The 115,343-nt window shown below is 45.3% G+C and carries 111 protein-coding genes and 1 riboswitch (1 of these 112 only partly in view); of the genes, 28 read left to right on the top strand and 83 right to left on the bottom strand.

All coding sequences use genetic code 11. The features are described from left to right. Window positions 1–106: 106 nt before the first annotated feature. A complete protein-coding gene (locus NOM72_RS12815; RefSeq protein WP_023467016.1) occupies window positions 107–424 on the bottom strand; it encodes a DMT family transporter in 318 nt (105 codons plus the stop codon). After that, window positions 421–750, bottom strand: coding sequence for a DMT family transporter (locus NOM72_RS12810; RefSeq protein ID WP_029340708.1), 330 nt, complete (start codon window positions 748–750; stop codon window positions 421–423). The genes NOM72_RS12815 and NOM72_RS12810 overlap by 4 nt, the downstream gene beginning before the upstream one ends. 269 nt (window positions 751–1,019) lie before the next feature. On the opposite strand from NOM72_RS12810, the gene NOM72_RS12805 reads away from it, so the two are divergent. Further along, window positions 1,020–1,574 (top strand): GNAT family N-acetyltransferase, encoded by a 555-nt coding sequence (locus NOM72_RS12805; RefSeq protein WP_255999292.1) that lies wholly within the window; start codon window positions 1,020–1,022, stop codon window positions 1,572–1,574. A gap of 141 nt (window positions 1,575–1,715) precedes the next feature. Further along, window positions 1,716–4,070 (top strand): SH3 domain-containing C40 family peptidase, encoded by a 2,355-nt coding sequence (locus tag NOM72_RS12800; RefSeq protein WP_255999291.1) that lies wholly within the window; start codon window positions 1,716–1,718, stop codon window positions 4,068–4,070. Between the two features lie 55 nt (window positions 4,071–4,125). Here the strand turns inward: NOM72_RS12800 and NOM72_RS12795 are convergent, their stop codons facing one another. Further along, complete coding sequence (locus NOM72_RS12795) at window positions 4,126–4,419, bottom strand: putative quinol monooxygenase (RefSeq protein WP_023467012.1); 294 nt, start codon at window positions 4,417–4,419, stop codon at window positions 4,126–4,128. A 77-nt stretch (window positions 4,420–4,496) separates the two neighbouring features. Here NOM72_RS12795 and NOM72_RS12790 point away from each other — a divergent pair, with 77 nt between their 5' ends. The 4 genes from NOM72_RS12790 to NOM72_RS12775 all read left to right on the top strand — a co-directional run bounded on the left by NOM72_RS12790 (window position 4,497) and on the right by NOM72_RS12775 (window position 8,533). After that, a complete protein-coding gene (locus NOM72_RS12790) occupies window positions 4,497–5,675 on the top strand; it encodes a M20 metallopeptidase family protein (RefSeq protein WP_255999290.1) in 1,179 nt (392 codons plus the stop codon). A gap of 62 nt (window positions 5,676–5,737) precedes the next feature. Next, a riboswitch (SAM riboswitch) is annotated at window positions 5,738–5,841 on the top strand. Window positions 5,842–5,936: 95 nt separating this feature from the next. Further along, window positions 5,937–6,467, top strand: coding sequence for a peptide-methionine (S)-S-oxide reductase MsrA (gene msrA, locus NOM72_RS12785; RefSeq protein WP_023467010.1), 531 nt, complete (start codon window positions 5,937–5,939; stop codon window positions 6,465–6,467). A gap of 231 nt (window positions 6,468–6,698) precedes the next feature. After that, window positions 6,699–7,298 carry a winged helix-turn-helix domain-containing protein gene (locus NOM72_RS12780; protein WP_023467009.1) on the top strand — a complete coding sequence of 200 codons (600 nt, stop codon included), beginning with the start codon at window positions 6,699–6,701 and terminating at the stop codon, window positions 7,296–7,298. A gap of 14 nt (window positions 7,299–7,312) precedes the next feature. Further along, window positions 7,313–8,533, top strand: coding sequence for an MFS transporter (locus tag NOM72_RS12775; RefSeq protein ID WP_255999289.1), 1,221 nt, complete (start codon window positions 7,313–7,315; stop codon window positions 8,531–8,533). 53 nt (window positions 8,534–8,586) lie between these two features. Here NOM72_RS12775 and NOM72_RS12770 read toward each other — a convergent pair whose 3' ends face one another. From NOM72_RS12770 to NOM72_RS12755, 4 genes are all read right to left on the bottom strand, one after another. Further along, a complete protein-coding gene (locus NOM72_RS12770) occupies window positions 8,587–9,069 on the bottom strand; it encodes a DMT family transporter (RefSeq protein WP_255999288.1) in 483 nt (160 codons plus the stop codon). 12 nt (window positions 9,070–9,081) lie between these two features. Next, window positions 9,082–9,750, bottom strand: coding sequence for a Crp/Fnr family transcriptional regulator (locus NOM72_RS12765; protein ID WP_023467006.1), 669 nt, complete (start codon window positions 9,748–9,750; stop codon window positions 9,082–9,084). A gap of 14 nt (window positions 9,751–9,764) precedes the next feature. Continuing rightward, a complete protein-coding gene (locus NOM72_RS12760; RefSeq protein WP_058265576.1) occupies window positions 9,765–10,193 on the bottom strand; it encodes a DMT family transporter in 429 nt (142 codons plus the stop codon). A 137-nt stretch (window positions 10,194–10,330) separates the two neighbouring features. Continuing rightward, the gene (locus tag NOM72_RS12755) at window positions 10,331–11,269 is read right to left on the bottom strand and encodes an NAD(P)H-dependent flavin oxidoreductase (protein WP_255999287.1); all 939 of its coding nucleotides are present in this window, start codon (window positions 11,267–11,269) and stop codon (window positions 10,331–10,333) included. A gap of 91 nt (window positions 11,270–11,360) precedes the next feature. Between NOM72_RS12755 and NOM72_RS12750 the strand changes: the two genes are divergently transcribed. Then, entirely contained in the window at window positions 11,361–11,900 is a 540-nt protein-coding gene (locus NOM72_RS12750) for a gamma carbonic anhydrase family protein (RefSeq protein ID WP_255999286.1), read from the top strand. Between the two features lie 56 nt (window positions 11,901–11,956). On the opposite strand, the gene paaX is transcribed toward NOM72_RS12750, so the two are convergent. The 12 genes from paaX to NOM72_RS12690 all read right to left on the bottom strand — a co-directional run bounded on the left by paaX (window position 11,957) and on the right by NOM72_RS12690 (window position 22,352). Beyond that, window positions 11,957–12,841 carry a phenylacetic acid degradation operon negative regulatory protein PaaX gene (gene paaX, locus NOM72_RS12745; RefSeq protein ID WP_023467002.1) on the bottom strand — a complete coding sequence of 295 codons (885 nt, stop codon included), beginning with the start codon at window positions 12,839–12,841 and terminating at the stop codon, window positions 11,957–11,959. A gap of 73 nt (window positions 12,842–12,914) precedes the next feature. Beyond that, window positions 12,915–13,682 (bottom strand): enoyl-CoA hydratase-related protein, encoded by a 768-nt coding sequence (locus NOM72_RS12740; protein WP_255999285.1) that lies wholly within the window; start codon window positions 13,680–13,682, stop codon window positions 12,915–12,917. Beyond that, window positions 13,679–14,887: an acetyl-CoA C-acyltransferase gene (locus NOM72_RS12735; RefSeq protein WP_023467000.1), complete on the bottom strand. Its 1,209-nt coding sequence runs from the start codon at window positions 14,885–14,887 to the stop codon at window positions 13,679–13,681. The genes NOM72_RS12740 and NOM72_RS12735 overlap by 4 nt, the downstream gene beginning before the upstream one ends. Beyond that, window positions 14,884–15,750: a 3-hydroxyacyl-CoA dehydrogenase gene (locus NOM72_RS12730; RefSeq protein ID WP_058703595.1), complete on the bottom strand. Its 867-nt coding sequence runs from the start codon at window positions 15,748–15,750 to the stop codon at window positions 14,884–14,886. Before NOM72_RS12730 ends, NOM72_RS12735 begins: the two co-directional genes overlap by 4 nt. A 74-nt stretch (window positions 15,751–15,824) precedes the next feature. Then, window positions 15,825–17,333, bottom strand: a complete 1,509-nt coding sequence (locus tag NOM72_RS12725; RefSeq protein WP_255999284.1) for an aldehyde dehydrogenase family protein — start codon at window positions 17,331–17,333, stop codon at window positions 15,825–15,827. A gap of 5 nt (window positions 17,334–17,338) precedes the next feature. Continuing rightward, window positions 17,339–18,118, bottom strand: a complete 780-nt coding sequence (locus NOM72_RS12720) for an enoyl-CoA hydratase/isomerase family protein (protein ID WP_023466997.1) — start codon at window positions 18,116–18,118, stop codon at window positions 17,339–17,341. After that, a complete protein-coding gene (locus NOM72_RS12715) occupies window positions 18,096–18,419 on the bottom strand; it encodes an EthD family reductase (RefSeq protein WP_023466996.1) in 324 nt (107 codons plus the stop codon). The genes NOM72_RS12720 and NOM72_RS12715 overlap by 23 nt, the downstream gene beginning before the upstream one ends. A 15-nt stretch (window positions 18,420–18,434) precedes the next feature. Beyond that, on the bottom strand, window positions 18,435–18,929 hold the full coding sequence (gene paaD / locus NOM72_RS12710; protein WP_023466995.1) for a 1,2-phenylacetyl-CoA epoxidase subunit PaaD: 495 nt from the start codon (window positions 18,927–18,929) through the stop codon (window positions 18,435–18,437). Between the two features lie 14 nt (window positions 18,930–18,943). After that, a complete protein-coding gene (paaC, locus tag NOM72_RS12705; protein WP_214748542.1) occupies window positions 18,944–19,729 on the bottom strand; it encodes a 1,2-phenylacetyl-CoA epoxidase subunit PaaC in 786 nt (261 codons plus the stop codon). After that, window positions 19,726–20,070, bottom strand: coding sequence for a 1,2-phenylacetyl-CoA epoxidase subunit PaaB (gene paaB / locus NOM72_RS12700; protein WP_023466991.1), 345 nt, complete (start codon window positions 20,068–20,070; stop codon window positions 19,726–19,728). Before paaB ends, paaC begins: the two co-directional genes overlap by 4 nt. 14 nt (window positions 20,071–20,084) lie before the next feature. Beyond that, window positions 20,085–21,056 (bottom strand): 1,2-phenylacetyl-CoA epoxidase subunit PaaA, encoded by a 972-nt coding sequence (paaA, locus tag NOM72_RS12695; protein WP_133208338.1) that lies wholly within the window; start codon window positions 21,054–21,056, stop codon window positions 20,085–20,087. An 18-nt stretch (window positions 21,057–21,074) separates the two neighbouring features. Further along, window positions 21,075–22,352 (bottom strand): phenylacetate--CoA ligase family protein, encoded by a 1,278-nt coding sequence (locus tag NOM72_RS12690; protein ID WP_255999283.1) that lies wholly within the window; start codon window positions 22,350–22,352, stop codon window positions 21,075–21,077. A gap of 331 nt (window positions 22,353–22,683) precedes the next feature. Here NOM72_RS12690 and NOM72_RS12685 point away from each other — a divergent pair, with 331 nt between their 5' ends. From NOM72_RS12685 to NOM72_RS12655, 7 genes are all read left to right on the top strand, one after another. Continuing rightward, window positions 22,684–23,085, top strand: coding sequence for a thioesterase family protein (locus tag NOM72_RS12685; protein WP_075642678.1), 402 nt, complete (start codon window positions 22,684–22,686; stop codon window positions 23,083–23,085). A 37-nt stretch (window positions 23,086–23,122) separates the two neighbouring features. Next, window positions 23,123–24,265: a Glu/Leu/Phe/Val family dehydrogenase gene (locus NOM72_RS12680; RefSeq protein ID WP_050678955.1), complete on the top strand. Its 1,143-nt coding sequence runs from the start codon at window positions 23,123–23,125 to the stop codon at window positions 24,263–24,265. Between the two features lie 13 nt (window positions 24,266–24,278). Continuing rightward, on the top strand, window positions 24,279–25,328 hold the full coding sequence (gene pdhA, locus NOM72_RS12675) for a pyruvate dehydrogenase (acetyl-transferring) E1 component subunit alpha (protein ID WP_255999282.1): 1,050 nt from the start codon (window positions 24,279–24,281) through the stop codon (window positions 25,326–25,328). A gap of 1 nt (window position 25,329) precedes the next feature. Next, entirely contained in the window at window positions 25,330–26,328 is a 999-nt protein-coding gene (locus tag NOM72_RS12670) for an alpha-ketoacid dehydrogenase subunit beta (protein ID WP_058265564.1), read from the top strand. Window positions 26,329–26,341: 13 nt separating this feature from the next. Continuing rightward, window positions 26,342–27,559, top strand: a complete 1,218-nt coding sequence (locus NOM72_RS12665; RefSeq protein WP_255999281.1) for a dihydrolipoamide acetyltransferase family protein — start codon at window positions 26,342–26,344, stop codon at window positions 27,557–27,559. A gap of 1 nt (window position 27,560) precedes the next feature. Then, entirely contained in the window at window positions 27,561–28,958 is a 1,398-nt protein-coding gene (locus tag NOM72_RS12660) for a dihydrolipoyl dehydrogenase family protein (RefSeq protein WP_064300600.1), read from the top strand. A gap of 78 nt (window positions 28,959–29,036) precedes the next feature. Further along, on the top strand, window positions 29,037–29,537 hold the full coding sequence (locus NOM72_RS12655; protein WP_255999280.1) for a methylated-DNA--[protein]-cysteine S-methyltransferase: 501 nt from the start codon (window positions 29,037–29,039) through the stop codon (window positions 29,535–29,537). On the opposite strand, the gene NOM72_RS12650 is transcribed toward NOM72_RS12655, so the two are convergent. From NOM72_RS12650 to NOM72_RS12570, 17 genes are all read right to left on the bottom strand, one after another. Continuing rightward, window positions 29,511–29,921: a VOC family protein gene (locus NOM72_RS12650; protein WP_255999279.1), complete on the bottom strand. Its 411-nt coding sequence runs from the start codon at window positions 29,919–29,921 to the stop codon at window positions 29,511–29,513. The genes NOM72_RS12655 and NOM72_RS12650 overlap by 27 nt on opposite strands. A gap of 129 nt (window positions 29,922–30,050) precedes the next feature. Continuing rightward, the gene (locus NOM72_RS12645) at window positions 30,051–31,055 is read right to left on the bottom strand and encodes an aldose epimerase family protein (protein WP_255999278.1); all 1,005 of its coding nucleotides are present in this window, start codon (window positions 31,053–31,055) and stop codon (window positions 30,051–30,053) included. Then, window positions 31,052–32,548: a UDP-glucose--hexose-1-phosphate uridylyltransferase gene (locus NOM72_RS12640; protein WP_255999277.1), complete on the bottom strand. Its 1,497-nt coding sequence runs from the start codon at window positions 32,546–32,548 to the stop codon at window positions 31,052–31,054. The genes NOM72_RS12645 and NOM72_RS12640 overlap by 4 nt, the downstream gene beginning before the upstream one ends. Before the next feature lie 29 nt (window positions 32,549–32,577). Then, on the bottom strand, window positions 32,578–33,576 hold the full coding sequence (galE, locus tag NOM72_RS12635) for a UDP-glucose 4-epimerase GalE (RefSeq protein WP_255999276.1): 999 nt from the start codon (window positions 33,574–33,576) through the stop codon (window positions 32,578–32,580). Continuing rightward, window positions 33,577–34,749 carry a galactokinase gene (locus NOM72_RS12630; RefSeq protein WP_255999275.1) on the bottom strand — a complete coding sequence of 391 codons (1,173 nt, stop codon included), beginning with the start codon at window positions 34,747–34,749 and terminating at the stop codon, window positions 33,577–33,579. It abuts the gene before it with no gap. Further along, window positions 34,746–36,869, bottom strand: a complete 2,124-nt coding sequence (locus tag NOM72_RS12625) for an alpha-galactosidase (RefSeq protein WP_255999274.1) — start codon at window positions 36,867–36,869, stop codon at window positions 34,746–34,748. Before NOM72_RS12625 ends, NOM72_RS12630 begins: the two co-directional genes overlap by 4 nt. Before the next feature lie 14 nt (window positions 36,870–36,883). Beyond that, on the bottom strand, window positions 36,884–38,878 hold the full coding sequence (locus NOM72_RS12620) for a beta-galactosidase (RefSeq protein ID WP_255999273.1): 1,995 nt from the start codon (window positions 38,876–38,878) through the stop codon (window positions 36,884–36,886). A gap of 25 nt (window positions 38,879–38,903) precedes the next feature. Further along, window positions 38,904–39,689, bottom strand: a complete 786-nt coding sequence (locus NOM72_RS12615) for a carbohydrate ABC transporter permease (protein WP_023466970.1) — start codon at window positions 39,687–39,689, stop codon at window positions 38,904–38,906. Between the two features lie 13 nt (window positions 39,690–39,702). After that, window positions 39,703–40,665 carry a carbohydrate ABC transporter permease gene (locus NOM72_RS12610; protein WP_255999272.1) on the bottom strand — a complete coding sequence of 321 codons (963 nt, stop codon included), beginning with the start codon at window positions 40,663–40,665 and terminating at the stop codon, window positions 39,703–39,705. 72 nt (window positions 40,666–40,737) lie between these two features. Next, complete coding sequence (locus NOM72_RS12605) at window positions 40,738–42,048, bottom strand: ABC transporter substrate-binding protein (RefSeq protein ID WP_050678942.1); 1,311 nt, start codon at window positions 42,046–42,048, stop codon at window positions 40,738–40,740. A 29-nt stretch (window positions 42,049–42,077) separates the two neighbouring features. Continuing rightward, window positions 42,078–42,560 carry a hypothetical protein gene (locus NOM72_RS12600; RefSeq protein ID WP_050678941.1) on the bottom strand — a complete coding sequence of 161 codons (483 nt, stop codon included), beginning with the start codon at window positions 42,558–42,560 and terminating at the stop codon, window positions 42,078–42,080. Between the two features lie 221 nt (window positions 42,561–42,781). Further along, entirely contained in the window at window positions 42,782–43,942 is a 1,161-nt protein-coding gene (locus NOM72_RS12595; protein WP_023466966.1) for an ROK family transcriptional regulator, read from the bottom strand. Window positions 43,943–44,052: 110 nt separating this feature from the next. Further along, window positions 44,053–44,757 carry a hypothetical protein gene (locus NOM72_RS12590; protein ID WP_255999271.1) on the bottom strand — a complete coding sequence of 235 codons (705 nt, stop codon included), beginning with the start codon at window positions 44,755–44,757 and terminating at the stop codon, window positions 44,053–44,055. Between the two features lie 107 nt (window positions 44,758–44,864). Then, entirely contained in the window at window positions 44,865–44,993 is a 129-nt protein-coding gene (locus tag NOM72_RS12585) for a hypothetical protein (RefSeq protein WP_255359383.1), read from the bottom strand. 77 nt (window positions 44,994–45,070) lie between these two features. Continuing rightward, the gene (locus NOM72_RS12580) at window positions 45,071–45,919 is read right to left on the bottom strand and encodes an MBL fold metallo-hydrolase (protein WP_255999270.1); all 849 of its coding nucleotides are present in this window, start codon (window positions 45,917–45,919) and stop codon (window positions 45,071–45,073) included. A gap of 84 nt (window positions 45,920–46,003) precedes the next feature. Further along, the gene (locus NOM72_RS12575) at window positions 46,004–48,670 is read right to left on the bottom strand and encodes an MMPL family transporter (protein WP_255999269.1); all 2,667 of its coding nucleotides are present in this window, start codon (window positions 48,668–48,670) and stop codon (window positions 46,004–46,006) included. Between the two features lie 31 nt (window positions 48,671–48,701). Further along, window positions 48,702–49,145 (bottom strand): MarR family winged helix-turn-helix transcriptional regulator, encoded by a 444-nt coding sequence (locus NOM72_RS12570; RefSeq protein WP_023466958.1) that lies wholly within the window; start codon window positions 49,143–49,145, stop codon window positions 48,702–48,704. 128 nt (window positions 49,146–49,273) lie between these two features. On the opposite strand from NOM72_RS12570, the gene NOM72_RS12565 reads away from it, so the two are divergent. Further along, window positions 49,274–49,471 (top strand): hypothetical protein, encoded by a 198-nt coding sequence (locus NOM72_RS12565; protein WP_023466956.1) that lies wholly within the window; start codon window positions 49,274–49,276, stop codon window positions 49,469–49,471. 40 nt (window positions 49,472–49,511) lie between these two features. On the opposite strand, the gene NOM72_RS12560 is transcribed toward NOM72_RS12565, so the two are convergent. The 3 genes from NOM72_RS12560 to NOM72_RS12550 form a co-directional block, all read right to left on the bottom strand. Continuing rightward, the gene (locus tag NOM72_RS12560) at window positions 49,512–49,961 is read right to left on the bottom strand and encodes a universal stress protein (RefSeq protein WP_023466954.1); all 450 of its coding nucleotides are present in this window, start codon (window positions 49,959–49,961) and stop codon (window positions 49,512–49,514) included. Between the two features lie 28 nt (window positions 49,962–49,989). Then, window positions 49,990–50,439: a general stress protein gene (locus tag NOM72_RS12555; protein ID WP_050678937.1), complete on the bottom strand. Its 450-nt coding sequence runs from the start codon at window positions 50,437–50,439 to the stop codon at window positions 49,990–49,992. A gap of 64 nt (window positions 50,440–50,503) precedes the next feature. Next, the gene (locus NOM72_RS12550; protein WP_255999268.1) at window positions 50,504–50,905 is read right to left on the bottom strand and encodes a hypothetical protein; all 402 of its coding nucleotides are present in this window, start codon (window positions 50,903–50,905) and stop codon (window positions 50,504–50,506) included. 457 nt (window positions 50,906–51,362) lie between these two features. Between NOM72_RS12550 and NOM72_RS12545 the strand changes: the two genes are divergently transcribed. Further along, window positions 51,363–52,001 (top strand): FusB/FusC family EF-G-binding protein, encoded by a 639-nt coding sequence (locus NOM72_RS12545; RefSeq protein WP_023466951.1) that lies wholly within the window; start codon window positions 51,363–51,365, stop codon window positions 51,999–52,001. 78 nt (window positions 52,002–52,079) lie between these two features. Here the strand turns inward: NOM72_RS12545 and NOM72_RS12540 are convergent, their stop codons facing one another. The 12 genes from NOM72_RS12540 to NOM72_RS12485 form a co-directional block, all read right to left on the bottom strand. After that, complete coding sequence (locus NOM72_RS12540; RefSeq protein ID WP_058713416.1) at window positions 52,080–53,618, bottom strand: GGDEF domain-containing protein; 1,539 nt, start codon at window positions 53,616–53,618, stop codon at window positions 52,080–52,082. Between the two features lie 192 nt (window positions 53,619–53,810). Further along, window positions 53,811–56,381 (bottom strand): HAMP domain-containing sensor histidine kinase, encoded by a 2,571-nt coding sequence (locus tag NOM72_RS12535; protein ID WP_058265545.1) that lies wholly within the window; start codon window positions 56,379–56,381, stop codon window positions 53,811–53,813. Between the two features lie 145 nt (window positions 56,382–56,526). Beyond that, window positions 56,527–59,373, bottom strand: a complete 2,847-nt coding sequence (locus NOM72_RS12530) for a S8 family peptidase (protein ID WP_055970109.1) — start codon at window positions 59,371–59,373, stop codon at window positions 56,527–56,529. A gap of 145 nt (window positions 59,374–59,518) precedes the next feature. After that, window positions 59,519–60,619, bottom strand: a complete 1,101-nt coding sequence (gene msrB / locus NOM72_RS12525) for a peptide-methionine (R)-S-oxide reductase MsrB (RefSeq protein ID WP_023466947.1) — start codon at window positions 60,617–60,619, stop codon at window positions 59,519–59,521. A gap of 186 nt (window positions 60,620–60,805) precedes the next feature. Then, entirely contained in the window at window positions 60,806–61,033 is a 228-nt protein-coding gene (locus NOM72_RS12520) for a sulfurtransferase TusA family protein (RefSeq protein ID WP_023466945.1), read from the bottom strand. A gap of 43 nt (window positions 61,034–61,076) precedes the next feature. Then, window positions 61,077–62,213 (bottom strand): MBL fold metallo-hydrolase, encoded by a 1,137-nt coding sequence (locus tag NOM72_RS12515; RefSeq protein WP_023466943.1) that lies wholly within the window; start codon window positions 62,211–62,213, stop codon window positions 61,077–61,079. Between the two features lie 35 nt (window positions 62,214–62,248). Continuing rightward, complete coding sequence (locus NOM72_RS12510; RefSeq protein WP_035399070.1) at window positions 62,249–62,824, bottom strand: sulfurtransferase TusA family protein; 576 nt, start codon at window positions 62,822–62,824, stop codon at window positions 62,249–62,251. A gap of 28 nt (window positions 62,825–62,852) precedes the next feature. Next, entirely contained in the window at window positions 62,853–63,149 is a 297-nt protein-coding gene (locus NOM72_RS12505) for a rhodanese-like domain-containing protein (RefSeq protein WP_023466941.1), read from the bottom strand. A gap of 25 nt (window positions 63,150–63,174) precedes the next feature. Continuing rightward, on the bottom strand, window positions 63,175–63,534 hold the full coding sequence (locus NOM72_RS12500; RefSeq protein ID WP_075642697.1) for a rhodanese-like domain-containing protein: 360 nt from the start codon (window positions 63,532–63,534) through the stop codon (window positions 63,175–63,177). Window positions 63,535–63,556: 22 nt separating this feature from the next. Then, window positions 63,557–64,036, bottom strand: a complete 480-nt coding sequence (locus NOM72_RS12495) for a DsrE/DsrF/DrsH-like family protein (protein WP_055970097.1) — start codon at window positions 64,034–64,036, stop codon at window positions 63,557–63,559. Between the two features lie 56 nt (window positions 64,037–64,092). Further along, window positions 64,093–64,356 carry a metal-sensitive transcriptional regulator gene (locus NOM72_RS12490; protein WP_023466936.1) on the bottom strand — a complete coding sequence of 88 codons (264 nt, stop codon included), beginning with the start codon at window positions 64,354–64,356 and terminating at the stop codon, window positions 64,093–64,095. A 144-nt stretch (window positions 64,357–64,500) separates the two neighbouring features. Beyond that, window positions 64,501–65,349 carry a LysR family transcriptional regulator gene (locus NOM72_RS12485; RefSeq protein ID WP_255999267.1) on the bottom strand — a complete coding sequence of 283 codons (849 nt, stop codon included), beginning with the start codon at window positions 65,347–65,349 and terminating at the stop codon, window positions 64,501–64,503. A 115-nt stretch (window positions 65,350–65,464) separates the two neighbouring features. Here NOM72_RS12485 and NOM72_RS12480 point away from each other — a divergent pair, with 115 nt between their 5' ends. Beyond that, window positions 65,465–66,313: a sulfite exporter TauE/SafE family protein gene (locus NOM72_RS12480; protein ID WP_255999266.1), complete on the top strand. Its 849-nt coding sequence runs from the start codon at window positions 65,465–65,467 to the stop codon at window positions 66,311–66,313. 50 nt (window positions 66,314–66,363) lie between these two features. On the opposite strand, the gene NOM72_RS12475 is transcribed toward NOM72_RS12480, so the two are convergent. Further along, a complete protein-coding gene (locus NOM72_RS12475; RefSeq protein WP_023466934.1) occupies window positions 66,364–67,221 on the bottom strand; it encodes a YihY/virulence factor BrkB family protein in 858 nt (285 codons plus the stop codon). 187 nt (window positions 67,222–67,408) lie between these two features. On the opposite strand from NOM72_RS12475, the gene NOM72_RS12470 reads away from it, so the two are divergent. Continuing rightward, a complete protein-coding gene (locus tag NOM72_RS12470; RefSeq protein ID WP_370688703.1) occupies window positions 67,409–68,503 on the top strand; it encodes a nitric oxide synthase oxygenase in 1,095 nt (364 codons plus the stop codon). Next, entirely contained in the window at window positions 68,500–68,946 is a 447-nt protein-coding gene (locus NOM72_RS12465) for an NUDIX hydrolase (protein WP_035399079.1), read from the top strand. Before NOM72_RS12470 ends, NOM72_RS12465 begins: the two co-directional genes overlap by 4 nt. Window positions 68,947–68,967: 21 nt before the next feature. On the opposite strand, the gene NOM72_RS12460 is transcribed toward NOM72_RS12465, so the two are convergent. From NOM72_RS12460 to NOM72_RS12435, 6 genes are all read right to left on the bottom strand, one after another. Further along, a complete protein-coding gene (locus NOM72_RS12460; RefSeq protein WP_193748177.1) occupies window positions 68,968–69,747 on the bottom strand; it encodes a GNAT family N-acetyltransferase in 780 nt (259 codons plus the stop codon). Between the two features lie 93 nt (window positions 69,748–69,840). Next, the gene (gene bcaP / locus NOM72_RS12455; protein ID WP_023466930.1) at window positions 69,841–71,229 is read right to left on the bottom strand and encodes a branched-chain amino acid transporter BcaP; all 1,389 of its coding nucleotides are present in this window, start codon (window positions 71,227–71,229) and stop codon (window positions 69,841–69,843) included. Window positions 71,230–71,445: 216 nt separating this feature from the next. Then, entirely contained in the window at window positions 71,446–73,242 is a 1,797-nt protein-coding gene (locus NOM72_RS12450; protein WP_255999265.1) for a mechanosensitive ion channel, read from the bottom strand. 215 nt (window positions 73,243–73,457) lie between these two features. Next, window positions 73,458–75,314 (bottom strand): ABC transporter ATP-binding protein, encoded by a 1,857-nt coding sequence (locus NOM72_RS12445; RefSeq protein ID WP_023466928.1) that lies wholly within the window; start codon window positions 75,312–75,314, stop codon window positions 73,458–73,460. Continuing rightward, window positions 75,311–77,035 (bottom strand): ABC transporter ATP-binding protein, encoded by a 1,725-nt coding sequence (locus tag NOM72_RS12440; RefSeq protein ID WP_035399082.1) that lies wholly within the window; start codon window positions 77,033–77,035, stop codon window positions 75,311–75,313. Before NOM72_RS12440 ends, NOM72_RS12445 begins: the two co-directional genes overlap by 4 nt. After that, window positions 77,028–77,513 carry a MarR family winged helix-turn-helix transcriptional regulator gene (locus tag NOM72_RS12435; protein WP_023466926.1) on the bottom strand — a complete coding sequence of 162 codons (486 nt, stop codon included), beginning with the start codon at window positions 77,511–77,513 and terminating at the stop codon, window positions 77,028–77,030. The genes NOM72_RS12440 and NOM72_RS12435 overlap by 8 nt, the downstream gene beginning before the upstream one ends. A 156-nt stretch (window positions 77,514–77,669) precedes the next feature. On the opposite strand from NOM72_RS12435, the gene NOM72_RS12430 reads away from it, so the two are divergent. Beyond that, the gene (locus tag NOM72_RS12430; protein ID WP_055970007.1) at window positions 77,670–78,011 is read left to right on the top strand and encodes an ASCH domain-containing protein; all 342 of its coding nucleotides are present in this window, start codon (window positions 77,670–77,672) and stop codon (window positions 78,009–78,011) included. A 46-nt stretch (window positions 78,012–78,057) separates the two neighbouring features. On the opposite strand, the gene NOM72_RS12425 is transcribed toward NOM72_RS12430, so the two are convergent. Further along, window positions 78,058–78,927: a cation diffusion facilitator family transporter gene (locus NOM72_RS12425; RefSeq protein WP_023466924.1), complete on the bottom strand. Its 870-nt coding sequence runs from the start codon at window positions 78,925–78,927 to the stop codon at window positions 78,058–78,060. A 299-nt stretch (window positions 78,928–79,226) separates the two neighbouring features. On the opposite strand from NOM72_RS12425, the gene NOM72_RS12420 reads away from it, so the two are divergent. Beyond that, window positions 79,227–79,550 carry a thioredoxin family protein gene (locus tag NOM72_RS12420; RefSeq protein ID WP_023466923.1) on the top strand — a complete coding sequence of 108 codons (324 nt, stop codon included), beginning with the start codon at window positions 79,227–79,229 and terminating at the stop codon, window positions 79,548–79,550. A gap of 75 nt (window positions 79,551–79,625) precedes the next feature. On the opposite strand, the gene NOM72_RS12415 is transcribed toward NOM72_RS12420, so the two are convergent. From NOM72_RS12415 to NOM72_RS12360, 12 genes are all read right to left on the bottom strand, one after another. Then, window positions 79,626–79,805: a hypothetical protein gene (locus tag NOM72_RS12415; protein ID WP_035399099.1), complete on the bottom strand. Its 180-nt coding sequence runs from the start codon at window positions 79,803–79,805 to the stop codon at window positions 79,626–79,628. A gap of 153 nt (window positions 79,806–79,958) precedes the next feature. Further along, window positions 79,959–80,255: an excalibur calcium-binding domain-containing protein gene (locus NOM72_RS12410; RefSeq protein WP_035399100.1), complete on the bottom strand. Its 297-nt coding sequence runs from the start codon at window positions 80,253–80,255 to the stop codon at window positions 79,959–79,961. A gap of 114 nt (window positions 80,256–80,369) precedes the next feature. Next, window positions 80,370–81,224 carry an anti-sigma-V factor RsiV gene (gene rsiV / locus NOM72_RS12405; protein ID WP_255999264.1) on the bottom strand — a complete coding sequence of 285 codons (855 nt, stop codon included), beginning with the start codon at window positions 81,222–81,224 and terminating at the stop codon, window positions 80,370–80,372. Next, on the bottom strand, window positions 81,208–81,711 hold the full coding sequence (locus tag NOM72_RS12400; protein ID WP_047392144.1) for an RNA polymerase sigma factor SigV: 504 nt from the start codon (window positions 81,709–81,711) through the stop codon (window positions 81,208–81,210). The genes rsiV and NOM72_RS12400 overlap by 17 nt, the downstream gene beginning before the upstream one ends. 124 nt (window positions 81,712–81,835) lie before the next feature. Further along, window positions 81,836–81,985 carry a hypothetical protein gene (locus NOM72_RS12395; RefSeq protein WP_255999263.1) on the bottom strand — a complete coding sequence of 50 codons (150 nt, stop codon included), beginning with the start codon at window positions 81,983–81,985 and terminating at the stop codon, window positions 81,836–81,838. A 30-nt stretch (window positions 81,986–82,015) separates the two neighbouring features. Beyond that, entirely contained in the window at window positions 82,016–82,441 is a 426-nt protein-coding gene (locus NOM72_RS12390) for a hypothetical protein (protein ID WP_255999262.1), read from the bottom strand. Between the two features lie 201 nt (window positions 82,442–82,642). Next, window positions 82,643–85,000 carry a carbohydrate binding domain-containing protein gene (locus tag NOM72_RS12385; RefSeq protein ID WP_255999261.1) on the bottom strand — a complete coding sequence of 786 codons (2,358 nt, stop codon included), beginning with the start codon at window positions 84,998–85,000 and terminating at the stop codon, window positions 82,643–82,645. A gap of 61 nt (window positions 85,001–85,061) precedes the next feature. After that, window positions 85,062–86,408: a GH1 family beta-glucosidase gene (locus NOM72_RS12380; RefSeq protein WP_255999260.1), complete on the bottom strand. Its 1,347-nt coding sequence runs from the start codon at window positions 86,406–86,408 to the stop codon at window positions 85,062–85,064. 23 nt (window positions 86,409–86,431) lie between these two features. Beyond that, window positions 86,432–87,355 (bottom strand): carbohydrate ABC transporter permease, encoded by a 924-nt coding sequence (locus NOM72_RS12375; RefSeq protein WP_082627437.1) that lies wholly within the window; start codon window positions 87,353–87,355, stop codon window positions 86,432–86,434. A 3-nt stretch (window positions 87,356–87,358) separates the two neighbouring features. Beyond that, complete coding sequence (locus tag NOM72_RS12370) at window positions 87,359–88,255, bottom strand: carbohydrate ABC transporter permease (protein ID WP_023466912.1); 897 nt, start codon at window positions 88,253–88,255, stop codon at window positions 87,359–87,361. 60 nt (window positions 88,256–88,315) lie between these two features. Beyond that, on the bottom strand, window positions 88,316–89,623 hold the full coding sequence (locus NOM72_RS12365) for an ABC transporter substrate-binding protein (RefSeq protein ID WP_064300565.1): 1,308 nt from the start codon (window positions 89,621–89,623) through the stop codon (window positions 88,316–88,318). 204 nt (window positions 89,624–89,827) lie between these two features. Beyond that, a complete protein-coding gene (locus NOM72_RS12360; RefSeq protein WP_255999259.1) occupies window positions 89,828–90,841 on the bottom strand; it encodes a LacI family DNA-binding transcriptional regulator in 1,014 nt (337 codons plus the stop codon). A 221-nt stretch (window positions 90,842–91,062) separates the two neighbouring features. Between NOM72_RS12360 and NOM72_RS12355 the strand changes: the two genes are divergently transcribed. The 3 genes from NOM72_RS12355 (at window position 91,063) to NOM72_RS12345 (ending at window position 92,802) form a co-directional block, all read left to right on the top strand. Beyond that, complete coding sequence (locus NOM72_RS12355; protein WP_255999258.1) at window positions 91,063–91,494, top strand: VOC family protein; 432 nt, start codon at window positions 91,063–91,065, stop codon at window positions 91,492–91,494. A 222-nt stretch (window positions 91,495–91,716) separates the two neighbouring features. Next, window positions 91,717–92,319: a hypothetical protein gene (locus tag NOM72_RS12350; protein ID WP_023466905.1), complete on the top strand. Its 603-nt coding sequence runs from the start codon at window positions 91,717–91,719 to the stop codon at window positions 92,317–92,319. Window positions 92,320–92,331: 12 nt separating this feature from the next. After that, window positions 92,332–92,802 (top strand): hypothetical protein, encoded by a 471-nt coding sequence (locus NOM72_RS12345; RefSeq protein WP_023466903.1) that lies wholly within the window; start codon window positions 92,332–92,334, stop codon window positions 92,800–92,802. A gap of 36 nt (window positions 92,803–92,838) precedes the next feature. Here NOM72_RS12345 and NOM72_RS12340 read toward each other — a convergent pair whose 3' ends face one another. After that, entirely contained in the window at window positions 92,839–93,693 is an 855-nt protein-coding gene (locus NOM72_RS12340) for a P-loop NTPase family protein (protein WP_255999257.1), read from the bottom strand. A 128-nt stretch (window positions 93,694–93,821) separates the two neighbouring features. Here NOM72_RS12340 and NOM72_RS12335 point away from each other — a divergent pair, with 128 nt between their 5' ends. Further along, complete coding sequence (locus tag NOM72_RS12335) at window positions 93,822–94,784, top strand: HNH endonuclease (protein WP_255999256.1); 963 nt, start codon at window positions 93,822–93,824, stop codon at window positions 94,782–94,784. A 47-nt stretch (window positions 94,785–94,831) separates the two neighbouring features. Here the strand turns inward: NOM72_RS12335 and NOM72_RS12330 are convergent, their stop codons facing one another. From NOM72_RS12330 to NOM72_RS12315, 4 genes are read right to left on the bottom strand one after another with little or no spacing between them, the layout of a single operon-like run. Beyond that, window positions 94,832–95,278: a hypothetical protein gene (locus NOM72_RS12330; protein ID WP_075642716.1), complete on the bottom strand. Its 447-nt coding sequence runs from the start codon at window positions 95,276–95,278 to the stop codon at window positions 94,832–94,834. 1 nt (window position 95,279) lies between these two features. Next, window positions 95,280–97,262 (bottom strand): AAA family ATPase, encoded by a 1,983-nt coding sequence (locus tag NOM72_RS12325; RefSeq protein WP_255999255.1) that lies wholly within the window; start codon window positions 97,260–97,262, stop codon window positions 95,280–95,282. Next, window positions 97,262–97,444: a hypothetical protein gene (locus NOM72_RS12320; protein WP_255999254.1), complete on the bottom strand. Its 183-nt coding sequence runs from the start codon at window positions 97,442–97,444 to the stop codon at window positions 97,262–97,264. The genes NOM72_RS12325 and NOM72_RS12320 overlap by 1 nt, the downstream gene beginning before the upstream one ends. A gap of 17 nt (window positions 97,445–97,461) precedes the next feature. Then, entirely contained in the window at window positions 97,462–98,955 is a 1,494-nt protein-coding gene (locus NOM72_RS12315; protein WP_255999253.1) for a DEAD/DEAH box helicase family protein, read from the bottom strand. Between the two features lie 22 nt (window positions 98,956–98,977). Between NOM72_RS12315 and dptF the strand changes: the two genes are divergently transcribed. From dptF to dptH, 3 genes are read left to right on the top strand one after another with little or no spacing between them, the layout of a single operon-like run. Beyond that, the gene (dptF, locus tag NOM72_RS12310) at window positions 98,978–101,254 is read left to right on the top strand and encodes a DNA phosphorothioation-dependent restriction protein DptF (RefSeq protein WP_255999252.1); all 2,277 of its coding nucleotides are present in this window, start codon (window positions 98,978–98,980) and stop codon (window positions 101,252–101,254) included. A gap of 1 nt (window position 101,255) precedes the next feature. After that, window positions 101,256–102,629, top strand: a complete 1,374-nt coding sequence (gene dptG, locus NOM72_RS12305) for a DNA phosphorothioation-dependent restriction protein DptG (protein WP_255999251.1) — start codon at window positions 101,256–101,258, stop codon at window positions 102,627–102,629. Further along, window positions 102,610–106,611, top strand: a complete 4,002-nt coding sequence (gene dptH, locus NOM72_RS12300; protein WP_255999250.1) for a DNA phosphorothioation-dependent restriction protein DptH — start codon at window positions 102,610–102,612, stop codon at window positions 106,609–106,611. Before dptG ends, dptH begins: the two co-directional genes overlap by 20 nt. 37 nt (window positions 106,612–106,648) lie before the next feature. Here dptH and NOM72_RS12295 read toward each other — a convergent pair whose 3' ends face one another. The 7 genes from NOM72_RS12295 to dndD (NOM72_RS12265) all read right to left on the bottom strand — a co-directional run. After that, complete coding sequence (locus tag NOM72_RS12295; protein WP_255999249.1) at window positions 106,649–107,770, bottom strand: cysteine desulfurase family protein; 1,122 nt, start codon at window positions 107,768–107,770, stop codon at window positions 106,649–106,651. A 14-nt stretch (window positions 107,771–107,784) separates the two neighbouring features. After that, window positions 107,785–108,156, bottom strand: a complete 372-nt coding sequence (locus NOM72_RS12290) for a DndE family protein (protein WP_075642724.1) — start codon at window positions 108,154–108,156, stop codon at window positions 107,785–107,787. Continuing rightward, complete coding sequence (gene dndD, locus NOM72_RS12285; RefSeq protein ID WP_075642725.1) at window positions 108,153–110,159, bottom strand: DNA sulfur modification protein DndD; 2,007 nt, start codon at window positions 110,157–110,159, stop codon at window positions 108,153–108,155. Before dndD (NOM72_RS12285) ends, NOM72_RS12290 begins: the two co-directional genes overlap by 4 nt. Beyond that, window positions 110,134–111,783, bottom strand: a complete 1,650-nt coding sequence (dndC, locus tag NOM72_RS12280) for a DNA phosphorothioation system sulfurtransferase DndC (protein WP_075642726.1) — start codon at window positions 111,781–111,783, stop codon at window positions 110,134–110,136. Before dndC ends, dndD (NOM72_RS12285) begins: the two co-directional genes overlap by 26 nt. Window position 111,784: 1 nt before the next feature. After that, window positions 111,785–112,888 (bottom strand): DNA sulfur modification protein DndB, encoded by a 1,104-nt coding sequence (dndB, locus tag NOM72_RS12275; RefSeq protein ID WP_075642727.1) that lies wholly within the window; start codon window positions 112,886–112,888, stop codon window positions 111,785–111,787. Window positions 112,889–113,014: 126 nt separating this feature from the next. Further along, on the bottom strand, window positions 113,015–113,419 hold the full coding sequence (locus NOM72_RS12270) for a hypothetical protein (protein ID WP_075642728.1): 405 nt from the start codon (window positions 113,417–113,419) through the stop codon (window positions 113,015–113,017). Continuing rightward, on the bottom strand, window positions 113,419–115,343 hold the 3' portion of the coding sequence (dndD, locus tag NOM72_RS12265; protein WP_255999248.1) for a DNA sulfur modification protein DndD. The gene runs 331 nt beyond the window's last position; 1,925 of the gene's 2,256 nt are visible here — the last part of the coding sequence; its start codon lies beyond the right edge, outside the window — the gene reads right to left on this strand; the stop codon is at window positions 113,419–113,421. Before dndD (NOM72_RS12265) ends, NOM72_RS12270 begins: the two co-directional genes overlap by 1 nt.

Here is a 115,343-nt window from a genome sequence, read left to right as displayed (position 1 = left end):
CGATTTGTCATGCGTGACTTCTATAAGGAGTATTTCCTCTTTTGCGTTAAAATATGCCAAAAAACATGCGTTCCATTAAAACGTCATCTGTTTGACATGTAAACGATCATTCGCCGACAAGTTTCAGACCAATCGTCGCACTTAAGACAAGACCTATACAAACCAGTCGCTTCCAGTCTTTTGATTCGTTATAGAGCACCATGCTGAGGATCGCACCGCCCGCTGCTCCGATTCCCGTCCATACCGCATACGCCGTTCCCATCGGTAAACCATTCATCGCAAGTGTCAAAAATAAGAAACTGAGTCCGAATCCTGTTCCCATCAACAGTAAATTCTTCGCATTCTTATTTTGATTGAACGTATTGATCAAGACGACACCAAACATCTCAAAGATTCCGGCAATGATTAAATAAATCCAACTCATGCTGATTTCTCCTCTCCACTGACTAACTTCAGACCGATGACGCCGACGAGTAAGACAGCGATCAATGCTAATTTCATCACGGAAGCGGCTTGATCGAATAACACGATGTCCGTCACGACCGTTCCTGCTGTTCCGAGACCGACGAAGACAGCATAGACCGTTCCGACTGGTAAATGGTTACTCGCTTTAATTAGCACGGTAAAGCTAACGATGATACAGACGATCGTTGCAGCCCACTCAAGTGGTGTTGCCGCATGTTTTAATCCAATGACCCAGCCCACTTCAAAACACGCTGCGACGATGATGCCAATCCAATACTTTGCCATAATAATTGCCTCCTAATAGGTAAATTCAAATGAAAAAGCCCGGGAGCAAGCGAGACGATTCGCTTTACTCCCGGGCTTTTATCCCTCCGTTGCATGGACAAACGTCCATGTTCCTCCCTCGGTCCAGCCGTACGGAACCCTAGAGGATACTCCCTATTCCATTCGATACAACCACCCTAGCATGCCCTTTTTCCTATGTCAAACAGGAATCTGTTCCCCATCTGTCAAATAGAATCAAAGTGACTTCATCTGAATGAGGAGGATGCTGCATGCGTTATAAAATCAATGATCAACTTCGGATTCGTCGTTTTGCACCAGAAGATGTAGAAGCGGTTCACGCCTATGCCTCACAACCCATCGTCAGTCAATTCCAGTCATGGGGACCGAATACCGAAACGGATACGAAACAATTCCTACACGATGCGCTTGAAAGTGAACTCGAGACACCAAGACGTCGTTATGTCTTTGCCGTGACGTTTCCAAGTGACGTCGTCATCGGTGCCGGTGAACTCGTCATCACAGACGTTGAGAATAAAATCGCCGAAATCGGATACGTCCTCTCGCCTGATGAATGGGGGAACGGATACGCGACGTCAATCGCCTCTTTCCTTCTCCAATTCGGTTTCGAAAAACTAGAACTACACCGAATCACGGCAACGTGTGACCCACGAAACGTCGCTTCCGAACGTGTCTTGCAAAAGGTCGGCATGACGAAGGAAGGACAGCTTCGCGAGACGGTCTATCTCGAAGACCACTGGCGTGATTCCTTGATTTACGGCATGCTCGACTGGGAATGGCAAGTGGATCACGAACAAGATAACTAACATATGACTTCAAACGGTGTGCCGAGGCATACCGTTTTTTCATGAACAACCTCCTATTTTTTTGATTTTTATCAATTTTTAAACAAGCGCATGCTACACTATTCATAATGACAAATTTTAAGAATTGGAGTGAACCTCTTGATGAAAAAATGGACTGCTCATGTTGCTGGACTTGCCGCAACGTTAATGTTGAGCTCGGTTTTACCCGCACCCGCTTTTGCTGAATCGCCACCTGTTCAACCGACAGCAGAAACACAAACAGTCACCGAGACAACCGGGACGGCTTATTTGAAAGAGGATGCTGCGTTGCTACAAACGGCTGATTCCACAACGGTCATCCAACAACTACCAGCGGGAACGACATTCAAGACACTCGGTACGGACGGTGACTTCACTCGTGTCAGTTGGCAAGAAGGTACTGCTTATGTCGCAACAAACGCGTTAACGCAAACAGCACCTGTTTTTCAAAAACAAGCAACGCTGATGTCGAAAAGTCCACTCTCATTAGTTGCTTCACCATTTGATCCCACCGTCGTGACGACACTTCCCGCTTATCAGCGAATCGATACATACGGCACCTTCGACACGTTCACGCGTCTGAAATGGAACGAGCAATACGTCTATGTATCAACGACACAACTCGAGCAACTTCCGAAATTGGTTGGGACGCGTTATGCCAAACGAGCGACTTCTCTTTTCGTTGAGCCGAAGACGACGAGCGCGAAGACTGCCGTCACTCAAAATCAAGCATTCGAAACGTTCGGGACGACGGGTACTTTTACACGTGTGGCGACTAAGACCGGTTACGCCTTCGTATTGACGACTGATTTAGCTGATACGCAGGTCGTGAGCCATCCAGAAACAGGAGTGCGTTACGTCCAACAGCAGACGACGGTCTATGCCACTGCGACTACGAAAGGAGAAGTCGTACAATCGCTTCCTGTGAATACTTCTCTTCAGACGTACGGCGTCGAGGGTTCATTTACACGAATCAAACGAAACGACGAGTATGCCTATGTATTGACGGCACATCTCGGTACGTTGAAATACTATCCAAAGACCGCACGCCTCTATGTTCAGCGCGCTACACCGATCTATAATGCACCGAATGCTTCCGGCTCCATAATCGATCAACAAAAAACAAATACTTTATTAACGATCTACGGTAAAAGTGGCGTCTACAGTCGAATTATTTTCCGCGGAGTCCATGCCTACGTTAAAACAGCTGATCTTGGTAGTGAAAAAGTATACACCGCAACCGGAACACGGTACGCCAAACGCAACTTGTCCGTCTATACGTCTGCTTCAACGAAAAGTAAAATGATGTATTCTGTCAAACGAGCTGACAAACTAACGATTTACGGCACGAGCGGTAGTTACACACGATTAAAAAAAGGGACGGTCTATGGTTACGTCAAGACGAGTGATCTCGTCACGAAAAAGCCGGATCTGTATGACGTTACCGGTCAACGTTACGTGACAGAGGACGACGTCGTCATTCGGTCACAGGCAAAACTGTCGGGTAAAAAAATCGGCACGTTGAAAAAAGGAAAATCGATCACCATCTATGGAAAAAGCGGTTATTTTACACGTGTCAAATATAACAATATCTTTGGTTTCGTCGATTCGAGTCGGATCGGACTAAATAAACCAACAGCAAAAGCGAAAAAAGGGACAACGTTTTATGTCCATCTGGACCAAACGCCACTCTTCTCTGCTGACGTCGCTTACAGTCGGCCAGCTGCCTATTTGAAAAAAGGGACAAAATTGATTGGTCTGAAATCAATTGATGATGATTTTTGGCAAGTTCGCTTAGCCAGCGGTCAAACGGGTTACGTCCTCAACCCTTATATCAGCACGAGCAAACCCGATATGAAACTGACACAAAAAGCAATCAATCGAACGAAAATCTATACCGTCAAACAGACGACATCCTTCTTTTCGAGTCCAACCAGTCCAAAAGGCAGCGGACTCGTTGAGCAAGGCAAACGTGTTTATCCGCGTCACCGGGTCGGAAACTTCTATGTCATCCAGTCAGGCTGGACACCCGTCTATCTTCCGGTCTCAGCTGTGACGATTACGTCCGATAAACGGGTCATTAAAAAGAATAACACGCGCGGTGAAAAGCTGATTCAAGCAGCCGTCCAACATATCGGTACACCTTACACATGGGGGTCGCAAAATGCCGTGAACGGTGGCTTCGATTGTTCCGGTTTGATTCACTACGCGACAAATAAGGCTGGAAAATACGGTGGTCGGACGAACGTTCGCGGCTACTGGTACGGTGCTTTCTTTACGAATCGCCGGACGAGTATCTCGAGTGGTAAACGCTCAGATATCGTATTCTTCCAGAACACCTACACGGATGGTCCATCGCATATCGGAATCATGCTCGATAGCGAACACTTCATCCATGCGGGTGGTTCACAGCTTCAAATTAATTCGATTTATGAACCGCGTTGGCAAGAGCATTTCCTCGGCTTCAAATCGATGTAATAAAAAAGACGAATCCGTCGAAATCGACGGATTCGTCTCTTCTTATCGCAACACGTCAGAATGTCATCTCGACGTATTTCGTCACTTGTCGATCCATCAAGTACAACTCAATCTGTTCACGGTAGGCTTTATAGTGATCGGATGCGATATGCGCTTCAAGTGCTTCTTCGTCCCGATACACTTCATACAGCATGAATTGATGCTCATCCTCAATCGATTGGTGCAAGGAATAACGTAAGCATCCTTCTTCTTTTTGTGCGGCATGATAGACCGTTTGTAGAATCGGGAAGACTTGATCCGCAAGTCCTGCTTTGATTGTAAGTACAGCGTTGACGACGATTTCTCCCATGTTTCATTATCCCCTTTCGTGATTACCTGTATCTGTACCCCTTTTCACGAAAAGACACACGTCAAAGGAGCTTGAAGATGCAAACTCAACTTTTTGAAGCACTTGAACAATTCGAACCGACGATGATCGCGTTACGTCGTGATTTTCATCGACATCCGGAACTCTCTTTCCAGGAAGTCCGCACACCAGAACGAATTGCTACCTTTTACGCGAAACAGGGCATTCCTTATCAAACAGCCGTCGGAGGTCGTGGTGTCGTCGCAACGATCGAAGGCAAACAACCTGGTTCGACGATTGCGGTCCGTGCAGATTTTGATGCTTTACCACTTCAAGAAGAGACGACGCTTTCCTTCCGGTCGATCCATCCCGGTGTCATGCATGCCTGTGGACACGATGGACATACGGCGATGGTGATGGCCCTTGCTGCTACGCTCTATCCGCTACGTGATCAATTGCAAGGAACGATTCGAATCATTCATCAGCATGGAGAAGAGGTCTTTCCTGGCGGAGCCATCCAAATGATCGAAGCCGGCGTCCTCGAGGGCGTCGATGCGATTTTCGCGACACATCTCGAAAATGATTTACCGGTTGGTACGATTGGGTTTCGGGAAGGACATACATTATGCGCGATCGACGAATTCGAAATCATCGTTCATGGTCAAGGTGGACATGCGCAAGCACCGCACAAAACAAAAGATGCGCTCGTCGCTGGGGCACAACTCGTCTGCAACTTACAACACCTTGTCAGTCGACGGGTCGATCCGTTCGAACCCGCTGTTCTTGCAATCGGATGCTTCCACGCAGGAACGGCGCCGAACATCGTCACGGGTGAAGCACGCATCGTCGGGGAGATCCGGACGTTCAATGAAACCCTGCGGCATCAGCTCCGACAAGAAGTCGACCTTGTCGCCAAAACGACGTGTGCCGGCATCGGTGCTACTTATTCGATCGACTTCACAACGGGTTACCCGGCACTCTGGAATCATCCGGACGAGACAAAACTCGTTCAGGAAGCTGCTTCTTTCTTACCGGAAGCATCTGTCCGGTCACTCACACCGATGATGGCGGCGGATGACTTCGCACATTATCTAACACACGTCCCGGGAAGTTACTTCTTTACCGGCTCCGGATATACGGACGGTCGCATCAATCATCCACAGCATCATCCGCAGTACGAGATCAACGAACAAGCGTTGTTGATTGGTGCGAAGACACTCGGAGCGACCGTTTTACGTGCCTTAAAACCTAAGGATTGACTTTATTTCTGTGTGAATGGTATCATCACAGCAATGATAACGAATGACATCAACTTCATATACCCTTATCAAGAGTGGACCGAGAGATCTGGATCGATGACGTCCCAGCAACCTGCGCATAGCAAGGTGCTACGACCAGCAAAGCGAAAGCTTTGGTTGATAAAAAGCGGCGACTCCTTTTGCAACCAAGCGAAGGAGTCGTTTTCGTTTTTCTCGCTGTCAGACATACAATGGGAATTTCCCACGGAGAGGAAGAGACGGATGGAAAAAGCAACATTTGCAGGTGGATGTTTTTGGTGCATGGTGACACCATTTGAAGAATTACCAGGAATCGAGGGAATCGTATCAGGTTACATGGGCGGACACGTCGATAACCCGACGTATGAACAAGTCAAAACAGGAACGACGGGACATCTCGAAGTCGTCCAAATCACGTTTGATCCGAGCCTGTTCCCGTACGAGCGTCTGCTCGAACTCTACTGGCCGCAAACGGATCCAACGGATGCAGAAGGTCAATTCCAAGATCGTGGCACGCAGTACGCACCAGCGATCTTCTACCATACGGATGCACAGCATGAAGCAGCGATCGCTTCCCGTGACGCCCTTGCTGCAAGCAATCGTTTCAAACAACCAATCGTAACGCGGATCGATGCCGCTTCTGAATTTTATCCGGCGGAAGAGTACCATCAAGACTTCCATAAGAAAAATCCAGAACACTATAAAAAAGATCGTGCTGCTTCTGGTCGCGATGCTTTCATCGAGCAGGAATGGAAAGATACGACGACGGTCTAATCACCTCGAACCACATACAGTAGCTGAGACTGATTTCAAACATCTCGTTCTTCCCCTACTTTCCAGTAGAAAGTGGAGGATGATCGAGATGTCACTGGAGTCAGTTTTTTTGTATGTAAACAAATGGTGTCTTCTTTACCAACACCCTCACATAAATTTGTAACCGTTTACAAATGAAGTCTTTTGTTTTACGGTTAATAAAAATTAACCGGTTAAAAAGGAGATTATTGCATGGAACAAAAAGCGATTCACATATTAGAGAGCTATGAACAGTTAAAAGTGATCAGTGATCCGTTACGAACAAAAATCCTCATGTTTCTCGTCGAAAAACCACATACGGTACATCAGTTAGCCCACTTGCTGACGTTATCCCGCGCAAAGATCCTCTATCATGTACGAGAACTTGAAAAGCATGACTTGATTCGCCTCGTCCGGACGGAAGAACAGGGCGGCAATCTATTGAAATACTATCAAGCGATTGCTCGAGGCTACATTCCTGCCGATCATCTACTGAACTTCGTCGAGACGAATGAAGCGACCCGGCAGTCGTATCTTGAGGTATTGGACCGAGCAAAGACACGCGTCCTCACCGCTCCAACTACTGCTTTTTCTCCCGTGTCTTCAAACGTTGAAGACTGGATGAGCTTATCGCTTCAAAAGGAACTGACGATGTCTGAAGCCAATTTTCGGCAATTTTCTACCAAATATCGTGCTCTATTGGACGAGTTCACACGGTCCCCTTCACTAGACGAAGAAGATAAAAAACACTTCTATATCATGACGACTGCCTTTGCAATTGATGAACCACTATTTGAGAATGACGACGTCTAAACCGGAGGTGCCATATGCTGCCTGTTGAAATGGATACGCAACAATCGCTGTTTAAAAATCCATCTTTTTTATTTTTATGGGGGTCCGGTATGTGCTCTGCCCTCTCCCTATCAACCTATCTGTTTGTTGAACAATGGTATGTCATCCATACACTAAACCAGGCGTCATATCTTGGATTCGTCCTCATGGTCACCTTGTTACCCCGTATTTTTCTCATGTTATTCGGTGGCGTCCTATCCGATCGCTATAAACGTTCGACGATCATGCGCATCTCGAGCGCTTTACGGATCAGTTTCATTCTCTGTCTTCTCGCATTACTTCATACCGATCAGCTTACATTGCTGACGATTTTAGTATTCGCCTTGCTATTCGGTAGTGTGGATGCATTCTTTTCGCCGGCGAATGCTTCCTTACTGCCTACACTCGTTCCGAAAGAACAACTCACTAAAGCCAATTCACTGATTCAAACATCTAATCAAATCGCCCTCTTTTCAGGTCCGATTCTTGGTGGAGTCATCCTCAGCCATTCTTCTTACTCGCACGTCTTTCTCGTGATTTTCGGCACACTCTGTCTGACGCTCCTTTTCACGTATGGTATTCGTGAATCTAAGATCAAGCGAGCACGTCAGCATTCAGCTCTCTTTGAACTAAAAGAAGGGCTACATTACGTCTTTCACCTTCAGCAACTCAAGCAGACACTTTTTCTTGTCATCTGTGTCAATTTCTTTTTCTTTGGACCACTCTTACTCGGAATCCCCTTACTCGTTCATGATGTGCTCCAAGGAGATGCGATGGATTTAAGTTATATGCAAGGGGCTTATCAAATGGGAATGCTCGGAGGGGCGCTCTGGAGTGGTTTAACGCAGAAGAAAGAAAACGGGCTTACTTCATCAGTCCGATTGATTGGCGCATTAGGTCTGCTTCTCTTCCTGCTTAGTCAAGTCCAGCAGATTTCGTTGTACCTGATCATCCTGTTATCACTTGGTGTCCTTTCTTCGATCATCAATATTCGCTTCATTACGTTCATCCAGTCTCAGTGTGCGGAACAGACGATGGGACGTGTCATGAGTGTCGTGAATGCCGCGTCAAACGGTCTCGTTCCATTATCTTATGCGCTTCTCTCTTTTCTACTGTCGTTTCATGTTTCAATCACGACGATCATGTTGTACTGTGGTCTTCTCATCCTTGTCCTCTCGCTTTACTTTAGAAAACGCATGATCCAGGTCAAAAACTAGTCAAAAAAAGACAGTGGATTGGAATGCCACCGTCCTCGTTCTGTATTCGGTTATTACGAAACACGTTCTATCTGATCCTTTGCCTGTTGTTCCGGCGCCACGACTTGATACCGCTTCAAAACGAAGATGCCGCACACCATGACGGCGAGACCGACGAGCTGACCGAATGATAAATCAATTTGTGGTAAACCGAACCAACCGAACGTATCGACAGCGAGAGCAAAGCTTAACTGCGAAATCAGAACGACAGAGATCGCGACGGACGGACCAAGCAATTGAATTCCACGCATGACACAAAAAACGACGCCAACACCGACAAGTCCACCAAACCAATAGAGTGGCGATACGTTTTGAATCTGTTCGATTGTTCCACCACGAAACAGAACATACGTGACACTTGCTCCGACGAAACCGACGAAGAAGACTAGCGTCGTCGTCGCCCAAGCGCCAAACGCGTCACTCATCCTAGCATTCAATACCGTCTGTAAACTGATCAACATCCCTGCCAATACGGCACACACGATGCCTATTACCATGTTCGTTCCTCCTTACTCATAGCTGTTGCCGTTCGCCTTCTCGCGAATCCGCTCCAGATCGACAATGATGATTTTCCCGCGTCGTCGAACGAGAATCTCTTCTTCACATAATTTCGTGATGATCCGATTGAGATGGCGATAACTCGTTCCAAGCCAGTCAGCGACGTCATGCAGGTTCGACGTCCGCATCTCCTGATAAAATAAACTGTCACTGGCTTCAGAAGCAATCGACAACAAATACCCTGCAAATCGCTCTTCAACGGTATACAACACATGGTGCGACGCTGATTTCGAGTCGGCATACCACTTGGCTGTGATCGTGCGTAATAAAAATTGCAGAAAGACGTTCGTCGTATTGTGCTCGCGTAAAATCGCATACGGTACGCTCAACACCTCGACGTCGGTCACCGCTTCGACCGTATTCAATACTTCCCGTTCGTTGATGAACTCAGCGTCACCAATCACTGTCAGTGGTGTCTTGAATCGTAGAATCCGTTGCTTTCCTTCTGACGAGGCAGCAGATATCTTGACCTTGCCTGCAACGATGAAGTACATCCGATCGATCGCTGCCCCTGTCGTACAGAGGAGTTCCCCTTTTTGGAAGGTTTCTTGACGCAACCAAGCGCGCGTCTCTTCCGTCAAAATCGTATCCAGTCCATACTGTTGAATGACGGTTTCCATGTTCATTCCCCCCTTTAGGCAAGTGAGAAAATCGCAACTCCTGCAAGCATGAGACCCACACCAACCCACTGACCACGATTTCCTTGTTTTTTTAAGACACCGAACCATCCCTTTAAATCAATCACAAACGCACATAAAATCTGTGCGACGAGTAATAAACACATCGCCCATGTCATCCCGAGTTTTTGGATTGCTGTCAGTTCCGTTACGACGACTAACACGCCAATCAAACCGCCACTCGCATAAATCCATGGTAACTGACGGAAGCCACCGATTTTCCGATCTCGTACGAAACTGTAAATGACTAAACAACCCATCAGACCCACAAAGTGTACGATCAATACGGACAACCACGGTCCGACGCCTGTCGCAAGGCGCGCATTGAATATGCCTTGCAGGGCGATGAACAGACCGCTCATCAAAGCAAACACGACTCCTTGCACGTCATCTCCTCCTTTAATCTCTACACTAGAGTAGACCTTACTCGTGCCCTACTTGAAAAGGACAAATGTCCCATTTTCAAAAAAACATGAAAAAACCCGCTGTCCACAAGTGGCATCACGGGTCCATCCCTGTATGCTCATGTCGTAAAACGAGTCGTCGTTTGTTTCAGCTGTTCCTCTGCTTCCGCCATCATGCGCGTAAACAACTCCGCAACAGTCGGCACATCATGAATCAATCCCGCAACCAGTCCAGCGTTGACATACCCTTTCTCCTCATCGCCCTCAAGAGCGCCCGTAATATGATACGACTCATTCGTCTGATCGAGAAAAGCAGCAGGTGTCTCTGCTGTGAGTCGTTCGACGTAAGGACCATCAAGGACACGTCGGACGAATCCGACGGAACGTCCGATGATGCGTGTATCGGTATCGGTCGCATCCATTAAGTGCGCCTTGTATGCCGAATGAACCTTCGCCTCTTCCGTCGCAATCAACCGTGTTCCAAGCTGGGCACCAGCCGCACCAAGCAACAGGACAGCTGCTAGTCCACGACCGTCACCAATTCCACCTGCTGCCAGGACCGGAATATTGACCCGATCAACGAGTTGCGGAATCAAGGTCAGCGTCGTCAACTCGAGCGGTGAATTGATGCCTGCCGCTTCAACTCCCTCCGCTACGAGTACATCAGCACCTGCCTGTTCTGCCTTTAACGCCTGTTTGACCGAGGCGACAACCGCGATCGTTTTGATGCCAGCAGCTTGAAGTCGCGCTATGTACGGTGCCGGGTTTCCGGCCGACAAGGAGACGACCGGAATCTTTTCTGCAATCGCGAGATCAATCAGTGCTTCCGTATAGGGAGACACACGAATCGCGATGTTCAAGGCAAATGGTTGATCCGTCAGCATTCGTGTCTCGTGAATCCGCGACGACACTTCATCGACCGACAATGTCCCGCACCCGAGCGTTCCGAGTCCCCCGGCATTCGACACCGCTGCCGTGAGCGACGCATGACTAATGTTACCCATTCCTCCTTGGATCAAAGGATATCGAATTTTAAAGAGCTCACAAATCGGAAACATATCTTTCCTCCGTTCTCGCCTTCACTCACATGCTATACTGACATGGAATGAATAGTAGTTCATCTTATTATAGAAACGAGGTCATTCTGTTATGAAGATTCCGTATCAATCGATTCATCCGAACGTCGCCTCCGATGTATTCATCGCTCCTGGCGCTTATCTGATCGGAGACGTCACGATCGGTTCCGAGTCTACCGTCTGGTTCAACGCTGTCTTACGCGGTGACGAAGGACCGATTACAATTGGGAAACGCTGCAGTATCCAGGACAACGCAACGATTCATCTCTATGAAGGGGCACCCGTCGTCATTGAAGATGAAGTAACGGTCGGACATAACGCAATTTTACACGGTTGCAAAATCGGACGTCGTTCGATCGTCGGAATGGGTGCGACCGTTCTTGATCATGCAGAGATCGGTGAAGAATGCATCATCGGGGCGAATACGTTAATTCCATCGGGAAAAGTTTTCCCACCCCGTTCGCTGATCATCGGCTCTCCCGGTAAAGTCGTGCGTGAACTAACAGAAGCGGATCTCGCGATGATTCAGGAGTCGATTGATTCTTACGTCGATAAAGGATATGCTTTCCGAAACATTCTCGCAGAATCAGATGAACAGAACACATCTGAATGACACGAATGCGGGGCGGATCAACTGATCCGTCCCGCTCTTTTCATTCGAATAAATGCTCACCGCTCTGCAAACAGCGGATGTTCCGCCGCGTCGTACGAGGCACTGCGTTGCGACACATCGTGCGTCTCTTCAAAGATTGATTCGAAGAACCGACTCGCTGGTTGTGCGAGCAATCGGTAATATTGTTCGAACAAGAGCGCCGCGTGATGTCCGCTCCAAGCATCTGGTAACAGTTCTTGCGGTAATCCAGGATCCGTGAATAGAAACTTCCGGTATTCATGTACGAGCATCGTCCGTTCGACGAAACACTGTTCATCCGTCATTTCTCCGAGTTGGAGCTGACTCTGATGGACGATGTATTGCCGGCTGTAATCCGTAATGAACGTCTCGTAACGCTCCTGCAATTCTTCCAGCGGAAACGCACGCTCGACAAGGGATTGATCCTGCTTCGGACCGTGGTATTCACCGACGAAGAAATCGACATACTCTTCGATCTCGTACGACGCGATCAATCGTTCCGCCTCTTTTTCAAGTGGGTTCGGTGAGATCCAAACGCCGTTCGATAAGTTGCCAAACCCACTCCACGTTAGTTCTTTGCGGAGCTCATCGCGAATCTGGCGTTTATCCTCCGGAATCGTGTACATCAGCGTCCGCCACTTCCCGTCCCAGTCGTGCGGTGTTGATCTGTAGATCCGGCGTGCGGCCTCCTCCATCCGTTCCACCCCACGTGGTGTCAATGAATAGAAGCTTTTATTTCCTTGTTTCTCGGAGACGAGCCAGCCTTGTTTAACCATTCGGGATACCGCGACCCGAACGGCCTGCTCGTTATGTCCGAACTCTTTGACGAGTCGAATTAAACTCCCGACCCAGATTTGATTGCCGTAATGGCGAATGTAATCGCCGTAAATCGTAAAGATCATCGATTGGGTGTTCGCACTCATGGTATTCACTCTCTCTTCAGTCGTTCATAGTGTGTATCGTTAGTATACGGGTTATTTCAAACGTCGACCATCCTCATCTTCCTTCAAAGCGTGGTGGTCGTTTTTCAGCGAAGGCTTGTAGCGCTTCCTGACGATCAGCCGTCGGAATGACGACTTCATAAGCTTCTGTTTCGAGCTGTAGTCCTTCTTCGAGTGAGACATCCCGCCCTTGATCAATCGCTCGCTTCGCTTGGCGCAAGGCAATCGGACCATTCTGTAACATTTGATGGGCAAACTCAAGACACGTCGTCATCAACGCTTCCCGGGCAACAACGGCTGTCGCGAGTCCGTACCGTTCTGCTGTCATCGCATCGATTTTTTTAGCCGTGAAGATCAATTCCTTTGCCCGCGTCTCCCCAATCAGTCGTGGCAATCGTTGTGTTCCACCGGCTCCTGGAATGATCCCGAAGCTGGTCTCCGTCAAGCCGACGAGTGCATCCTCGACGAGAAAACGGAAATCACAGGCAAGGATCCACTCGAACCCACCGCCGAGCGCGTGACCGTTGACGGCTGCGATCGTTGGTTGCGGCAATTGTGCGATCGACGTGAAGACGTTGCGGATCGCAAGGACATTGCGCCGGACTTCTTCTTCGTTTAAATGCACGCGTTCTTTTAAATCGGCACCCGCACTGAATGCTTTCCCCGTTCCCGTAAACAGGACGACCCGCGCTTCCGGGTCGACCGATAACGCATCGACCTGTTCTTGCAAAGCGACAAGCGTCGGATAATCGAGACAGTTCAAACGTTCCGGACGATCAATCCGGACGATTGCGATATAGCCTTCTCGTTCTAAGTGAATCATACGAGTCCCTCCCGATCGACGACAAGTGCGATCCCTTGTCCGACTCCAACACACATCGTCGCGAGACCATACGTCCGGTTCGTTCGGCGCATCTCATGCAATAATGTCGTCAAAATCCGCGCTCCACTCGCACCGAGTGGATGACCGAAAGCGATCGCACCACCGTTGACGTTGACCTTTTCGCTTGGTAAACCAAGTGCTTCGATACAGGCAAGACTTTGAGCCGCAAAGGCTTCGTTCAACTCGATTTGATCGAGCTGTTCGACCGTCAACCCTGCCCGCCGGAGAACTTTTTCCGTCGCGTCAATTGGTCCGATTCCCATGATGGCAGGTTCGACCCCTGCTGTCGCACTCGCCCGGTAATACCCGAGTGGCGTCAAACCGAGTTCGTTCGCTTTTTCTTCACTCATCAATAACAGTGCCGACGCACCGTCGTTGACACCAGATGCATTCCCCGCCGTCACGGTACCACTTGGGAATAACGGACGAAGTGTCGCCAGTTTCTCACGTGTCGTCTCGGGACGAGGATGTTCATCACGATCGAAGACGCTGACGTTGCCTTTCCGGTCCATTTGTGTGACCGCAACCAGTTCGTCCGTGAAGCGCTCTGTCTCGATTGCTCGTTTCGCGCGTTGTTGGCTTTCAAACGCAAAGTCGTCCTGCGCTTCGCGTGAGATCCCGTACTGACGGGCGACGTTCTCGGCTGTCTCCGGCATCGAATCCGTTCCGTATTGATCTGCTAAACGATCATTGACGAAGCGCCAACCGATCGTCGTATCGTACATCGTCTGATTGCCACGTGGGTTGGCCTGATCCGGCTTCGCGAGAACAAACGGCGCACGCGTCATACTTTCCGTCCCACCAGCGATATAGATATCGCCTTCACCTAAGGCAATCCCACGCGCCGCCGCGATGACAGCGTCGAGCCCTGACCCACATAAGCGATTAATCGTCGTACCAGCGACTTCGACCGGTAGACCAGCTAGTAGTCCCGACATCCGGGCGACGTTACGATTGTCTTCTCCCGCCTGATTCGCATTACCGAAAATGACTTCCTCGATCGTCTTCGGATCGACTTGTGGATTACGCTCAAGCAACGCTTCGATGACGCGTGCTCCTAAATCATCCGGACGAACCTGACGTAAGGCGCCGTTATAGCGACCGATCGGTGTCCGAACAGCATCGATGATGGCGACCCGTTTCATGATGTCACCTCGCGATTCGTATAGTCATAGACGCCACGACCGGTTTTACGACCGAGTCTGCCCGCTTTAACATACTGTTCGAGTAGTGGTGCCGGACGGTATTTTTCGCCGAGCTTCTCATGCAGATACTTTAAGTTGTGGAGCCGAGTATCAAGTCCGACTAAGTCCCCGAGTTCGAATGGCCCCATCGGATAGTTTAAGCCGAGTTTGATTGCTTTATCGATCTCTTCTGGTGTCCCGAGTCCTTCTTGTAACATGTAGAACGCTTCGTTTCCGACGAGCGCACTGATCCGCGAAGTCACGAACCCAGGAAACTCGCGGATGACGACCGTTTCCTTCTGCATCTGACGCGCCACCTGCTCAAGAGCTGCAACCGTCTCATCCGATGTCTCAAGACCACGAACGAGCTCGATCAGTGGCATCAGATGGACCGGATTGAAGAAATGCATCGCCATGACCCGGTCCGCCCGGTTCGTAAAGGACGCAATTTCCGTTGGACTCATCGTTGACGTGTTCGTTGCGAAATAACAGTCCGGACGTGCATTCGCTTCTAGCGTTTCAAAGACTTGCTGTTTGATGCTAAGTTGTTCCGGTACTGCTTCAATGACCAGATCCGCTTGTTGTGCCGCCTCAGCTAGGTCGGTCGACAGATGCAGCCGATCGAACAATCCCTCGACCTCATTCGCGGACATCTTCCCTCGCGTGATTCCTTTCTCTGCGATGCGTTCGAGTTCTCGATAGGCACTTTCGACATACGCTTCTTTGATATCAACGAGTGTCACCTGAAATCCGCGGTGTGCGGCAACATAAGCGATGCCACGTCCCATGACGCCGGATCCGACGACGACGATTTGTTCTACCATCTGAATTCCCCCTTATCCCCTGTGCTGTTAAAAAAGACTGGACTTCCCGACGGAACTCCAGCCTTCCCTCTTGCTTATAGTCCGAACGGATTGAGTGGACGACTGCCGTAATACGACAAGATACTTTTTGTTTCTGTGTACAGGTCAAGCGTCTCGATACAGAGTTCTCGACCGAAGCCCGATTGTTTATAGCCACCAAACGGTGTGCCCGGGAAGGCAGAGAACGGACAGTTGACCATGACGATGCCGGCTTTGATTTGATTCGCGACACGTGTCGCTTTCGCGCCATCTTTCGTCCAAACAGCTGAGCCGAGTCCAAACGATGTATCGTTTGCTAGACGAACCGCTTCTTTTTCATCTTTGAACGGCATGACGACGACGACCGGTCCGAAGATTTCTTCATTGACCGCTTTCATCTCGTGCGTGACGTCGGTAATGATCGTCGGTGCGTACCAGAATCCTTTTTCGTATCCTTCTGGTGCTGAAGCATGACCTCCTGTGACGATCGTTGCGCCGTCCGCTTTCGCCGACTGGACATATCCATCGATGACGTCGACTTGCTGTTGGTCGATGATCGCTCCAACGTGTGTCCCTTTATCGAATGGGTTACCGAGGACGAGTTGTTTTGTCTTCGCGACGAATTGTTCCATGAACGCTTCGTAGATCTCTTCGTGGACATACAGGCGCGAGCGCGCTTCACACGATTGACCGCTGTTATAGAAAATCCCGAACAACGAACCATCAACGGCTGCTGTCACGTCCGCGTCTTCAAAGACGATGTTCGGTGATTTCCCACCGAGTTCGAGTGTGACTCGTTTTAGCGTCTCGGACGCACGTCCCATGATGTCTTTTCCGACTGGCGTCGATCCCGTGAAGGCGACTTTATCGACGTGAGGATGCTCGACGAGATGGTTGCCGATCTCGCGTCCGGATCCCGGGATGACGTTGACGACACCTGCTGGTACGCCAGCCTCTAGACAAATCTCACCGAGAATGATTGCTGTCAACGGTGTCAATGTCGCTGGTTTGACGACGACCGAGCAACCGACTGCGATTGCTGGTGCGACTTTCCAAGCTGCCATCATCAACGGATAGTTCCACGGAATGATTTGTGCACAGACACCGACCGCTTCTTTTTCCGTGTAGTTATGGAATTGTCCCGGTACGTTATTGACGACACCACGGTGGCCGACGATCGCACCCGCATAGAACTCAAAGTCTTCAATCGCTTGCGTGACTTGCCCTTGCGCCGCTGCCAGTGATTTCCCCGTATCAAGAATCTCCAGTTCGACGATTTCGTTGAAGCGAGAACGCATGATGCTCGCAATCTTATTCAAGATTTGTGCCCGACGCCCGACCGGCCACATCTTCCACTTCCCGTGATTAAACGCATCGCGTGCCGCTTGAACGGCACGATCGGCGTCTTCCTTCGACGCTTTTGCGACTTCTGCGATCACTTCGCCCGTTGCCGGATTGTATGTTTTGAACGTCTCGCCTGTTGCACCCTCGACTTGTTCGCCGTTGATGAGCAAATGATAGACGGACCGTTTCATTTCAAGTGTTTTTTCATGTACTGTCGACATTGTATTCACTCCTGTTCCTGTTGATTGAAAATTGGTGATCGTTTTTCGAGAAATGCTTGCATGCCTTCTGTTTGATCGGCTGTCGCGAACAAGAGATAGAAGTTACGGCGTTCGTGCTCCATCCCATCTTGTAACGATAAATCGACGGCTTTGTTTGCCGCGTCCTTGATCAACCGCAACGCCATGCTCGGTTGGTTCGATAACCGCTCTGCCATTGCCAGCACCGTCGCTTCGACATCAGCCGTCACCCGGTTAATGATACCGAGTCGTTCCGCTTCCTCTGCCTTCATCCGGTCGCCGGTGAAGAGCCACTCGAGCGCCCGTGTCCGACCGATACATTTCGTTAAACGTTGCGTCCCCCCTGCTCCCGGCATGACGCCGAGTCCGACTTCCGGGAATCCAAACTGTGTCTCAGGATCGGCGTAGATTAAATCACAAGCGAGTGCCAGTTCAAAGCCGCCGCCAAGGACGAAACCGTGGACACCCGCGATGATCGGCTTTTTGATTCGACTGATCCGGTCCCAGTCCGCGAACGGATCGAGGAGTTCCATCGAGATCGGTGTCGCCTCGAGCATCTCCTCGATATCGGCGCCCGCTGAGAACGATTTTCCGTTTCCGGTCAAGACGATGACCGTCACCCGTTCGTCTCGGTCGAATGTCTCCATCGCCTCGACGATTTCCCGGACCATCGTTCGGTTCAGCGCATTGTATCGTGCCGTTCGGTCGAGTCGAATCCGACCGATCCGATCGACCATTTCCGTCTTAACGTACTGTTGTGTCGGCATGGACATCTTCACCAATCATCAATGTGACGAGATCCCCCGCAAAGCTCATCAAGTCTTTCCCAGACGCTTTTCCTTCGAGCGAACGCATGCCTGCTTGCATCGCTTCCTGACTTTCATAGACCATCTCGCACATCAAGTAGTACTTTCCGTCTCCGCCCATTGGTGAGCCGACGATTTTCGTGACATTCATTTCTTGCAGTCCTGGAATTTTTGCTGTCAATGGACCATGGACCTCAAAGTAGTGCTGATCGAATGCTTCCTTGTTTTCTGGGTGTTTGTACAGTGCGATTAATTTTGCCATCTTGATTACCTTCCTTCACATGAGAGTAGAGACGGGTTTCATCGCCTCGAATGGATTTTTACACGATTTACAGTAGAGAATACTTCGACATGCTGTCGGTCCGAATAAGTTTTCCATCGTCACGTACGTCGACCCACAGTACGGACAGTCAATCTCCCACTTCCCTTGCTCAAACCGAGGAGGAGCGATACCGAATGCCTTCAATCCTTGCATGCCTTGTTCCGTGATCCGGTCCGATGTCCACGGTGGATCAAACCGGAACTGGACGTTGACCTGTTCGACATTTGGAATCACCTGCAAGGCAGATTCGGTGTTTTTTTTAATGATTTCAAGCGCCGGGCAACCGAGGAACGTCGGGAGAAGCGTGACGCGCACCAGGTAACCATGCTCCGTCGCTTCCGCGTCCATCGTCTCGACCATGCCAAGATCTAAAATACTGACGCTATCAATTTCCGGATCCTTCACCCCGTTCAGGGCTTCCCGGATTGCATCCTGGAGTGTCGTCGTCATGCTTCCCTCTCCTTTCACCACGTCGCGGTCTGATCAATCAAGTAAACTTCTCCGAGTGTCGCAAGCGCGTCATTCAAATCTTCCGTATGATCGCCGTCCCGCCCGTTACGCGTCATCTGCATTTCCGGAAGCGTCACGTTCAATTCGACGAGTAACGGTGTGATCGTCTGATACCAACGATCCAGTAAAATGCCTTGCCCTTCGATCAACCGCATCTCTTCGATCAATTGACCGTGTTCGCCATAATCGAACATGTCACCGAAGTCATAGAGGACTTTTTCTAAGGCTGCATCCATCTTCTGTCGCGCCGTCTCCGTCGATTGATAAAGCTGGGTAAACCACGTTTGCCAGTGCAGCAAATGATAGTACAATTCCATGTTGATCTTGACGGCAGCCGTAGCGAGTGGCTCATAACTGCTCGACTTCAAAGCATCAATCCGGATCTTTTTCGCGACCGTGTAGCAATAGTTCCGTACGACGGCGAATGCCCAGTCATATTCAGGCTTCTCCATGTAGTAGCCAGGTCCGTTGACACGTTCGACGAGAATCGAATTCTTCCGTTCATGCGCTAGTCGGACATGAGCTAATGCATCAGCATTTCCTTCGCCGAGTTCTTCGAGGAGTTGGTAATACATCGCCGCGTGTCCCATTGAATCTTGCGCAATCGAAGACGAAGCGACGTCCTCTTCGATATGCGGTGCGAGTCCGAGCCATTCCGAACCACGATACGCGTAAAGGAAATCATCATCCGCGAGTTGATAGAGTAAGGAGGCGAGTGCCGTCCGTTCGTGTTCCGTCATTTGGAATCGCCTCCTTGCCAAGACATGATCTCTTTTTCATCGAGCATCTGTTGCTCGTAATGACGCCATTTTTTCTTCAAGTAGCCGTACCCTTTCGTCGTCCGGTAGTCCTTATTATCAAGGCGTTGTAACATCTGCTTCTCATCGGGTGATAAACCACGGATATCTTCGCGTTTGACGACCCAGATGTCGACGACCGGTTCCCGGCGCATGAAGTTTTCTTGCGCCATCAACAGTGCCATCTCCTTATTCGGAGCGAGCAAGCTGAATTGATGGGTGAACGCCGCGTTCGGCGTCCGTTTGCTAAAGACTTCGAATTCGTGATAAAACGTCTCATTCATCGTGCTTTCCCCTCTCATGCCTTCGTTTCAGCGAGTGCATCCCGTACCCAGGCGTTATTTTCATAAGATGTCCGGCGCAAGTCCAGTCGCTCTTTCGAACGTGGTCCTCCCCCTTGGATGATCGTCTTGAATTTTGTCCAGTCTGGCTGTGCATATTCCCACTGCCCTGTCTCTTCATCAAAACGTAACGTCGGATCCGGAATGACGAGTCCGAGTGAACGAATCCGTGGTACGTACTTCGTAAAGAAGTTTTGCCGTAACTCTTCATTCGTTTTCGTCCGAATCTTATAGGCGATCGTCACGTCCTGTTTCGATGTCCCGGTCGTCTCTTTCGAGGCTGGTCCAAAGAACATCAACAAGGATTCCCACCACTCATCCAGTGATTCCTGAATCATCGCCCGCTGTTCCGGTGTCCCTTCCGCGAGTGCCATGATGATCGACTCTCCGTGTTGCGCATGGAAGACCTCTTCCGCACAGATCCGTTGTAAAGCCCGTGCGTAAGGTCCATATGAAGCACCGAGCATGTTCGTCTGCGTGATGATCGCCGCGCCATCGACGAGCCAACCGATCACCCCGGCATCAGCCCATGACCGCGTCGGCATGTGGAAGACGTTGTGGAACTTCAATCGTCCTGTGAACAAATCATCCATCAAATCCCCGCGTGTCTTGCCATACGGTTTCATCAAATCCTCGACGACACGAAGCAACAGTTGTCCATGCCCCATCTCATCCTGGACCTTCGCCATGATGCCGAGCTTCCGGCGAAGTGATGGTGCTTTTGGAACCCATTCTTTTTCCGGAAGTGCACCCATGATTTCACTGATACCGTGCATCGAAATCAATTTAATCAGCGTGTCCCGGTAAAAAGCAGGCATCCAGTCATCGGCTTCGATTTTTTCACCTCGCTCGATCCGCTCCTTAAAGCGAGCCAATTTTTCCTCTTCCGTCAGTTGGACGGGTTCGAACAGTTGTGTTGCATCATACATGCTAGTTCCTCCTTTGAATCAGACGAGTGATGTCGAGCGTCGATCAACGATTCGAACGGCTTTCCCTTCCGATCGTGGTAACCCTTGATGCGGGTGACAGACGAGATCAATAGAAATGAGACATTCCGACTTGATGGCGTCACATATCGAACGCCTTTGTTGCTCCGAGATATTTTCGAATTCGATATGTAGCTCAACGGCATCGAGTCCCGCTTTACGCACGAGATGGATTTGATAATGTGGCGTCACGTCCGGTTGTTGGAGCAAGACTCGCTCGATTTCTGACGGAAAGACGTTGACCCCTCGGATGATCAGCATGTCGTCTGTCCGACCTTTGACACGTGACATCCGTGTCGTCGTCCGACCACAAGCACACGCCTCATGCGTGATCGATGCTAAGTCACCCGTCCGGTAGCGAATAATTGGAAGCGCTTTCTTTTTCAAGCTTGTAAAAACGAGTTCCCCGACCATGCCATCTGGTACCGGTTCCCCCGTAACGGGATCGATGACTTCCGTAATGAATAAGTCATCCATGATATGCAGACCTGCCTGCTCCTGACATTCCATCGCGACACCTGGTCCCATGATTTCACTGAGTCCATAAATATCGAATGCCTGTAGATCAAAGGTCTGTTCGAGTGTCTGACGCATCTCTTCCGACCAGGGTTCAGCTCCGAAGATGCCGTAACGCATGCTTGTCTTTCGTGGATCGATGCCCCGTTCGATCATGCGTTCTGCTAATCGCAAGATATAAGAAGGTGTCCCACAGATCCCATCCGGTCGGAAATCCTCGATCAATGTGATTTGGCGATCCGTATTGCCGCCGGAAATCGGCAAGATTGTCATACCTAGTTTTTCAGCACCTGCATGAAGACCGAGTCCACCTGTGAACAGTCCGTAGCCGTATGCATTGTGCAACAAGTCGGCTGATGATCCACCGGCTAAGACTAAGCTACGTGCCACGGCACCTGCCCAGTCGTCTAAATCTTCTTGCGTATACCCGACGACGGTCGGTTTACCACTCGTACCAGACGAGGCGTGAATTCGGGTGACCTGTTCTCGTTCGACGGCAAATAGCCCGAACGGATAATGATCGCGTAAATCTTGCTTGCATGTGAACGGAAATTTTCGTAGATCTTCGATCGTTTGAAAATCATGTGCCGTCATCTGCAATGTCTGCAGACGTTCTTGATAGAACGGGACGCGCGTGACGTGTTCCATCGTTTGACGTAATTGCTCCATCTGCAGCTGCTCCCGCGTTTGCGCATTCATCGTTTCGTGATGTTGATCGTACATACCTGCACCTCCTCATCATGTATACAATAATTAAACGGTCGTTTATTTTTAGTTATATGTTTAACGTACGATACGTTCACAATGTTGTCAATCTCGTTTTGTTAAATGCTCCCAAACGATTCTCACTTTATCACTTCAACGCACTTTATCAGTAAATCAATTAGCTTATAAAGCTATTTTTCATGATCGAGAGTCTTTTTTTGGAAAATATTTCTGAAATGATTTGCTCATTTTGTAACGGGTTGATAAAATATCGTGTGACAAGTGTTATACTATTTTTGGTAAGACCACTTGATTGAATGAGGATTCGTTGTAGTGAAGGGGGATCACGATGAAACCAGGTTTAGCTGTCGGGGATACAGCAGAGATTCAAGCGGTCGTCTCGCAAGATATGTTTGCACGGTTCGAAGGTCAATTGGTTCATCCAGCATACTCCACCGTTTCGATGGTCTACCATATGGAATGGGCAGCACGTCAACTCATCCTGCCTTACCTAGAGGCAGGCGAAGAAGGTGTCGGGGGCGCGGTTTCGTTGAAGCATCTTGGCATGGCAGCAGAAGGCGCACGATTGATCGTGACCGCTACAGTAACACGCGTCACAGCACGTCGCGTTGACGCTGACATCGAAGTCCGAGATGGACAATCGATCATCGGTACAGGAGAAGTGACACAATTCATTTTAGAAAAAAGCCGGATTCAAGAAAAATTGCAAGTGAATGCTCCAACAAAATGAAAGCGCTTACTTATATTTGATAGAGGAGGACTCTACTATGAACATGTTAAACCCATCTACGAATCCAACGCTCTCGATCATGGAAAAAATCGCGGGTCACGAACAAGTCGTCTTTTGCAACGATCCTGTCTCAGGGTTACAAGCGATCATCGCCATCCACGATACGACGCTCGGCCCCGCTCTCGGTGGTTGCCGCATGGCGCCTTACGCTTCTGTCGATGAGGCACTTGACGATGTCCTCCGCCTGTCGCGTGGCATGACGTATAAATGCGCTGCCGCTGATGTTGATTTTGGTGGCGGTAAAGCCGTCATCATCGGCAATCCGGCAACGGATAAATCACCAGAGCTTTTCCGCGCCTTCGGTCGTTTCGTTGATTCGCTCGGTGGACGTTTTTACACCGGAACGGACATGGGCACGACGATGGATGATTTCGTTCATGCTAGTCGGGAGACGTCACGGATCGTCGGCATTCCGGAAGCCTTTGGCGGAAGTGGCGATTCATCGATCCCGACGGCTGAAGGTGTCGTCTATGGACTGCGGGCGACGATCGAGATGTTATTCGGTTCGGACGACTTAAGTCGCGCGACTTATGCGATTCAAGGACTTGGAAAGGTCGGCTTCAAGGTTGCAGAACAACTGTTACTCGCCGGTGCGACGATTTATGTTTCAGACGTCAACGAAGCAGCGCTCGCAGCAATCGTGACCCAAGCTGAAATGGCTCCTGGCACGGTTCGCGTCGTCTCGCCTCACGAAATCCATTTAACAGACGCTGATATTTTCGTTCCATGTGCATACGGCGGTGTCATTCACGCTCAAAACATCGCGCTATTACCGTGCAAAGCCATCTGTGGTTCGGCGAACAATCAACTTGCAGATGAACAGCTCGCTCACGTCTTGATGGATCGCGGCATCTTGTATGCACCAGACTATATCGTCAACGGTGGTGGGTTGATCCAAGTTGCTGACGAACTGTACGGAGCAAATCATGAACGGGTTCTCCTGAAGACGCGTCACATCTATGACGCAGTGCTCGAAGTCTTCAAGGAGTCGCAAGCAGAGAACATCACGACGGTCGAAGCAGCGAACCGGATGTGTGAAAAACGGATGCAGATCCGGGCGAAACACAACAACATCTTTACGAATACGACAAAGCCAAAATGGGATATCCGTAACCACTGAAGGAGGGACTGACATGGAGCAACATTTTCCGATTCAACGCATCATCGATGAAGAAGGTCGTATCATCGACGCCTCAAAAGAACACGATCTGACGAAAGAGCTCGCCCTCACCCTATATGAACAGATGCATCGGATCCGGACGTTCGACCGGAAGGCGATCAACTTACAACGCCAAGGGCGCCTCGGCACTTATGCACCGTTCGAAGGACAAGAGGCAGCGCAAGTCGGTAGTGCACTGGCGTTGTCCGATCAGGACTGGTTATTCCCGACATACCGAGATCACGGTGCGACGTTGACGTTCGGTGCCGATATGGTGCGGATCCTCCTCTACTGGAACGGTCGCGTCGAAGGTTGCGTGCCGTCTGAGAAACACATCTTCCCTCCTGCCGTACCGATTGCGACGCAAATTCCGCATGCCGTCGGTGCCGCATGGGCAGAAAAACGAAAAGGTACGACGAACGTTGCGGTCGCCTACTTTGGTGACGGGGCGACGTCTGAAGGCGACTTCCACGAAGGAATGAACTTCGCGAGTGTCTTCCAAGCACCAGTCATTCTGTTCAACCAAAACAATCAATTCGCAATCTCTGTTCCAATCGAAAAACAGATGCATTCCGAAACGATCGCACAAAAAGCGATTGCCTACGGGATGCCAAGCGTCCGGATCGATGGGAACGATGCCTTTGCCGTCTATTTCACGATGCAAGCAGCCGTTGCGCGTGCCCGTTCTGGCGGTGGACCAACATTGATTGAAGCCGTCACATGGCGATTTGGTGCGCATACGACAGCAGACGATCCAACGAAATACCGTGATCAAGCCCGATCGCGTGACCGGGTCGATCCGCTTGATCGACTCGAACAGTTCTTAAAACATCAAGGCTACTTTGACGAAACCTGGATGCAACAGCTGCAGGAACGGCATCAGGCAGAAGTCGAAGCGGCAGTAGCTGCGATGGAGCAATTCAAGGCACCAGACGTCAATGACTTGTTCGACCATACGTACGCGACCTTACCGGTTGATGTCCAGCAACAAAAAGAAGCGTATCTGCTAGCAAGGGGGAAATGAGATGGCAACACCAATCAATCGTCAAACAGAAATGACACTCGTTCAAGCTGTCACGGATGCCCTGCGGACAAAATTGTCGGAGGATGAGACAACGCTCGTTCTTGGAGAAGACGTCGGAAAAAACGGTGGTGTCTTCCGAGCGACAGACGGCTTACAGGAAGAATTCGGGGAAGACCGGATCGTCGATACACCGCTTAGCGAAGCTGGCATCGTCGGTACGTCGATCGGTCTTGCCATCAATGGCTTTAAACCGATCGTCGAGATTCAATTTCTCGGCTTCATCTACCCTGCCTATGAACAAATCATGACGCACGTCTCCCGTATCCGGATGCGGACGATGGGACGGTACAGTGTGCCGATGGTCATCCGTGCGCCTTATGGTGCCGGCATCCGGGCACCGGAAATCCATTCCGACAGCACAGAAGCGCTCTTTACATCGATGCCTGGTCTCAAGGTTGTCTGCCCGGCAACACCATACGATGCAAAAGGGTTATTGATTGCTGCGATTGAAGATCCAGATCCCGTGTTGTTCCTTGAGTCGATGCGCAGTTATCGCTCATTCAAAGAAGTCGTACCGAGCGAATCGTATACCGTTGAGATTGGAAAAGCACGCTGCGTCAGCGAAGGAACAGACGTGACGTTAATTGCCTGGGGGGCAATGGTTCAAGTAGCTCAAAAGGCAGCAACGGCTGCACAGGAACGCGGCATTTCTTGCGAAGTACTCGACTTACGGACGCTCTATCCGCTCGACCGGGAAACGATCGCTGCTTCCGTTCAAAAGACAGGTCGTGCCGTCATCGTGCATGAAGCCGCAGCGATGGGTGGTCTCGGTAATGATCTCGTGACGTTGATCAACGATACGGCGTTTCTTTATTTACGGGCACCGATTGCCCGCGTGACCGGTTTTGATGTTCCCGTTCCGCTGTTCGCCCTCGAAGACCATTACATTCCGACGCCAGAACGTGTCCTTGCGACGATTCAGCGTACGGTCGAGTTTTAAGGAGCTGAATGCCATGATCGAAGTTAAATTACATGATGTCGGTGAAGGGATGACAGAAGGTGAAATCGCCCATTACCTCGTTCAAGTCGGAGACCATGTCACGACGGATCAACCGGTCGTCGAGGTCGCGACCGATAAGATGGTCGCCGAACTACCGGCTCCCGTTTCCGGAATCGTCAAGGAAATCATCATCCCGGTCGGTCAGACGGTACAAGTCGGTACGACGTTATTGCACATCGAAGCAAGTAACGCTTCCGACATGCCGGTCGCGGTAACACCTGAAGCGTCGCCTGCTCCTGAACCAGCATCGGTTGCTGTCACCGCCCCACCTGTTCAAATTTCTCCAGCAAAACGTGTCCTTGCGACACCGTATACGCGAAAAATCGCCCGTGATCACGGGATTGATATCGAAGCTGTCACGGCTTCCGATCCATCAGGTCGAGTCTCGGAGGACGATGTGCTCCGCTTCGTCCAGGCTGCTACTGCTCCGCAAGAGACAGCTGCGCTGATTATTGAAGAGGTCACGTACCAAGAAACAACAGCGGAAACGATTCCGTTCCGCGGCATTCGCAAGCAAATCGCGAAAAAGATGACCCAGTCGCTGTACACGATTCCCCATGTCACTCACTTCGAGGAAGTCGACATGACGCGTTTACTCGCACTACGTGCCGAATGGAAAGCAGCTGGACGAAACATCAACGTCAACGCCTTCTTCATTAAAGCCTTGATTGTTGCCTTAAAAGAGTATCCTGTCTTTCATGCCAAACTCGATGAAGCAAATGCATGTATTCGATTAGAGCAGGATTTCCACTTTGGCATGGCAACCGAAACACCGGACGGGTTGATGGTTCCGGTCATCCGTCATGCCGATCAGCTCTCACTGACGGAACTGCATGAACAATTGGTCGCGTTGCAACAACGTGCTCAAAACGGTGCCTTGCGCGCAGCGGATTTAAAAACAAGCACTTTTACGATGAGTAATGTGGGTCCGCTCGGCAGTACGGGAGCAACACCGATCATCAACTATCCGGAGACAGCACTGATTGCCTTCCATAAGACGAAAAAACGAGCCTGTGTCGACGAGAACGATCAAATCGTCGTTCGCTCGATGATGAATTTGTCGATGTCGTTCGATCATCGTGTCGCAGACGGGGCAACGGCTGTTGCCTTTACGAACCGATTCGTGTCACTGATTGAACATCCGACTACCCTACTTCTGGAGTTGATCTAACATGGTTGTTGGCGAACTTACACAAGAACGGGATCTTCTGATCATCGGTGGAGGTCCCGCAGGTTATACGGCAGCGATCCGTGCTGCACAAGGCGGTCGAAACGTTACATTGATTGAACAAGCTGAACTCGGTGGACTTTGTCTGAACCGAGGCTGTATCCCGTCCAAGGTCTATGCGCATGCGGCAGAAGAGATGTTACGCTTGCCGCATCTTGAAGACCTTGGATTCACCGCCCCTGCTGTCCATGATTTCAGTAAACTGAATGCTTACCGGAATCGTGTCGTGCAACAATTACGTCAAGGAGTGGTCGCCCTCTGTCAGGCGAACCAGATTGAGCATATCTCTGGTGCAGCCTCCTTCCTGTCAGAGGACCGGATCGGCGTCGAGTCGGGACATCAGTTCGATACGTACCGGTTCCAGGACGTCATCATTGCGACCGGCAGTCACAGCATCCAGCACGAGGAATCGTGCCGCTTGAATGCCGAACAGCTTTATCAACTCGAGCAACTACCAGAGAGCTTATTGATCATTGGATCTGACACGCTAGCACTCGAAGCGGCCGCCTGTTTTCATGCACTTGGGACAGAGGTGACGTTGTTCGCGGATCAATTGTCACTCGAGCCAAGCCTTGAAAAGGAACTGAAGCGGACATTCAAAAAACAAAAAATCCGTCTCGTGTCGGATGTCGTGACACGTATCGAGGCTTCATCGGACGCGACCGTAACCGTCATGAAAAACGGAGAAGAAGTCGCCTATCAGGGTGCCTATCTGTTCCAGTCTCTTTCCCGGATCCCGAACAGTTTGACACTCGGTCTCGAACGAATTGGTGTGACGCTTGCAGAAGACGGAACGATTTCAGTTGACGCAACTGGACGAACGAATCAACCCCACATTTACGCAATTGGTGATGTCACACCAGGTCCACAGCTCGCCATCCGTGCGATTCATGAAGCGAAGCGGACGGCAGCGCATCTGTCCGGTCAAGACGTCGATTCAACGACACCGTATTATCCGACAGTTCTACGGACCTTCCCACCGATCGCTTCGGTCGGGATGACAGAACAAGAAGCAGTCGAAGCCGGACATGCTGTTCAGAGCGGACAATTCCCACTGAATGCAAACGGAGCGACGACGATTGAAGGTGGCAGTGGGTTCGTCAAGGTCATCGCTGATGAGCAAACATCACTGATCCTTGGTATTCACATGATCGGGGACGATGCTCATCGTCTCGTCGGACAATTCACCCAAGCGCTGGAACTGACAGCAAAACGGGAGGATCTTCTCTTCCCTGTCATGGCCCATCCGAGTCGAAGCGAAGCCTTGACGGAATCGATGGAAGCCTTATTTGGTCAATCGATCCATCTTCCACCGCGGCAACAAGTCGGTTCGCGCGCGTAATCCAAAAGAGGTGCCTCTGCGTCAGAAGCACCTCTTTTGGATTCATCACTTCATTTCGCGTAGAAAGGAAAACAAGTCATGGAACTGTACTTCACTCGTTTGCACTGGAATACGCATACGTTTCCGGTCGCTGCTACAGCAGATGGTCTCTGTTATGTTGGCGCTTGGGATGAACCGGAGGATTTATTCGACGACTGGTCGCGGAAACACTTCCCCCGAGCCGATCTGATTGCTTCTGATACCGCGCTTGTTCTGTATACGGAGCAGCTACTAGCTTATCTAAATCAACAGTCGACGACACTGTCCTTTCCAATCGCTCCAGTCGGTACCCCGTTTCAACTTGAAGTCTGGCATGCTTTACGCGCGGTACCGTACGGTCAAACCGCCACCTACTCCGATATCGCGGAACGTCTCTTCCGGCCGAACGCGACTCGCGCAATTGGCACAGCAATCGGGAAAAATCGATTACTGCTTGCGATCCCATGTCACCGGATCATTGGCAAAAAAGGCGATCTGCTCGGCTATCATGGCGGTCTGAATATGAAGCGGACACTACTCGCGCTCGAGCAACGCCTCTGATTCTCGTCCCTCTTCGCTGAAAGATAGAGCGAACAGAATCCCGAACGGGTCGCGGACTTGCGCATACCAACCTCCAAAGTCTGCTACCGCAAGGGGTGTGACGATTTGACCGTCTGTCGTTAATTGCAGATACACTTGCTCGAGCTCTTCAAGCGACGTAAAAGTCAACAACAGATGGAGCGAAGAAGAGGTATTCGGTGCGTCACTCTCGTCCCAGAGCATCAATTCAAACGCCCCATTGGATAAATGCGCGTGGTAGACGGTATCTCCTGCTTCATCCATTATGATACGCCGACGTGTCATCGCAAATACGTTTTCGTAGTACACGATCGCCTGCTTGGCTTGTCCCGCAAAAACGAGACAAGGAGTAGCGGCATACTGCATGAAAAGTCCTCCTTTCATTATGCTTTAGTATTACCTTTCGCACTTTTCTTCCGATTTCCTTCTATACACAAAAAGCCCCACTTTCCTGTCTAACCGGACACGGAAAGTGGGGCTTCTTCTTCAAATCCATTAAGACACTACACCAAAGCGATAAGCTGTTTTCCAGTGATAGGTCTCACCGGGTGACAACAAGATTGATGGAAAATCAGATTCATGGACTGCATTCGGATGCACTTGTGCTTCAAGGCATAAACCAAGTGATGGTCGAGCAGGAACACCGTGAACCGTATAATCGGTCAGTAGTTGCGTTCCCGTATAGAGCACGACCGCCGGCTGATTCGTTGTCACGTCGACGAAACGACCGGACACCGGATCTTCAAGTCGAAGTGTGTCATCCCGCAATACAAAGGGATGATCATAGCCGTTTCCAACAGCAATCGTCTCGGGATGCTCCGGCGTAATCCCGTCACGAATCGACTGACCGTTACGGAAATCAAACGGAGTTCCGGAGACATCCCGCTGTTCCCCTGTCGGTAAGCCGTCTGGCTGGACCGGTAAGTAGCAGTCGCTTGGTAACGTCAAAACGTGATCTAACACATCCCGCTTCGCATTTCCCGATAAGTTGAAGTACGTATGATTCGTTAGATTGAGTGGTGTCGTCTGATCCGTCACGGCCGTCATCTCAAGCGTCAATGTTGTTCCCTCTAATCGATAATGCACGTCGAGTGTGACCGTTCCCGGATACCCTTCTTCTCCATCCGGACTGTTCAAACGCAAATGAAACAACGTATCCGTCGCTTCGATGACATCGAACCATGCTTGATCGAATCCGTGAATCCCACCATGCAGATGATTCGCACCGTCGTTTGCGACGAGCGGATAGACCTCTTCCGCTACTTCGAAGCGTGCCTGTCCGATTCGACCAGCGACGCGTCCGACGATTGCCCCGAAGTAAGGCGAGTGCTGTTGATACTCTTCTACCGTCTCAAGACCTAAGACGACGCTTTCCAAATGACCTTCCCGATCGGTCGTCCGGATATCTTGGATGATGCCGCCGTAGTTCCAGAGTGTCACTTCGATGCCTTCCTGACGTAACGTATGTCGGATCAACTCTTTCTCAAGTAGTCGTGTCATCGTTGTTCCTCCACCGGTTGGCGCGTCACGAGTTGAACAAATCGCCCGAACGCCGCCTGACCTTCTTCCGTCTGTTTAAAGACGCCACAGTCCTCGAGACCACGTACGAATTTCGCAGCGACCGCTTGCTCGACGTACATCGTGACATCTTGACGGTCATACGCTTGTTTTAGTTCCTCTGCCCAGTCAGCATGCGCGACAGCTACTTCGTCGACTTCACCTGTGATGAACTGTTCGACCTGTTGCAACTCTTGGAGCAGGCGTGCCGGTAAGACTGCCAGTCCCATCACTTCGATCAAACCGATATTTTCCCGTTTGATGTGATGAATATCGGCATGCGTATGGAAAATACCGTCCGGATGTTCTGCTGACGTCCGGTTGTTCCGTAAGACGAGATCGAGCTCGAATTGTCCATCACGTCGACGGGCGATCGGCGTCACCGTATTGTGTCGCGTCTCACCGGTATGTGAACGGATCTCTTGACTCTCATCCGTATACGTCAACCACGTCTCATAAACGGTCGTCGCAGCATCGAGTAGTGCCGACGCATCTTCACTCTTCAGACGCAACACACTCAGTGGCCAGTGTAAGGTTTCACCAGTGACTGTCGGCTGATCCGGGAACATAAAAGATGCTAAAGCGTTTGCTCGGTCCATCGCAAACGTATAACGACCGCCCTGATAATGATCATGCGTTAGAATCGATCCGCCGACGATCGGCAGGTCTGCATTCGAACCAGCAAAGTAATGCGGGAACTGCTCGACGAAAGCGAGCAAGCGTGCAAAGGCATCCCGATTGATGACCATGTCACGATGTTCCTGTGACAAGATGATGCTATGTTCGTTGTAATAGACGTATGGTGAATACTGCAATGCCCACGATTCTTCCGTCAGTGTCAACGGAACAATCCGGTGATTCGCACGAGCTGGATGATTCGCACGGCCCGCGTAGCCGACGTTTTCAACACACAACAGACACGTTGGATAGTTCGACGCCGTTGGTGCCTCCGTCCGAGCTGCTGCGATTTCACGTGGATCTTTTTCCGGCTTCGATAAGTTGATTGTGACATCAATCGTCCCATAAGCCGTCTCTGCTTGATAGCGTTTATTCTTAGCAATCCGTTTTGTTTGAATGTAATTGCTCGCTTGGCTCAGTTGATAGAAGTAATCCGTTGCCGCTACCGGTGATTCAGCGTACAGACGACGGAATGCCGCCGTCACGTCAGACGGACGCGCGACGAAGATATCCATCACATCTGCTGCGAACTGTTCTTTGTCTTCGAGACGCGCTGGCAACTGCCCACTTGCAATCAACACTTCAATCATCTCATCCAAGATATCTGGAATCGGGCGAGATGATACGTCGGTCATTTCTTCAAAGTCAGCTTGACCGACTCGTGCTAGAATCCGGTTTCGAGCGTAGATCGCATCTTCCGGTTCAATCAAGCGCTCCTGGATTGCTTGCGCTACTAACTGTTGGATGAGTTCATTCATCGCCGTCACTCTCCTCATTCTATCTCTCTTTAACGAACGCTCGTCCGGTACCCTTCTGGATGATGTGCATGCCAGTTCCAAGCATCACGAATGATTGTTTCGATGTCGGTGCGTTGTGGCGTCCAGCCGAGGACGTCTTTTGCTTTGGCAGATCCGGCGATCAAGATACTCGGATCCCCTGCACGACGTTCAATGATCCGTTCTGGAATTGGATGTCCCGTCACGCGGCGGGCTGCTTCGATGATTTCTCTCACGGAAAACCCTTGGCTTGAACCGAGGTTAAAGACCGTACTCTCGTTTCCATCAGCCAAATAATCAAGTGCCCGCACATGTGCGTCAATTAAGTCCTCGACATGGATGTAATCACGAATGCATGTGCCATCCGGCGTTGGATAATCATCGCCATAGATCGAAATTTCTGCACGTTGTCGGTTGGCGACTTCAAGGACGAGCGGAATCAAATGTGTTTCTGGTGTATGGTCTTCTCCGATTTCCCCCGTTGTACGCGCACCGGCGACATTGAAGTAACGTAACGCAACGTAACGTAAGCCATACGCTTGTTCAGACCATCGCATCATCTTCTCCATCATCAACTTTGTCTCGCCATATGCATTCGTTGGACGCGTTTCCGCTGTTTCGAGAATCGGCATCTGTTCCTGTTCACCGTATGTCGCTGCCGTCGAAGAGAAGACGATTTGTTTGATGTCGTGAGCAATCATCGCTTCGAGCAACACTTGTGTCCCGTAAACGTTGTTATCAAAGTAGCGTAATGGTTCCGTCATCGACTCGCCGACAAGTGAGAAGGCTGCGAAATGAACGACTTGTTCAATCGTCTCTTCCGTAAAGACACGATCGAGAAATGCACGATCGCGTATGTCTCCTTCATATAGACGCGCTTGCGGATGAACCGCTTCACGATGTCCGGACTGCAGATGGTCGATGACGACGACATCCTTTCCGGCATCAATCAATTGATAGACGGCATGAGAGCCGATATAACCAGCTCCACCTACGACTAACGTTGCCATTTAGATGACCTCCCGTTCGATTTCACGTGCTCCGTCCCCGACCGTCGCCGTATAGAACGTCGCCGGGTATCCGATCCGTGCTTCATAGTGTTCGCCGACAGCTTGTTTGAACGCGTCGACTGCTTCGTCTTCAACGATTGCAATCGCACAGCCACCAAAACCAGCACCTGTCATCCGCGCGCCGAGCACGCCCGGTTGTTCCCAAGCGGCTTCGACGAGTGTATCGAGTTCAATCCCTGTCACTTCATAATCTTCCCGTAACGAGACGTGTGAAGCGTTCATCAACTGACCGAACGTCGTCAGTTCTCCCGCTTCAAGTGCTGCTAATGCCTGAAGTGTTCGTTCATTCTCTGAAATCGCATGGCGTGCGCGACGCATCAAGATTTCGTCTTCCCATGCTACTTTTGCGAATTCTGACGTCGTCCATTGTCCGAGTGCTTCCCGTGGCGTGAATTGATTGAGATAAGCAAGTGCTGCTTCACACTCTGCACGGCGTTCATTGTATTTTGAATCCGCTAGTTCACGGCGTTTGTTCGTATTCATGATGATGATCGTATATCCTGTCAAATCGAGTGGGGCATACGTATAATCGAGCGTCTCACAATCGAGCAACAATCCCGCTCCTGCTTTTCCCATACCGATCGCAAATTGATCCATGATGCCACTGTTGACGCCAATATAACGGTTTTCGACTTGTTGACCGAACCGGACGAGATCAAGACGTGGAATCTCTAATCCGTATAATCGATCGAGCAAGACACCAATGACGAGTTCAAGCGAAGCCGATGATGAAAGACCTGCCCCGTTCGGGATGTCACCTTGAATCAGGATGTCACATCCCGTATCGATTCGGTATCCTGCTTCCTGTAAGACTGTAATCATACCCTTCGCATAGTTCGCCCAACCGTGCGTCGCGTCATACGCAAGTTCGTCGAGCGCGACTTCGATGATGCCGTCTTGCTCGAAATTCAGTGAGTAGAAGCGGAAGCGTTGATTGTCTCGTTTTCGTGCGATTGCATGCGTACCGAACGTCAACGCACATGGAAAGACGTGACCGCCATTGTAATCCGTATGTTCGCCGATTAAGTTGATCCGTCCTGGTGCAAAGAAGCGATGCGTCGACGGTAAGCCAAACCGCTGTTCAAATTGTTCTTCTAACGTCTGGTCTGTCATACGATCGTCTCCTTTGATTCGAGTAGTGAGAGCGCACGGTGGACTGGCTGAATCCGCAAGCAGCGGGCTTCATAGTCCGTCGTGTATGAGAATGTCAAGCCTTGCTGCATCAAGTAAGCGCCGCTTAACGTCCGGTCCTCGACTTGATAACGCATTGCTGGGTCGAGTCCTTTTAGCTTGAAGTGATACTGATGTGTTCCGTATTGTCGAAGTGGCGCGATCGCAAGTAGGACCGTTTCTTCTTCTGATGTATACTGCATGACGCTTGGCGTCTGTTGTGTAAAAGCAGATAAGCGATACTGGATACCGCGTTGAATCGTCGGACGAATCGCTTGATATGTCTCGATCCAGCCTTTTGCTTCCGCAAGTTCATCCGTTGACCATTCGCTTAAGTTACCACCAATGCCGAGTGTGCCTTGCATCGAGGAGACAAAGCGTGTTGCAAGCGGTACGTTGCGTCCATTTAACCAGTTCGGTCCGTCCGTCACCCAACAGCTCATCATTTTCGCATTGTAGGCATACGAGAAGTCGTACTGAATTTGTAAGCGATCGAGTGGATCGGTGTTATCACTCGTCCAGACTTGTTCCGTCCGTGAGAGGATTCCAAGGTCAATCCGTCCGCCACCACCTGCACAGGCTTCAAAGTCGACCGTCGGATGCAAGCGACGTAATTCGTCAAAGATTCGGTACAACGCATCGACGTGACGTTTCCATAATTCCTGTTGGCGATCCGTCTGGTCTTTTGGAACACCTGGTTCTGAAAAGGCGCGGTTCATGTCCCATTTGATGTAGTCGATCGCGTGACGTGTCAGCAAGTCGTCCATCATCTCGAGAATGAATTGCTCGACTTCTGGTAATCCGAGGTTTAAGACGTATTGATTCCGAGACGTCGTCCGGACTGCATCGCGCGCATGGTAAATCCAGTCTGGATGCGCCCGGTATAGATCAGAATCCGGATTGACCATCTCCGGTTCGACCCACAGACCGAATTGTAACCCTTGTTGTTTCACATACGAGATCAAAGGCTGAAGACCGTTCGGGAACTTTTCTCGATTGACATGCCAGTCACCGAGTCCCGCTTGATCGGTATGGCGTTCACCGAACCACCCGTCATCGACGACGAACAGTTCACAGCCGATTCCTGCTGCCAGATCAACGAGTTCACGTTGACCAGATTCCGTGACATCGAAATACGTCGCTTCCCATGAGTTATAAAGAACCGGACGATCGGTCGCACGTGGCATGATGACGTCACGCTGAAAGGCATGCGCATGGGCGCTCATATCCGCGAAACCGTCCGCATAGCCGATGTAGAACGTTGGTGTCGTCAACTGTTGTTGATGTGATAGTTTCCAACTGAAGTCAAACGGATTCATGCCACCTGATAGCTGAACGAAACCGAACGCATCTTGTTCGACGTGAATCGCCCAGTTACCGGAATAAGCAAAATGTCCGTAGACGACTTCACCGCCATCTTCTGTCGCATCCTGTTCAAGTGCGAACCAAGGGTTCGCTTGGTGACTTGTCACTCCACGTCGACTTTCAATCGTCTGGCGCCCTGGTGTCACTGGTGTGATCTGTTTCTTGAACTCACCTGTCCACATGCCAGCGAAGTGATGCAGTTTTAAATTCGGTTGATGCCAGCGTCCCATCGCAAAGGACTGGGCTGCTGTTAAACGAACAGGTAATCGACCTGTGTTTTCAACGACAATCGAACGACCGATGATGTCGTAATCAGCGAACACTTCGTACTGAACCCCGACACGCATCTCCTGCAAGGGATCAAACAGCCAGAGTGTCAATTTCGTTTCCGTCTGTTCGGAGCGCTCAAACTGGAACTGGTGAATCCGCTGTCCATCCTCTCGTTCCGATTTCAAAGTTGGCTCCGTATACAACATCTCGCCGAATGGTACGAAATCGTACGTCGCGACGCCGTCTGGTGATTCAAACGAACTGTGCGCGACGACTGGACTCGGTAACGCTTCATAATCATCCCGGTATGGTAACTTGGCACCGAAATAGGTGTGAATCAGCTTACCGTTCGCACCGACCGTCACGACGTGAGCGACCCGTTTCCCTTCGACGACGAAACGACGTCCTGCTACTTCAAAGATTGCCATGGTTCTCTTCCTCCTTACGTCGTCAGAATCAGTGTCTCGAGTGGTGCGAGCCGGACCGTTCCACGATATGTCTCTTCATCTGTCAATACTTTATATGTGCCGTCCAAGTTAACGTCCCGTGCTTCTTTCGTGTCATGGTTCATCAAGAAGAGGAAATCGCGTTTTTCGCCGTGACGACGCACGATTTCGACTTGATCCGGCGCCTCGATCATCTCGATGCCGGCCTCCGTGAACGCTTGACGGTAAATCGTATCGATCATCGCGTCATCAATCGATGAGCCGATGTAGGTAATCATTCCTTTATAGGCATTGCGCGTCACAGCCGCTACACCCTCGTAGAACGTATCTTTATAAACAGCGAGCGTCTCCGCTGTCGTTGGTGTGATGAGATCACACCAGAGGCGGGCTGTTGAGGATTGTCCTGCCATCTCGCCGATGCCTGCCACCTGATGTTGCTGAACGGATTGGAGTGACTCGTATTCGTCGATCTCGATGCCCGCATACGGTGCGAACTTACCTGGTAACGTCGTCGGTACGACATGATTCCGTGCATCCTTCACGCCTGTCCGGTACGTGAAGATGACGTGACCACCTTGTTCCATGTACGCAATCAAGGCGTCATCGAATGTTGGGTTCGTCAAGAAATAGAGCGGGACGATGATCAGTTTATAACTAGATAAATCATCACCTGGGAAAACGATGTCGGTTGCGACTTGTTGGCGAACCGCTCCACCATAGAAGCGCACGAACTCTGTTCGGAAATCAAACGCATCACTATGCGGCTGGTGCGTCCACGCCCAGACGTTTTCTTGATCGAAATAGACACCGACTTTCGCGTCATAACGGCTCGCGTTAATCTCATCGCCGTACGTATTCAGCTCCGTCATGATCTGTTTGACTTCTTCGAATTTCCGCTTCGGTTTTCCATCATGATCGATGATGCCGTGACAGAATTCCTCTGTTCCGAAATGAGCAGCGCGGAACCGGAAGTAAACGATCGCTTCCGCTCCCCGAGCGACTGCTTGGTACGTCCAAAGGCGAATATGACCTGGTCGTGGCAAGTAACCGATTTTACTCCAGCCTTGTGCGCCACTCAACTGTTCCATGACCCAGAAGCCTTTTCCTTGCTTCGAAGAACGGCACAGATCATGATCACTCGCCATCTTCTCGAACCGGTTCGGCTCCGGTAGTCCACCCCAGACTGGATAGTTATCGAACGCCACGTAATCAAGGTCTTGCGCCATTTGTTGCTGATTGACCGCCATGTCACTGTAGACCAAGTTATGCGTGATGAAGACGTTCTCTGGAATGTAGCGACGTAAGACATCGACTTGTAATTTGTTGTAGTACGTATAGCCGTCGGCACAGAAGCGATCGAAGTCGACGAGCAGTGATGGGTTGTGTTCCTGATAGACTTTACGCGGTACCGGGATTTGCTCCCACGCCGTGTACGTCTGACTCCAGAAGACGGTTCCCCACGCTTCGTTCAAGGCATCGAGCGTTCCGTAACGATTTTCTAACCAACGCTGAAAAGCAGCGCGGTCGACATCACCGTAAGAACGATCCGATTTCTCATGCCCGTATTCATTATCCGTTTGCCACCCGATGACACGAGGATGTTGACCGTATCGTTTCGCCATCTCTTCCGTGATCTTGACGGATAGACGCTGGTACGTTTCGCTGTGGACCGTATAATGGCGACGGGCACCAAAGCTGATCGTCACACCGTTCTCATCGACCGGTAAGATTTCTGGATACTTCGTACATAACCAAGCCGGTGGTGTCGCAGTTGGTGTTCCGAGTACGATATCGAATCCTTCCGCACTCAAGCGTTCGATGACGTCATCCCAAAAGCTGAAGTCATAGACGCCTTCTTCCGGCTCCATCATCGACCAAGCGAATTCCGCGAGACGAACGACGTTGACGCCAAGTTCCTTCATCAGTCGGAAGTCTTCCTCCCATAGTGCTCGTGGTGTTTGTTCTGGATAATAATCGACTCCTAAATACATTGTGCTCCCCCTTACGCAAAAACAATTATTTTACTGCACCCGCCGTCATTCCTTTTTGGAAGAAACGTTGGAAGAAGATATAGAAGATCATCGTCGGTAAACTGATCAAAACAAGTGATGCGTAGATTTTTCCTGGATCCCCACCGAGCGCATCCTTGAAGAAACTTGGTGCCATCGTCACTGTCTGATAGGCAGGATCCGTCATGAACGTAAGAACCATCAAGTATTCGTTCCATGAGTTAAGGAACGCATAGATTAAAGCTGTTGCGAGCGCTGGTTTTGCGAGTGGTAGCATGACTTTGAAGAACACTTCAAGAATCGTCGCCCCATCGATATACGCCGCTTCCATCAGTTCGTTTGGTAGTTCATCAAAGTATCCTTTGATGAGCATTAGACCGAATGGTAAGAAGAACGCAACTTCCGCTCCGATCAGTCCCCAGTGGTTGTTCAGTCCGTCAAACGAACGGAGCGTGAAGAACAATGGAACGATCATCGAAGCGACGGGTAACATCAGACCCGCTAAGACCATGTTGAACAACAGGCGTTTTCCAGCAAACTCAAGTTTCGAGAAGGCAAACGCCGCGAATGCCAGAATCGTGATCGAGATGATGATCATGAAGAAGGCAACGAAGAAACTGTTGAAGACGAACGTTGGGAAGTTCGGGTTTTGTAGTGTCGCGATATAGTTGTCGAATCCATTGATTCGGAGACTCTCTTTGAACATGACGAAAATCGGGAATAACCAGACGATTGATGCCAGCACCAATACAAGGTTGATCATCCAGCGGCTTTTTTTAGATTCTACATCCATGGGTCGTTCCTCCTTAGTTATCCATTTTCTTTTGTACGCGCAATTGGAAGTACGTGATGAGCAGGGCAATCGTCAATAGGATGATGGCAACAGCACTCGAGTAACCGACTTCCTGTTGCAACATCGATTTCCGGAATAGATAAGTCGAAATGAACTCCGTCGACGATCCCGGTCCGCCGGCTGTCGTGATCCAGACTAAGTCAAACGTCTTCAGACCACCGATGACACCGAGGATCGAAAGTGTGAACGTCGTTCCTTTCAAGTTCGGGAAGACGATGCTCCACAGTGTCCGGAAGAATCCAGCTCCATCGATTTTTGCTGCTTCGAAGATTTCCTTCTCAATCGTCAACATCGCCATGTAGTACATGACCATTGAAGAACCCGTCCACTGGAAGATGTTGATTGCAATGACGGAATAAAGCGCGATGTCCGGATCACCGAGCCAGTTCTGTTCGAAGCTACCGAGACCAATCGCACGGAGGAACTCATTGATGTAACCAAACTGGAAATCATAGATTTGTGAGAATGCCGCACCGAGTACGACCGGGCTCAAGACGACCGGGAAGAAGAAGACCGACTTCATCGCCGTCCGCATTGGTCCCGGTGTATGCAGGAAGTACGCCAAGACAAGACCGATACCGGCTTGGATCGTGACTGTTAAAATCGTGAAGATGAACGTATTCTTCAGCGAGAGATAGAAGTCTGGATCTTGGAACATCTCAGCATAGTTGTCGAGTCCGACGAACGCTTTGTCAAACGAGATTCCGTCCCACGAGAAGAACGAGTTATAGGCGTTATAGAAGATCCCATAATAGATGAAGCTGACGACGAACAAGACGATTGGGGCAACGAAAGCCCATCCGACCATGTTCCGCTTCATGTTCTTTTTCTTCCTTGGCGCAGGCGTACGTGTCGCTACCGGCTGGAGCGGTTCTGCTTTTGGTTTAATCGGCAATTCCTGTCGCTCTGTCTGCATATGGATTCCCCACTTTCCTCAAGTCCAAAAATCAGGAAGTGGCACGCAGGCGTACCACTTCACTGTCGAGTCTTATTTCGCTGATTGATCCGCTGCGTCTTGAACGCGTTGTAATGCTTCTTTCGGATCTTGTCCTGTCGCGATGTTTTGAAGTTCCTTACCGAGGATATCGTTTAATTTCGTATCCCGGATACCACGGCTAGCAACCGCTTTTGCTAATGTGTCGTTCAACATCTTGTACGACTCTTTTTCACCTTCCGATGTGAAGGCAGCATCTGAATCGACTTTGACGTCCTTGATTCCAGGTGCCATCTCGAACTCACCCATGTAGACTTCTTGTCCTTTTCCTTGGCTCATGAAGGCGATGAACTCCGCTGCACCTTCTTGTTGTTTTGACTCTTTGTTGACACCAAGTGCCATGTCGATCGATGCGATGACGGGTTGCTCTGTTCCGCCTGCTAAGTTCGGGAGTGGAACGAATCCGAGCTCATCATCGATTTTCCATTTTTCTTTTTTCTCTTTCGTCGTCATCGAGTGTGCTTCCCATGAACCGATAACCCACATCGCTGCTTTTTTATCGAAGAATTGGTTCATCCCGTCATTGTACGTCGCTAGACCAAGTGCACCTTCTTGGAAGACTTTATCCTTGAAGAGGTCTTGCCAGATTTGCGCTGTTTTGACCATCTCGTCGTCTGTCCACTTCGCTTCACCCGAAAGAACTTTTTGGATGTAGCCTGGTGCCACTTGGTGACTGAGGACGTTGTAGACGTCGATATCGATCCACGCATCTTTTGCTCCGAGCATGAGTGGGATGACTTTATCGCCTGAGTCTTTGATCTTCTTGACTGCACTGACTGTTTCTTTGTAGTTCTTCGGTGGTGTCACGCCGTATTTGTCGAGCATCGTCTTGTTGTACATCAAGTACGCTTGACCTGTGAACCCGATTGGCACTGCATATTGTTTACCGTCGAGTGTCGTTTGTTCGATTCCAAGCTCGACGAACTTGTCTTTCCAGCCTTTGCCTGCTGCTTTATCCATGTACGAATCAACGGGTACGACACGATCCTTGTACTGCTGGATCATCGGTTCTTTTAGACCGATGATGTCTGGACCCTTACCTGACAACATCGCGACTTGTAATTGTTTTTCATAGTCTTCACTGTAGCGTTTGAATTGAACGACGTATTTGTCTTGCGATTCGTTGAACGCATCAACGACTGCTTTCCCCGCTTCTGGTTGTGGCGCCCAGCCCCACCATGTGACGATCGTCTTGCCGTCTTTCGTTTTCGTTTGTTGCTCGTCTTCGCCACCACAAGCAGCAAGGAATGCGGATAATGTTAGGACTGATGCTGCAGCAACGAGTTTCGTTTTTTTGAATTTCATGTAAGAGCTCCCCTTTTATGTGTAAGTAGTCAAGCGTATCGTCTAGCGTGTTCCCCTTCAATTTGTGCTTGTTTGCACCATTCTTCGATCACTTTCGTCTGAATCGGCATTCCCTGTAGCTGAATCAATACGCGGGCAATCAATCGAAGACGGTACGCCAGCGTATCAACGTCCGGTCGGACGAAGAGATATAACTCCCCACCGAGCGTTAAACAACCGGCAGAGCGCATGTGTTGCATGAGTGCGCGTAATTCAATGTATCCGCTCTCATTTTTTCGAATGTGTAGCTCGGATGAACGGATCGTCAGGACCCCTTGTACCGATGACATCCGGAATTGAAACACACCGTCACGTCGTGGTCGGACGAGCACGATATCCTGCTCGTCTGTCGGGACATCGCCTGGACCCTGTTCTGTCATCTGTTGCGTCGACCGATGAAAATAAAAACCGCGGATTGCTCCGTAACGCCCGAAAGCTTCACGGTACGAAACCCATGGATCGTATGGTTCCATTGCGCGATGCCTCCCTTTCCTGCTTCAGCTTGATTAGCCCCTGCTAACCTGCATCCACCTCCACTTAGTTGACCATGAACTTAGTAAATTAAATTTATTATCTAACTTTACATCGACTATAGCACATCACTTTTTAATTTGTAAACGGTTTCATTAAATTATTTTTGAATAACAAAACCGATTCCATCTCTTGCTGGTTCGCAAGACACGGAATCGGCTCATTAAATCGTTTGAAATAAACTGTTCGTTGCAAGGGCCGCTGCACTGAGTGCTCCCTGTTTTTCACCCCACGGGACCATCTTGACATCGGTTTCACGTGAAGCAGCGGTCAACGCCGTGTGCTCGACCCGTTCCTTGATTTGATCAACGATCGTAGGTGCGAGCTCGAACATCGGTCCCCCAAGTAAAATCCGGCGTGGATTCAAAAGATGAATCGTATTCAAGACACCGATTCCGATATATTCCCCCGCCCGTTCATACGCACGAACCGCCTGCTCGTCTCCCTCGTTCAACCGCTTGCGCAAATCAGCAAGCGTCGAGACTTGTGGATCAACGACAGCATAATCCCGTAACAATGCTTTTTCGCCTGCCAACGCTTCAAGACATCCTCGGTTCCCACACGAGCAAATCGGACCATCGAGATCAAGGCGCATATGTCCGACCTCTCCCGTAATATGATGTTGTCCGTCGACAAGCTGTCCGTCGAGCACATAAGCACCCCCGATCCCTTCCCCAGCATAGAGATAGAAGAATTGTTCGACCCCGACGCCTTCACCGAACAATAACTCAAACGAAGCGAGTGCCCGGACATCATTTTCGATGAAGACAGGATAGTCAAAACGTGCTTCGAGTTGTACCTTCAACTCAACGTCATGCAGATGGAATCGTGGAGCAAAAAGAATGACACCTGTCTCCGGATTGACCATCCCGTGGACGGAGATCCCGATTCCGTGAATCGTTCCCCGTCCTTTTGTCTGTGCAATCAAGGTCTCGCATAAGCGACCGATTGCTTCAATCAGTTCTTCATTCGTCTCAAAGCGTCCCACGGCTTCGGACTCATGAATCGTGTTCCCACTTAAATCCGCAACGACACCGATGAATTGGTGACTTGTTGCATCGATGCCGATGACGTATTGCTCTGTTGCGACGAGTTCGAGCATGATCGGTTTTCGTCCCCCATTTGATACCCCAAGCTCTCGCTCCGTCACGAGTTGTTCTGCAATCAATTCACTGACGATGTTTGATACCGTCGGCTTCGTCAAGTTCGTCCGTTGTGCTAACTCGACCCGCGAAATCGGTTGATGCATCCGGATCAGTCGCAAGACGAGTGCTCGATTATAAGAACGCATCCATTTAGAATTACGCGGTGTTTCTTTCGCCATGTCCCCCTCAACCCCTTTGGTCTGTCTCTTTACTATCTTCGCATATTTTGTAAGGGATTTCACGGTCTCACACAAAAACCGTTCATCTGCTGAACGGTTTTTGTGCACTTTCATGCTTCGTCGTATGGTTGTTCCAAGATCAAGACACGTGAACCGTCCGGATTCTCGGTCAGTTCAATTTCGACGATGGCTTGACCGACCAGCAAAACAATCGGTTGAGACGGATCATTCTCGCGAAAGAAACCGATTTTTCCGTGGTGTGCATCCATATAGTCCGCATATAAAAATGTGCCGTTGACGTGTAACTCATCCTTCATGCGATTAAACGTCAGACGTGGAACACCGTACCAGGCTTCCCCATTCAAATAAAGCAACGGACGCTCGCCGACCGATTCATTCATCGCCCGTCGGACCTCGATCGCCCCCGTCGTATCGTAATACAATCGATCCTGACCACTTGTCGCGATGACGATCGGATGTTTCTGATACAAGACGACTTCTAAAATTTCATCCGCTTGTTCGACGAAATAACCAGTATCATCCGACTGGGCAAAACTAATCGTATACAATTGCATCCAGGAAACAATATCCGTCACTTGAACCGGTTTATGAAAAAGCGCAGAAACAAGCAGTGTTTCTTGCGGAGTCACAATCAGATTGACGGAGATATCCGCTAAGCGGATCGTCCGGATTTGTGTCGAAGGATACGTATGGTCATAACTCGGAACAAGCATCGCTTCATAGTGATCATCCTTTTCGACCAGTTCAATCGATGGCATGCGTCGATCAAAATCCGCAATTTGAATTCGTTTCATCCGACATCTCCTCTCACCTTCTCGAACAGCCTCACGCAAGTTATTACCCAATATCTGGTTTTCGTGCACTCCCCTGAATTCAAAAAACCGGAACGCATGCGTCCCGGTCATTGTAAATACAAATCATATAGTAGATATAGAATGCCTCCGACGATGATTAAAAATGAGAAGATGCCCGTTTTCCCAAAAAAGACGCGATCGACGGTTTCATCTCGTTCGAATCTTTGCTTCGTCATGTAGTACCGCTCCCTTTAACAAGCTCGTAGTACTTCTCTTTTTCGACGTCTCGTATCCAATCCCTTGTTATGATCTGTCATTTCGTTCCATTTGCGAAATAAATCAATGTTTCGGTCTCATCTTCTGTCAACGGTCGTCCTGTCTCTTCTGCATATAAGGTCCGCATGTCCTTCAGTCGTCCTCCGGTCGCTTCTGTTACGCGAATGGCTCGACGCAACATGTTGATCTCTTCTTCAAATTCCGACTTCGGCATCGCTTCTCCATGCGACCAGATATAATAGTCGGCATCTAAACGATCGAGTGTCGTTAGTAAACGCGTCGTCCGTTCGACCGTATAATTTCGCTTCGGTGAAAAGATATCGGCATACATCGCGTCGCCTAAGAACACGACACGTTCTTCCGGAATGTAGACGAGTAGACTTCCCGGGGAATGATCGTTTTCGACTTCAATCAACTGACAGTGTACCCCGCCCAAATCAAGATCCAGTTTTCCTTCAAAGCCGATCGTCGGTAAAACGACTTCGATATCACGTGTCGAACCGAACTCGAGCTTGATCGCGTCCGCACAAAACGGAATCTCGATGCCTTGATCCATTCGTTCTTGTAACGCTCCATCTGTCCAAGCGTATGGTTGCATCTCCTTCATTCGTTCGATCGTTTGCTTGGTCGCGATTGACGGCAGACCGAGATGTTTCATCCCAAAAATATGATCCCAGTGCCAGTGGGTCAATGCCAATAAATCAGGTGATCCAAGATTGTGTTTCTTCATTTCTTCTAAGAATAGTGCTGCATGAGCTGACGAGTTTCCCGCATCGATCATCAATTGATGATTTTCCCCACGTACGACGGCGAGAATCGGGCGGTCCGTCTCGCTGACCGGTGTCTGATACCAAATCCGTGAAGTTAGTTGTTTGAAGTGTTGCATGCTCTACCTCCTTATCATCTGCTTTTAGTATACGTCATGACAAAACCGGGTTCATCTAGAAGACGAACCCGGTCTGGTTAGTTATTATTTTTTAGCGTTTGGTCGAAACGGCCACCAGACCCCTTTGCCAAACGATACCGTGATCGCTGGAATCAAGAGTGGTAAGACGATCAAACCATACAAGAGTAGACCTGTGATGACGATCGTCGCGATTTGAACGAGACTCAAGACACCAGACGGCATCATCGCTCCGAACGTTCCTGCGAGGATGATCGCTGCCGTGATGATGACAGACCCCATCTTTTTCATCGACAGGAACATCGCTTCCTTCGTATCGAGTCCCTTGATGGTCTCTTCCCGGAAACGGTCGAGTAGGAAAATCGAGTAGTCGATACCAAGGGCAATCAACATAACGAATCCGAAGAACGGAACGGCCCAACTGATACCGTCATATCCGAGTCCGTTGACGAAGATCAGCTCTGCGATCGACATCGACGTATAATACGTCAGCAATAACGAACCGATCATGAACAACGGCATGATCAACGAACGGAACATGATTGCTAGAATCACGAAGAGACTGATCAGCATGACCGTCACTGTTCGTTTGAAATCGGCTTTCGACGTATCGTTTAAATCACTGTTGACGCTTGAAATCCCACCATATGCAACGGTGCTATCTTCAAACGGTGTACCTTTGATTGTCTTCGCTGTCGTCTCTTTTATTGCAGCGACGGTTTGAATCGCTTCCGGAGAATACGGATCATCTTCGAGGATGACTTCGAACTTCAATCCCGTCTGTTGATCGATCGCGTAACGATCAATTGCTGGTTTAAAGGCTTTATCCGACAGCGTATCTTTTGGAACGAACACACCTGTCCCCCGAATCGATGTCGCTTGTCCCATCTCGGTCAGAAGATCAGAAATGTCTTCAAGACCACTTTCGATTTTCGTCAATCCTGCGTTCGCTTGACCGACACCGGCTGCGAGTTGCGTCAACCCACTTCCAAGTTGACCCGCTTGCGCACCTTGAGACGCAATCCCACTTGCTGCTTGACTGATGCCGGCTTGAACTTGGCTCAATTGACCAGACAAGGCATTCAACGTTCCAACGGTTTGCGGGATGTTTTGGGTCGATTGTAGACCTTGACCGACGAGCGTCAACTGTTGGTTAATTTGCCCAAGTCCGTCTGCTGCTTGTTGCAACTGACTCGCACCTGCTGAAGCCGCGTCTCCTGCTGGTAGCTGTCCTGTAATCCCATTCAAATTATCTTCCACCGTCGTCAGACCAGACTGAACATCCGTGAGACCGGCGGTAGCTTTCTTCATACCATCAGCAACTTGTTTTAATTGACGATCGACGTAGAAATCATTGATGACTTCGCCTGTCGGACGAGAAATCGAACGAACCGATTTGACCCCGTCAATCTTCACCAGTTCGCGACTGAGTTGTTCCGCATAAGGAACTGTTTTTTCAGTAATCAAATCATCGTCACTCTTCAGGATGACGTTGACCGGGAGCGACTCACCTGCACCAAATCCATCCGAGATCGCATTGAGTCCTTTGACCGTCTCATACTTCGCACCAATCTCATCGACGGTATTAAACGAAAGGTCATCATCATACGTAAAGAGTGTCGGAACCGTGATGATCGCAACGATGATCATCGCAAGCAACGGACGACGAATCGATAATCCACCATACTGTGCCCACAGTTTACTGTCTTGGTGACTCGCCGCCTTCTTCGATGGCCAAAATAGCTTTTCTTTTAATGTCGCCATGAAGAATGGAACAAGTGTAAACAAGACAAGCAAGAGTACGGCAATCCCGACTGCAACAGCGACCGACGATTTAAAGATCGGGAAGTCCGCAAATCCAATCGCCGAGAAGCCGACGAGAACAGCGAGACCACTGATGAGTAACGTACGCCCTGCTGTCTTATACGTGTTGACGATTGCTGTCTCAACGTCGTGTCCTGCCGTCAACTCTTCCTTGTACCGGCTCAGGAGCAAAATACAATAGTCCGTCCCAATCCCGAACAGGATGGCAACGAGGAAGATTTGCGTATAGTTCGATACTGGGAAGCCGAACCAATCGACGAAAAAGGCGACGAGTGATTGGCTGATCAGGTACGTAAACCCAACCGCAACGAGTGGGACGAACGGTGTGACGACTGAACGGAAGACGAGCAGAAGCAGTCCGAAAATCAATCCGACCGTAATCAGTTCCGTCCGCTTCAGTCCCTCTTGCGAGCTCGTATTGACGTCATCATTGATTAACGCTTCACCGGTTAGATAAATCGTTTGATCCTTTGGTAAGAGGTCCGTCCGGATTTGTTTTGCCAGTTTGACGATCTCTTCTTGCGAACCGTCGACCGTGATTGGCACGAGAACTGTCTTTTTGTCTTTTGAGACGAGCTGTCCTTCCGTCTCTTTGTTTTCAAACGGATCGAGCACATCCGTGACCGGACGATCAAGTGCTTCTAAATCCTTAACGATTTGCCCGATTGATGTTCGATCGGCATCGCTGACTTTGTCTTTGAGCGGAATGACGAGAGAAATGGTTTCTTCACTTGCCCCCGCTTTTTCTAAAATGTCAGCTGCCCGTTGTGAATCGGCATCATTTGCAAGCTGAATCGCACCTGCTTCTTCTGCTTGTTTAGCCAAGTTTGGTGCCGTAAATAGTAAACCTACTGTGACGATGAGCAATAACGCAAGAATTGCCCAACGCCATTTGACGATTTGTCGCATATCCGATTCTCCTCTTCCTTCGATTCTGTCTTTAGTCGTTCAACTGCAAAATCTCTTTGATCTTCTTAAAGGTTTCGATGAACTGGATGATTTCTTCTTCCTCGACCTTTCCTTCAATCAAATTCTCCAGATACGTATAGATTTCTTGCTCTGCTTCAGTTGCCACTAACCGACCTGCTTCCGTCAACGAGATATACTTCGTCCGGTGGTCGTCTTCTCGTCGTTCGACGATGACGAGACCTTTTTCCGTCAACTTTTTCAGCCGATTCGAGATGGCACTTTTGTGAACACCCTGCACTGCCGCGAGACGCCCAGACGAAATCGGTCCATATTTTCCGACGAGCTTCAACACATGAAGTTGTTCCGGTGAATACATTTGCCAAACGGGTGCTTCGACCGACTTCAACACGCGTTCTGTTCCGTGGATCATGACTTCTTCAAACAGGAGGACTGCTTCACGTAAATTGTCTTTCATTTTTAGTTTACCCCCTAAACTTATGAAGTTAGTTTAGCCCCTCAACTAGAAGTCTGTCAACTCTAAACTGTCACAACTTACCGATGCAGAACATGACCAATTTCTGTATGATAAAGGAAGAGAGGAGCATGCTTATGTTGACTTTGTTTTGGATTGCGTTAGTCATCTGTCTCGTAGGTCTTGTCTTTACGTTACGGATTGCCAAGCAACCAGCAGAAGAAAAGTATGACCACAAAACTTCGGCCAAAAACATGTCTTGGATGTATTTCATTTTTCTTCCGATCATTTTGATTTTATTAGGCATCTTCTATTATTTTTTAACATGACATAAAACAGCACACATCAACCGATGTGTGCTGTTTTATATCACTTCAAGGTTTTCGGACGGACGATATAGATATCGCATTTTGCATAACGGGAGATGTTTTCAGAGACACTCCCGATCATGATGCGTTCCATCGCATTCATCCCGACCGCCCCACAGACGATCAACCCAGCACCGACACGTGGTGCGATGACCTTCGGAATCAATGTTTTTGGAGAGCCATTTTCGATGACCAGTTCAACTGTCTCGACGCCTGCTTCTCGTGCCCGCTTCTCGTAACGATCGAGCAGTCCTTGTGCATATTCCGTGACGTTTTGATCAATGAAACGCTTATTGGCACGTACATTAGCAAATGTCTGAATATCGATGACATGGGCGATGACGAGTTTGGCATGATCGAGTTTGGCGAATTTCACTGCCTTTTCAAAGGCAAGATCTGCCGTCTTTGATCCATCGACTGCCACTAAAATCGTATGATACTGGCTCTCCATCAAGCATCATCCTTTCTGCACGACTCTCTTACAGCATCCGGTCATTTTCATTTTCGAGGGCGCGGTTTTCGTGATCGAGTTTTCGTTCTGCCTCGATCCCTTCTGGTTCTGTCTCCAAAATACTTTTTGGTTCCGGTGCAGGACGTGCTGCACCTGCTTCGTCTGCTAACAGGACATACTCACCTTGCTGGACACGTAAGACATGTTGACGAATATCCGACTCCGGTAATCCGAGTTCCGTGAAGGCGGTTTGAATTTCCTCAGCCGAAGCCGGTTTGCCTGTAAATCGCTCAAATAGCGTCCGTTTTCCAGAGACGAGTTGCGCTGCTGATTGCCCGCGTAACATCGCCATATCGGTTTTGTCTTGCAACACGACATACAAATCTTCTTCTAGATAACCAGCAAAGTGTAGATCCTCAATTTTTCGAATCAAATCCGTCTCATTTTGATAGACACCAATCCATTGTTTTTTTCCCATGACACACGTCTCCCCCTTTTATAGCAACTATATGAGATATACCCCAAATTCATCTAAAACATGACTAGGATGAAGAAGACTTCGGCGATTGCTGTCGAAAAAGACGTTGCCGTTTATAGAAGACGTAATAGCACAAGAGTAAAACACATATGATTCCGACCCCTGTTACGATTTGTTGCAGAAGAAAGAGGCGATCGTTAAAGTACAATCCAATCAAATACCAGACGAGCGCGAGACCGAATACCCAATCGGAATGAATGACGACAAACAATAGTCCTCCGATAATCGCTACGATGAGTGCAATCGTACTCCATTGCTGTTCGGAAAGACCGAATAGCGAAGTGAACTGAAAATCGGATAAGATCCGAAATGGTAAAATCAACAACATCGTACTCATCCAAGCGAGAAGGACTGAAATCGGAGAGCGCATCCAAGGCGATCGTCGCGGATGGTGTTGAATTTTCATATAAACTAAGCACAGACTAATGAATGAAATCGTTGTCCAGACAAGTTCCCACGGTGGTCCGGTCATACTACTGACGCCAAGCGTCACAAGTGATAACGCGAGCCATCCTCCGATATCTTCAATCAGTTCTCGATCTGCAGGAAAGGCAACGAATCGGTCGAATACACCAAATTAACAACGTTGTGAACACGACACCTGTAATCGCATCAAAAAAAGGTGCTGGAACAAGAGGTAACGCAGGAATGGTAACCGGATTTGACCAAACGACGCGCGCTAGCAATGCAAAGAGGAATGCTCCTATATTCATAAAGCGTAAAAATGTTAAATACTGCACGCCCCCCTTCACCTCCTCGTTCATTCTGTTATTCAATTCCCGTTGCAAGAGGCAGAAAAACAAAAATGTCGCTTTGTTCTGCTGCCAAATTCCGGTACGATAAAAAGAAAAGGAGGAACGCGAATGGACGCATTTTTATTGCCTTATCAATACAACTTCATTCGGAATCAAGTCGACCTACTGCAACATCAATTCGCTGCCGTTCATGATCCCGATGTTCGTGATGCTGTCCGGTATAGTGCTGCTGAAAAAATATTCGATCTATTGCCCGTACTTACACCGGAACAGGAAGCGCTGTTGACGAACATTCGTGACGCTGAATCCGAACAAGATCTCCTCGCGTATTTAGCACAAGTCGAACCGTTCGTCCAACCGTTTCCGAGCATTTCTGAATCACGGATCCGTCAGCTCTTCAAAAAAACGAAAAAGTTACATGTTCCGCCACTTCACTCCTTTGAATGGGCTCACACGACGTTTTTAAGCTGGAACGATACCGGAAATCGAAAAAAATACTTCGTCTATCCTTTGGACGGTCAATGGATCGGCGTCGAGGGAACCTATCTGCCATCGATCCAAAAAGGGATCTGTGCGATTTGCCATACGTATAGTGACATCACGCTCGTAACCGCAACGACACGTCGTTCAGCTGAACAGCATCAGACGATTGGTCATCATATATGTATCGACAGCGATGCATGTAATCAAGCTGTGACGAATCCAGAAGTCATTGAAACGTTCTTAGCACGCACGCAAAAGAAATGATCGGCATCAAAAAAACACGTTCGTATGACTGATCCGATGAGGTTCAGTATACGAGCGTGTTTTTGCATGTGACGGCGTTCAGGTGTTCGTTATCGCTGGATCATGTAAGCAAAATTGATTCTTCCCGCGACGTTTTGCCTCATACATCGCTAGGTCTGCTTGCTCGATCAAATCTGATCGAGAGGCTGCATGCGCCGGATAGATCGCTCCACCAATGCTTGCCGTTACGGGAAGTGGAATGATGCCATGGCGAAACGGCTTTTGGAACAAGGAAACGAGATGTTCTCCACACTGCACCACTTCTGCTTCTTGTTCAACGTCAAACAATAAGACGACGAACTCATCTCCGCCTTGTCTTGAAATGACTGTATTGGGCGGCAATTTCTTTTGTAAGCGCGTCGTGACATCGACGATGAGTTGATCTCCGACGCGATGACCGTACGTATCGTTAATCTCTTTGAAGTGATCGATATCGATAAAGAATAATCCGACTTGTCCTTCACTCGCTTCCGCCCGGTACAAGGCATCTTGGAACAGTCGCGCAAACAGATACCGATTCGGTAACCCTGTTAAGGCATCATGGTATGCCATGTGCCGCATCTCCTCCATGGCAGTTGCTAATGCTTCCGTTCGCTCTTCCACCTTCGCTTCGAGATTTTCGCGCAACCGTTGATTGTCAACGACAATCCGGATTTGACGGGAAATCAATAACGGGATCGCAATCATCAAACCAATCGTCAAACCGTTCCAACTAATCGTTTGCCGTGCCATCGTCACGAATAGAATCAATAAGAATAAGTAAGGTGTAATTAAACGTAAGACATCAATCCATCTCCGTGTAACGTCAAGAGGAACGAGAGATTCTTCAGCGTCAAAGCGATATGCGGCAAGCCCGACAATCAGGACAGTCGCTAACCATAACGGATCGAGCCAACTCGAAGGAAATGGATAATCAAATCGTTCTAGGACGACGTATAGGAGGTCGGCAAGTAATTGAAAATGAAATGCGAGTAGAATCAATAATAGCGAGCTTCCATTGCCACGTTTCATCAAACCAAAGAATAAGACAATCATTCCACCGAGCAACAATAAATCACCAATCGGATAACGAAGCCATAAAAGCGTTTCGATCGTCAGCAAGGCATTTCCTTCTAAATAAGGTGTCACTAAATAGTGCCACGAAAGAGATCCTGCAACGACTAAAATGATGAACTCATCAAACAAAAAGACCCGCAAATTAACTTCTTGTCGTCGATTACGCAGGAAATAACCGAAAGCAATGATATAGATCAAGATTTGAAGACTAAAGATCAAGTCGATCCAATCAAACGGTTCCGTCCGTGTACGTCCTTGAAGGAAATAAAGGAGTTGTCCACATTCACCTAGACCGAGCATCGTATTGGCAAACAATAAAAGAAGAAATAAACGAGAGGTAAAAGGACGTCGCATTTGGCGACGTCGTGCCTGCCAAATTAAATAGAGAGAGACCGAGACACCACCAATCGTGAACAGACTATTGACGACTTGTCCGATTACTGTATCCGTCCCAACGTATGTCACCCAACCGATGTGTAAAAGAAGCCAAAAAACAACGACTCCTAACCAATTCTGATACACGGCGATCCCCCTCCTTTTTTAATCATAGTCCGTTTGTCCTATAGGTATATCGGTTCATCATTGCATTTTATTCACCTTTTTTTATTTTATTGGAATCTTTTTTTGACAAGATTACTCGTTTTAAACATAAGAAAAAACCGTGATCGCACCTAGCGGATTGAACACGGTGTAGTTGGAATGTATTCTAGTTCTTTAAATAGAACGTCGATTTTCTTCTGTCGACTCGATCGATTCGGTCAGACTGAGGGGTAATACGATGATGAAACGACTGCCTTTTCCTACTTCAGATTCCACATGAATAACACCCTCATGCTCTTTGACAATTTCCTTACAAATTGATAACCCGAGTCCCGTTCCACCGATTCGACGTGTATCGGAATTATCGACGCGATAAAATTTATCAAACAAGTGGGCAAAGGCATGATGCGGAATTCCAATTCCTTCATCTTTCACTTCAATGATGGCTTGATCGTCTTTCGTATCAATCCAGACATCAACACGCCCACCATCCGGAGAGTACTTGATCGCATTGTTGATCAAGTTATTCATCAATTGTTTGATTCGGTCCTCATCTCCTAAAATGAACGGACGATCCGGACTAAGCAATTGCAAATGAAGATCGTGTCGTTCACTTGAAGCGTCGTATAAGGACATCACCTGTTCAGTCAGGCTAAATAAATCGAGATGTGCCATTTGGTATAACTGCCCACCTGACTGCATGCGCTGAACATCTAAAAAGTCCGTGACAAGGTTTGATAACCGTTCCGTCTCGTTATGAATCGTCGCTAGATATTTCTTCTGTTTCGAGTCATCGATTTCTCGATTCAACATCAATTCTGTAAAGCCGTAAATCGAAGAGAGCGGTGTCCGCAACTCATGCGACACGGTTGAGACGAGTTCTGTTTTGAGACGATCGGCTTCTGTTTCCCGGGTAATATCTCGTAAAACAAGAATGATTCCCTTCCATCCACCAACGACATCAATACGTTCCGCGTAGACTTCCAGATGAGCTGTGTTATTTCGAATATCAAATCGGACCTTTTCCGGTGAAATCTCACCGGAACGAATCAAATCTAGATACGTATTAAAAGCCTCGACATCATCCACCAACTGGCGCATCACATCGATGACATACTCACTCGACGGTAACGTCCGATCTACTGTGAATTCCGATTGAAGTTCTGGAATCAATTCAAACAATGGACGGTTGACGTATAACTCTCCATTTCCATCTTCAAGATAAATGATCGCTTCTCGGATGGAGTCTAACACTTGCTCAGTCTTTTCTTTTTCTTGACGCATTCCTTCATACGAACGCGTACGCAGGAGCGATAACGTCATCTGTTGCGCAAACTCGCGAATATCCGTCAACTGTTGCCCTTTATAGGCAGATTTATAACGAACCAGATAAATCGCTGCAATTAGTTCATGCGTTTCCGGATCTTCGATCGGAATCGTCACTTCATACGTGCTAAATGAATACGGATAGTCTTTTTGACGCGTGACTCGTTTTTCCGATTGGATAAATTCCATCTGCCGAACCGATCGATTGATGACGGACATCTCATCTTTCAGGAGAACTTTTAAATAATCCATCGTCATCCCATTCGTTGTCGCACCCATGAACGCTCCTTCTTCATAGAGCAATAGTGCACCGTACTCCGAAGAGGTGATATCGATCATCTTTTGAACGATTGCCGGATACGATTCGACGGTTTCGCGAACAGCAAGCGCCTCTGTCAGTTCGCTACGTAATCGGAGCTTTTCCTCATTCTTTTTCGTCGTTTGATAAGCTTCTTCGAGTTCTTCTTGTTGCGCCTGCAATTCTTCTTGTTGCGCGAGCAACTCTTCACTTTGCGCCTGCAGCTCTTCATTTTTTCCTTGCATCGCATCCGTATGGGCATTCGTCGTCACGACCATCCGATTAAAGGCTGCGCGCAATAATCCGATTTCGTCTGGTCGCTGCTCGGCAGCTTTATCAATCTTAATCGGTTCTTTTCGAGCAAGTTTTTGATTATCATCAATCAAACGTAACAATTGCCGTGTCATCCGGCGAAGGAACGGGTGCACGAAGAGAAGGATGAAGGCAATGAGCACAACGATACTTGAAATCCAAATCCATTGTGACTTTGCGACTTCACTCCGCAGTTCCCTGACAGCCGTTTCTTGTTGTTGGCTGAGATTCGTCCGGTATTCATCAAGTGCTGCAGAGGCTTTTTCAATGTCTGGTGTAATATCAATCGAACCATCGGCAGTTGGCTTTAATCGCCCTTGATCGACAAGACGCTCCGCAATCGGTAAAGAAAACAGACTATCCCCCTGTAAGAAGTCCTCATTGATCCGATTCGCCTTTTTCTCATTGACGTAAGACTGGGTCAACGGGAACAAGGCATCATAGTATAACTCATATAAATTCGTCATTTGCGCTGCGAATTCTTCTTCTTCATCCGTTTTGGCGTTTCGCATGAACCAATCCGTCTCACTTTTGATATCTGTTCGGAGCGCCTGAATCTCATCAAACCGTTCTTGGTTACCAAAAATGACGAATCCTCGCAATCCAAACTGGACGGTTTGCCAATTGTCCCACAAATCATTGGCCCGGCGATTTTGTTCACTGATCGTCTCGAGATTCTGTTTTGATGTTTCGATTCGTCCTTCCATATAGTCATAGACAAAGAACGAAGTAATCGATACTACGATCAGTACCGCATAAAAAACAGTCAGCAACTGCCGACCGATTCGTCGCCGAATCCAATTCACCATGAATGTATCCTCCTCATCATTCATCGAATGATGCTTTTTCATTTGTTTCTTTAAATATAATAGAAACGCTTTCGAAGCAACAGCTAGGATATACAAAAAAAGACCTTTTCTCGGAATGTACCCGAAAAAAGGTCTTTTTATCCGCTTATTTTTTTGCTTTCTTCACTGTCACAGAAGTCACAGGGCTCACTTGACCACGCGTATTCTTAACGTAGACAGAAAGCTTCGCTTTTGCTTTTTGCTTCGGAATTTTGACAGAATAGTTTCCTTTTGCAGAAACCGTTCCTTTTCCGATGACTTTTTTCTTCGCATCTTTTACATAAACACTTAATTTCTTTTCAGCTGTCCCGGTTACTTTCGTTTGTCCGGCATAGACGGATTTCACTTTCGGTGCTGCTGGGGCTGGTAGGACTTTTACGATCGTCGGTTTACTTGTGCGTTTAGCAATATCCGTCACTGTGACGATCAAGCTTGAACCACCGACTTGTTTTGGTAATTTCGCACTGAAGTGACCTTTTGCGTCGACTTTCGCTGTGGCGATTTTCTTTTGTTTTGCATCTTTGACAGTAACCGTACCGCCCGCAAGAGCTGTACCTGTCATTTTTGTTGCACCGGCAAGTACTGGTTTAACTTTTGGAGCTGCTGGCGCTTTTCCAGGAAGGACTTCTGTACGTTCTGACGTGATATCCAGTCCATTTGTGTAACGAATTGTTAGGACCGTACCTTTGTTTTGACGTGGAATCGTCACACTATATTTTCCGGATTTAGCTGTAGTAGAACCCAACTTCTTAGTGGACCATACTTCCACTTTTGTTCCGGTTTTAACCGTTCCTGTGACAGTCAGTTTATTATCATATACGTTGTTGACAGTTCCGTTCAGATTCAATTGCGAAATTGCCCGAGGAATACTGACTTTACCGTATCCTGAAACCGGACTGACATAGGCAGGAAACTTGAATTCAAGCTCTTCTCCCTCTTCTTCCTCAAACCAATCATTCGGATTTTCGAAAGCTAGTGGTTCTGCACTTTTTTGTAGAATTTGTTCGATTTGTTTAGGTGTTAGTTTAGGATTAAGTGACTTCAAGATTCCCGCAACAGCTGCGACGTGTGGTGAAGCCATACTTGTTCCATCCATATACACCGTATTTCCGTCTGGAATCAAACTCGCTACTTTTGAACCCGGTGCAACGACATCAAGGCCGACTCCATAATTCGAGTAATCTGAAACCATACCGAGCGTATTCGTCGCTCCAACAGAAATCGCATATTCTGAGTTTGCTGGGAACCCGACCATCATATCGTAGTCGTTTCCTGAAGCCGCAACGACCGTAACACCATGATCTGCTGCATATTTCATCATATAAGCCATCGTGCGGCTTTCACCGCCACCAAGACTCATATTGATGACTTTCGCTCCATGATCAACAGCATATTTAATTCCAAGTGCGATGGCATCCGTTTCTCCTTCGCCATTTGCATTCAATACTTTAACTGGTAAGATTTGTGCCGACTGATGAATCCCTTGGATCCCGTAATCATTGTTGATTGTCGCTGCGATGACACCTGCCACGTGTGTTCCGTGACCATTATCATCAATCGCGTCGCCATCTCCGTTTACGGAAACATAGTTCTTCTCATTCGCAATATCAACTTTCCCTTGTAAATCCTTTAAGCGATAATCAACACCTGTATCGATGACCGCAATTTTGACAGGTGCTAATTTTTTCCCACTAAATCGTTTTTGGAACTCCTCAAAACCAATTCCAACATTCGGGAACTGTTCGAAGACTGTTTTCTTATTGATGGCCCATTGGTAATCAAAATTGATATCACTTGTTGCTTTGTAAGTTTGAATCTTTTCCACATATTCGACTGCTGATGAGCGACCAATCGATTGCTTTAATGCTGACGCTGATTGTCCCTTCACCGTTGGATCTTCTGTCACTACAATGAAATCACCAGCTTTACCAAGCGGTAAACGCTCAACATCTGCTGATTGAATTCCAGCAATTTTCATCGAACTGACTGTTTTCCCTGGCTTTAACTTAACGATGAATCGCGTAGTTTCTTTTGACTGAATGTTCATCCCTAATGTTCCGAACGTATCGTCTAACGTACTGCCGCTCATCTCAGATATCTTCATTTTTTTGGCATATCCATCGATTTCTTCTGCAATCACAGCAGGCGATGCATCGCGTGATAATGTATAAAGACGGTCAACGGCTTGTTGATCTGTCTTTGTCAGCGTGTACGATGTTCCACGTACGAGTGCCTCCATTGCAGGTTTCAATGTTTTTAAATCTTCGTACGCTTGTTGACGCTTATCTTTATTGAAAAGAAGCGTTTTGACAACGTAAGGCGATGTTTTGTAATAAAGCGACGTCAAGGCACGACCTGCGTCCGATTGACTCAATACCTGTTTTTGGATCGAGTGCATAAGAGCAAGCATTGGTTTTTCTTCTTTTGTTTGTTTTAATGCTTCTTCTGCCATACAGCTAATATCACTGATTGGCTCATATTCGACAGCTAATTTGACGTTATTGTATGTCAGCTTAACGTTTGCTGCTTTTGTCGTTTTCCCCTCTTCGATGTTCGGGTAATATTCGACTTTGACATAATACGGTCCATCCCATGCATATGGAACGGCTAATTTTGTCGTTGCTTTTTCATTCGGTTCTGCTTCTGTCCGGTAACGATCAAATGTATCATCTTCAGCTGCCATCGCTTCGCTCGGGTAAGCTGTCACTTGAACAGGTTGATCCGTATCGATTGATAACTCAAAGTGTGACGCTGTTTTTTCTACACCTGCTTCATGATTGACACGGTACCAATATGTATTTTTTTCTTCCATTCCGGTCTTAAGTGTCGTTTCTTGTCCTGCTTGTAAAAGTGTTGCGCTTGCAAGAGCGGTCTCCGCTTTTGCAGTAGTTGGTCCTACGCCGAGCGTTAAAACTAAACAGCTCAGCATGACCCAAATCATCAGTTTCTTCACACATGCTCCTCCTTCAAAATGGATATACTTTAATTTGATTATAAACAGTATATGGATAAAATGGATAATTAATTTATAGTGAAATCTTACAATTTTGAAAGAAAGACGCATCATGTTCTAAAGAACACGATGCGTCTGACTCCATTCATTTAAAATCTGCTACATATTCGCCGTATCCTTCTTGTTTCAAGTCCTCTTTCGGAATAAAACGTAAGGCGGCTGAGTTCATACAATACCGAAGCCCTGTTGGCTCTGGACCATCCGAGAAGACGTGTCCAAGATGGGCATTTCCATGTCGACTTCGGACTTCCATCCGTTTCATGCCGATTGAAAAATCACTTTTCTCAATGATATTACCTGGCTCAAGTGGTTTCGTAAAACTCGGCCATCCTGTCTTCGAATCATATTTATCATTTGATGAAAACAGTGGTTCTCCAGAAATCAGATCGACATAGATCCCGTCTGCTTTCAAATCGTGATACGGATTATCAAACGCTGGCTCCGTTCCATCCTCTTGTGTCACTTTATACTGGATGGCGGTTAATTTCTTTTTGATTTCTGCGTCTGATAATTTTGGATAGGTTGGAAGATCGAGTTTGGGTTGATCATTCCAGTAGCGATCGATGAAGTCGTCGCGTCCAGAAGCTGCCCGGTAAAACTTATATTTCTTCTCACTCTTCAAATAGTAATCCTGATGGTATGCTTCCGCTTCATAAAAAGGACCTGCCGCAATCAACGGTGTGACGATTTTATCATCGAAGATCTGTTGTTTCTCTAAATCCTGTTTCGATTGTGCTGCGATTTCTTTTTGTTTCTCATTCGTATAGAAAATCGCCGTTGTATAAGACTCACCACGATCGACGAATTGACCATCTGCATCCGTCGGATCAATCTGGCGCCAGTAGACATCTAATAATTGCTTGTACGAGATGACGTTCGGATCAAACGTGATCAATACCGCTTCCCGATGACCTGTCGTCTCCGCTGACACTTGATTATACGTCGGATTTTCAACATCACCGCCCGTATAACCAGAAATGACGGACTTGACTCCTTTTAATTCTTCGAACGGGGGCTCCATACACCAGAAGCATCCTCCAGCTAAAATCGCTGTCTCTTCCGGTTGATAACTCAATTCCTTACTGCCACTTGATTTTGCTTGCTGTTGCTGGAACACGAAGTATCCCCCGACCATGATGACGATGAGACCGATGACTGATAAAATCGTCCACATTCGTTTCTTCATCTCCCTTCGCCTCCTTTATTTAGCTTACGTCGCATGACGTCGATTGGATGTTCTTTTATTTAACTGTACCGCGCTAATACCGTCTTGTCGTAGCATGTGCTCAAAAGAAGCACATTCAATACTATGTAGAGTTCTTGTGTGTTTCTCCACAAAAAAAAAGAGCCTCATATCGACTCTTTTCGAAAATTAACCTTTTTGAATCCAGAATTTTAGGACGCTTGCTTCTTCTTCATGTTTGACGAGTGCATGACCACCTGATGTCGCCCACGCCTGAAGATCGTTTTTTGCCCCTTTATCCGTTGCATGGACTTCAAGGATTTGACCTGATTCGAGTCCAGCGATGGCTTTTTTTGTTTTTACGATTGGCATCGGACAAGCAAGTCCTTTTGCGTCGAGTACGAGTTCTGATTTCATGTTGTATTCCTCCTGAATGATTTGATGTTCGTTATGCATCGGCTTAGCGTACCGCACAGCGGTTCGGTCCGACTTCCATTTCCCGTTGTGTTTCAAGATCGGGTGTCTGTTTCCCCATGTTTGTTTCACGGATATCTTGATACGCGTTCGGTTGTGGCGGCAGGTTCTCTGTGACCATTTTCCGGAATGTTGCTTCATCGTCGATGTTGAGACCATGATTGTTCGCAAGCAAGATGCTTAATTTTTCCGCTACACTACCATCCGTGTTCAATTCTTCAATGATCATGAAATGTGCCGGTAAGACGATGAGTTCTGGTGAAAGATCACGATACGTGTTGTAGAGCGAATCGCGTAAGTCACCGACCCAGTCTTCCGCGAGACCGGCTAAATCCGGACGACCAATCGAGTCGATGAACAAGATATCACCTGTCAATAAATAACGCTGATCGACGATGAATGAAGTCGATCCAATCGTATGTCCCGGGGAATAAAGAGCGCGTACTTCAATCGCTGTATCCCCCACTTGAACCGTACTACCGTCTTCAAGTGGTGCATAATCGAATGTGACATCCGACGCATCTTTTGGCGGCAACCAGTATGTCGCGCCTGTTTTTTCGGCGATGTCGCGTCCTCCAGAAATATGATCCGCATGAAGATGTGTATCAAATACATGCTTAATCGTGACGTTGCGTGATGCGGCATAATCCAAATACACATCCGTCATTCGTGTCGCGTCGATGAGTACGGCCTCTCCTTCTGAGATGACCATATACGAGAGACACCCTTTACCGATTCGGACGAACTGAACGACTTCGCCTTGATCAGTTCCTGTTTCGTTCAGCGTTCCGATTGAAATCGGTTCTAGATGTTCACTCCATGCTTTCATGCCGCCTGACAGATACGATACGTCTCGTCCTGCTTCTTCTAGCATATCGGCGACGAAAATCGATGACCCTTCTTTTGCGCAAACGACGAGAACATCCTGATCCTTCGGAAGCTGATCGAGAATCTCCTCGACACCATCCAACAATTCAAAATACGGAATGTTGAGGTACTTGAAGTTCTCTCCTTCGATTTTCCAATCTTGAAACGCATCCTCATTCCGGACATCTAAGATGAACAGAGACTCACGTCCAATGATTTTTTTTGTAACTTGTGCGGCTGTCATTGCTTGTGCCATATCTACTCGTTCCTCCTCTACTTTACGCTGTTGTATTATTTCGCTGAAACGAGTGTCGTCGTCTCAGACGCCCATTCCTGCATACCCGGTACGACATTGTGGATCGTATACCCCTTGTCACTGAGCTGTCGGCATGCCATGTCACTTCGGCTACCTGTCCGGCAGATGACATAAATCGTCTGATTTGAATCCAGTTCTGCATGGCGTGTCTCCAGTTCGCCTAACGGAATATTGATGGCTCCCGGTACATGGGCGAAGGCATATTCTGCTTGTTCACGAACATCAAGCACCGTGATCGAGTCGTCTTGGCGTGCTGCTTCGACTGTTGCGTTGTCGACGGTTTGAGCGAATGCTGCTGGTTCCGTGACATCACCTGTTGATTTCCGAACGTAATGACGGAGTATTTCTCCTTCTTCGATCGTGCCTAAATAATGATTGCCGGTGCTGTTTGCCCAGGCACGGAGATCTGCAGTTGATCCTTTATCCGTCGCCTGGACTTCTATGACTTGTCCCGGTTCTAACATCTTGATCGTTTTTTTCGTCCGAACGATCGGCATCGGACAAGCGAGACCTTTAGCGTCCAATACGATATCTGATTTAATCCTAGTCATACAATTCGCTCCTTTACGGTGTGGGGTATTATTTCGTTTCGCCTTCGTACGACATCATGCCGCCATCCATGTTCGTCACGTCATATCCTTGTCCTTCGAGATATGTCGTTGCGCGACCACTGCGCGCACCAGAACGGCATACCATGACATACTCTTTTTTCTTGTCGAGTTCGTTCATCTTGAATTCGATCAATCCGAGTGGAATATGGATCGCTCCCGGAATCATTCCTTCTTTGACTTCATCGACTTCCCGGACATCAATGACGTTCAGTTGTTCACCACGTTCGATTTTTTCCTGTACTTCTGTTGCTGTCATGCGTTTCATGTTCAATTCCTCCTCTTGATTCGATTCAGCGCCAGGCATTCACTCCGCCACGGACTTCCGTGACATTTGAATAACCGGCTTTTTTTAGTACTTTAACGGCTTGTTTGCTTCGCATCCCGCTTTGACAGATGACGAGCACTTCTTTGTCTTTCGGGATTTGATTCAGTTGACTGTTTAGCGTTTGTAACGGAATGTTCTTAAATCCTTTGATGTGATTGCCTTTGAATTCTGCCGGTGTCCGAACATCGAGATAAAATCGTTTGCGGTCGTTTAGTAACGGCTTCAGTTCCGTGGTCGACACTTGCTTGACGCCTTTTGTTGGGGCGAACATCTTATAAGCGAGATAGCCGACGACGAGCAACAAGATAATCGATCGTACATCCATGCGTCATTCCTCCTTCAGATCATTAGATGAATAGATTGACGTTTCCGTTCTCCGCATCGGCGAGGTAGGCGGCAACACCTGCATACTCAATCCCATCGTGTAATTCTTCCTGTTTCAAACCGAGTAAATCCATCGTCATCGTACAGGCGACGAGTTTGACATCCTGTTCTTTCGATAATTCGATTAAGTCTGGAAGTGGCATCGCATTGTGCTTCTTCATGACGTTTTTAATCATTTTTTGACCTGCACCACCGAAGTTCATTTTCGAGAGTGGCATCTTATCAGCACCGCGTGGCATGAACTTACCGAACATCTTCTCAAGGAATGTTTTATCCGGCTGGATCGGTTCATCCTTACGCATCGCATTCAAACCCCAGAAGGTATGAAAAATCGTGACTTCGTGATCGTATGCGGCTGCACCGTTGGCAATGATATAAGCTGCCATGACTTTGTCGTACTCTCCACTAAATAAAACGATGGTTGTTTTTTTCGTATCTGACATGAACATAATTCCTCCAAGCACTTACCCTGATGGGTATATTAATTCGTAAAATTTTTTTATCTGCTTTTCATTAAGAGTTGAACAGCCTCTGCAACGGCTTGTTCATGATTTTCCGTCGCATCATCCTGACGGACACAGTCGATCAAGTTCTCACTGACGACAAGACCAATGACACGATCGATTGCACTACGTGTCGCACTCAGTTGTGTGACGACATCCTTACAGGACGCCTCTTCTTTCATCATTCGAACGATACCGTGGATTTGTCCTTCAATCCGATTCATCCGATGAATGATGCGATCTTCATAACCGTTTTCCATATGAAGTTCATCTCCTTTTTTGAATGTGACATACGTCATATCTCGTTGGTACATTTCATACAATAATACCTATAGGGGTATAAGTCAACGAAAAAGATTTCCGATTTTGTCGCCATTGTAGAACGTCCGGAAATCTTTTTGCATTTAACCTTTCCAATTCGCCTGTAAAAAAGTGATCCAATGTTCTGCTAGGCGAGTCGGCATCTTCTCTGGTAACAGATAACGAAACGTTCGTTTAGAAATCCCTTTCGCATGAAGCGTAAAGGACTCGGACGGGAAAGACGTGACGAGTCGTTCCGACAATGCTGCAATGCCACTCCCATTAAAAACAAGTTGACGCACTAAATAGTTGGCATCGACTGTAATCGTTCGTGCGGGAACGATCGACGAAGCATCTAGCCAACGATCGAGCGCATAGCGGGATGCAGATCCTTCTTCGCGAACGATCCACGTTGCATCGTTTAACGAAAGGTGGGACGCACCCATGATGTGCAGTTGATCTTTTGCAAAGACGATTTGTTTGACCCCATCAAGTGTCAGTTCTCCTTCGATCATCCCGAGATCAATATCACGATGTCTTAAGGCTGCTGCCACTTGATCGTGATTCATTAATTGGATATCTAGTGATACCTCGGGATGAGCGCTTGAAAACAGATGAATCATGTCATCGAGCAACATTTCGTGAATCGTATGCGTTGCTCCTATCCGTAAGGTTCCGCGGAAGACACCTTCCGATTCATCCAGCTGGGACTGCATCTGTTCGAGTTGGAATAGAATTTCTTTTGCATGGCGATAGACAATCCAGCCCATTTCCGATACCTCGACCCCTATTGTGAATGAATCACGTATTAACAATGAATGTCCGATCTCTTCTTCTAGTCGTTTGACGTGAACACTGACCGTCGGTTGCGACAGAAATAACTGTTCCGCTGTTTTCGTAAAGTGACGTGTTTCAACGAGTGTGACGAACGTTCTGAGTTCAGTCAATTTCAACAATACCCCTCCTTATTACATTTCATAATCATTTATATATAATTAATTCATTTTTATAATCTTGTATTCCTCTTTCATACTCAAGGTATCACGTATTAGAAAGAAGGACTGTTTCATGATGTATATCTCATTTATTTTGTTAGGAGCAACCATCGGTATACTCTCCGGCTTTTTCGGAATCGGTGGCGGCATTATCCTGACCCCACTTTTATTGATTCTCGGCTATGAAGCCAGCACCGCGATCGTCCTCAGTCTGTTGCTGACACTCGGATCGACTGTGACCGGCACGCTTTCACATCTTCGATTAAAAACATTCCGTTTTCGTGATGCCGGGATTATTGGTCTGTCCGGCATCATCGGTTCTGCGTTGATCACACCAATTGTCTTTTGGCTCGAGCGTCATGCTGGTGCTGATGTCGTATTATCGAGTCTCTACATCGTTTTACTGATTGGTTTTTCGATTCAGTTCCTTCGTCCCCGTTCCAAGGAACGTCCGTCTTTTCCGGTCTATGATGCTTCGATCGTAAAGCTCGCCGTCATCGGACTCGCTGCCGGAATCCTCTCGTCATTGATGGGGGTCAGCGGTGGATTCTTGTTGACGCCTCTCTTGCTCGGATGGGTTCGTTTTCCGCTCAAACAAGCAATCGGAACGAGTATCGCCTCTGCGACATTGATTGTTCTTGGAGGAGTGACGAGTTATATTGCTTCCGGAACCAGCGCTCCGTTATCACTCGGGATTGCTTTAATCATCGGTGCGTTCATCGGCTCACCACTCGGTGCTTCACTTTTGCATCGCTTCAATGAACCGTTCGTTCAAAAGACGTTAGGAATCTTTTATGGTGTCGTCGCCTTAAGCGTCATCGTCAAAGTGTTCGGACTTCCCTATCTGTCACTCGTCTTACTCGCTTTGTTCACACTCAGCCTGTTAAGTATCTTCGGTTACCGAATTCTTAAAACGGTCTAAATGAAAAAGCAGCTGACGATGTGTCAGCTGCTTTTGTGCGTGCTCAATGATTAACGCACGCTTTCTTCTTTGATTTTTTGTGGTTTCATGATTTTTGCCTCTTTTTTCTGACGCATGCGTTCTGCGTTCATCAGTCCCCCTAACATCAGGACGACAGCAGATAAGTAGAACCATGTCATCAAGACGATGATTCCGGCAAGCTGACCGTAAAGACGATCGTAACTCCCGAACTCAGCATAGTAAGAGAAGAATTCCGAAACGACTTGCCAAGCGATCGTCGCAAAAATGGCTCCAGGGAGTACTTGACGAACCGTTAGTCGGACACTCGGTAAAATCCGATACAATAAGATGAAAAAGACAAGTAAGAACAACGTCCCGAGTCCCCAGCGGAATAAGAACCAGATCCACGAATAGTTCGTCACGAAATCAGCGACGATTGCAAAGTGGTTGATGAAACGCCGTGTTAACTTTTCTGAAATCGGAACAATCAACGAAATCGGTAAGATGATCATCATCCCGATCGTAAAAGCGAAGTCTTGCAACAGTCCGCGCCAAAATGGCGCTTTTCGTGTCACTTCGAGCGCATCGTTCAGCGAGCGGACAAGTGACTGGACCGACATCGAAGCAAGCCAAAAGGCGGCAAGGAAACTGATCGAGGCAAGTTTAAAGCCGCCTTGATCAAAGATTCCAACGACGTTCCGCTGAATCAAATCGTACGTCTCTGCCGGAGCAAACGGTCGAATTAAATCCAGCACGTTATCGGACGTAAACGGTAAGAACGAGACGATCCCAACTACGAATAATAAGAACGGGAATAAGGACAACATCAGATAATAGGCGAGCTGAGCCGATTTATCAAAAAAGGCTTCACCAAAAAAACGGGCAAATACAGGTTTGATTAAAGACATACAAATTTCCTCACTTTCAACTAATTCTCTACACTATCCCCCATTTCATACCTCCTTCAAACTTTTGGAAGTCTTTTGAACTTATAACAACCTTATACATCATTCAAGTTTGGCGCTTCGGTTCTGCGCGGGGTACACTAGGAACAGAGATTGTATCGTGCTTGTTTTTCAGAAAGGATTTCGATTCGTGTACTCACTCATTCAAATCGAAGCAGAACGCTTCTTTACTTCTTATATAGAGCAATACCCCGAAATGGCCGGACGTCAGCAAGAAGTCATCCGGTCGATTGAAACGACAGGAACGTACGAACAGACGGCTTCCGAGCTCGCGTTCGGCGCGAAGCTCGCTTGGCGGAACAGTAACCGATGTGTCGGACGTCTCTTTTGGGAACAACTCCATGTCTTTGACGCGCGGGATGCATTGACCGTCGAAGCGGTCCGCGACGCGTTATTTGAGCATATCCAGTTCGCGACGAACGAGGGACGAATTCGCTCGACGATCACGATTTTCCATCCGACACGTGTCCGGCTGCATAATCACCAACTGATCCGCTACGCTGGTTACGAAACCGCAGCAGGAATCATCGGCGATCCGGCTTCGATCCAACTGACGCGACAATGTGAAGCACTTGGCTGGACCGGAGCGCGTACCCCCTTTGATATCCTGCCCCTCTTGATTGAACTCGATGGACAAGTCAGCCTGCATCCGATTCCAGATGAGCTCGTGCTCGAAGTCAGCATCACACATCCTGACTTTGACCTGTTCGGTGGTCGCGAAGTCCGCTGGTATGCTGTGCCGATGATTGCCGACATGCAGCTTGAGATCGGTGGCATCGTCTATCCGTGTGCTCCGTTCAACGGATGGTACATGGGAACAGAGATCGGTGCCCGTAACCTCGCTGATACGGATCGTTACGATCTGTTACCGCTCGTCGCGACACAACTCGGTCTGAATACCTCGCGTGAACGTTCGCTTTGGAAAGACCGAGCGCTCGTCGAACTGAACGTTGCCGTACTCGAATCGTTCGAACGTGCCGGTGTGACGATTGTCGATCACCATACGGCTGCGAAACAATTCGCTCGTTTTGAAAAAAACGAAGCCGCGTGTGGTCGTGATGTCACCGGGGAATGGTCCTGGCTCGTGCCACCGATGAGTGGGGCAACGACGCATATGTTCCATAAGGATTACGACCCAGAAATCAAACGACCGAACTTCTTTCCAAAATCAACACAGACGGCACCTGTGACCGGCTGTCCGTTTCACCAAGGAGCATTGAAATGAATTATGTCGAACAGTTACGTCAAAAAATCGGTCATGACCCAGTCATTCTAGTCGGCTCCGTCGTCCTCGTCGTACAAAATGAACACATTTTGCTCGAACAACGGAACGAAGCACAAGCTCGCTTTGGTTTACCAGGCGGATTGATGGAATGGGCCGAATCACCGGAAGAGACCGCGCGTCGAGAGCTTAAAGAAGAGACTGGCTTAGAGGTGGAACGATTAACGTTACTCAATGTCTACTCCGGTCCGCAATACGTGACGACGTTAACGAACGGAGACATCTTTCAAAGCGTCACCCTCGCCTATATCGGTGAACATCCGATCGGAATGTTAAAACAAAGTGATGAGAGTATCAAGCTCCAGTTCGTCCCGCTTGATGACTTACCTGATCACTTAGTCGGTTCTCACGCTCGAATGATTGAAGACTACAAAAACCGCCGCTAAATGAATAGCAGCGGTTTTTGTTTATAGCGACTGACGCATGATGTATTGTTTCAAATCCCGCTGAGTCCACCCTTCAGAACGTAATGCCTCCCAAACCTGCACATCTGTTGATTGATAATGGTAGGTCGTTCCCGGTAAACGACGGACGACTTCTGTGGCATGTCGTGCTTTTTGTTCTGCTGGACCTACGACTGACAAGAGAGATGATCCGGCTACTGCCACTACACTTGCTTCTAATTGGTAATAATCCGTTTGTAATTGCTGCATGACATGAGGATCTTGCTGCCAGATGTATTCCCCTTGTCCATGGTATTGTTTTAAAAACTCCACTTCTTCGATCGTCGGCAGAGCGGCTTCTTGACGTTCATCCGTTAAATGAAAATATCCGATTTCTCCAACAATCGTATAGTGAAGCGATTCATACAAGCGAATTGCCGGATCGTTCCCTTGAATGACTTCAAGCATCAGACCATCCATTCCGATTTCTTTAGCATGGCTCAGTTGTGCTTGATACAAGGCTTTCGCGATCCCAAGACGACGATATTGTGGTGAAATCCCCAGTCCCCCACACCGCATGATGCGTTGACCCTCGATCTCCTTCCAACCGTTCAGCCAGAGACCGACCGGTATTTCTCCATGATAGGCAACGAATGAATGCTCCAATTGGTTCCCGTCTCGTTCGATGATGCGCTCTTGGAATTCTGCTTCCGATAAGTGCAGTGGAATCAAATAATCTTGGAATCCATCCTGCATCGCTTTGTACGCCGTTTTTACGCCAGGTGCGCGTTGAATATGAATCATCGAAAAACCTCCTTTTCCACTGAGCTGTTTCGCTTTCGTTCGCCTCATTTCCTGCATACAAAAACACCCTTGTCGCCAAGGGTGTTAGTCGATTCATTGATGGAGTTTCGAACGCTTGCGTCCATATCCGAAGTACAACAGTAATCCAATGGCTGTCCAGACAAAGAAGGCAATCCACGTGAATGGTTGTAAGTTGAACATAAGCATGATACAAGCAAGGACTGACAAAATCGGTAAGACTGGGACGAACGGAACCTTAAAGGCGCGCTTCAAATCGGGACGCGTCCGGCGTAGGACGATGACCGCGATCGAGATGAGCGAGAAGGCTGCCAGTGTTCCGATGTTGATCAATTCAGCAAGTGTACCAAGCGGCACGAATCCAGCGATTAAACCAGCAGTCGTTCCGAGAATCCAAGTCGCTTTAACTGGTGTGTGTGACTTTTCATTGACGTCTGAGAAGACTTTCGGTAATAATCCGTCACGGCTCATCGCGAACAAGAGACGGACGAGACCAAATGTCATGACGAGGATGACCGTCGTCATACCAACGATGGCTCCTAAGTCAACGAATCCAGCGACCCAGTCTTGCCCAGCCACTTTTAAGGCAAGGGATACTGGGCTATCAACACCTTCAAACTGTTTGAATGGAACGATTCCGACCATGATAGCAGAGACGACGACGTACAAAACGGTAACGATCGCAAGCGATCCTAGAATCCCAATCGGTAAGTTACGTCCCGGGTTTTTGACTTCTTCTGCTGCCGATGTGACGGCATCAAATCCAAGATAAGCGAAGAAGGCAATCGCTGATGCTTGCAAGACACCGCTCATACCGAACGGCGCAAACGGCTTGTAGTTGCCTGGTTCGATATACCAGATCCCGACGACGATGAACAAGACGACGACGGCAACTTTGACGAGTACCATGATGTTGTTGACGCGTTTTGTTTCTTTAATCCCAAGCGAAAGCAAGAGCGTGATGACCATCAGAATCAAGAACGCTGGTAAGTTAAAGAACGTTTCGCTTCCTGGTACAGCACCTGGAGCAGCTGTTAAAGCTGTCGGTAAATGGAGACCAAAGCCTGCTAACAGTGACTGGAAGTACCCTGACCAGCCGGTCGCAACGGCACTCGAAGCGAGTCCGTATTCTAAAATGAGACACCAGCCGATGATCCAAGCTACGACTTCCCCAATCGTTGCGTATGTATACGTATATACACTACCTGAGACGGGAATCATCGACGAGAATTCAGCATAACAAAGGGCTGCGAGCGCACAGACGATAGCGGAAATAATAAATGAGATCGGTAAAGCAGGTCCTGCATAAAGAGCGCCCGTTCCTGTCAGAACGAAAATCCCGGTACCGATGATGGCACCGATTCCAAGTAAAATAAGGTCAAACCCTGATAAGTGACGTGCCAGTTTGGAATGTTGTTTCATGTCCATCATCACACTGACATCTTTCTTGCGAAGCAAACTCATGTTTCATCCTCCGAACTTTTCTCTTTTTTCTGAATATTCAAATCATTGAGGTAATTGACTTTCTTATCATAACAAACGATGTCAGGTTCGATAAGTCTTTTTTTCTGTATTTTTTCACAAAGTGGTCAAACCACTTTTGTGAAAATGCGACAACGCTTTGATGCGTCAACGCAAAAACACCCTTTCCTCAAAATGAGAGGAAAGGATGTACTCGTATTACGGACGATCGTTTGGATGATCGAGGTTAGGACCTTTATGATCATCTGGATCGATCGGGTAATCATCTTGCTGTGCTAAATCGTTTTCTGGCAATGCACCTTTTGGTGTACCATGTGTCGTCTCATCTGTTGAAGAAGAGCGCGCTGAACGTGGTGCACGATCTGGTGTGACATCATCTGCTGCTTGTGAAGCTGCATCTTTTGCTGCATCTTTCAAGCTCGGTGATGAAGAAGTCGATGCTGACTTACTTGGAAGGTTCGATGTGTCAACTTCCGTGTTCTCTGCTTTCTTTTGCAGACGATCGAGGTAACGCGATGCATTATCACGTCCACCGAGACCAAAGGCAAGACCGAACGCAAGCGCAAGTGCTCCCAAGATCAAGATGAAGGCTGAGTTGACGATCGTATCAGCAACACCCAATTGATCAAGTGCCATGAAGACAGCAAGTGCAAGGATCGCATACTTCGCAACGCTTGAGAGGACTTTTAGTTCAGAGTTACCGAACAGGCTGTCCATCGTACGTTTGACGAGGTTGCTGACGATGATCCCGATTGCGAGAATGATGATCGCTGTCAGGACGCTCGGTAAGAACGCAAGGACGGCGCGACCGAGGTCGACCATGAAGTCAAGACCAATCAAGTTGAAGGCTTCGACGACGAAGAGAACGACGATGACGATCTCAACGAGTGCACCAACGATCGAAGCTGGTGATGTAGAAGCTTGGTTTGCATCCCACGTACCGATTTTCAAGTGACGTGTCAGGTTGTTGAAACCAAGACGTGATAAGAGATCCGTCACGAATTTCTTAACGAAACGTCCGACGTAAAGACCGACAAGAATCAGTACGACACCAACGATGATGTTCGGAATCATACCGAGGACATCGTTCAACATGTTGATCGCTGGTCCTGTGATTCCTTTAATGTTCAATTGATCAAGTGCTGAAATCGTGATTGGAATCAAAATCAAGATGAAGACGACTGTTCCGAGAATCGACGAAAGTGATTTCGCATCTTTTTGATCCGTTGACCCGAGATTGAAGCGAGCTGCGAATTTATCTGTTCCAACAGCATGAAGGAAATTCGTCACGATATCGCGGACGATTTTCGCTACGAGGAAGCCGACGAAGAAGATGGCTGCCGCAGCAATCAAGCGTGGAATGAATCCAAGGAATGACGATAACAATTGGCTGAACGGTTGTGAGACACTCTCAATGTTCAAGGCACCGAGTACACCCGGTAGGAACAGAAGCAAGACGAGGTAGAAGACGATCTCCCCTGCTACTTTTGGATAAGCTGAAAGATCCGTCTGACCTTGAAGCATCTTGTTCGAACGTACTTTGTCGTTCGCCATCAGCTTCGTTCCTGCTTTGACGATGATCATGCGGAGAACGACCGCGATGACGTATGCCAAGAGAAGGATGAGAGCTGCTTTCAAGATATTCGGGATTGCCGCGAGTAATGTACTCATCGTATCCGCAAGTGGTCCAGCAATGATGTTCAGATCAAGGATGTTGAAGACCAAGATAAGAACGAAGACCATGAGAACCCAGAAGACGACGGTCCCGATGATTTTTTCAGGTGTCCACTTTTTCTTCTTTGGTGGCGTACCCTCTTTTTGAGGTGACAACTTGTTGACGACCCCAGACTTCTCTAAAGCTTTTTGAACTCCGTTCGCGATCAGCTTGGCAATGAGCCATCCAATCAAGAAAATGATGATCGCTCCAAGCAAGTTGCCGAGTGATCCGAGAATGCCGTTCAAGTTCAACGACGTTCCGTTCCAAATGTTATTCATCCTGCCACACTCCTTCACCTAAATAAAATTATATATTTCTGACACTTCTTTAATTTCCCCAGCTAAAGGATTTATTAAACCCTTGTCCGTACCAGAATGTGGCGTTTCTTGTTTCTCCTACAAAAAACTGGATGTTTACTATATGTGAGGATACACTGCTACAACAATCATTTCGTAAAAAAGCAGTATCGTCTAAATGACGACACTGCCTTATATCAAACGACTTCTTTTTCAGAGAATTGACTGTTGTACAGATCCGCATAAAAACCATCTGCCTCGAGCAATTCTTCGTGTGTTCCCTGTTCGATGACACTTCCTTGATTCATGACAAGAATCAAATCGGCATCCTTGATCGTTGAGAGACGATGGGCAATGACAAAGCTCGTCCGCCCTTCCATCAAGCGACGCATCGCTTGCTGGATGAAGACTTCCGTCCGTGTATCCACACTAGAGGTCGCTTCATCGAGAATCATGATCGGAGGATCGGCAAGAACGGCCCGAGCGATCGTCAACAACTGTTTCTGACCTTGCGAGATGTTCGAGGCTTCCTCATTCAAGACCGTATCGTACCCGTCCGGCAACGTCCGGATGAAGTGATCAGCGTGCGCCGTTTTGGCTGCGGCGATGATTTCCTCCTCGGTCGCTCCACTCTTACCGTAAGCAAGATTATCCCGGATCGTACCGTTGAAGAGCCACGTATCTTGTAAGACCATCCCGAACGTCGTCCGTAAGTCTTCGCGTGACATCTCGCGGGTATCGATGCCGTCAATCCGAATCGTCCCCCCGTTCAACTCATAAAAGCGCATCAATAGATTGATCATTGTCGTCTTACCGGCACCCGTCGGTCCAACGATTGCGACCGTTTGTCCCGGTGAGACATCGATGTTCATGTCCTCGATCAAGAGATCGGTTCCGTAACCAAAATCAACGTGTTCAAACGCGACCGCCCCTTCAGCCTGCGTAAGACGGTGTGTCGTCACTTCCTTGATTTCTTCTTCTTCGTCCAGTAATTCGAAGACACGTTCCGCTGCTGCGACCGTCGATTGGACAATGTTCGCGATGTTCGCCGTCTGTGTGATCGGTTGCGTGAACTGGCGTGTATAGGTGATAAACGCTTGAATATCCCCGATCGAGATCGCCCGTTGCGTGACGAGAATCCCGCCGACGATACTGATCAAGACGTAACTGATATTCCCGATGAACATCATCATTGGCATGATGATCCCGGAGATGAACTGTGCTTTACGTCCTGCTTCATACAACTCTTCGTTGACGGCATCAAACTGCTCGACCGCTTTGCGTTCATGTCCGAACGCCTTGACGACCGAGTGTCCGGTATACATCTCTTCGACGTGTCCGTTCAATTGTCCAAGCGTCCGTTGTTGATCGGCAAAGTATTTTTGGGACCGTTTCAAAATCGGACGGATCGCAAAAATCGAGACCGGTAATGAGACAAGTGAAATCAATGTCAGAATCGGACTAATCGTCAACATCATGATCAGAATTCCGACGATTGTCACAATTGAGGTGATGAACGATGTCACACTTTGTTGTAACGTACTCCCGATCGTATCAATATCATTCGTCACGCGGCTGAGTGTCTCCCCGTTCGGACGACCATCGTAATATTTCAATGGCAGGCGTTCGAGTTTATGATTGACGTCTTCGCGTAAATCGTAGACTGTTTTTTGAGCGATACCTGACATCAAATACTGTTGCAGGTAATTGAACAGACTACTGATGATATACAGTCCAGCCAGCCAGAGCAGGATTTGTCCGATTTTCGTGAAATCGATCGCTGCTCCCGGTACACCTTGGAACTTCGCATATGCCCCTTCAAACAATTCCGTGATTGCCGTTCCCATGATTTTCGGACCGGCAATCATGAAGACCGTACTGAGGATGGCTGCAAGGAAAACACCAACGAGTGCCGTCCGACGCGGACGCAGATACCGAAGCAGACGACGGAACGTTGCTTTGAAATCCTTTGGTTTTTCTCCGAGCATCATCATATTTCCGCCACCGGGACCACCAGGCGGAGGACCGCCGGCAGGTCGTTTTTTCTCACTCATGCGATTTCCTCCTCTGATAGTTGTGATTTAACGATTTCTTGATAGACGGCATTGTCAGCAAACAATTCATCGTGCGTTCCGATTCCAGCGACTTTCCCTTCATCCAGGACGATGATTTGATCGGCATCGATGACGGTGCTGACACGTTGAGCGACGATCAAGACGGTTGCATCGCGTGTTTCTTCCCGTAACGCTTTTCGAAGTGCCGCATCAGTTTTAAAGTCGAGCGCTGAAAAACTGTCATCAAAGACATATAAATCTGGTCGACGAACGAGTGCTCGCGCAATCGACAACCGTTGTTTTTGCCCACCGGAGACGTTCGACCCACCTTGTTCGATCCGTGCTTCGTAACCGTCCGGCATCCGTTCGATGAAATCGGTCGCTTGTGCGATTTGCGCTGCATGCGCGACTTCTTCGTCTGTCGCGTCCTCTTTCCCGAAGCGAATGTTTTCCGCGATCGTCCCCGTGAACAGTAACGCCTTTTGGGGAACGAAGCCGATTTTCGACCGCAGTTCCTCTTGCGGTACATCCTGGCTATCGACACCGTTGACCCGGATGCTCCCTTCCGTCACGTCATAAAAACGAGGAATCAAATTGACGAGCGTTGATTTACCGGAACCCGTTCCGCCGATCACAGCCGTCACTTCACCTGGTCGTGCCGCAAAGCTGATGTCGGATAAGACAGGTGTCTCAGCTCCTGGGTAACGGAACGTGACACGATCAAAGACGAGCGTTCCTTTTTCACGGTCAGCGGTTTGTGTACCTTCATCTGTCATCGTCGGAGTCATCTCGAGGACTTCATTGATCCGTTTCGCCGAGACGGCTGCCCGCGGAATCATGACGAACATGACCGACGCCATGACGAGCGCGAACATGATTTGCATGACGTACTGGATGAACGCCATCAAGTCCCCGATTTGCATGCCGCCATTATCGATCCGGATGCCCCCGAACCAAATGACACCGACGACCGTCAAGTTCATGACGAGCATCATGACCGGCATCAAGAACGCCATGATTTTATTGACCTTAATCGAGACTTCTGTTAAATCCGCGTTCGCTTTCGTTAACCGAACCTGCTCATCACGTTCCCGGTTAAAAGCACGGATGACACGGATCCCGGTCAAGTTCTCCCGCAAGACGAGGTTCAGACGGTCGAGTCGTTTTTGGACTTTCCCAAACAACGGAACCCCTTTCCACAGGATCAACAGGATTGAAATCACAAGGACCGGCATCGCCGCGACGATGACAAGTGATAGTTTGGCATCTTTTGAGACAGCCATGATCAATCCACCGATGAACATGATCGGCGCACTGACGACCATCCGTAACATCATGATGACGACTTGTTGGACTTGCGTGATGTCGTTCGTCGTCCGTGTAATCAATGACGCCGTTCCGACTTGGTCGAACTCTTGCAGGGAGAACCGTTCAACATGGTTGAAGACTTGGCGACGGATATCCCGTCCGAGTCCCATCGACGCCTTCGATGAATAATAACTGGCGGCAACGGCAGCTAACGCCCCGACACCGGTTATCCCGAGCATGACGGCACCAATTTTCCAGATATACGCGGTATCGCCGGTAACGACGCCTTTATCGATGATGTCCGCCATCAGTGTCGGTAAATACAAATCGGACATCGACTGCGCAAAAACCAAGACGAGCACAGCAAGGACCGCCCATTTATAGACCGTCAACCGTTTGAGTAACTTAATCATCCGAACATCCTCCTTTCAGATCTGGACGTAAAATCTGACCGATTCCCTCAGCAATCACTGCGTGTGTTTCAAGCATTTGTTCAAATACGTCCGAGTCAATCGTCGCAAGCACTTGCTCCAGTTGACGTTGCATCCCCTTCTCTTGTTCCTTGATGTCAGTGACGAATTGCTGACCTTGATCACTAAGCTTTAAGACGACTTCCCGTCGATTGTCGGGATTCGTCTCCCGAATGACCCAGCCCGATTGGACGAGACCTTCAATCGACTGACTGAGGGTACTTTTCGGTAAGTGCGTATGTGCAGCGAGCTCTTTTTGCGAGATCGGTCCACGCGGTGCAATCGTCATCAAGCTATGAAATTGCGGTAAACTGAGTCCGTTTTCCTGTGCCGTCTGGTGTGCTGCCCGGACGAGATGACGCTGGACGTTCCAAAACGACTGCATCATCGCAGTCGAACGGGTCGTTTCCGTTTGATCCATCTTGTTTCGCCTCCTTGTTCCATTTCAAATAGTTCCAAAAGGAACAATTACTTATATGAATTAAATTACGCTGATTATTTTCGATTGTCAACGAAAAGGCAATGTGAAAAATCACATAGTTTTGCTATGCTCAAGGAAGACAAGGAGTGAGCATAGATGAGACATGAAATGGGCTTATTCGAAGAACCGTTTCGTTCAATCGAACAAGGACGAAAGACCGTCGAGATCCGACTAAATGATCCAAAACGACAACAGGTACACGTCGGTGATCAGATTCGGTTCACCCATACGGAAACGAACGAGAAATTACTTGTCCGTGTAACAAAACGACAAGTCTTTCCTGATTTCCGAGCGCTTTATGAACAGATCGCAAACGAAGCTATCGACTGTGTCGGTTGGTCGCTCGACGAACTCGTGACGTCGACTTACTCGATCTATTCACCGGAAGCCGAGCAACAGTACGGGGCACTGGCTCTGACGATCGCATTAGAACCATAAAAAAACGTCTTTTCTACGCTTACAGTAGAAAAGACGTTTTTTCGATTCATTCCGGTTCGACGTGAACATGGATATCGTAGACACCATATTCTTCCGTCAGCGTATCCTCGACACGTGTCGCAATATCGTGCGCCTGATGGATATTCAAGGTGGAGTTGACAAGGATGACGACATCGACGACTTCATTGTTGCCGTAGTTACGTCCTTTGATTGACTTGATCCCTTTGACACCTTCGAGATCGAAGATGACATCTTCATACATCTTCAGCTTCTTCTCATCGAAGCCATCCGTCAGTTCGTGTGACGCTTCCGTAAAGATGTCCCACGCTGTCTTACAGATCAAGAAGCCGACGATGATCGCGGTCACGACATCAAGCCATGGCATGCCGAACTGTGATCCGACGATTCCGATCGTCGTTCCGACACTGACCCACGCATCGGATAGATTATCTTTCGCTGCTGCCATGACGGCTTTGCTTTCAATCTCCTCGGATAACTTCTTATTGTAGCGGTAGACGAAGTACATCACGAGAGCTGAACCGATTCCGACGTATGCTGCGAGAATATCCGGTGACTCCTGTTTGCCTTCAAACAACGTCGAGATCGTATCGATCAAGACTTGAAGACCGACTGCCATCATGATGAAGGAAGCTACGAGCGAGGCAATCGTTTCACTTTTCCAGTGTCCGTATTTGTGATCGTCATCTGCCGGACGTTGTGAAATCCGTAAGCCGATCAAGACAGCGATCGACGCGATGATATCGGTCGCGTTGTTCAAACCATCCGCCCGGAGTGCGGCAGAATCTGCTGTATACCCAATGATTAATTTTAAAGATGATAACAAGATATAGGCTGCGATACTGATCATCGCACCGCGTTCGCCGCGTTTTAGATTATCGTATTTTTGTTGTTCCATTCTCGTCGCCCCCACTTTCTCTGCGATTAGCAAACCTCATCGTACCAGTCGGAAATCGAGTGGGTCTAGAGAAATCATTTTGTTTCGAACTAGGTAATTAACAAATATACAACAATGTTTCCCTATACCAAACCAAATTCGATTGAGTCATGTGGCTCTTTTCAAGAAAATCAGTAGCATTATCTTAAAGAGCAACCAACTTTTTTGACTTGTCAGACTCTTTGACGAACATAATTCGTGCAAGTTCTGAAGGGAATCGGTAGACTAAAGGTACAACACCAAGAGGAGGAGTTCTCACAATGGCAGAATTCATTAAGAGTGAAGAAACATTCAAGGAATTGATTTCAAGTGACGCACCGGTCATCATCAAGTTCGAAGCAGACTGGTGCCCGGACTGCAAACGGATGGATTACTTCATGCCGGACGTCGAGTCACAATTCGACCACTTACCGATCCACACGATCGACAAGGATGAGTTCCCTGAAATCGCATCGAACCACGATGTCATGGGAATCCCAAGCTTGCTCGTCTTCAAAAACAATGAAAAACTGGCGCACTTGCACAGTGCAAATGCTAAAACACCAGAAGAAGTGACAGCCTTCTTAAAGCAAAACTTCAACTAAGCAAAAATAACCTGACGCCGCAGCGTCAGGTTATTTTTATGTATCGATCTGATTTGGGTGCTACTTCAATCCATCTCAGCTTTTCTTAAAAAAGATACGGGTGAATAGATTCGTAATCGTTCCCGCTATCGCTGCTTCGATCATAGCGACGACTACAATCGCTAAAACATCCTGCATGCCTAGTGTTCCTAAGAAATTAATGAGGTTCAGAATAAAAAATAAAATAAAGAAAATGAGATAATCTCGCTTTCGCATCGTAGTCCTCCTACTCAATACATATTTGTCGTCTTTTGTCGCTACAACACTACCATACATAATGATTTCTAAGGATTACATAATTGAAAGGAACAACGAGCCTCTACAAAAAAGTAGTCTTTCTCCCGCTCGAGAAAGACTACTTTTGCTTATTTAACGTTCACACGCGATACCGTCTTTATCCCGGTCGCTCTTCGTGTTTACGTTATACGTCGCAAGGCTCACGTACGCCTTGTACTTTGTTGCTTTGTAGATCGGTTTTCCATTCTTGTCATACCCTGTCCGATTTTTTAGCCCCGCTTTTTTCGCAACGCCGCCTTTGTACGTCTTTTGCATTTCCGTACAGTTTTTAAAGGCTTTTGCTTTCGTTGCCGCTTCACTAGCTGCTGGAACATGGATCAAGGCGAGACTGACGACACCCGCGAGTACAAGCCGACTCCATTTTTTCATAGGGATTCCTCCTTTTTTTCAAAAAACAACGATTCGTCTTTTGATTATAAGAGGTTATTTTTAAAAAATGGCTATTTTTTTAGAATTTATATCAATGGTTACATTTTTTGAAATTCAGCGAATATAATGCGGACTAACGAGTTCACCTTTTAAAATTGACGTCGGAATCTTAAATTCGACGATGCCCATATATCCTGGAGCGATACTGTACTCGTCAAACGACAGGACTAATTTGTGATCTGCCGTAATATAAAAGTTTTGTTTTGCGGAAATCTGCTTGAACTGCTCGTCCTCCGGTACATCCGGTGTTCCTTCGACGAAGTAGACTTTCCCTTCATCCGTCTTCATTTGCCGACGCATCTCTTCTTTTAGGTAATCACTGATCGTCGTGATATATCCGTCATCCTTGAACAAAGATGGTAATGTCAGGATGAGCTGTTGTTTCTTATCGATCGTATCGTACTGGACGCTTTCTGATGCACTCGCCCGTGTTTCAGTGACGGTTCGACCGATCGACAACAAGTCTTCCGTATCCGTCTTGACGTCATAGCGGCTATCGACGGCAAATGCCCCTTCCTGTCCGTGCGTCTCCTGCTCAAACTTTTCGTAGAGCGCTTGTCCTTCCGCAATATACTTTTCGTTCAATTGTTGCTCGAGTGCCTTGTCCGGTAACGTCACTTGAGGAGCTTTAATATCAGCCGACTGCTGTGTCTTCGTCTCTTTCCAGTCAATCGTCACGATCTCAGTCAGCTGACCAAAAACTGGCACCTTCGCCATCGCGTCCGCAAACGACGCATTACTATTTAATCCACCAACGAATAACGTGATCGCGGCGGCTGTGATCAACACGGAGCGTTTTGTCCGCGAAGGACGCGTCCGGCGCTCGACTTGTGCAATCATCTCATCGAGTTCTTTTGGAACTGGTGGTTGTTGGTAAGCTTGTTTCAGATCGTCAAGTTTGTTCGACATCTAAATCATCTCCATTCAATTTCATTTTCAGTAAGGTCAATCCTTTATACAGCCGGGACTTGGTCGTACTTAAATTCAGCTCTAAAATCGTCGCGACGTCTTTTAAGATCAAGTCCTCGAAATAGTGTAAGATGACGACTTCCCGGTACATGACCGGTAGCTCCTCAAGCGCCTGTCGTAAATCGGAATCCGGGTATGTATCTTCTTTCGTCGCGACGAGTTCGATCAGTCGATCCGTGTCGTAACTGATACTATGCTGACGCTTCCGGATTGCATCAATCGCTGTTCGTGTCAAAATCTGATAGAACCAAGCTTTCATCCGTTCCTCATCCTCGAGTCGGTCGAGTGACTGTAACGCTTTTTGGATGCTGTCCTGAATGACATCCAGACTATCCTGTTCATTTTTCATATAACTGTAGGCTAACCAGTAGAGATTCGGTTTGTATTGCTTTAAAAAACGGACGAATGCTTTTTCCCGTTTTCTCATTTGGCGAGAGGTCATAGGCCGCGGCTCCTTTTTTCGATATCGTTCTGTGTATACATCATTAAGACGGGCGAGTCGAGAAAAAAGTTGACGACACAACAAAAAAAGGTGACACCAGGTCACCTTTTCATGGAGCAGACTTCATTAAGATCAGTAGAATCAATAGAAGCGGGACGATAAACAGCAACGGAATGCCAATAATCGTGACACATCCTATATCGACTTTTCGCTGTTTTCGCTTTTCTCGTCTTCCTGTCTGTTCTTCACGTTCATTCACGGGACTTAACATACGATTCACCTTTTCTACTTAATAACGCAAGTGTCGCGATGTATCACTCCATACTTTCACCTGAAGCAAAATGAGCGCGATACCGTACAGGACACTCATGTATAACGAAAATTCACCAAATAAGACATTCGTCCAAGCGTTTAACCCAAACAATGGAACGACAAAAACGATGTACAGTAAAAATTCAAAGCTTGCAAGCAGATCAAACCAAAGTGTCTCTGAAAATGATCCTTCGAGTAACCAGACACCATAGATGTACAACGTCGAAATCAGACCAAACCAAAGATACTTAGCGATTAATCGGTACATCTTCTCTTCCTTTATGTAAAACAGCGAGCCGACTAAATAGCCGAACCAAATGACTGAAGCGATGCTTTGCCATCCATTCACTGTTCCGTCGGGATGAAGTATCGCGGACCAGCCATTGATGCCAATCATACTCATTATAATTAACAGAAAGAGCAGTCGATATGGTATATTCCTTTGACGCATGATATGTTTCCTCCCCAAAGCATAAGTACCTATCTTTTCTTTTACTTAATATTCCATATGATGGGTTTCATTCCTCTTCCATTTCAATAAATTATTCGTCTCTGTCGTTTAAACCACAACAAGGCAATGGACGTGTCCATTGCCTTGCCTTAGTCATTCCTTCACTTTGAGATTCACATCATCAATCGTTACGTCATGGACAGCGAACGGCGAACCTTCTGCGCGTCCCATCAAGAACTTCAACGCACCTGTATCAGCTTGTCCCATCGTAAACGTATAGCTATACGTTTTCGGTGTTGCCGTGATTGGCTCGACTTGACTGAAGTAACGCGTGTACGAAGCATTTTCGATCGTTACTTCGATCGGACGCGGCACGGTCGACGATGCCGTGAAACTCAATTCATATGTTTTACCTTTCGCGAGTGACAAGTTTCCTTGCTCGAGCAAGACACTCCATGGTTCTTGTCCTTCCGCTCCGATCTTTATGCGTGCTGCTTCATTGACAGCTTCGATAGCGGCTTGCGCATCATAGTGGATGTATGACGACCATGACGTCAATCCGTTTGCGAACGAACCGTTTTTCAGTGGTGATGGATCGACCGGAACCGGTGTCACATCGATCAATTCCACATCATCAAGCGAGATTTTTCCAGCTTGTCCACTGAAGTCAAACACAAGCTGATTGTCTTCTGCCGTTTGTGTAGCCGTGAACGGAATGTCGACAGTCGTTGCTTGTTTCGTCAACGGTACAGTCGTCTGCTTCAATTGCTCTTGTGCCCCAGTGATTTTCACCTGAAGTGATTTCGCTTTTTTCGCACCTGCTGTGAATCGAAGCTGATACACATGCCCAGCTTCTAGTTGAAGTCCCTTTTGCGTTAAACGTGCCGTCGTTTTTTGTCCATGTCCTTCATAACGGAAATCACGTGACTCAGGATTAACAGCCCCTGTCGCCCGCTTGTTACCGTCGAAGTGCCAATACGTCAAACGATCCATCGCCCCTTGATCGAACGTCCCGTTATAGACGAGGTTCCCGTCCGCGAGTGCCGGTTTTGTTGCATCTTCATCGATGACACCGCGTGGAATCTGTTCGACACGGACGTTCCCAATCTGGACACCCGCTTTTTCGAGTCCGAGGTTGAACTCAAGACGCGCCGCGAGATCCGTCTCTGCCGCCATATCAAACGTGAACGTATGCCGTTTGACGCTTGGTGTCAGAGCAATCGACTGTTCATTTGAATATTTCGTGTAGCCACGCTCTGCTCCACCGCCGACTTTGACCATCATCTTCCGGTCTGCTGTGCTGCTCGCGTCAAAGCTGACTTGGTAACGTCCACCTTGCGCAAGGGATACGTTTTGAATCAGTTGGTGAGAATACGTTTGTGAACCAGGCTGATCAATCGTGACGTCTGCCATCCGTTGCCCTTCTTTTTCAATGATCGCAAGGCTTCCTTTGCCACCGAAGTCTGGGAGCGTGACGTAGTTCCAGTACAGCGGATCAAACGACTGATTACCAGTGATCATCGTGACCGGTTGTTCAAATGCCGTGTCGTAGACGAGATTGCCGTCGATCGGTTGCTTGGCTCCATCCGGTAATGTCACGTTTTCGTAGGTCGGTTCGACCGGTTCGCGGTACGATCGATTTTTCAAATCATAGACGCGAACATAATCAACTTCCATCTCGGCTGGGAACTTCGTTGTCGCATCGACTTCACCATCGAACCAACCGCCGACCGCGAGGTTCATGACGAGATAGAAGTTTTGGTCGAACGGTGCCGGATAACTATAGTTCGTTGCCGCGTTCAAGCCTTTACTGTACCAATCGTTTTGTGTTTGATAGAGGTTGCCGTCAACATACCAACGGAGTTCGCCCGGCTCCCACTCGACCGCGTACGTATGCCATTGGTCGATGCGTTGTCCGTCTGGGAAGTGATAGTCTTTCCCCGTATATTTATTGTTTGGCCAGTTTTCTCCGTAGTGAATCGTTCCGGCGACCTTGTCCGGCTGACTGCCCCAAGCTTCCATGACGTCAATCTCACCGGACGCTGCCCAGGCCCCGTATTTATCTTGCTCCGGTAACATCCAGAACGCAGGCCAAAGCCCTTTTCCAGTCGGCAGCTTCGCTTTGATCTCATAACGACCGTACGTCTTACTAAACAACCCTTTCGTCTTCAGCTTCGCCGACGTGTAATCGTATGTACCGAGATCATCCGTCGTCTTTTCCTGTTTCGCCTTGATGACGAGTTTCCCGTTGCGAATAAACGAGTTATCTTGCTTCGTCGTATAGTATTGTTTTTCATTGTTGCCCCAACCGGGTGAGACCGGTTGTCCGTTCGCATCCTTGATCCAGTTCCCCGTATCATAGGTCCATTTCGTCCGGTCGAGTTGTTTCGCCTGAAACTCATCCGACCAGACAAGCTTCCACTTCGTCTCTTTTTTGTCTGCCTTTGCGTCGACCGCTTGACCGCTCAGCAATAAACCGGTCCCGACCGCCAGTGCTACCCATGTCTTCATGTCTGTTTCCTCCTCTTAGTCAAAAAGAGGCAAGGACGAATGTTCGACCTTGCCTCCTTTGTCACGCTTCTTGCGGAATCGTTGCCTTATGTTGCTCGATGACGCCCGCATACCAGTGGGCGCTGTCTTTCCAAATCCGTTCCTGTGTCTCGAAATCGACGTAGAGAATCCCGAAACGCTTATCATAGCCGAAGCTCCACTCGAAGTTGTCGAGCAGTGACCAAAGATAATAGCCTTGGATATTCATCCCTTCTTCGTTTAAGTCAGACACAGCTTGGAGATGCTGTGCGACGTAATCAATCCGGTTCTGGTCAGCGACGCGACCATCGACTAATTCATCGTCGAATGCCGCACCGTTTTCCGTGATGTAGATTGGTAAGTCCGTATACTCGGCACGCAAACGACGAATCAAGTCCTTGAATTCGCTCGGTGCGATATCCCAGCCCATGCCTGTTTTGTCATAATCCGAGTACGCATCCTTCTGCAGGAAATCGTTCGCAGCACTGAACTCGACGAGGTTGCGGCTGTAGAAGTTAATCCCAAAGAAGTCACACGGGACAGAGATCGTCTCCATGTCGCCTTCCTCGATGAACGCGTACGAATGGACGTATTTCGAGAACAGGTTCATCATGTCGACTGGATACTGACCTTTGAAGACTGGATCGAGGAACCACCGATTCGCATATCCGTCTGCATTGTTCATGGCCAGCTGATCGTTGATGGAATCCGTCTTCGCATACTTCGGTGCCAAGTTCAACGTGATACCGATCGGTGTGACCGATTTGAATTCACCCTTCAACAGTTCGACTGCTTTTCCGTGTGATAACAACAAGTGGTGCACGGCACGAACGGCTTCGTTCATATCCGTATGACCCGGTGCATGTTGTCCGAGATGGTAGCTAAGGAACCCGGCACACCATGGTTCATTATGTGTGATCCACGAGTCGACGATCCCGTCGAGCTCCGCAAAACACGCGCGGGCGAAATCAAGGAACCAGTCGACCGATGCCCGGTTGATCCAGCCGCCTTCTTCATGTGCCCAAAGTGGTAAATCCCAGTGATACAACGTCACAGCCGGCTTGATGCCTTCAGCCCGCAGACGTGTCGCGAGTTTCTTGTAGAACGCCATCCCTTCCGGATTATAGACCCCTTTTTGCGGGAAGATCCGTGGCCAGGCAATCGAGAAGCGGTACGTGTCGACGCCAAGACGTTTGATGTGCTGGATGTCCTCTTCATAACGGTGGTAATGGTCACAAGCGACATCACCGTTATGTTTTTCGAAGACTTTTCCGTCCTCATCACAAAAGGCATCCCAGATCGAAGGCGTACGTCCGCCTTCGTTGTGGGCTCCTTCGATCTGATACGACGACGTCGCCGTCCCGAATACGAAGTTCGGTGCAAATTTCATATGTGTAATCTCCTTTAAGCTACTTATTCTTTAACGGCACCTGCCGAGATACTGCTGACGATATATTTCGAGAGGAACAAGAAGGCGATCATGATCGGTACGACGGAAATCGCGATCCCGAGATAGAGCGAGCCTAAGTTCTCTGCGACTTGTGAACCTTTCAAGAAGCCCATCAAGACCGGTAACGTATACTTCTCTGGAGAGAAGAGTAAGACGAGCGGCATGATGTAGTTGTTCCATGAACCGATGAACGTAAAGATCGACATCGTCGCGATCGCCGGCATCATCATCGGCAAAGCGATCGTATGGAAGATCCGGAACTCACTCGCTCCGTCCATCCGTGCTGCCTCGATCAGACTCGGATGCAAGACCGTCTGGACATACTGTCGGACGAAGAAGACCGTGAACGGACTTGCGATCGCCGGAACAATCAATGGGATATAGCTATCAAGCAACCCGAGATTTTTACTTAATTCATAGAACCCGATCAATCCGAGCTGACCCGGAACCATCATCATGACGAGCATGAAGACGAACATCGCGTTCTTCCCTTTGAACTGATAGAAGGCGAATCCGAATGCTGTCAACGCCGAGAAATACCCTGATAAGACGGTGACTAGGACAGCGATGATCAAACTGTTCTTGAAACCGGACCAGATGTTGACGTAAGAACTGAGTGCGGCGTAGTTTTCAGCGAGCGAGTTCCCCGGAATCAACGAGAATCCGGACAAGACTTCTTCGTTCGAGCGCGTCGCGTTGATGATCATCATCAAAAACGGGATGATACAGGCGATCGTTAAGACGACGAGACCAATATAGATGACACTTTTACCGAACCAGGCTTTCTTTTGTTTCGGTGGTGGCGTCAACTTGAGCGGGCGTTCGACACGCTCCGGTTGTTCCTCCGTTTGTGGCACGATCCGACGTGCTTCTGCATTTCGTTCCATCGGTCAGGCTCCTTTCGGTGAACGTTCTTTTCGGAACATCCCTTTGAAGACGATGATTGAAAAGACGAGCGTGATGGCAAACAGTCCGTATGCGACAGCAGCGGCGTAGCCATAGTTGTTGTATTTGAAAGCTTGGTTATAGAGATAGAGCACCATCGTGTTCAAGGCACCATCTGGCGCACCGACACCATCCGTGATCAACATCGGCAGGTCGAACAATTGCAGACCACCGATTAAGGACGTGATCATGATGTAGAGCAAAATCGGTTTTAAGAGTGGCAACGTGATGCGTGAGAAGATTTGCCAACGTGTCGCTCCGTCAATCAAGGCTGCTTCGAAGTAGTCCTTCGAGATCCCAGATACGCCCGCCATGACAACGATGAACGAGTGACCGAGCCACATCCATGTCAGGATGAGCGAGACGGAAATTTGTGCCGTCACCGGTTGCGTCAACCAGTTGATCGGCTCCGAGATGATTCCGATTTTCATCAACATCATGTTCAGTGAACCATGCTGCCAGTCGAGCAAGATGCCGAACAATAAGGCGACCGAGCTGATCGTGATCAAGTTCGGCAAGTAGAACGTCGCCCGGAAGAAGGCAAGCCCTTTTAATTTCAATTGGAGATCCGAGAACAATAAGGCGAGTAATAACGCGCCGCCAATCTGAAGGATGAAGTTAAGACCCCAAATCTTCAGAGTATTAAAGAACGCTTCGATGAAGTACGTATCCCCGAGTAACCGCGTATAGTTCGCGAGTCCGACGAGTTGTTCGCCTTCAGCGCCCGTGTAGTTCGTGAAGCTGTAATAGAAAGTCAAGGCAACCGGATAGATGCTGAAGATCAAGAAGACGATCCAAAACGGTGCGATGAACAGATACCCATGGCGATCGAGTTTTTTCACAGGTCAAACCCCTTTCTTAAACAAGAAGAGGTGAGGCGAGGATCGCCCCACCTACTCTCCTTATTCCGGTACTTTTACGTCCGGATACGCGTTTTTGACTTTTTTGTAGAATTCAGCAAGTGCTTCGTCTTTTGATTTTTTACCTTGGACGTATTCCATGACCGATGCACCATACAATGTATCGAGCTGCTGGTCATACTTCGTGACGATTCCTGGTGTGATCTTGTCTGCTTGATCAAGGAAGAACTCATAGTTGTTCTGTCCGCCGAGGAACTCATCTTTGAAGTCGGTCTTGATTTTTTCAGTAACTGGTTTGTACGCTAACACGTCACCTGTTTCTTTTGCCCAATCTGTTAGGAACGCTTCGTCTTGTGTCATCATCTTGACGAAATCATACGCAAGCTTTTGTTTCTTCGAATCTTTGTAGACACCTAACCACGTACCGCCCCAGAAGTATGGGCTCGGTCCGCTTGTGACAGCCCAGTCACCCGCTGATTTTTTCGCGTTTTCTTTGAGAACACTGTGAAGACCCCACGTCGGGAGGACGTAAGAGAAGACTTCTGTTTCAGTCTCTTTACCGTTTTCTTTGACTTTGACTGGTTTATCCATCCCTGCGAACCATGATGGTGACCATTCTGGTGCAAGTGCTGTATATTGTTTCGTCCGAAGTTCTTTCGCGTAATCCATGTAATCCTTCTTGTCTTGCGTCAAGACGAGTTCTTGCTTATCGTTGACCCAAGGTTGTGGATCATTCCCTTGTGCGAACCAACGGATCGATCCTTCATCCGGGAACATCTTGTAGCCTTTACTCTTCATTTTTTCAGCGACTTCGAAGACGCCGTCCATCGAGTCCATCATGCCGCCGATTTCTTTTGGATCGTCTGTACCGAGAACTTTTTTCGCGATGCTTCGTTTGTAGTAGACGCCACCTGGTGTCGTTTGCCATGACAGCGCACGCACGTTACCGTCCTTATCTTTCCCCATGTCATAGACGTACGGGATGTAGTCATCTTTGACTTCGCCTGCGTTGAATGGTTTTTCAGAGAGGTTCGCCCAGTACCCAGCATCGACCCACTGCTTGAGGAACGCAATCTCACCTGTGAAGATATCCGGTGCGCCGACGCCACTTTCAAGAGCTGGTTTCAATTTCGTCGGGTAGTCGGCGATCGGCACGATCGTCAATTCGACTTTGACTCCGTTTTTCTCTTCGAACTTTTTGATAGGTTCTTTTAACTCATCCGTGAACGACCAGATTTTCAAGACTTCTTTCCCGCCGCTCGTTTTTTCTTCGCTGCTTCCTGTACATCCAGCAAGGACGCTTGCTGTTAACGCACCGACTGTTAACACGCTAACTAACTGTTTCTTCATCTCATCTCATCCTTTTATTAAGTATTCCGCTTATAGGTAAGCGGTTTCAATTTGTTATTCAAAAATATCGAAAGCGCTTTCGAAAAGGCTTTAAAGAAAATTCCCGAAAGCCCTTTCGGAAAAAGTGATAAAAAATGATTTCGAAATCGCTCTCGCTTTTCCTCACTGACAACGAGCGAGAGCGATTCCGAAACAACCATTGTGTTATTCAGGTACTGGACCTGTCGATTGACGAACCATCAAGTTAACCGGGATGACATCGCGTGTCGTGACCCGTTTTTTGTTGACGATCTGTTCAATCAAGACTGATGCTGCGTGCTGACCGATCGTTTCCGTATCTTGTCGGACCGTCGTCAACTTCGGTGTGATGTACTGCGCCATGTAAATATCATCGTACCCAACGACCGAGATGTCTTCTGGAATCCGTAAACCGGCTTCATGAATCGCCTCAATCGCACCGATTGCCATTTCATCCCCGGCAACAAAGACGGCTGTCGGTCGATCAGGTAATGCTAGCAACTCGTTCATTGCCCGCTTGCCTTCTTCTCCGGAAAAGAATCCGCCATTGACGAGATAGCCGTCTGGAATCGGCAAATCAAGTTGTTCCATTGCTTGCTGATAGCCTTCAATCCGCGCTCTTCCGGCATCTGTCGACGTATCCCCTGCAATGTGGGCGATCAGACGATGACCGAGTTCGTGCAAATGATTGATGGCAAGTGTGCCCCCGGTAATGTTATCCGAGTAGACGACACTACAATCGGCACTATCCATGTCGACGACGACGATTGGAATCGTACTTTGAATCAACTCCTGGACGTGCTGGTCCATCTGATCGGAGCAGATGACGACGATGCCGTCGACTGCCCGGTGTCGGAAATGCTCGAGGTAACTCATATCACGATTGCGTAAGTTCCGCGATGCGAAGATGAGGTCATACCCTTGTTGTTCTGTTGCTTTTCGGAAACTCTCAATGATCGCGTTGAAGAACGGATGCATCATTCCGACGCCATGTGCTTCCGAGAACATGACACCGATCGTCCACGAACGTTTCGTCGAGAGCGACTGGGCGTGCGCGTTCGGTAAGTATCCCATCTCGGCTGCTGCTTGGACGATTTTTGCTTTCGTCTTTTCGCTGACATCCGAATAATTATTTAAGGCTTTTGAGACCGTTGTAATCGAAAAACCGGTCATCTTCGCTAAATCATAAATTGTTCCCATGCTACTCACTCCATTTCACCGAAAGCGCTTTCGATAAATTTAGTATACGAAGTCTCTCTGGAAGTTGCAACCTATTTTTTTATGAAAAATCAGATAAATTGAAAACGTTATCATTTATACTGGATTCAATACAAAAAGAAATCGATTTTTCTTTTAATACGAACAAATGTTTGGTATACTTAAAAAAACACACTTCGCCTTTTTTAGAGAGGAGCTTTCCCATGCCAATCAATCCGTATCTTGTCTTCAACGGCAACACGCGCGAGGCAATCACGTTCTATGCACAGGTTTTCGGTCAAGAACTACCGGACATCATGGAGTTCGGACCAGGTCCCGGTCCTGATGGTCAGCCCTATCCAGAAGAGATGCAGTCACTTGTTCTACATGCTGAACTGATCGTTCATGGTACCCGCTTAATGTTCTCAGACGCAATGCCACATGATCCGGTCACGATCGGTCAGAATGTTACCTTGGCGCTACACTTATCTGACGTGGATGTGTTACAGAAGACATTTGATCAACTCGCAAAAGACGGTAACGTCATCATGCCGATCCAAAAGACATTCTGGAGTGAAGCATACGGAATCGTCGAAGATACGTTTGGTGTCCAGTGGCAAGTCAATCATGTAGTGAGTGAAGTGCCTACCACTTAATATTTTCAGGCGACTTTTATTACAAAAGTCGCCTTTTCAATGCAATTAATTCAAAGTGACCTTTTTAACTTAATAATATGATTCATTATCTAAATGTCTAATTGTTAAATAATACAATTTTTTTACTGTTTAGTCAGAGATTTAATCTAATTGTTCTTTAGCTGTTAAAGAATATTAGTAAAAATTTGCTATTGTTATATCAACCACAAAGGAGGGCTTATTTTGAAAAAAGTTGCGTTCATTTTAGTCATGAGTTTACTAATTTCTACTTTGTCACCATCCATTTTTGTAAACAATAAAACTATAAATCCTAGATACGATCAAGAACGTAAAAATGAATACACAACACAAATCAATTCTTTGAGCATTGGTTATCATACTGCTGATGCTTGGGCGGTATTAGTCGGAAAATTAATCATAAAAAGCGCTACACGATTAGCAAAGATAGGATCAAAAACATACAAAAAGGTTCCTAAAAGCAAAGTCGTCAATGCACTTAAAAATTATAAAGGAACTACCTATTCAACTGGTTCCAAAAAATATGTCATTACTAAAACAGATATGAAGCATATGCTTGAAAGACATCACCCAAGATACTGGACCGATAGTAAAAAAAATGTGAAAAAACAAACTTTCTTTGATTCAAAACTATCGATTAAAGATGTAGAATCTATTGCTATAAATGTAGCCAAACAAAATAGAAGTGGTCTTTCAAAAGTTTCTTCTACAGGTTCAAAGCAATTTACAGGAACAGTTGATGGCGTAAAATATGTCATGGGCGTTGAAAAAGGACATATACGTCAACTTTATCCATTAATGAAATAAGGAGTGGGATTTATGCATATCCAAACTTTTATCTTTTTAGAAAATGAACAGAAACACGTGAACATCACAGAGCAAGATCGCATTCAAGTGTATATTCAGCAAAAAGAGGATTGGTTAGAAGATGGCTTTTTAAATCTAGACGGTACGATTTCTTTTACCCAGAATGGAATCATGCAAGGAGCCGATCACTCAGATGAACTTGCACCACTGTGGCAGTACTATGCAGACGCTTTGAAAAACTGTCTAGAGGATGGATCTGCTACATTCTATTTCCCGAACACACCTATCGAAGTATGCTTTAAAAAAATAAGTGAAAATCGCTTCTCATTAACCATTGATCAAGAAGAAGCAGTCTATGATACATCAGACTTCATTCAAGCTTTTAAACAAGCAGCTTTATCTTTTCATCAGCTCGTCGAGATCATTTCTGATAAAAAATACGAGGATGATTTACTCGAAAAAATAGAGAGCTTGTCGCAATGATAAAAGGCGATTCCGTGACTTGGAATCGCCTTTTAGTTAGCTCTCGCTTAAAGAAGTCGAACGCACAGTTGACTGAATCAACTGCTTTAACCAGACTTGTCTTGCTTCTACTGAAAAATCTTCATTTCCGAATACCTCTACTCTGAACGGAAGCATTTCTAACGACTGACGCTCTAGTACTTGTCGTGCCTGTAAAATCGTAATCGTCCCTTCCACTCCTGATAAAGAGCGATTTACACCATATGCTTGCTCAGTGTAATAGGATACGAATCCGTCCGCCCATTCTGTCGGACGCTCGTTTAATGCTTTACGAAAGCTTTTTTCTACGTCCTTTTGATCAACATAAACGAGAACGGGTTGTAACGGTGCGATAATCGTCGCTATGCGTTCAATATACGCTCGCAACGTCGCTTCCGGTAGATCGTATTTGATGAGTCCCATCGTCAATGGATTTTGTAAGAAACAGCACTCAAAAACATATGTTGTATCCGTCGTTAACGCTTGAGCGACGAATTCTTCCCACTTTTTAAAGATCAATGACTGGTGTAACTCGAACGGTAGTTCATAGATATCTCTTGCTTGCAGAAACGCAAGTGCTGCTTCAGGAATATCCATTTCTGACTGCCACTGGCGATATGATACCAGCACGTAGTCATTGAACACCTCAGCAAATCGTAAGACATCGAGTGAAGCGTATTTACTTTGAAAGTCTATCCATTCATTCATCGTTAAGTAAGCGACACTCTCATAATCTGCAGGATGGTTGAGATCTCCTTCGATATGAATGCGTGTATTGATTTGTTGCTCTTGCAATAGACGAGTTAATGTTTCAGCTGTTGTTGTTTTACCTGAGCCTGGGAGCCCTTCGATAAGAAATAATCTTTTGGTCATAAAAGCCCTCTTTCAGTTAAAAAATGTATTAAATCATCATTCAATTATTTTTATAGTTTTTAGTATGGTAAATTAACAATATAATTGTTGCGATGCAAAGAATTTCAAAATACTGTGAGGTGCTTTTATTGGGTTGGAAATTAGATATTGCAGAAGCACAGGAAAGTTATTTATCGGAAAGCGATTTATGGCGTCTAACACAGCAATTCTTAATGCATTCAACTCATACAACTACCTATAAACATATTTTGATGAAAGCATTATTAGAGTCGACTGCTGAAACTGACGAGACAGGAAAAATCACTTTTTTAGAAATATCTAAGTATGTTTCAAAAATTTACTGGAATCTAGTCATTACACATGGATTGCGTCAGGTTAATGTAAAAAATGGACAAAGTTCTGTAGAGAAGATTTTAATAGATTTTCAAGAAACACATTGTATCCCTTCAAACTGGAACTTTGAAAAATTATCTACAGCTCATCAGAACGAGTTAATTAAACTTATTAATATCGTCTACAAAAAGTATGTCTATGGTTCATTTTACTCGTCATTTGATGGAACAATTTATTCTTTTAATAAGAAGGAAGAATGGATTAAACTTGTACCTAGTTATCTAGTTTTCTTCGAAAAGTACAAGCGTATCTTAATGAACATTACAAATTATCAGCTATCTATATTCTTAGAAAAGTATAATTCTAGTCATTTAATGAAAAACATATTAAGTAAAGTCGAATTTGTATCAGCCAGACATTCTTTAGCTGAGTTTAAAAATATACTATTGCTCCATGGTCAAACTACTTGTTTTTATTGTCATAAAACATTACAAAAAGTACACGTAGATCATTTTATCCCGTGGTCTTACACTCAAAATGATGTACTTTGGAATTTTGTATTGTCCTGTCCCACTTGTAACACAAGTAAAAATAATAAGATTGCACAAAAAGATTTTTTGTACAGCTTGATAGATCGAAATGAACAATTAAATGCTGTAATTCATATGAGAAACTATACCGAAAATAAGCTGAAATATACTTACGAATATGCCATTCAAAACGGATTTAAAATATGGACTCCAAATAGAACCTACTAATTATTGATTTTTTTGGTATACAAAATAAAGGTAGGTTCTTACTTCTTTTAGAGATGATCTTTAAATAACTTTTCTGTAACTAAACGATCCCTATAGTTTTGTAACGATTCTTCATTCTTAAATTCATATAACAATTCGATGTAACGGTCTATTGCATTGCTTCCACTGTTTTTGATGAGTGTTTCATATAAATGAGACACTCCGCCAGCAGCGTAGTTTTCAATTCTCTGTAACTCTTCTTTCCCAGGTTCAACTTCTCCAAACTCATCATAAATAATAGAATTAATAAGTAATTCGTCATCAATTGAAAAAACAGATTCATTAAAAGACTCAGCATTTTTACCTCTTTTAAATGCAATCACTTTACCGGTTTCACGTCCAATCATTAATCCAGCCATAAAAATATCTTTAAACGTGTTAAAAAATCCAAATTCTCCTTCGCGATGTAACTCATCGTATTCATGTTGTTGTTCTAAACTTCGTGATAGTCGCATGTTAAATTCGTCCTTCCACTATTTGTGTAAACTCTAATGCATTATCCTCAATGTAGTGTAAGGTGTATTCTTTTCCTGCATGTTTGCTTAATTGATTTTCCACCTCACCATCCCATTGAGAAGTTGAAACTATAACAATTACTTGATCAGATAATTGGTGTATACCTTCTGCTACTCGTTTTCTATGATCAGCATCTAATGCCCCAAATGGAGAATCCATTACAAGAGGATACACAGCTTTCATATTTGCACCTTTTATCTGGAAATCACTATTAGGTTTTTCAGCTTTTTTACGCTGCATATCAACAATGGCACCAATAAATGCAAGACTCGTTAATTGTCCCTCGCCTTGTGACATCCCTACTTCCTCGTGACTGTTATCGGTAACAATTAGTTCATAATCACTAGTCATAGTAACGTTATAATTTTTCCGAAGAAACTTAGAAAACACTTCTTTTATTTGAAAAGCAAGACGTTTTCTAACGTCTTCTTCTTGAAATTCTAAAAGACGACTAATTACTTTTTCGAACTTCATAGATGTATTTAAACTGTTTTGAAGATTTAACTCTTTTAAATTCTCCCGTTCTTTTTTGGCTATTTGTTTTTCAAATAAGTCTACTTTCATATTTAATTCTTCACGTTGTTTTTCATAATACATAGTCATTGCTCTTTGCTCTTGAATTGAATGCTCAAGTTGAGTAAATTTCTTTTGTAAATCAATTAATTCTGGATTGTTTTTTGATCCTTTATTAACATTAAGTTCGGCAATCTCTTGTTGAACCGTAACGATATCCTTCAGTTGTTGATTTCTTTGATTTGAATATACACGTACTTGTTCAAATATATTTTTCCTTTTTTCTTTAATTCCATTCATTTTTTTATTTAAGACCTGTATCCCATTATACTGTGAATAAGCAGAAGACGTTCTTAAATGTGCAATATGCTCTTTTTCATGTTCTGAGATTGGTCGACCACAAATACAGAATTCCTCTTTTTCTAATTTCTCTAGAAATTCTTTATCTACATACGACTCAAGGCGATCGTCATTTTCAGATTTATTTTCAATTTGTTGAATAAGGGAAAGCGACATGACAAGATGACCATTACTACTTAAGAGCTTCGCTAATTCATTTTCAATAGAAACTAGTGTTTTCTGCAGGCGTTCTAGCTCTTTTTTCTTGGAATCATACTCGATTTGTAGCGCTCCAATTTCTGCATCTGCCTGAAGTTTTTCATCAACTACTTTAATTTCTTCTTGTAACGCTACGATATTACTTCTAGCATCTGAAAGCCTATTTATTAATTTTTCTTTTTCATCATTTAGCTCATTTCTATTAATTATTAGCTCTTGATATTCACCTCCATTTTTTTTGGCTAGCTCTTCTTGAAAGTTTTTTTTCGCACTTTGTAAATGTTTTTTTGCTGCTACAAATAAATCCAGACCCATCATTAATTTTATTGATTCCTTAATTTCGTTTTTCGCTCGTTGCTTACCCAAGTTGTCAATTCTTTCACCATCGAAAAAGAAAAATGAACTCAGCTTTTGCGGAATAATTTTATCAATTGTATCAGAAACACTTTTAATTATTTCTCCTTCACCTGATTCATTGATTCTTTTCAAAAGTACTTCTGTTTTTTTGGAAGGAAGATAAGCAGTACCATCAAACTTATGATTTAAAAATCGTTCAATCTCAAATTGATGACTTCCATCTTCAAAATATAGCTTTACTGAAGTAGTTATCTCAGCCACACCTGTTAGCGAAGACTCTCGTACAAATCTTCTATTGATTACTTCATGGGAATTGGGTAAATTTAAAGGTTTACCATACAAAACCCATAGAAAAGCATTGATTAGCGCTGTTTTTCCTGAACCGTTTTCGCCATGTATAACGGTTACATTATCAGTTTCACCGTAAGCAAAACTAATAGATTGCTGACCATAATATTGTCGAAAATTATTTAGTATTAGTTTTTTAATGATCATCAGTTATACAACCCTTTCAAAAGACGTACAATTTCTCCAACAACATCTCCGTTTGATCCGCTCTTAGTACTTAAATAAGCGTCTTCAAGATTTAAAATTTTTGAAAAAGCCAATTTTTCTTCTATAGTAAAATCTAGAAGTTCCTCTTCTAATACATCTTGCAAAGTTTTTGATTCCTCCATTAATTTCCCCTCTTTTCTCATAGATGTTGTAAGCTATATAAATTTTTTAATTTAAGTAAAGACTGCGAAGCTTTGGGACCATTGATAGCAAGCGAAGCAAATTCTTGAACTCTCTTCAATTCCTTTTCTAGTAATCCTCGCTCAATATTAAAATCTGTATCTGACAACTGATTTGTATCTGAAATTTCCTGAGAAATAACGATAAAATCATGTAAAATAGCAAACTCTTTACCTTTTGCTCTTCTCAATACTCGCCCTCTTCGTTGAATAAATTCTTTTGGATTTGAGCTACTAGCTAAAATATAGGCAGTTCGAGTATTAGGAATATCAACGCCTTCGTCTAAGCATCTAATGGCAACTAATGTTTCGATCTCTCCATTATCAAATTGATTCAACAATTCACGCCTTTGCTTATTATCTTCTTGAGATGTATAACTGCTACTATAAATACCTAATTGTTTACCCATCATTTGAATCAGTCGATCTACTTGTCGTTTCCCTTCTTTCTTTTGGTCACCACAGTAAACTATCGTATGTCTTAATTCTCCTGCATCTTTTTGCTCTTTTAAAAGTTTTTCAAGTAATTCTTCCTTATTCTGAGCGCTGTTAACTAAACGAGCACGCTTTATTAAAAGTTGCTCTAAATATTCATTTTTATGATCGTCACCTTGAGCAGCAAATAATTTCGCGATTTTTCTACTCAATACCATGTACTCCTCGCGCTCATTTTCAGTTAACACTACAATATGTGGATGATAGTAGTAAGGCGTTAAATATCCCGCCTGAATAGCATCACTTAACTCATATTTAAAAATAGGTTCGCCTCCAAAATACGAAAAAATAGCTTCCGTTCCTTCTTCATCGTTCCATCGACGGGGTGTCGCAGACAATGCGAGACGATACTTAAAATGATCTGGTAATGAATTGATTGATCTTGATGTTCCGATATTATGAGCCTCATCGACAATAATTAAACTCTCTGTTGAAAGTCTTTTTAGTTGAAGTTGAACATCCTTTGACATCTTTAAAGTCTGCATGGTAGTAATGAAACACAAAACGTCTTGATTACCGATATTGTATTGAGTAATTTCGCTACTAGTTAAATCAAACCATTGACTTCGATTTTGATAAATACGTATTGGTTGTAAACCAAATTCAATTGCATTTTTCGCCCATTGGTCCACCAAATCAATTAGTGGACAAACTATGATAATTGCTAAGCGTTTCTTTTCATTAAATAATCTGTTAGCAGCTGATAGTGCTGTCAGCGTTTTACCTGTACCAGTCGCCATTTCAAATAATCCCTTATAGTTGTTTTCTTCCCAAGTCGTTATGGCTTGCCTTTGGTAGGGATGAAGATTTAACCATTTTGGAATTTCATAAGACTTTGGTTGCATAATTTTCTCAACTCCATCATCAGAAAGAAAATTTTTGTTATACTTTGATTGTAATCTTTTTAGCAAATAATTGTTATTTTTTCTATTGTTAGGGCCTGTAAATAATAAATTCAACTTTATATAAGGAGTAAGTAATATGAGTGAAAGTACTTTTGATTTTTTAAAAGAATACAATGAAGATGCATTTGCATTAGCGCTCGATATGGAAAGACAGTATCATATTGATCCCGATGCAGCGTTAACATATTCACGTAAGTTTATTGAAGAGCTTGTGAAGGATTTGATCTGGAGAAAAAAATTAACTCGAAGTTCTGTTCCTTTGATAGAGATGATTCGTTTAATTCAAGGAGTACACGTACTTTCTAGTAAATCAATCGATGATTTGCATTATGTAAGAAAACTTGGAAATAGTGCTGCTCACGGTTCCTCTACTGAGAGTAGTATGCATTTGCCACGTGTTCACAAGGCTATGTTTGATATTGCAGTAGACTATGCTACGCGACACTTTGATGTACCTAATCTTCCACACTATACGTTACCTACCATCCCCTCTTTGGCTTCGCCTCAAATGGATGAAAAAAGCGTAAAGGATATCTTAATGAAATTACTCGGAGATAATGGTTTGACTGTTGCACCTGTAGTAGCTCCTCCTAAAGATACTCAATTGATTAAAGAAACGATGCGTCCTGCTATTCGTTATTTAAATAGCGATATTCAAGATAACTACCTTTATACCTATCTTTCTCGCTTACAAGAAACATCTAAAGATGCCGTAGAAAATGGTAACGATCCACTGGGAGAACTCAGTGATTATTTACACGTGGATCGTAAAATCCAATTAGAACTTGTCGAGAAATTAAAGACTACTTCTGAAAAACAACTTATTTTACTATGTGGAAATGTGGGTGACGGTAAATCCCATTTATTAAGTTTCGTTCAGAAAAAATATCCTGACCTTCTTTCTGATTATACAATTTATAACGATGCTACAGAAAGTTTTGATCCCACAAAAAATGCTGTAGAAACACTATCAGAACGCCTTAAAGATTTTTCTGATCAACGTTTACAAGATGATTTAAATTCTTCGAAAATGATTCTTGCAATCAATATTGGAATGCTTGCTAAATTTCTTGATTATTCAAATGAAGACTCTGAATATACTTATTCATCACTTAAAGATTTTGTAGATCAAACAAATGTATTGAAGCCAGGGACTACCTCAAACGCTCTTTCACAATCATTTACGCTATTTAGTTTTTTAAGCTACCAACCTTACGAATTAACAGAGGATGGACCAAAGTCAGCTTTTTATTCAACGTTACTTGAAAAAATCTGTTCTGATACTCCAAATAATCCTTTTTATGATGCATATCGTATAGATCGAGAAAACGAAATTGATACAATTTTACATCGTAATTATGCATTGTTGAGCCAAAAAAATATTCAAGATCAAATTGTACAAGTCTTAATTGAATTAATTGTAAAACATCATGTTTTGATTTCAGTGCGAAACTTCTTTAATTTAATTTCTGATCTATTAATTCCTGTTAACTGGAACGAGTTAAAGCAGGTTACTGTCAAACCATCTATTATGCTCGAGAACGGTTTACCCGAACAATTATTCAATCGTCCAGAGCGTTCTAATTTGCTAAATCAAATTGCTAAGCTTGATCCGCTAAGAACGCGTCATCGTGAGATTGATGACCTCTTCCTTTCTCTTTATACAGGAGGAGAAATTGATGAAATTATAGAGCACTTAGACGAAAATGCTCAATCTTTTTATTCACCCGATCAAGTGGACAGTATACAAGAATGGACGGGGCAGCTGATTCGACTAATGGTTTTAAGTAATCCAGAATTCGCAAAAAAAATTCTGGATTCAGTCTATCAAAATTATTTACAATTCCTTTATCAATACAATAAAGGCGATACACGTCGTTTACAGCCTTTATATGAAATCAGTAGTTCCGCTTACTATAAGTGGTTCGGATCTCCAAAACCATTCTACGTTTACACAAAAAAAATTACGAAGCGTCATCGTATTGCATTTAAAGCGGAAATTGAGGGAAATCCATCAAATATTAAATCTAGTACGGAAACTATTCTAAGTAAATTTAGTTCAACCATACTATTAGACTTTAATAAAAAAGGTGAAGAAAACAACTATGCTCAACTAGAAATTGACTATCCTCTATTTCAATTATTCATGGATATTCAAGATGGTTATCGTCCTACTAAAGAAGACGATCACCGCTCAATTAAATTTCTAGAATTTGCTGAAAAAATTCACGAAATGTGTACCTCGTCATCAGAAATAATGATTGTAACGGAAGATTCTAAACAAGCATATTTACTAAATCAAGATCGTTTTGGAACACGAAGCTTCAGACATATGGGAACTGCGGAGGACTGACATGGAATTACTAAGAGGAGTTATTGAAAAAAAGGTTATCACACGAACAAAGAGAGAGTTAAATGCATTTCACCAGATGTTTCCATTTAATACCAATGTCTCGAAACTAAAAGCCGATGAGATATTTAAAGAAAACTGGACAAGCGAGTTCGCATCTTTTGCGCGCTTAATTAGTGGCTATAAAGCTGATTATTCAGTTGACAATCAAAATGAAGATTTTGAGCCTCTTTTAAATGAAATGTCTATTGAGACTAAAGACGAAGATGAATTCATTGCCCTATTAAGAGAACTATTAGCTACAGGCGACGCAAAACAACAACTTCAACATCCAAGTATGTTGCTTTATTTAGAGAGTGCTGATATAAAAAATCGTGTTTTCAAAATTTCTGATTATCTTTACGATTTGTGTAAAGAAAATGCTCCACTGCAAGATTTATTTAAAGCAAACAAACAAAATAATGTTTTACAAAATATTTTCTCTGAGTTGAAGCCTGAACTAGAACAGATAGATAAAAAACCTTCTTCTTTTGATCATAAATTACCTTGGATAGGTGATTTATTCGCTGACGATTTATTATTTTTAAGAAAACATCCTGATTTCTTCGTAAAATATGCTGACTTAGTTGCATACTACTATACTTTCTTTTTGCTAAGTCAGAATGTAGTTAAGCTATCTTTACTCGAACATGCTGATTACACGCAGAAAACTGTTGAACCTCTTTATTTTACGTTAGATTGGGAATCTACTGTTTCAAGCAGACGTGATGCGGTTCGAAAAGGATTTAAATACTTGGACGAAATGTCTACTAAGCTATTTAGCACGCAACTTACGTTAGCTCAATTAAGTTGTAATACAGAAAACTCAGAGCTAGAAAAAATGATGGACTTTCCAACTCTCAAGTCACTATTTGATCAATCATCAAGCCAAGAGCAAGAAAAATGGATGCAAGAGGTAGACACGCAAGCTGCGTCTATCATCGAAACGTCTAAGCTTCAGCATAAAATTACACAGAGTTCAACATTTTTAGACTCGGTTAAGCAATTGATTTATGTTATGGAAATATCTTCTCCAGACTCTGCTCAAAAGCGTTACGGTAGCGGCATAACAGAAATCGCAAAAGTACGACTTGTAAAACAACGTGGTAGAAACGGAAATGTATTATCGCTCAATCAAGAAGTTCTGACTATGTTCCTCATAGTGATTGTTCGATCTTCGAAAATGCGTCTTCAAGATGTTTATGTCGAACTTGAAAAACGCGGTATTTTCTTAGATCGATATAGCCGTGTTGAATTTGAAAATACGCTAGAAAAAATGAGCTTACTTATAAAAATGAGTGATAGCGGGGAGGCACAGTATGTCAAATCAATTTTATGATTATTTATCACTGCATATTAATGAATATTTCATTAAAAATCCACCTAACAGTGGTGACAAATTTTTCATTCGCTTTGACCATCAAGAAGAGGTTACACAATTTTTATCATCTATAAAAAATAAGATATCAGCAGATTTTTTAAGCCCTTTTGAATACACGCATGAAGGACAAAGTTCCTTCCATTCCTATTCGATTCAGTATGGGGAGACAAAATTAATTTTAGCCGCTCAAAGTTCCTCTGTTACTGCTGACTATTTAGTATTACTTCGAAATCTAGTAAGTCAGCAACAAGAACATTGGCAAAATACAGCGCTTTTGATGATACTTCCTCAACAGTTGGATAGTATTGAGGGAGGAAGTCGCAATTTGCAAAAACAAGGCATGCCACTTCATGTAAAATCTCTTATCCAGTCTTTAAAAAACGATGTAGAGCACAAACTTTTTAACGAGTCAGATCAAGCACTAATGTCTTATTACTTATCTCAATTTATAGAAGACCATGGAGATACTGGAAATGTAAACTTTATGGATTTCGAACCTATTCTTGATGTTTTAGCAAAAGGAAAAGTTGCAACGAGTGATTACGAAAAATTAGGTTTTTTTAAAGACGATTTAACTCAGTACGTAGGAACAAGAAACATTGAATTACGACTTAAAGAAAACCAAGAACTTTATCAAATCATTCAAGATTATCATCTTTATAATGTAGAAAAAGTTCTCGATCGAAAATTTACTCCTGAAGGACAAAAAAAATTGAAGGCTGATGGTTGGAAAGATTTAAGTTATTCTCAAGTGAATTCATATATTGAACAAACAAAGAAAAAGTTCGAGTTAATAAATTTATCCGCTAAACAAAACAATAAAAAGTTAAGTCTATGGGAAGTACCTAAAAGTAGTTCAGCTGCTGGTCGGAAACATCGTCATATAATTATTTTTAATCCAGAAGCGCTAGAACAAATCACTCTCACTTTGGAATTCAATATTGATGGTGATCACAAAATGCCTAAAAGTATTAAGTCCTCTGGAGCTAATTATAAAAATATCTCCGGTAAGGCAAATGTATCTTTTGAACACAGTGGTAAAAAATTAAAAGTACTTTTAAACGACTTAGAACACCAGCCTTTTCATGTCCATACTGAATACACTCATGTTCGTGGTTTAAAAAACAATTTCTATATAACTATTCTTCCTTTTGACGAAGAATTAATTTCTAATTACAAAGCATCTTATTCTAATGGTTGGACAAATGAACATCCTTATCTCTCTTTAGAAGATTCAGAAGGTCAAATACGTATTGGGAATCCTAATTTTTCACACCCTGAAGAACATACTATAACAAGCCCTAAAGAAACAATTAAAGTGTATAAAGAGACGAACGCAGCATTCTCTTTCGACCCTGACTTAATGGATGGCAATCAAGTTTTAAAAGTGAATTTGCAAGTTGAGGAATTCAATCCGATCGAACTACTAATTTCTGATTTGCCTAATAAACCTCACCCAATCACTGGTACTCGACTATGGCAAATGAAACGAGAGAAAGCATCTTCTGTTATTGTTTCAGGGAAACGCCTGATCATTGGAAATGAGCAGTTCTATGATCATGCCGAATACCGCCAGTTCATTCATTACGAAAATTGCTGGATTAAAGAAAGCATGTTCACCGGCATTATTCAAAATGGCGAACTTCATACTAATGAAGCTTATGAAGTACAAAATCTTCCTTTACGAGAAGCATATAATCGTTTTATTAATTATTTTAAAGGACTCAACAGCGTTCCTTTTTATGAAAAAATTGATGAAAATTATCTAAACGTGGCAGTTCCTTATTTAAACGCCTATACTCATTTTGTTGAAAACCTTAGCTCAGATACTAAGTTAATGGAAGATGGACTGGGTACTGATCGTCTAGGAACTATTTATTCAGTCGATCAAAATCAAGTGTTCTTGACGCCCTTTCATCCATTAAATGTTGCTTATCAAATTGAACTCTACAATCAGCTACAGAGCACACATGTAAATTACTCTATCATTAATCGATTACGACCTGACGCCCTTCTACCGATACTCAGTTATCAACCTGACGGAAGAAATCAGCAGTGGTACAAGCCTGAAAGCCAGAACATAGCTCCTGAATGGATTACGTATAAACCAATTGATGAACTTGCTATCGTCGACGCAGAAAAATTCTTAGACAAAGTCATATTCGATAAAATGAATCAATTCATTAATCATTTCGACTTTTTATTTAATACCGAAACAAAAGCTTCTTTAAAGTTGAATGTTATTGAGATATCAAGTGGACAACCGATTCTAAGAGGCATTGTTTCTTGGATGTTCAAACAAATAGAAAAATATGGTGTTGATCGTTTAATCCCTGTAGAGGTTCGTCTATATAATCAGCATTATGAACCTGGACACAAGGACTTGGATGATTTTTCACAGTATGATTTCTTCAATGATCTTGAGCATCAATTTGATGATCTTCGGTCCCTTATGAAGAGAAGTAGTAATTATCTCTTTGAAGATTTAATTCAAATCGTTCGCTCTCACTTAAAGTTTTATCGATTTAATCAAAGTAGTAAATTTGAATATGCACACATTAGCTTTTACAAAATGCGTGGAAAAGAGAGCATCTATCCAGATCGAGCAGATAATATGAAGACTGGAATGGCCTTAGGCGGGCTTTATTCTACTTTGTCCGCTACAATCAATAAAAGCTCTTATTTGAGCGGATTCGGAACAAAGTTGTATCCTATTGAGGAGCAAGAGATACTTGCAAAGGTCGCGTATGCAGTAAATGAATTTAATTTCAATATGCGTGATGCAGGAAATAATCCTTACTCAAAAGGAACTGTTGCAGTCTCCTCTATGAAAGTCTTACCAGATGATACTTTTACTGAAATTTATGAGCAATCTCATTGGGTAACCTTCATTGAGCCTACAGTCGACCTAGGATATTTTCATGGGAATAAAAACGTAGACCAAGACTTACTTGTCATTCATTACAGCGACCAGTACACCTCATCATTCCGTTACGATGCTATCACGGTTACCAATAAAGCAGGTCAATACCAATCCATCGTAAAAGAGTTTTTCAAGGCGAATCCGATGATTCATCACGAACCAACTGATCAACATATTGTACAGGCTATTAAAGCCTTTAATACCATTAATGGTGAGTGGCTCCTTGAAATGATTAGAAGAGGAATAGAAAGTCCTGATAAACGAAAGCACTTCAGTCGAGAGAAATTTAGTATTCTTTCAGCTGTTCGATACGCACTCGCTCTATTTGATCACCCTTCTATTACCTGGGTTCCGATTTCACTTGAAGAAGTTCTTCGAGTTGCTGGTGCCGCTGGATTTACGCGTGATAGTGTGTTCTCAGCCAAATCGTTAAATCGATCTGGAACTCATTCTGATGATTTACTTTTAATTGGTCTTGAAGAATCTGTTAGTGGACTAAAGCTTCACTTTTTCCCAGTTGAAGTGAAGATTGGTATAAATGATGACAGTGTGATCAAAAAAGCAATTGAGCAAATCCAACATACAAAAGATTTATTCCGTACCAATCTGTATAATCGTACCGATGATACTTTTGAAAATGATTATTATCGTCTCTTTTTCGCGCAACTCTTTTTAACAAATGCTAAAAAGATTCATGAAAGTGATCTTTGGCCAGAACGAAATAATTATGATTTTGAAAAATATCGTCAACCAGTCATTACGGCGTTACTCAAAGGAGACTTCACAATTGATGATTCACTTGAATCACATCTTGGAGACGGAATTATCCTTTCCTTTAAACAAGACGTTCCGAACGCTTCTCTCGTTAAAGGTGAAGACTATACACTGGTTCATTTACCAGAAGCCTTCGGAATTAGAGGTATTCTTCAACCGATTCAGCAAATCAAAGAACAAATTGATAAAATTACAAGTGATATCAAAAAAGAAGATTTAATAGAATCTCTTTATACACCTTAAAAAAATCAGCATCGGATACCCGATGCTGATTTACTTTTTACAACTCTAAAAAAATATCTAGTTCTTTTTCCGATTGATATGGCGAAAGAGAGAAACGTATAGTTGATCGAAGTTGTTCCATCGTACATCCGATTTCTTGTAACACATGACTTGGTTTACTAGAACTACAGGCAGATCCAGTAGATACTGCCATAACAGGTGCTAGTTCTTTACAAAGAATCTCATTATTTAAGCCTTTGAATTGAACACTTAGGATACCTGGAATCTTGTTACTTTCATCATTATTGAACTGAATAACATCACCAAACTGTTGCATTAATAGCTGCTTAAGTTTAGATTCAAGCGTTAGTAAATGTTGACGATGTTCATTCAATTTTGAATAAGCTATCTCAGCTGCTTTTCCCATACCGACAATTAATGGAACTGCGTGAGTCCCGCTTCGATATCCATTCTCCTGAGCTCCCCCGTGTAAAAGAGGAGTAATTTTTAGTGATAAGCCCATTTCATCTTTACGAACGATTGCCGCACCGATTCCTTTAGGACCATAAAACTTGTGCGCAGATACGGATACCAATTGAACGTAAGGAAGATTTTCTAAATCCACAGGTACTTTTCCAATTACTTGCGTCGCATCAGAATGAAAAAATGCATTATATCTATGAGCTAATTCAGATGCCTCTTTAATTAGATTCAATGAACCTAGTTCATTGTTTCCCCAAAGGAGTGAAACAAGAAGAGTTGGTTGCTCTGAAAGAGCTTTTTCTAATTCCGCCAAATCAATTCTTCCAAATGAATCTACCGAAAGATATACAACATCAAACCCTTGAGTTTCGAGATAGCGGAGTGTTTCTAGTACTGAAGGATGCTCTACAGTACTAGAGATGATTCGCTTACCTTTATTAGAATGTGACATTGCAATTCCCTTTAATAGAAAATTGTTGCTTTCAGTGGCTCCACTCGTAAAAATTACTTCGTCTGCCTTACTGTTTACTAATGTCGCTACAGCTTGTCTAGCGTGATCCACTGCTACTTTTGCATCAACAGCTTGAGAATAGTACTTGCTTGATGGATTACCAAAAATATCTGTCCAATAAGGTAACATTGCATCTACTACTTCCTGGTGCGTTGGCGTTGTCGCACTGTTATCTAGATACAGCATACTATCCTCCCAACTTACTCAGTTTCTAAAATCTTCATCCAAAATTTCTGTGGATTTCCTGAGTATTGATAAATTTTAAATAGTTCCTTTGCACCACGATCAATATGAGCATTAAAAAGATCTGGAAAGTAACTTTCTTCGTCAATTGATTTGCGTGCATGTTGTAAAATCATTGCCTTGTACGAAAAATCATTTTCCCCAGTTAATGTTGCTCTTGAAATTTCAAAATTAGAAATATCATTATTATTTACTGTAGGCATTTCTTTATCTTTGAGTGAAAATGCAACTGCTATTCTTGCTAAAACGTTTGGCGTTATATTTGTACTCGCCTGTAGTTGTTGAAATATTTCTAACGTCGAATTAGATAGTTTTAAGCGATGATTCATGATATTTTCTCCGTTTCATTAAAGCGGAAGTAACTTGGAACAACCTTAATTGAACGTTCTGCTGTATCAAAGTTCAAACTGTATTCTTTATTTATAAAAGGCTTCAACAAATTGTAATTTGCTTCAGTCACTTCAGAATCCGTTGAGAGAATTAATACTTGTTCACCAAAGGCAGGAATAAGTTCTGTCAGTAAGTTTTCGCGATGCTTAACGTCTAATCTTCCTAAAAGTGTATCAAAAATAAATGGCAACTTATTTCCTGAAACATCAAACACTGCCCAAACAAGAGACATCAGTAACAATTGTTTTTCTCCTGCAGAAAGCGTTGATTGTGGAATTCTTTTTTGATCTTCTGCGTATAGAGTAACTTCATAGGTTTCTGAATTGATCACCAAACGGTGAAGATATCCTCTTTTTCGAAAAAGACGATTAATCATTTTTAAGGCTTGTTTTTCGATGAGCTGAATTCCTTTTTGTTGTTGTTGATTTTGGAACTCCAGTAAAAGAGCTCTCATAGCAGTTGCATTATGCATGACGCTACTAGATTGGTTTGCTTCTCTATCAATTTCTTCTCTCAATTGTTCAAATTCTTCTTGTAATTTCATTCGCTCTTCTTGAACGCTTCCCCATTGTTTCGTTGTTGTTTTTAGTTCTTGATTCTTTTCAGCGATATTTGCTTGTAACTGTTCAAGCTGAGTTAGCATGCCCATAAAATCTTCAACACTATCACTTTGAACAGTGAGTTTTTGTTTAATTAATTTAATTTCTTCATCCATCTCTTGTTGATCACTTATTTTTTGTTTGTAATACGAAAGATCAATACCTTTTGTCATTTCAAATAAGGACTCAATTTGAGCTTTTTCACTAAAAGAAGCACGATGGATGGTTGCTTGACCCTTTGGTTGAATAGAGACCAAAGAGTCTTCTAACGCTTGTTCTAACTCTTTTGGACTTGTTGAAATACGATTGGAAAGTTCACTGGCTAACTCTTCAAGTAACTCTCGTTTCACATCGTCAATACTTTCAATTAACTTTTCTCCTTTTAACTGTTCTCTTACTGTTCCAATCAAATCTCGATTCAGTAAAAAGGGCAAGCTACCATTGATCAGATCTTGAACACTCGTTTTATTTTCTTTTTTCTTACGTTCCAACTCATTTAGTTGACTCTTTAACTGATCTTCTTCTTCTTTCAATAAACCTCCGAAGGACTTCAGTTCACTTTTCTGTGCATTCATCGTTAACTTAAGTTCTTCTAAATCAATAGATAGCTCATCATATCGTTTTTGCAATCTATCATCTTCTTGAATAAAGTGATTTAGTTTTCCCTTTAGATCTTCAAATTTTCTTTGTTTATTCGTATCGATTGTACTCTTAGTTTCATCACTGATTACACGATTAATCGTATCCTCTAACAAAACTGGCACCTCTAACTTCAAAGCACTTTTTATTAGTCTCTCAAGATGATTCGATAACTCATCTTGTTGGATAATCCGATTAATTTCTTCTCCATCAAATAAACAAACATCATATAGATAGGGAGGCAGTGATTCGCAAAAACGATTAAAAATCAAATCTCTTTTTTCATCACTTACAGGTAAACTTGAACCATCTTTATAAATCGAAAAAAATTCTTTCCCACCTGTTTCTGTGAAGTTCCACTCTCTTACGAAACGAATTTCCTCTCTGACAGAGGACTCCACTTGTTCAAAAGTTAAATCAATTTTGAACCATGGCACTGAAATTTTTAGTCCCTCTATTTTCTCTAATTCATCGTGATTCATTAGACCTTTAATTTTTTTAAAATATGTTGATGAAGCAGTTTTCATATCATAAGCAAGTGGTCCAAAAAGTCCTAATTTCATTGCCGATAAAAATGTTGTTTTACCAGCACCATTTTTTCCACCGATCAAGGTCACATTTTGTTTACTGCGTTTACTTGAAAAATCAAATGTTTGTTGCTTATAAGCCCCTATATTTTTAAGCGTCAATGACTTTAGTTTCATTTTCTATCTCTCCTTCATGATACAACTGAAGGTAATCTTGCTTTAGCAAAGATGTCACTTCTTTTTGGAATCCGCGTTTTACTTTTAAACTTACGTATTCATTTCCGATATGGAATAATTTTTTAACAGTATTTAAATCAAGTTGATGTTTTTGAACCAACAATTCCAAATCTGACATTTGATCTGCTGTCATCAATGGTCGATCATCATGTTCCCAGTCAAGTTCAGTACCGTAGACTTCGTAATAAATTTGTGGCAATGAATCATTCCAGTCGCCTTCACGTAACCACATTCTTCTAATCATTCGAAGCTCTTCTTCTTGAATCAATGGAATATCATGTGATGTAGGCGCATTTAAGTCCCGTTGAACTTCTAATAGTTCTTTTAATAACATTTGCCGTGCCTCAAGCGTAAAAGGTCCTAAACCTAGTTGAGAATAAGATACGTTTCCTTCTCGATCTACCTGGCGGATGAAAAAATCTCTATGTTTTTCAGGACGACTCAAATCAATTTGATTGTTTACGATATAGGAATTTAAGTTATATTCATCTACTACTTCAGCAGTTTCCACTTCAGGAAGCTCAACGTTCTCTATAGAATAGAGCTTAGCTGATCTCCCGCCCTTTTTCTTGATTGAAAGGTATGTGATCCCATCTTTTTCGTAATGCTCTACACCGATTAAATAGAACTTACCATTCATGCGACGATGCATTCTTAAGTTACGATCGTCTCGTACACGCACTAAACGATTTCTATACTTCAATAATGGTGTCATCCACTCTTCGCCACTGTTAATAAATCCAGTAAGTGATTTATCTTCTGATACTACTGGACAAACCCAGCATCCAAAGCGACTGTTTCCACATGATCCAGCACTTTCTTTTATTGATTGATCAACTACTAACGGACATTCTCCACTAGAATTCAAGTACATTTCTTGTAACTTCGCATTGTCCTCTCCCCATGGTGAGGGATTGGATAAAAGATAACCCCAAACATCATCTAATCCAAACTCTTTAATAGGTGCAAAAACAAAGGCATTATTTAGTGTCGTATGCTTTAGTAGTTCAGTTCCTTGAATTTCATGTTCTTTAATTGAATTTCCTCGACTCTGACTTTCTTTAGAACGAACACCCAAAACCATAATAACTTCACCAAAACGATTTACTTTATCCTTAATGAATCGATCTGCCGGGTCAATTTTTAAACGATCTGTACACCATCTAAACGTTTGATTGGGTGTTGGGTATCCTCTGCCAATAATATTCGACCAGAATGTTTTTTCCGTTAATGGTTTTACTTTTTGTGTTTCTAAAGGTAATCCAGTTCGTAAGGCAGTGTCTTGCATACGTTGCAACGAACCATTGATCATTGCTGCAACTAGTGGATTTTCGACCATCGTATCAGAAGAAATAACGTATACTTTTTTGTGCCATTGTTCTGGTAACATTTCTAACAGTGCTTCAAATATTAGTTGTACAGTTAAAGTTGAATCTTTCCCTCCACTGTAACCAATAACCCAAGGTCGATCGTCTTGTGCGTATACTTTTTTTATCAGTTCCTTAGACTGTCTTGCTAAAGGATTGTCTTCTTTTTTAGCTAGTTGATTACTTATAATCCCCATATTAATTTAACTTCCTTTCAACAGAGAAATCTTCTTCCATTGCTTTCTCTTTTTCATTCAATTCAATATTTAAAAGCTGTTTAATTCGAATAGATGTTAATGCGATTGTTCGGCGATTTTTGATGATTCTCCCGGAATCGTCATAAGCTCTTCCTTTCCAATCTTTTTCATTTGTTCGACTCCAATCAATTCGTGCCAGCTCCTTAATACCTATTAACCAAGAATCTGGTCGTTGCGCAATCAAGGTTCTTCCTACTTCTGCCACTGCTTCGATAAATAATCCTTGGGCTGTAATCGATTGTAATCTCAATGTTCTCGGAGAAATATTTCTTTTCAGTACTTCTTCCCATTCAGGAATAGTCTCACATAATGTACTCCAAAACAAATTTATAACTTCTACATCCTGCTCAGTAATTGGTTCGCCTTTAGACTTTTCGATTAGTCGTAAATTAGCATTATATATATGATTGATTGATAATAGTTTTGGTGAATTTTTTGAGAGCGAGGTTCTTTCTTTTTCTGTATATCTAGATAAAAGTGGAATTTCACTTAGTAAGTTTTTAGTCACCATAGATAATTGATCTCGATGGTCGTACAGTATGCCAATCGATGAGGTCGTATTAACTGCATGACGATTTAAATCTGAAAATATTTGTTGAGATCTCTTCAATCCAGCGTCTTGAAAGAAAACAACTGATATCGTTTCATTTCCAAGTTCAGGTGCCAGTTTGAGCGCCTCTTCAATCGCTGCTCTTCTATGCTGACCGTCATTGATTAAAAACCTAGATTCTAAAGATATTGAGAGTTGTCCAAGATTTTGGTAATTAGGATGGTCATTGAACGGTTCAAAACTCATCTCGCCGTCTACAGAAGCCGTTAATGAAGAAAATACGTAGTCTTCTGGATGATGAACAATATATTCTGTTATTTCTGGAATACGTCCTTTATTAATAATCCGTTGAGCGCGATATTCAACAGGTACTTCTTCTTCATCAAACAAAAAGATTTTAGGTATTAGTTTCAATGGACACATTACTACAAAATATTCTTTATTAGCTTGATAGCCTTTTAACGCAGGAAAATTATAATTAAAAGTAGCATTCATGTTATATATAATCCCCTCTCATTACGTACGTAACTTTGATATAAGTATAAAAAAATAAAGGTTATTATTCAAGTGAATATAACCTTTATTTGGATTTAATCTATCTAACATTTATTTTAAAGTCTTTTAGCTTAAAATCTTAATCCTGAAGTCTTCTAAATCTCCGCTATTATGATGGTTTTCCCATACTGTATATAATGATTCAATCCCGTGCTCGATGAACATTCTCATTTGCTTCTTAATATCAAAGTCTGTCAAAGTTGAACCTGCTTCATTAATAATTAGATGTTTGAAGATCGTAAAATCTTCTCCTGAAATAATTGCACCCATTTCCCAGTCACTACTTTCGCACCCTGAAGGAAGTTTTGTATACAGCCCTTTACTGTTTGCAATTCCTTTTGATAAGCCTAGTTTTACTACAAATGGTCGAACATCTTTTGATGATTCATCAAAAGTATCTACGAATTCTCCCATCAAATTATCAATTCTTGTTTTCGTTAATTTAGAAAGTTTAATTCCCTTTGAATCCATTATGATACTCCTTTCGTGAATTCGAAGTATCCTTCACGAATTACTGTATACTTTTCTTGTTCGTTGTAATCTAACATCAACTGTTTTGCTGTATTTTGCTCCATTAACTCCATATATTCTTTTGTGATTTCTGTATCTGTTGATAAAATCACAACTTGTTTACTCAACTTTCTATAGAAATGCGTAATCAAATTATTTCGATGATGACTATCTAATCGTCCTAATGGTGTATCGATTACCACTGGTAAATCTAAGTCAGAAGCTTTTGTCATCGCCCAAATAAATGCTGAAGAAATAATTTGTTTTTCCCCTGCAGAACGTTCTTCGATTGGAATTTCTGTTCCTGCTTCATTTTTTATTCTGATACACATGCTTTTCTCATCAAAATAAGCGTTCCCAAATTCATTTTGCTTTCTAAATAAAGCAGATAGCATCTCTTTGAATTCAAAACTGATTAAAGCAACTTTCCAATTCAAGACTTGTTCAGTGTAATGATTCACCGCATTTTGAACTCTTTTCGAGAAGTCGTATTTCTTCTGTAATTCAGAATCAGACTCTATATTTTCTCCAAGACGTCTTAATTCATGCATCAATTTTGTGAGTTCTTCTTTAATTTGATTCACTTTATTTCTTCTTACACGACGAGTTTTCTCTTTGTCACCTACGTCGCGATTTAACACCTCAATTTCGCGTTCAATTTCAGAAGCATCTACCGCAGATGGTGCCAAACTCACTCTTCGATTTAAATTTTTCAAATCATTTTCGTACTTTGAAATGTTTCGAATTACATTCTTTATTTGATCAGCCTTAGCATTTGAAGCTAAATTCGACAACATTTTTTTTGTATCGTTTGTAATATCATGAAGTACTTCTACTTCTTCAATTTTTGAAATGTTGTGATCTTCCATCCAAATAGTTTTTCCTAGTTCTTGAATTTGAACAAGCTGTTGTTCCGTTAAAGCAGGGCTTAAGGGCTTTGCCAGTAATTGATTCATGAACTCTTCATAAGGCTTTAATGCAGCTGTTGAACGAATCACCTTTTCTTGAGCAAGTTGTTCTTCATTTAAGCGTTTAGATAAAAGATTTATTTTATCCTTCAGGATAGTTGGAATAATATTTTTTTTATAGAGCGTATTTAAATTGTTTTTTTCGTTTTTCAATCGTTCTTCCAACTGACTGATTTCTTTAACAATCACATCACGCGTATCTCTATTTTTCATCAAAATATCATTTCTCTGCTTACGCAAATCCGATAATTTTGTATTACGTCCGCTTAAGTACATATCTACTCTTTCCAACTTCTCTTCTGCTTCTTTTAACTCTGTTTTCAGTGCTCCTACCATTTTGTTTATATGATTCACTTTTGCTGAGTCAGCCATTTTTGCTAGCGATCTCTCGTAATCTTTTACAATAAAATCAATATCACTTTTTAGATTATCGTAAAACATTAATCCAATCATTCTATTGATTGCATCTTTAAATTTTGTCGAGTTTCTAGAAGCAACTAATGTACTAATCTCTTCACCATCAAATATAAAGTATGGTGATGATTCCAATGGAAGCCAACCATCAATCAAGCGATTAAAGGTATCTAAATTATTATTAGTAATAATATTGTTGCTGATAGGTCTGACCGAGCCACTTCTTCTTTTAATCAATGTTCTCGTTTCACTGATCATTCTTTTGGCATTATCATATTGCCAAACTAATTTAATAGTATGCGTATAATCACTATCAACAGAAAGCGTTAGCTCTGCGCTAGACTCTCGACCACCCTCAGAAAAAAAGCGATTATTAATCGTATTTGCAAATTGCTCTTTATATTCAAGATCAGTCATATTTCTTTTACCATACAATAAAACGCGTAAAGCTTTTAAAATTGTAGTTTTACCAGCACCATTCATTCCGCCTACTAAGATGATAT

Source organism: Exiguobacterium sp. LL15, assembly GCF_024436095.1.
Taxonomy (GTDB): Bacteria; Bacillota; Bacilli; order Exiguobacteriales; family Exiguobacteriaceae; genus Exiguobacterium_A; species Exiguobacterium_A indicum.
The sequence above is the reverse complement of the archived record's forward strand: the minus strand, read 5'-3'. Positions and strand labels throughout refer to the sequence as shown.

What these genes read in the sequence shown, in the direction of transcription:
- paaD (WP_023466995.1), bottom strand. Translation starts at nt 18,929, where the DNA reads ATGACGACGACACTCCAGGATGCAATCCGGGAAGCCCTGAACGGGGTG.
- NOM72_RS12440 (WP_035399082.1), bottom strand. Translation starts at nt 77,035, where the DNA reads ATGATTAAGTTACTCAAACGGTTGACGGTCTATAAATGGGCGGTCCTT.
- NOM72_RS12715 (WP_023466996.1), bottom strand. Translation starts at nt 18,419, where the DNA reads ATGGCAAAATTAATCGCACTGTACAAACACCCAGAAAACAAGGAAGCA.
- NOM72_RS12340 (WP_255999257.1), bottom strand. Translation starts at nt 93,693, where the DNA reads ATGACCAAAAGATTATTTCTTATCGAAGGGCTCCCAGGCTCAGGTAAA.
- NOM72_RS12400 (WP_047392144.1), bottom strand. Translation starts at nt 81,711, where the DNA reads ATGAGAAAACGGGAAAAAGCATTCGTCCGTTTTTTAAAGCAATACAAA.
- NOM72_RS12510 (WP_035399070.1), bottom strand. Translation starts at nt 62,824, where the DNA reads ATGACTAGGATTAAATCAGATATCGTATTGGACGCTAAAGGTCTCGCT.
- paaX (WP_023467002.1), bottom strand. Translation starts at nt 12,841, where the DNA reads ATGAGTGCGAACACCCAATCGATGATCTTTACGATTTACGGCGATTAC.
- NOM72_RS12420 (WP_023466923.1), top strand. Translation starts at nt 79,227, where the DNA reads ATGGCAGAATTCATTAAGAGTGAAGAAACATTCAAGGAATTGATTTCA.
- paaC (WP_214748542.1), bottom strand. Translation starts at nt 19,729, where the DNA reads ATGACGGAACACGAACGGACGGCACTCGCCTCCTTACTCTATCAACTC.
- msrB (WP_023466947.1), bottom strand. Translation starts at nt 60,619, where the DNA reads ATGAAGAAACGAATGTGGACGATTTTATCAGTCATCGGTCTCATCGTC.
- NOM72_RS12270 (WP_075642728.1), bottom strand. Translation starts at nt 113,419, where the DNA reads ATGGATTCAAAGGGAATTAAACTTTCTAAATTAACGAAAACAAGAATT.
- NOM72_RS12290 (WP_075642724.1), bottom strand. Translation starts at nt 108,156, where the DNA reads ATGAATCATCGCTTAAAACTATCTAATTCGACGTTAGAAATATTTCAA.
- NOM72_RS12545 (WP_023466951.1), top strand. Translation starts at nt 51,363, where the DNA reads ATGGACGCATTTTTATTGCCTTATCAATACAACTTCATTCGGAATCAA.
- paaA (WP_133208338.1), bottom strand. Translation starts at nt 21,056, where the DNA reads ATGTATGATGCAACACAACTGTTCGAACCCGTCCAACTGACGGAAGAG.
- NOM72_RS12375 (WP_082627437.1), bottom strand. Translation starts at nt 87,355, where the DNA reads ATGGAACGAAATGCAGAAGCACGTCGGATCGTGCCACAAACGGAGGAA.
- NOM72_RS12670 (WP_058265564.1), top strand. Translation starts at nt 25,330, where the DNA reads ATGGCAACACCAATCAATCGTCAAACAGAAATGACACTCGTTCAAGCT.
- NOM72_RS12765 (WP_023467006.1), bottom strand. Translation starts at nt 9,750, where the DNA reads ATGGAAACCGTCATTCAACAGTATGGACTGGATACGATTTTGACGGAA.
- NOM72_RS12465 (WP_035399079.1), top strand. Translation starts at nt 68,500, where the DNA reads ATGAATTATGTCGAACAGTTACGTCAAAAAATCGGTCATGACCCAGTC.
- NOM72_RS12755 (WP_255999287.1), bottom strand. Translation starts at nt 11,269, where the DNA reads ATGTTTCCGATTTGTGAGCTCTTTAAAATTCGATATCCTTTGATCCAA.
- NOM72_RS12605 (WP_050678942.1), bottom strand. Translation starts at nt 42,048, where the DNA reads ATGAAATTCAAAAAAACGAAACTCGTTGCTGCAGCATCAGTCCTAACA.
- NOM72_RS12740 (WP_255999285.1), bottom strand. Translation starts at nt 13,682, where the DNA reads ATGATTCACTTAGAACGAGAAGGCTATATCGCAATCGTCCGGATTGAT.
- NOM72_RS12505 (WP_023466941.1), bottom strand. Translation starts at nt 63,149, where the DNA reads ATGAAACGCATGACAGCAACAGAAGTACAGGAAAAAATCGAACGTGGT.
- NOM72_RS12380 (WP_255999260.1), bottom strand. Translation starts at nt 86,408, where the DNA reads ATGAAATTTGCACCGAACTTCGTATTCGGGACGGCGACGTCGTCGTAT.
- NOM72_RS12560 (WP_023466954.1), bottom strand. Translation starts at nt 49,961, where the DNA reads ATGGAGAGCCAGTATCATACGATTTTAGTGGCAGTCGATGGATCAAAG.
- NOM72_RS12450 (WP_255999265.1), bottom strand. Translation starts at nt 73,242, where the DNA reads ATGAATAACATTTGGAACGGAACGTCGTTGAACTTGAACGGCATTCTC.
- NOM72_RS12650 (WP_255999279.1), bottom strand. Translation starts at nt 29,921, where the DNA reads ATGCAGTATGCCGCTACTCCTTGTCTCGTTTTTGCGGGACAAGCCAAG.
- NOM72_RS12620 (WP_255999273.1), bottom strand. Translation starts at nt 38,878, where the DNA reads ATGTATTTAGGAGTCGATTATTATCCAGAACAAACACCACGAGCACTA.
- NOM72_RS12435 (WP_023466926.1), bottom strand. Translation starts at nt 77,513, where the DNA reads ATGGATCAAACGGAAACGACCCGTTCGACTGCGATGATGCAGTCGTTT.
- bcaP (WP_023466930.1), bottom strand. Translation starts at nt 71,229, where the DNA reads ATGAGTTTGCTTCGCAAGAAAGATGTCAGTGTGATGATGGACATGAAA.
- NOM72_RS12460 (WP_193748177.1), bottom strand. Translation starts at nt 69,747, where the DNA reads ATGATTCATATTCAACGCGCACCTGGCGTAAAAACGGCGTACAAAGCG.
- NOM72_RS12585 (WP_255359383.1), bottom strand. Translation starts at nt 44,993, where the DNA reads ATGACGAAGCAAAGATTCGAACGAGATGAAACCGTCGATCGCGTCTTT.
- NOM72_RS12645 (WP_255999278.1), bottom strand. Translation starts at nt 31,055, where the DNA reads ATGACACGACTACTTGAGAAAGAGTTGATCCGACATACGTTACGTCAG.
- NOM72_RS12515 (WP_023466943.1), bottom strand. Translation starts at nt 62,213, where the DNA reads ATGGCACAAGCAATGACAGCCGCACAAGTTACAAAAAAAATCATTGGA.
- NOM72_RS12425 (WP_023466924.1), bottom strand. Translation starts at nt 78,927, where the DNA reads ATGGAACAACAAAAATACGATAATCTAAAACGCGGCGAACGCGGTGCG.
- NOM72_RS12495 (WP_055970097.1), bottom strand. Translation starts at nt 64,036, where the DNA reads ATGTCAGATACGAAAAAAACAACCATCGTTTTATTTAGTGGAGAGTAC.
- NOM72_RS12690 (WP_255999283.1), bottom strand. Translation starts at nt 22,352, where the DNA reads ATGTACGATCAACATCACGAAACGATGAATGCGCAAACGCGGGAGCAG.
- dptF (WP_255999252.1), top strand. Translation starts at nt 98,978, where the DNA reads ATGAGTGAAAGTACTTTTGATTTTTTAAAAGAATACAATGAAGATGCA.
- NOM72_RS12680 (WP_050678955.1), top strand. Translation starts at nt 23,123, where the DNA reads ATGAACATGTTAAACCCATCTACGAATCCAACGCTCTCGATCATGGAA.
- NOM72_RS12810 (WP_029340708.1), bottom strand. Translation starts at nt 750, where the DNA reads ATGGCAAAGTATTGGATTGGCATCATCGTCGCAGCGTGTTTTGAAGTG.
- NOM72_RS12360 (WP_255999259.1), bottom strand. Translation starts at nt 90,841, where the DNA reads ATGGGAACAATTTATGATTTAGCGAAGATGACCGGTTTTTCGATTACA.
- dndB (WP_075642727.1), bottom strand. Translation starts at nt 112,888, where the DNA reads ATGAATGCTACTTTTAATTATAATTTTCCTGCGTTAAAAGGCTATCAA.
- NOM72_RS12565 (WP_023466956.1), top strand. Translation starts at nt 49,274, where the DNA reads ATGCTTATGTTGACTTTGTTTTGGATTGCGTTAGTCATCTGTCTCGTA.
- NOM72_RS12535 (WP_058265545.1), bottom strand. Translation starts at nt 56,381, where the DNA reads ATGGTGAATTGGATTCGGCGACGAATCGGTCGGCAGTTGCTGACTGTT.
- NOM72_RS12665 (WP_255999281.1), top strand. Translation starts at nt 26,342, where the DNA reads ATGATCGAAGTTAAATTACATGATGTCGGTGAAGGGATGACAGAAGGT.
- NOM72_RS12770 (WP_255999288.1), bottom strand. Translation starts at nt 9,069, where the DNA reads ATGGTAATAGGCATCGTGTGTGCCGTATTGGCAGGGATGTTGATCAGT.
- NOM72_RS12550 (WP_255999268.1), bottom strand. Translation starts at nt 50,905, where the DNA reads ATGAAAATTCAACACCATCCGCGACGATCGCCTTGGATGCGCTCTCCG.
- pdhA (WP_255999282.1), top strand. Translation starts at nt 24,279, where the DNA reads ATGGAGCAACATTTTCCGATTCAACGCATCATCGATGAAGAAGGTCGT.
- NOM72_RS12570 (WP_023466958.1), bottom strand. Translation starts at nt 49,145, where the DNA reads ATGAAAGACAATTTACGTGAAGCAGTCCTCCTGTTTGAAGAAGTCATG.
- NOM72_RS12555 (WP_050678937.1), bottom strand. Translation starts at nt 50,439, where the DNA reads ATGGGAAAAAAACAATGGATTGGTGTCTATCAAAATGAGACGGATTTG.
- NOM72_RS12500 (WP_075642697.1), bottom strand. Translation starts at nt 63,534, where the DNA reads ATGGATGTACGATCGATTATCTTGTTGCTCGTCGTCGGCTATCTCGCT.
- NOM72_RS12575 (WP_255999269.1), bottom strand. Translation starts at nt 48,670, where the DNA reads ATGCGACAAATCGTCAAATGGCGTTGGGCAATTCTTGCGTTATTGCTC.
- dptH (WP_255999250.1), top strand. Translation starts at nt 102,610, where the DNA reads ATGTCAAATCAATTTTATGATTATTTATCACTGCATATTAATGAATAT.
- dptG (WP_255999251.1), top strand. Translation starts at nt 101,256, where the DNA reads ATGGAATTACTAAGAGGAGTTATTGAAAAAAAGGTTATCACACGAACA.
- NOM72_RS12385 (WP_255999261.1), bottom strand. Translation starts at nt 85,000, where the DNA reads ATGAAGACATGGGTAGCACTGGCGGTCGGGACCGGTTTATTGCTGAGC.
- NOM72_RS12790 (WP_255999290.1), top strand. Translation starts at nt 4,497, where the DNA reads ATGCAAACTCAACTTTTTGAAGCACTTGAACAATTCGAACCGACGATG.
- NOM72_RS12415 (WP_035399099.1), bottom strand. Translation starts at nt 79,805, where the DNA reads ATGCGAAAGCGAGATTATCTCATTTTCTTTATTTTATTTTTTATTCTG.
- NOM72_RS12590 (WP_255999271.1), bottom strand. Translation starts at nt 44,757, where the DNA reads ATGAAACGAATTCAAATTGCGGATTTTGATCGACGCATGCCATCGATT.
- NOM72_RS12815 (WP_023467016.1), bottom strand. Translation starts at nt 424, where the DNA reads ATGAGTTGGATTTATTTAATCATTGCCGGAATCTTTGAGATGTTTGGT.
- NOM72_RS12520 (WP_023466945.1), bottom strand. Translation starts at nt 61,033, where the DNA reads ATGAAATCAGAACTCGTACTCGACGCAAAAGGACTTGCTTGTCCGATG.
- NOM72_RS12685 (WP_075642678.1), top strand. Translation starts at nt 22,684, where the DNA reads ATGAAACCAGGTTTAGCTGTCGGGGATACAGCAGAGATTCAAGCGGTC.
- NOM72_RS12800 (WP_255999291.1), top strand. Translation starts at nt 1,716, where the DNA reads ATGAAAAAATGGACTGCTCATGTTGCTGGACTTGCCGCAACGTTAATG.
- NOM72_RS12725 (WP_255999284.1), bottom strand. Translation starts at nt 17,333, where the DNA reads ATGTCGACAGTACATGAAAAAACACTTGAAATGAAACGGTCCGTCTAT.
- NOM72_RS12490 (WP_023466936.1), bottom strand. Translation starts at nt 64,356, where the DNA reads ATGGAAAACGGTTATGAAGATCGCATCATTCATCGGATGAATCGGATT.
- NOM72_RS12630 (WP_255999275.1), bottom strand. Translation starts at nt 34,749, where the DNA reads ATGACAGACCAGACGTTAGAAGAACAATTTGAACAGCGGTTTGGCTTA.
- NOM72_RS12445 (WP_023466928.1), bottom strand. Translation starts at nt 75,314, where the DNA reads ATGAGTGAGAAAAAACGACCTGCCGGCGGTCCTCCGCCTGGTGGTCCC.
- NOM72_RS12775 (WP_255999289.1), top strand. Translation starts at nt 7,313, where the DNA reads ATGCTGCCTGTTGAAATGGATACGCAACAATCGCTGTTTAAAAATCCA.
- rsiV (WP_255999264.1), bottom strand. Translation starts at nt 81,224, where the DNA reads ATGTCGAACAAACTTGACGATCTGAAACAAGCTTACCAACAACCACCA.
- NOM72_RS12655 (WP_255999280.1), top strand. Translation starts at nt 29,037, where the DNA reads ATGGAACTGTACTTCACTCGTTTGCACTGGAATACGCATACGTTTCCG.
- NOM72_RS12330 (WP_075642716.1), bottom strand. Translation starts at nt 95,278, where the DNA reads ATGCGACTATCACGAAGTTTAGAACAACAACATGAATACGATGAGTTA.
- NOM72_RS12580 (WP_255999270.1), bottom strand. Translation starts at nt 45,919, where the DNA reads ATGCAACACTTCAAACAACTAACTTCACGGATTTGGTATCAGACACCG.
- NOM72_RS12410 (WP_035399100.1), bottom strand. Translation starts at nt 80,255, where the DNA reads ATGAAAAAATGGAGTCGGCTTGTACTCGCGGGTGTCGTCAGTCTCGCC.
- NOM72_RS12640 (WP_255999277.1), bottom strand. Translation starts at nt 32,548, where the DNA reads ATGAATGAACTCATCCAACAGTTAGTAGCGCAAGCAATCCAGGAGCGC.
- NOM72_RS12595 (WP_023466966.1), bottom strand. Translation starts at nt 43,942, where the DNA reads ATGGCGAAAGAAACACCGCGTAATTCTAAATGGATGCGTTCTTATAAT.
- NOM72_RS12295 (WP_255999249.1), bottom strand. Translation starts at nt 107,770, where the DNA reads ATGCTGTATCTAGATAACAGTGCGACAACGCCAACGCACCAGGAAGTA.
- NOM72_RS12480 (WP_255999266.1), top strand. Translation starts at nt 65,465, where the DNA reads ATGATGTATATCTCATTTATTTTGTTAGGAGCAACCATCGGTATACTC.
- NOM72_RS12720 (WP_023466997.1), bottom strand. Translation starts at nt 18,118, where the DNA reads ATGCCGACACAACAGTACGTTAAGACGGAAATGGTCGATCGGATCGGT.
- dndC (WP_075642726.1), bottom strand. Translation starts at nt 111,783, where the DNA reads ATGGGGATTATAAGTAATCAACTAGCTAAAAAAGAAGACAATCCTTTA.
- NOM72_RS12625 (WP_255999274.1), bottom strand. Translation starts at nt 36,869, where the DNA reads ATGGCAATCTTTGAAGTAGCAGGACGTCGTTTCGTCGTCGAAGGGAAA.
- dndD (WP_075642725.1), bottom strand. Translation starts at nt 110,159, where the DNA reads ATGAAACTAAAGTCATTGACGCTTAAAAATATAGGGGCTTATAAGCAA.
- NOM72_RS12795 (WP_023467012.1), bottom strand. Translation starts at nt 4,419, where the DNA reads ATGGGAGAAATCGTCGTCAACGCTGTACTTACAATCAAAGCAGGACTT.
- NOM72_RS12325 (WP_255999255.1), bottom strand. Translation starts at nt 97,262, where the DNA reads ATGATCATTAAAAAACTAATACTAAATAATTTTCGACAATATTATGGT.
- galE (WP_255999276.1), bottom strand. Translation starts at nt 33,576, where the DNA reads ATGGCAACGTTAGTCGTAGGTGGAGCTGGTTATATCGGCTCTCATGCC.
- paaB (WP_023466991.1), bottom strand. Translation starts at nt 20,070, where the DNA reads ATGAATGAGACGTTTTATCACGAATTCGAAGTCTTTAGCAAACGGACG.
- NOM72_RS12320 (WP_255999254.1), bottom strand. Translation starts at nt 97,444, where the DNA reads ATGGAGGAATCAAAAACTTTGCAAGATGTATTAGAAGAGGAACTTCTA.
- NOM72_RS12475 (WP_023466934.1), bottom strand. Translation starts at nt 67,221, where the DNA reads ATGTCTTTAATCAAACCTGTATTTGCCCGTTTTTTTGGTGAAGCCTTT.
- NOM72_RS12780 (WP_023467009.1), top strand. Translation starts at nt 6,699, where the DNA reads ATGGAACAAAAAGCGATTCACATATTAGAGAGCTATGAACAGTTAAAA.
- NOM72_RS12345 (WP_023466903.1), top strand. Translation starts at nt 92,332, where the DNA reads ATGCATATCCAAACTTTTATCTTTTTAGAAAATGAACAGAAACACGTG.
- NOM72_RS12615 (WP_023466970.1), bottom strand. Translation starts at nt 39,689, where the DNA reads ATGGATGTAGAATCTAAAAAAAGCCGCTGGATGATCAACCTTGTATTG.
- NOM72_RS12430 (WP_055970007.1), top strand. Translation starts at nt 77,670, where the DNA reads ATGAGACATGAAATGGGCTTATTCGAAGAACCGTTTCGTTCAATCGAA.
- NOM72_RS12660 (WP_064300600.1), top strand. Translation starts at nt 27,561, where the DNA reads ATGGTTGTTGGCGAACTTACACAAGAACGGGATCTTCTGATCATCGGT.
- msrA (WP_023467010.1), top strand. Translation starts at nt 5,937, where the DNA reads ATGGAAAAAGCAACATTTGCAGGTGGATGTTTTTGGTGCATGGTGACA.
- NOM72_RS12730 (WP_058703595.1), bottom strand. Translation starts at nt 15,750, where the DNA reads ATGGTAGAACAAATCGTCGTCGTCGGATCCGGCGTCATGGGACGTGGC.
- NOM72_RS12390 (WP_255999262.1), bottom strand. Translation starts at nt 82,441, where the DNA reads ATGAGTATGATTGGCATCAATGGCTGGTCCGCGATACTTCATCCCGAC.
- NOM72_RS12365 (WP_064300565.1), bottom strand. Translation starts at nt 89,623, where the DNA reads ATGAAGAAACAGTTAGTTAGCGTGTTAACAGTCGGTGCGTTAACAGCA.
- NOM72_RS12355 (WP_255999258.1), top strand. Translation starts at nt 91,063, where the DNA reads ATGCCAATCAATCCGTATCTTGTCTTCAACGGCAACACGCGCGAGGCA.
- NOM72_RS12610 (WP_255999272.1), bottom strand. Translation starts at nt 40,665, where the DNA reads ATGCAGACAGAGCGACAGGAATTGCCGATTAAACCAAAAGCAGAACCG.
- NOM72_RS12600 (WP_050678941.1), bottom strand. Translation starts at nt 42,560, where the DNA reads ATGGAACCATACGATCCATGGGTTTCGTACCGTGAAGCTTTCGGGCGT.
- NOM72_RS12750 (WP_255999286.1), top strand. Translation starts at nt 11,361, where the DNA reads ATGAAGATTCCGTATCAATCGATTCATCCGAACGTCGCCTCCGATGTA.
- NOM72_RS12735 (WP_023467000.1), bottom strand. Translation starts at nt 14,887, where the DNA reads ATGAAACGGGTCGCCATCATCGATGCTGTTCGGACACCGATCGGTCGC.
- NOM72_RS12805 (WP_255999292.1), top strand. Translation starts at nt 1,020, where the DNA reads ATGCGTTATAAAATCAATGATCAACTTCGGATTCGTCGTTTTGCACCA.